Annotated in this window: 100 protein-coding genes and 2 pseudogenes (1 of these 102 cut by a window edge); 58 read left to right on the forward strand and 44 right to left on the reverse strand. The window is 63.8% G+C overall.

The window, feature by feature from the left end; translation table 11 throughout:
• Window positions 1-388 precede the first annotated feature (388 nt).
• From ACODSU_RS08830 to ACODSU_RS08850, 5 genes are all read right to left on the reverse strand, one after another.
• Window positions 389-2,341, reverse strand: coding sequence for a PhoX family protein (locus ACODSU_RS08830; protein WP_488841762.1), 1,953 nt, complete (start codon window positions 2,339-2,341; stop codon window positions 389-391).
• A gap of 260 nt (window positions 2,342-2,601) precedes the next feature.
• Entirely contained in the window at window positions 2,602-3,393 is a 792-nt protein-coding gene (locus ACODSU_RS08835; protein WP_488841764.1) for a FecR domain-containing protein, read from the reverse strand.
• Window positions 3,341-4,195, reverse strand: a complete 855-nt coding sequence (locus tag ACODSU_RS08840; RefSeq protein WP_422849033.1) for a BPSS1780 family membrane protein — start codon at window positions 4,193-4,195, stop codon at window positions 3,341-3,343. Before ACODSU_RS08840 ends, ACODSU_RS08835 begins: the two co-directional genes overlap by 53 nt.
• 167 nt (window positions 4,196-4,362) lie before the next feature.
• Window positions 4,363-5,316: a homoserine kinase gene (locus tag ACODSU_RS08845; RefSeq protein WP_146871291.1), complete on the reverse strand. Its 954-nt coding sequence runs from the start codon at window positions 5,314-5,316 to the stop codon at window positions 4,363-4,365.
• 105 nt (window positions 5,317-5,421) lie between these two features.
• A complete protein-coding gene (locus tag ACODSU_RS08850) occupies window positions 5,422-5,784 on the reverse strand; it encodes a hypothetical protein (protein ID WP_488841767.1) in 363 nt (120 codons plus the stop codon).
• 64 nt (window positions 5,785-5,848) lie between these two features.
• On the opposite strand from ACODSU_RS08850, the gene polA reads away from it, so the two are divergent.
• The 5 genes from polA to ACODSU_RS08875 all read left to right on the forward strand — a co-directional run bounded on the left by polA (window position 5,849) and on the right by ACODSU_RS08875 (window position 12,526).
• Complete coding sequence (gene polA, locus ACODSU_RS08855; RefSeq protein ID WP_488841769.1) at window positions 5,849-8,647, forward strand: DNA polymerase I; 2,799 nt, start codon at window positions 5,849-5,851, stop codon at window positions 8,645-8,647.
• Between the two features lie 248 nt (window positions 8,648-8,895).
• Window positions 8,896-10,179, forward strand: coding sequence for an AAA family ATPase (locus tag ACODSU_RS08860; RefSeq protein WP_488841771.1), 1,284 nt, complete (start codon window positions 8,896-8,898; stop codon window positions 10,177-10,179).
• On the forward strand, window positions 10,169-10,843 hold the full coding sequence (locus ACODSU_RS08865) for an RloB family protein (RefSeq protein WP_488841773.1): 675 nt from the start codon (window positions 10,169-10,171) through the stop codon (window positions 10,841-10,843). Before ACODSU_RS08860 ends, ACODSU_RS08865 begins: the two co-directional genes overlap by 11 nt.
• A 128-nt stretch (window positions 10,844-10,971) precedes the next feature.
• Window positions 10,972-11,871 carry a glutathione-dependent disulfide-bond oxidoreductase gene (gene yghU, locus ACODSU_RS08870; RefSeq protein ID WP_488841775.1) on the forward strand — a complete coding sequence of 300 codons (900 nt, stop codon included), beginning with the start codon at window positions 10,972-10,974 and terminating at the stop codon, window positions 11,869-11,871.
• A gap of 22 nt (window positions 11,872-11,893) precedes the next feature.
• A complete protein-coding gene (locus tag ACODSU_RS08875; RefSeq protein WP_488841777.1) occupies window positions 11,894-12,526 on the forward strand; it encodes a glutathione S-transferase family protein in 633 nt (210 codons plus the stop codon).
• Between the two features lie 176 nt (window positions 12,527-12,702).
• On the opposite strand, the gene ACODSU_RS08880 is transcribed toward ACODSU_RS08875, so the two are convergent.
• Both ACODSU_RS08880 and ACODSU_RS08885 read right to left on the reverse strand, forming a co-directional pair.
• Window positions 12,703-13,593 carry an NAD-dependent epimerase/dehydratase family protein gene (locus ACODSU_RS08880; protein WP_488841779.1) on the reverse strand — a complete coding sequence of 297 codons (891 nt, stop codon included), beginning with the start codon at window positions 13,591-13,593 and terminating at the stop codon, window positions 12,703-12,705.
• Between the two features lie 93 nt (window positions 13,594-13,686).
• Window positions 13,687-16,077: a sensor domain-containing diguanylate cyclase gene (locus ACODSU_RS08885; protein WP_488841781.1), complete on the reverse strand. Its 2,391-nt coding sequence runs from the start codon at window positions 16,075-16,077 to the stop codon at window positions 13,687-13,689.
• Between the two features lie 258 nt (window positions 16,078-16,335).
• On the opposite strand from ACODSU_RS08885, the gene ACODSU_RS08890 reads away from it, so the two are divergent.
• The 3 genes from ACODSU_RS08890 (at window position 16,336) to arsA (ending at window position 20,100) form a co-directional block, all read left to right on the forward strand.
• Window positions 16,336-17,232, forward strand: a complete 897-nt coding sequence (locus tag ACODSU_RS08890; protein ID WP_488841783.1) for a dienelactone hydrolase family protein — start codon at window positions 16,336-16,338, stop codon at window positions 17,230-17,232.
• A gap of 126 nt (window positions 17,233-17,358) precedes the next feature.
• Window positions 17,359-18,201: a ZIP family metal transporter gene (locus ACODSU_RS08895; RefSeq protein WP_060985008.1), complete on the forward strand. Its 843-nt coding sequence runs from the start codon at window positions 17,359-17,361 to the stop codon at window positions 18,199-18,201.
• Window positions 18,202-18,267: 66 nt separating this feature from the next.
• On the forward strand, window positions 18,268-20,100 hold the full coding sequence (gene arsA / locus ACODSU_RS08900) for an arsenical pump-driving ATPase (RefSeq protein WP_488841785.1): 1,833 nt from the start codon (window positions 18,268-18,270) through the stop codon (window positions 20,098-20,100).
• A gap of 100 nt (window positions 20,101-20,200) precedes the next feature.
• Here the strand turns inward: arsA and ACODSU_RS08905 are convergent, their stop codons facing one another.
• Together ACODSU_RS08905 and ACODSU_RS08910 are read right to left on the reverse strand one after the other, a co-directional pair.
• Window positions 20,201-20,950 (reverse strand): LytR/AlgR family response regulator transcription factor, encoded by a 750-nt coding sequence (locus ACODSU_RS08905; protein WP_015013141.1) that lies wholly within the window; start codon window positions 20,948-20,950, stop codon window positions 20,201-20,203.
• Window positions 20,931-22,187, reverse strand: coding sequence for a sensor histidine kinase (locus ACODSU_RS08910; protein ID WP_488841788.1), 1,257 nt, complete (start codon window positions 22,185-22,187; stop codon window positions 20,931-20,933). Before ACODSU_RS08910 ends, ACODSU_RS08905 begins: the two co-directional genes overlap by 20 nt.
• Window positions 22,188-22,239: 52 nt before the next feature.
• Here ACODSU_RS08910 and argH point away from each other — a divergent pair, with 52 nt between their 5' ends.
• The 3 genes from argH to ACODSU_RS08925 all read left to right on the forward strand — a co-directional run bounded on the left by argH (window position 22,240) and on the right by ACODSU_RS08925 (window position 26,399).
• Window positions 22,240-23,709: an argininosuccinate lyase gene (argH, locus tag ACODSU_RS08915; protein WP_488841790.1), complete on the forward strand. Its 1,470-nt coding sequence runs from the start codon at window positions 22,240-22,242 to the stop codon at window positions 23,707-23,709.
• A 41-nt stretch (window positions 23,710-23,750) separates the two neighbouring features.
• Window positions 23,751-24,740, forward strand: coding sequence for a Bug family tripartite tricarboxylate transporter substrate binding protein (locus ACODSU_RS08920; protein ID WP_488841792.1), 990 nt, complete (start codon window positions 23,751-23,753; stop codon window positions 24,738-24,740).
• A 201-nt stretch (window positions 24,741-24,941) separates the two neighbouring features.
• Entirely contained in the window at window positions 24,942-26,399 is a 1,458-nt protein-coding gene (locus tag ACODSU_RS08925; RefSeq protein WP_488841794.1) for a diguanylate cyclase domain-containing protein, read from the forward strand.
• A 119-nt stretch (window positions 26,400-26,518) separates the two neighbouring features.
• Here ACODSU_RS08925 and ACODSU_RS08930 read toward each other — a convergent pair whose 3' ends face one another.
• Window positions 26,519-27,127, reverse strand: a complete 609-nt coding sequence (locus ACODSU_RS08930; protein WP_298448940.1) for a hypothetical protein — start codon at window positions 27,125-27,127, stop codon at window positions 26,519-26,521.
• Window positions 27,128-27,172: 45 nt separating this feature from the next.
• Complete coding sequence (locus ACODSU_RS08935) at window positions 27,173-29,290, reverse strand: catalase (RefSeq protein WP_488841797.1); 2,118 nt, start codon at window positions 29,288-29,290, stop codon at window positions 27,173-27,175.
• A 221-nt stretch (window positions 29,291-29,511) separates the two neighbouring features.
• Here ACODSU_RS08935 and ACODSU_RS08940 point away from each other — a divergent pair, with 221 nt between their 5' ends.
• The 6 genes from ACODSU_RS08940 to ACODSU_RS08965 all read left to right on the forward strand — a co-directional run bounded on the left by ACODSU_RS08940 (window position 29,512) and on the right by ACODSU_RS08965 (window position 43,032).
• Entirely contained in the window at window positions 29,512-35,484 is a 5,973-nt protein-coding gene (locus ACODSU_RS08940; protein WP_488842164.1) for an alpha-2-macroglobulin family protein, read from the forward strand.
• A 79-nt stretch (window positions 35,485-35,563) separates the two neighbouring features.
• Window positions 35,564-35,932, forward strand: coding sequence for a hypothetical protein (locus ACODSU_RS08945; RefSeq protein ID WP_488841799.1), 369 nt, complete (start codon window positions 35,564-35,566; stop codon window positions 35,930-35,932).
• Between the two features lie 170 nt (window positions 35,933-36,102).
• Window positions 36,103-36,972, forward strand: coding sequence for a methylglyoxal synthase (locus tag ACODSU_RS08950; RefSeq protein ID WP_488841801.1), 870 nt, complete (start codon window positions 36,103-36,105; stop codon window positions 36,970-36,972).
• A gap of 60 nt (window positions 36,973-37,032) precedes the next feature.
• Window positions 37,033-39,363, forward strand: a complete 2,331-nt coding sequence (gene pbpC / locus ACODSU_RS08955; protein ID WP_488842166.1) for a penicillin-binding protein 1C — start codon at window positions 37,033-37,035, stop codon at window positions 39,361-39,363.
• A gap of 84 nt (window positions 39,364-39,447) precedes the next feature.
• Entirely contained in the window at window positions 39,448-41,736 is a 2,289-nt protein-coding gene (locus ACODSU_RS08960; protein WP_488841803.1) for a bifunctional diguanylate cyclase/phosphodiesterase, read from the forward strand.
• Window positions 41,737-41,865: 129 nt separating this feature from the next.
• Window positions 41,866-43,032, forward strand: coding sequence for an alpha-hydroxy acid oxidase (locus ACODSU_RS08965; protein ID WP_310046540.1), 1,167 nt, complete (start codon window positions 41,866-41,868; stop codon window positions 43,030-43,032).
• Between the two features lie 15 nt (window positions 43,033-43,047).
• Here the strand turns inward: ACODSU_RS08965 and ACODSU_RS08970 are convergent, their stop codons facing one another.
• A complete protein-coding gene (locus ACODSU_RS08970) occupies window positions 43,048-43,419 on the reverse strand; it encodes a c-type cytochrome (protein ID WP_488841805.1) in 372 nt (123 codons plus the stop codon).
• A 263-nt stretch (window positions 43,420-43,682) separates the two neighbouring features.
• Between ACODSU_RS08970 and ACODSU_RS08975 the strand changes: the two genes are divergently transcribed.
• The 5 genes from ACODSU_RS08975 (at window position 43,683) to ACODSU_RS08995 (ending at window position 47,507) form a co-directional block, all read left to right on the forward strand.
• Window positions 43,683-44,258: an RNA polymerase sigma factor gene (locus ACODSU_RS08975; RefSeq protein ID WP_209817213.1), complete on the forward strand. Its 576-nt coding sequence runs from the start codon at window positions 43,683-43,685 to the stop codon at window positions 44,256-44,258.
• 10 nt (window positions 44,259-44,268) lie between these two features.
• Entirely contained in the window at window positions 44,269-45,072 is an 804-nt protein-coding gene (locus tag ACODSU_RS08980; RefSeq protein WP_488841808.1) for an anti-sigma factor, read from the forward strand.
• Between the two features lie 240 nt (window positions 45,073-45,312).
• Complete coding sequence (locus tag ACODSU_RS08985) at window positions 45,313-46,251, forward strand: DUF3034 family protein (protein ID WP_488841810.1); 939 nt, start codon at window positions 45,313-45,315, stop codon at window positions 46,249-46,251.
• 10 nt (window positions 46,252-46,261) lie between these two features.
• On the forward strand, window positions 46,262-46,738 hold the full coding sequence (locus tag ACODSU_RS08990; protein ID WP_488841812.1) for a group I truncated hemoglobin: 477 nt from the start codon (window positions 46,262-46,264) through the stop codon (window positions 46,736-46,738).
• 79 nt (window positions 46,739-46,817) lie between these two features.
• The gene (locus ACODSU_RS08995) at window positions 46,818-47,507 is read left to right on the forward strand and encodes a cupredoxin domain-containing protein (protein WP_488841814.1); all 690 of its coding nucleotides are present in this window, start codon (window positions 46,818-46,820) and stop codon (window positions 47,505-47,507) included.
• 146 nt (window positions 47,508-47,653) lie between these two features.
• Here the strand turns inward: ACODSU_RS08995 and ACODSU_RS09000 are convergent, their stop codons facing one another.
• From ACODSU_RS09000 to ACODSU_RS09010, 3 genes and pseudogenes are all read right to left on the reverse strand, one after another.
• Window positions 47,654-48,637 carry a c-type cytochrome gene (locus ACODSU_RS09000; RefSeq protein ID WP_488841816.1) on the reverse strand — a complete coding sequence of 328 codons (984 nt, stop codon included), beginning with the start codon at window positions 48,635-48,637 and terminating at the stop codon, window positions 47,654-47,656.
• A gap of 215 nt (window positions 48,638-48,852) precedes the next feature.
• A pseudogene (locus ACODSU_RS09005) lies at window positions 48,853-48,963 on the reverse strand (ABC transporter substrate-binding protein); the annotation flags it as partial.
• A 409-nt stretch (window positions 48,964-49,372) separates the two neighbouring features.
• Window positions 49,373-49,819: pseudogene (locus ACODSU_RS09010) on the reverse strand (DUF4336 domain-containing protein); the annotation flags it as partial.
• Window positions 49,820-50,139: 320 nt separating this feature from the next.
• Between ACODSU_RS09010 and ACODSU_RS09015 the strand changes: the two are divergent.
• On the forward strand, window positions 50,140-50,559 hold the full coding sequence (locus tag ACODSU_RS09015) for an ankyrin repeat domain-containing protein (RefSeq protein ID WP_488841818.1): 420 nt from the start codon (window positions 50,140-50,142) through the stop codon (window positions 50,557-50,559).
• Window positions 50,560-50,697: 138 nt separating this feature from the next.
• Here ACODSU_RS09015 and ACODSU_RS09020 read toward each other — a convergent pair whose 3' ends face one another.
• Window positions 50,698-51,609, reverse strand: coding sequence for a LysR family transcriptional regulator (locus tag ACODSU_RS09020; RefSeq protein ID WP_200954258.1), 912 nt, complete (start codon window positions 51,607-51,609; stop codon window positions 50,698-50,700).
• A 256-nt stretch (window positions 51,610-51,865) separates the two neighbouring features.
• Here ACODSU_RS09020 and amaB point away from each other — a divergent pair, with 256 nt between their 5' ends.
• The 5 genes from amaB to ACODSU_RS09045 all read left to right on the forward strand — a co-directional run bounded on the left by amaB (window position 51,866) and on the right by ACODSU_RS09045 (window position 58,558).
• Window positions 51,866-53,413: an L-piperidine-6-carboxylate dehydrogenase gene (gene amaB, locus ACODSU_RS09025; RefSeq protein ID WP_476017174.1), complete on the forward strand. Its 1,548-nt coding sequence runs from the start codon at window positions 51,866-51,868 to the stop codon at window positions 53,411-53,413.
• Between the two features lie 23 nt (window positions 53,414-53,436).
• Window positions 53,437-54,633 carry an NAD(P)/FAD-dependent oxidoreductase gene (locus tag ACODSU_RS09030; protein ID WP_422849064.1) on the forward strand — a complete coding sequence of 399 codons (1,197 nt, stop codon included), beginning with the start codon at window positions 53,437-53,439 and terminating at the stop codon, window positions 54,631-54,633.
• A gap of 75 nt (window positions 54,634-54,708) precedes the next feature.
• Entirely contained in the window at window positions 54,709-55,626 is a 918-nt protein-coding gene (locus ACODSU_RS09035; RefSeq protein WP_488841822.1) for an amino acid ABC transporter substrate-binding protein, read from the forward strand.
• A complete protein-coding gene (locus tag ACODSU_RS09040; RefSeq protein ID WP_488841824.1) occupies window positions 55,623-56,849 on the forward strand; it encodes a pyridoxal phosphate-dependent aminotransferase in 1,227 nt (408 codons plus the stop codon). The genes ACODSU_RS09035 and ACODSU_RS09040 overlap by 4 nt, the downstream gene beginning before the upstream one ends.
• A 23-nt stretch (window positions 56,850-56,872) precedes the next feature.
• On the forward strand, window positions 56,873-58,558 hold the full coding sequence (locus ACODSU_RS09045; protein ID WP_476017176.1) for a thiamine pyrophosphate-binding protein: 1,686 nt from the start codon (window positions 56,873-56,875) through the stop codon (window positions 58,556-58,558).
• Between the two features lie 31 nt (window positions 58,559-58,589).
• Here the strand turns inward: ACODSU_RS09045 and ACODSU_RS09050 are convergent, their stop codons facing one another.
• Window positions 58,590-59,471 carry a LysR family transcriptional regulator gene (locus tag ACODSU_RS09050; RefSeq protein ID WP_295944293.1) on the reverse strand — a complete coding sequence of 294 codons (882 nt, stop codon included), beginning with the start codon at window positions 59,469-59,471 and terminating at the stop codon, window positions 58,590-58,592.
• A 135-nt stretch (window positions 59,472-59,606) separates the two neighbouring features.
• Between ACODSU_RS09050 and ACODSU_RS09055 the strand changes: the two genes are divergently transcribed.
• The 4 genes from ACODSU_RS09055 (at window position 59,607) to ACODSU_RS09070 (ending at window position 64,014) form a co-directional block, all read left to right on the forward strand.
• Complete coding sequence (locus ACODSU_RS09055; protein WP_488841827.1) at window positions 59,607-60,554, forward strand: DMT family transporter; 948 nt, start codon at window positions 59,607-59,609, stop codon at window positions 60,552-60,554.
• A 135-nt stretch (window positions 60,555-60,689) separates the two neighbouring features.
• Window positions 60,690-61,907, forward strand: coding sequence for a Y-family DNA polymerase (locus tag ACODSU_RS09060; RefSeq protein ID WP_488842168.1), 1,218 nt, complete (start codon window positions 60,690-60,692; stop codon window positions 61,905-61,907).
• Between the two features lie 187 nt (window positions 61,908-62,094).
• The gene (locus ACODSU_RS09065; RefSeq protein WP_295944295.1) at window positions 62,095-63,654 is read left to right on the forward strand and encodes a methyl-accepting chemotaxis protein; all 1,560 of its coding nucleotides are present in this window, start codon (window positions 62,095-62,097) and stop codon (window positions 63,652-63,654) included.
• Window positions 63,655-63,747: 93 nt separating this feature from the next.
• Complete coding sequence (locus tag ACODSU_RS09070; RefSeq protein ID WP_056061307.1) at window positions 63,748-64,014, forward strand: hypothetical protein; 267 nt, start codon at window positions 63,748-63,750, stop codon at window positions 64,012-64,014.
• A 32-nt stretch (window positions 64,015-64,046) separates the two neighbouring features.
• On the opposite strand, the gene queF is transcribed toward ACODSU_RS09070, so the two are convergent.
• The 4 genes from queF to ACODSU_RS09090 all read right to left on the reverse strand — a co-directional run bounded on the left by queF (window position 64,047) and on the right by ACODSU_RS09090 (window position 70,069).
• Window positions 64,047-64,892: an NADPH-dependent 7-cyano-7-deazaguanine reductase QueF gene (queF, locus tag ACODSU_RS09075; protein ID WP_488841829.1), complete on the reverse strand. Its 846-nt coding sequence runs from the start codon at window positions 64,890-64,892 to the stop codon at window positions 64,047-64,049.
• Between the two features lie 97 nt (window positions 64,893-64,989).
• Window positions 64,990-65,901, reverse strand: coding sequence for a 2OG-Fe(II) oxygenase (locus tag ACODSU_RS09080; protein WP_488841831.1), 912 nt, complete (start codon window positions 65,899-65,901; stop codon window positions 64,990-64,992).
• 37 nt (window positions 65,902-65,938) lie between these two features.
• A complete protein-coding gene (gene yaaA / locus ACODSU_RS09085) occupies window positions 65,939-66,724 on the reverse strand; it encodes a peroxide stress protein YaaA (RefSeq protein ID WP_476017180.1) in 786 nt (261 codons plus the stop codon).
• A gap of 240 nt (window positions 66,725-66,964) precedes the next feature.
• Window positions 66,965-70,069, reverse strand: coding sequence for an Rne/Rng family ribonuclease (locus ACODSU_RS09090; RefSeq protein WP_488841833.1), 3,105 nt, complete (start codon window positions 70,067-70,069; stop codon window positions 66,965-66,967).
• 598 nt (window positions 70,070-70,667) lie between these two features.
• Between ACODSU_RS09090 and ACODSU_RS09095 the strand changes: the two genes are divergently transcribed.
• The 4 genes from ACODSU_RS09095 to ACODSU_RS09110 all read left to right on the forward strand — a co-directional run bounded on the left by ACODSU_RS09095 (window position 70,668) and on the right by ACODSU_RS09110 (window position 73,916).
• Window positions 70,668-71,669: an RluA family pseudouridine synthase gene (locus ACODSU_RS09095; RefSeq protein WP_488841835.1), complete on the forward strand. Its 1,002-nt coding sequence runs from the start codon at window positions 70,668-70,670 to the stop codon at window positions 71,667-71,669.
• Window positions 71,670-71,698: 29 nt separating this feature from the next.
• Window positions 71,699-72,373 (forward strand): HAD family hydrolase, encoded by a 675-nt coding sequence (locus ACODSU_RS09100; RefSeq protein WP_488841837.1) that lies wholly within the window; start codon window positions 71,699-71,701, stop codon window positions 72,371-72,373.
• Between the two features lie 26 nt (window positions 72,374-72,399).
• Complete coding sequence (locus ACODSU_RS09105; protein WP_110959388.1) at window positions 72,400-72,777, forward strand: Rieske (2Fe-2S) protein; 378 nt, start codon at window positions 72,400-72,402, stop codon at window positions 72,775-72,777.
• Between the two features lie 92 nt (window positions 72,778-72,869).
• Window positions 72,870-73,916 (forward strand): S49 family peptidase, encoded by a 1,047-nt coding sequence (locus ACODSU_RS09110; protein WP_015013182.1) that lies wholly within the window; start codon window positions 72,870-72,872, stop codon window positions 73,914-73,916.
• A gap of 265 nt (window positions 73,917-74,181) precedes the next feature.
• Here ACODSU_RS09110 and ACODSU_RS09115 read toward each other — a convergent pair whose 3' ends face one another.
• Window positions 74,182-74,958 (reverse strand): SAM-dependent methyltransferase, encoded by a 777-nt coding sequence (locus tag ACODSU_RS09115; protein WP_343734970.1) that lies wholly within the window; start codon window positions 74,956-74,958, stop codon window positions 74,182-74,184.
• The gene (locus ACODSU_RS09120) at window positions 74,955-75,554 is read right to left on the reverse strand and encodes a Maf family nucleotide pyrophosphatase (protein WP_476017184.1); all 600 of its coding nucleotides are present in this window, start codon (window positions 75,552-75,554) and stop codon (window positions 74,955-74,957) included. Before ACODSU_RS09120 ends, ACODSU_RS09115 begins: the two co-directional genes overlap by 4 nt.
• A gap of 25 nt (window positions 75,555-75,579) precedes the next feature.
• Between ACODSU_RS09120 and ACODSU_RS09125 the strand changes: the two genes are divergently transcribed.
• The 22 genes from ACODSU_RS09125 to nagZ all read left to right on the forward strand — a co-directional run bounded on the left by ACODSU_RS09125 (window position 75,580) and on the right by nagZ (window position 95,254).
• Window positions 75,580-76,128, forward strand: a complete 549-nt coding sequence (locus ACODSU_RS09125) for a YceD family protein (protein WP_043565232.1) — start codon at window positions 75,580-75,582, stop codon at window positions 76,126-76,128.
• A gap of 111 nt (window positions 76,129-76,239) precedes the next feature.
• A complete protein-coding gene (gene rpmF, locus ACODSU_RS09130) occupies window positions 76,240-76,422 on the forward strand; it encodes a 50S ribosomal protein L32 (protein ID WP_005794249.1) in 183 nt (60 codons plus the stop codon).
• A 107-nt stretch (window positions 76,423-76,529) separates the two neighbouring features.
• Window positions 76,530-77,582 (forward strand): phosphate acyltransferase PlsX, encoded by a 1,053-nt coding sequence (gene plsX / locus ACODSU_RS09135; RefSeq protein WP_476017185.1) that lies wholly within the window; start codon window positions 76,530-76,532, stop codon window positions 77,580-77,582.
• Window positions 77,582-78,559: a beta-ketoacyl-ACP synthase III gene (locus ACODSU_RS09140; protein WP_110959384.1), complete on the forward strand. Its 978-nt coding sequence runs from the start codon at window positions 77,582-77,584 to the stop codon at window positions 78,557-78,559. Before plsX ends, ACODSU_RS09140 begins: the two co-directional genes overlap by 1 nt.
• Window positions 78,560-78,618: 59 nt before the next feature.
• On the forward strand, window positions 78,619-79,569 hold the full coding sequence (fabD, locus tag ACODSU_RS09145) for an ACP S-malonyltransferase (protein WP_488841841.1): 951 nt from the start codon (window positions 78,619-78,621) through the stop codon (window positions 79,567-79,569).
• Window positions 79,566-80,315 (forward strand): 3-oxoacyl-ACP reductase FabG, encoded by a 750-nt coding sequence (gene fabG, locus ACODSU_RS09150; protein WP_488841843.1) that lies wholly within the window; start codon window positions 79,566-79,568, stop codon window positions 80,313-80,315. The genes fabD and fabG overlap by 4 nt, the downstream gene beginning before the upstream one ends.
• 103 nt (window positions 80,316-80,418) lie before the next feature.
• A complete protein-coding gene (acpP, locus tag ACODSU_RS09155) occupies window positions 80,419-80,658 on the forward strand; it encodes an acyl carrier protein (RefSeq protein ID WP_003058049.1) in 240 nt (79 codons plus the stop codon).
• A 48-nt stretch (window positions 80,659-80,706) separates the two neighbouring features.
• Window positions 80,707-81,951, forward strand: coding sequence for a beta-ketoacyl-ACP synthase II (fabF, locus tag ACODSU_RS09160; protein WP_209817182.1), 1,245 nt, complete (start codon window positions 80,707-80,709; stop codon window positions 81,949-81,951).
• A 432-nt stretch (window positions 81,952-82,383) separates the two neighbouring features.
• Window positions 82,384-82,593 carry a hypothetical protein gene (locus ACODSU_RS09165; RefSeq protein ID WP_488841845.1) on the forward strand — a complete coding sequence of 70 codons (210 nt, stop codon included), beginning with the start codon at window positions 82,384-82,386 and terminating at the stop codon, window positions 82,591-82,593.
• A gap of 6 nt (window positions 82,594-82,599) precedes the next feature.
• Window positions 82,600-83,226, forward strand: a complete 627-nt coding sequence (gene rpoE / locus ACODSU_RS09170) for an RNA polymerase sigma factor RpoE (protein ID WP_488841847.1) — start codon at window positions 82,600-82,602, stop codon at window positions 83,224-83,226.
• 9 nt (window positions 83,227-83,235) lie between these two features.
• Complete coding sequence (locus ACODSU_RS09175; protein ID WP_488841850.1) at window positions 83,236-83,895, forward strand: sigma-E factor negative regulatory protein; 660 nt, start codon at window positions 83,236-83,238, stop codon at window positions 83,893-83,895.
• 36 nt (window positions 83,896-83,931) lie between these two features.
• Window positions 83,932-84,984 carry a MucB/RseB C-terminal domain-containing protein gene (locus ACODSU_RS09180; protein WP_488841852.1) on the forward strand — a complete coding sequence of 351 codons (1,053 nt, stop codon included), beginning with the start codon at window positions 83,932-83,934 and terminating at the stop codon, window positions 84,982-84,984.
• Window positions 84,985-85,148: 164 nt separating this feature from the next.
• Complete coding sequence (locus tag ACODSU_RS09185) at window positions 85,149-86,618, forward strand: DegQ family serine endoprotease (protein WP_488841854.1); 1,470 nt, start codon at window positions 85,149-85,151, stop codon at window positions 86,616-86,618.
• Between the two features lie 511 nt (window positions 86,619-87,129).
• Window positions 87,130-88,938 (forward strand): translation elongation factor 4, encoded by a 1,809-nt coding sequence (lepA, locus tag ACODSU_RS09190; protein WP_015013196.1) that lies wholly within the window; start codon window positions 87,130-87,132, stop codon window positions 88,936-88,938.
• Window positions 88,938-89,912 (forward strand): signal peptidase I, encoded by a 975-nt coding sequence (gene lepB, locus ACODSU_RS09195; RefSeq protein WP_488841857.1) that lies wholly within the window; start codon window positions 88,938-88,940, stop codon window positions 89,910-89,912. The genes lepA and lepB overlap by 1 nt, the downstream gene beginning before the upstream one ends.
• 37 nt (window positions 89,913-89,949) lie before the next feature.
• Complete coding sequence (locus tag ACODSU_RS09200; RefSeq protein ID WP_422849084.1) at window positions 89,950-90,312, forward strand: DUF4845 domain-containing protein; 363 nt, start codon at window positions 89,950-89,952, stop codon at window positions 90,310-90,312.
• Window positions 90,313-90,996 carry a ribonuclease III gene (rnc, locus tag ACODSU_RS09205; protein WP_488841859.1) on the forward strand — a complete coding sequence of 228 codons (684 nt, stop codon included), beginning with the start codon at window positions 90,313-90,315 and terminating at the stop codon, window positions 90,994-90,996.
• The gene (era, locus tag ACODSU_RS09210; protein ID WP_488841861.1) at window positions 90,993-91,997 is read left to right on the forward strand and encodes a GTPase Era; all 1,005 of its coding nucleotides are present in this window, start codon (window positions 90,993-90,995) and stop codon (window positions 91,995-91,997) included. Before rnc ends, era begins: the two co-directional genes overlap by 4 nt.
• A gap of 92 nt (window positions 91,998-92,089) precedes the next feature.
• Complete coding sequence (recO, locus tag ACODSU_RS09215; RefSeq protein WP_488841863.1) at window positions 92,090-92,854, forward strand: DNA repair protein RecO; 765 nt, start codon at window positions 92,090-92,092, stop codon at window positions 92,852-92,854.
• Entirely contained in the window at window positions 92,851-93,633 is a 783-nt protein-coding gene (locus ACODSU_RS09220; RefSeq protein WP_488841864.1) for a pyridoxine 5'-phosphate synthase, read from the forward strand. The genes recO and ACODSU_RS09220 overlap by 4 nt, the downstream gene beginning before the upstream one ends.
• A 58-nt stretch (window positions 93,634-93,691) precedes the next feature.
• Window positions 93,692-94,099, forward strand: a complete 408-nt coding sequence (acpS, locus tag ACODSU_RS09225) for a holo-ACP synthase (protein WP_488841865.1) — start codon at window positions 93,692-93,694, stop codon at window positions 94,097-94,099.
• Window positions 94,100-94,162: 63 nt separating this feature from the next.
• Window positions 94,163-95,254 carry a beta-N-acetylhexosaminidase gene (gene nagZ / locus ACODSU_RS09230; RefSeq protein ID WP_488841867.1) on the forward strand — a complete coding sequence of 364 codons (1,092 nt, stop codon included), beginning with the start codon at window positions 94,163-94,165 and terminating at the stop codon, window positions 95,252-95,254.
• A gap of 225 nt (window positions 95,255-95,479) precedes the next feature.
• Here nagZ and ACODSU_RS09235 read toward each other — a convergent pair whose 3' ends face one another.
• The 21 genes from ACODSU_RS09235 to ACODSU_RS09335 form a co-directional block, all read right to left on the reverse strand.
• Window positions 95,480-96,148 carry a mechanosensitive ion channel family protein gene (locus tag ACODSU_RS09235; protein WP_488841869.1) on the reverse strand — a complete coding sequence of 223 codons (669 nt, stop codon included), beginning with the start codon at window positions 96,146-96,148 and terminating at the stop codon, window positions 95,480-95,482.
• Window positions 96,149-96,210: 62 nt separating this feature from the next.
• Window positions 96,211-97,245, reverse strand: coding sequence for a GGDEF domain-containing response regulator (locus ACODSU_RS09240; protein ID WP_488841871.1), 1,035 nt, complete (start codon window positions 97,243-97,245; stop codon window positions 96,211-96,213).
• A gap of 72 nt (window positions 97,246-97,317) precedes the next feature.
• Entirely contained in the window at window positions 97,318-98,862 is a 1,545-nt protein-coding gene (gene lysS / locus ACODSU_RS09245) for a lysine--tRNA ligase (RefSeq protein WP_488841873.1), read from the reverse strand.
• Window positions 98,863-98,926: 64 nt separating this feature from the next.
• On the reverse strand, window positions 98,927-99,559 hold the full coding sequence (locus ACODSU_RS09250) for a sugar transferase (protein ID WP_488841875.1): 633 nt from the start codon (window positions 99,557-99,559) through the stop codon (window positions 98,927-98,929).
• A 2-nt stretch (window positions 99,560-99,561) separates the two neighbouring features.
• Window positions 99,562-100,716 carry a DegT/DnrJ/EryC1/StrS family aminotransferase gene (locus ACODSU_RS09255; RefSeq protein ID WP_488841877.1) on the reverse strand — a complete coding sequence of 385 codons (1,155 nt, stop codon included), beginning with the start codon at window positions 100,714-100,716 and terminating at the stop codon, window positions 99,562-99,564.
• Window positions 100,713-101,408: a class I SAM-dependent methyltransferase gene (locus ACODSU_RS09260; RefSeq protein WP_488841879.1), complete on the reverse strand. Its 696-nt coding sequence runs from the start codon at window positions 101,406-101,408 to the stop codon at window positions 100,713-100,715. The genes ACODSU_RS09255 and ACODSU_RS09260 overlap by 4 nt, the downstream gene beginning before the upstream one ends.
• Window positions 101,405-102,619: a glycosyltransferase family 4 protein gene (locus ACODSU_RS09265; RefSeq protein WP_488841881.1), complete on the reverse strand. Its 1,215-nt coding sequence runs from the start codon at window positions 102,617-102,619 to the stop codon at window positions 101,405-101,407. Before ACODSU_RS09265 ends, ACODSU_RS09260 begins: the two co-directional genes overlap by 4 nt.
• Window positions 102,619-104,010 (reverse strand): polysaccharide deacetylase family protein, encoded by a 1,392-nt coding sequence (locus ACODSU_RS09270; RefSeq protein WP_488841883.1) that lies wholly within the window; start codon window positions 104,008-104,010, stop codon window positions 102,619-102,621. Before ACODSU_RS09270 ends, ACODSU_RS09265 begins: the two co-directional genes overlap by 1 nt.
• A complete protein-coding gene (locus tag ACODSU_RS09275; protein WP_488841885.1) occupies window positions 104,007-105,041 on the reverse strand; it encodes a hypothetical protein in 1,035 nt (344 codons plus the stop codon). The genes ACODSU_RS09270 and ACODSU_RS09275 overlap by 4 nt, the downstream gene beginning before the upstream one ends.
• Entirely contained in the window at window positions 105,038-105,751 is a 714-nt protein-coding gene (locus tag ACODSU_RS09280) for a class I SAM-dependent methyltransferase (RefSeq protein WP_488841887.1), read from the reverse strand. The genes ACODSU_RS09275 and ACODSU_RS09280 overlap by 4 nt, the downstream gene beginning before the upstream one ends.
• On the reverse strand, window positions 105,744-106,550 hold the full coding sequence (locus tag ACODSU_RS09285) for a class I SAM-dependent methyltransferase (protein WP_488841889.1): 807 nt from the start codon (window positions 106,548-106,550) through the stop codon (window positions 105,744-105,746). The genes ACODSU_RS09280 and ACODSU_RS09285 overlap by 8 nt, the downstream gene beginning before the upstream one ends.
• 1 nt (window position 106,551) lies before the next feature.
• Window positions 106,552-107,754, reverse strand: a complete 1,203-nt coding sequence (locus ACODSU_RS09290; RefSeq protein ID WP_488841891.1) for a lipopolysaccharide biosynthesis protein — start codon at window positions 107,752-107,754, stop codon at window positions 106,552-106,554.
• Between the two features lie 330 nt (window positions 107,755-108,084).
• Window positions 108,085-108,219 (reverse strand): hypothetical protein, encoded by a 135-nt coding sequence (locus ACODSU_RS09295; protein WP_488841893.1) that lies wholly within the window; start codon window positions 108,217-108,219, stop codon window positions 108,085-108,087.
• Window positions 108,220-108,252: 33 nt separating this feature from the next.
• Entirely contained in the window at window positions 108,253-108,564 is a 312-nt protein-coding gene (locus ACODSU_RS09300) for a hypothetical protein (RefSeq protein ID WP_488841895.1), read from the reverse strand.
• 191 nt (window positions 108,565-108,755) lie between these two features.
• Window positions 108,756-108,929 (reverse strand): DUF1016 N-terminal domain-containing protein, encoded by a 174-nt coding sequence (locus tag ACODSU_RS09305; RefSeq protein WP_488841897.1) that lies wholly within the window; start codon window positions 108,927-108,929, stop codon window positions 108,756-108,758.
• 2 nt (window positions 108,930-108,931) lie between these two features.
• Window positions 108,932-110,035 carry a DegT/DnrJ/EryC1/StrS family aminotransferase gene (locus ACODSU_RS09310; protein ID WP_488841899.1) on the reverse strand — a complete coding sequence of 368 codons (1,104 nt, stop codon included), beginning with the start codon at window positions 110,033-110,035 and terminating at the stop codon, window positions 108,932-108,934.
• A complete protein-coding gene (locus ACODSU_RS09315; RefSeq protein WP_488841902.1) occupies window positions 110,028-110,624 on the reverse strand; it encodes an acyltransferase in 597 nt (198 codons plus the stop codon). Before ACODSU_RS09315 ends, ACODSU_RS09310 begins: the two co-directional genes overlap by 8 nt.
• 10 nt (window positions 110,625-110,634) lie before the next feature.
• Entirely contained in the window at window positions 110,635-111,585 is a 951-nt protein-coding gene (locus tag ACODSU_RS09320; RefSeq protein WP_488841904.1) for a Gfo/Idh/MocA family oxidoreductase, read from the reverse strand.
• A gap of 4 nt (window positions 111,586-111,589) precedes the next feature.
• Window positions 111,590-112,894, reverse strand: a complete 1,305-nt coding sequence (locus ACODSU_RS09325) for a nucleotide sugar dehydrogenase (RefSeq protein WP_488841906.1) — start codon at window positions 112,892-112,894, stop codon at window positions 111,590-111,592.
• Entirely contained in the window at window positions 112,888-114,804 is a 1,917-nt protein-coding gene (locus ACODSU_RS09330; RefSeq protein WP_488841908.1) for a polysaccharide biosynthesis protein, read from the reverse strand. The genes ACODSU_RS09325 and ACODSU_RS09330 overlap by 7 nt, the downstream gene beginning before the upstream one ends.
• 64 nt (window positions 114,805-114,868) lie before the next feature.
• Window positions 114,869-114,991: the 3' end of an LON peptidase substrate-binding domain-containing protein gene (locus ACODSU_RS09335; protein WP_488841910.1), read on the reverse strand. 516 nt of this gene lie beyond the right edge of the window; the window shows 123 of its 639 coding nt (coding positions 517-639); its start codon lies beyond the right edge, outside the window; its stop codon occupies window positions 114,869-114,871.

Here is a 114,991-nt window from a genome sequence, read left to right on the forward strand (position 1 = left end):
CTTACTTGTCTGGGCCTACCTTTTGGCAACGTGCACTTCGTTGTTTAAACCGCCGTGAAAATGGCCGCAAGCGCTAGTGATTAAAGCGCTAGTAGCTACACATTTGATAGTAAATGGGCGTTGTCAACAGCACAGGGTCTGTGTGGCGTAGGCAACTACCCTGGCCGATCTGGATGCGGCACGGCGCTGCATTGCGCAGGCGCGCCAAAGGCTGGGTGGGCGCTGCGCTGTAGCTTCGGCCACCGATGGTGCAGGGGCGTGTAGAGGCTTGCAGACAGTGGCACCAGCAGCAAAACCAACGGGGCCCTCGGGCCCCGTTGGTTTTTGAAGCGGGCCGCACCGGGTGCAGCCCTGTTGGCCCCTAGCTCAGGCGGGTTTCAGGCGGAGTTCAGGCCTGGTTCAGGCTGGGTTGCTTGGCCGCTGCCGTCAGGTAGCCCACGGCCGCGCCGTTCTTGTTCTTGTAGTTGGCCTTGATCATCGGGTCCAGCGTGTCCTTGACCACGCTGTGGATGGCGCCCCAGTCACCGGCGTGCTGGAAGTTGCTCATGATGTACGTCCAGCCGTTGATCTCGTCCACGGCGTGCAGGCCGGTGGACTCGCCGCCCGAGGGGATCGACATCACGCGCGACAGCTGCTTGGTGTCCACGTTGTAGGCCCACAGGAAGTTGTTGACGTGCTGGCTGCTGTCTTCGCCGATGAACAGGGTGCGCATCTTTTCCGAGAACTTGAGGTTGTCCGGGTTGGCGATGTTGTTGGGGTTGGCGGTGTTGCCCAGGGCGTCGGCGGTGATGTCCTCACCGGCCAGCAGCACCTTGGTGTCCACGGGCATCCATTCGCTGTTGATGTTGCCGCCAGCGGTGTCTTTCTGACCGCCACGCAGGTTCAGGGCGAAAACGCCACCGGCCACCAGTTGCTTGGGTACCGAGATGCCGTTGCCCGGCACGTTGGCGGCGTTGCCTGCCACCATGGACGACTGGATGTTCTGCAGCGCGGAGTAGGCAATCTTGTCCTTGGCGTTGACCGTGGTGCCTTCCATCTTGGTGAAGCCCAGGCTGGCGCCCAGGTAGGCGGCGTAGCGGTGGGTTTCCAGGAAGGCGGCGGCCTTTTCCATGCCGGGGTTCAGCTTGATCCACTCGGTCTTGCCGTTGGCCACGATCTTGGTGTAGCTGGCGTCGGCCGGGTCGGTGGTCTTCACGGTCATGATGTCCGTGGGCTTGAGCGTGTTGGCCAGGTTCTCGATCTCGGCGCTGGTGGCCGAGCCCATCTTGATCCAGGTGAGGGGAGCCGCCGTGCCCACCTTGGGGTCGATGGAGAAGCCGCTGCCCACCTTGGCCACGTACAGCGTGCCGGACGACAGGTCTTTTTCCTTGTCGGCCACGAACACGAAGTAGCCGCTGTTGGTGGCGTCGTCGCCCATCAGCGCCGTGCGGTTGTCAGGCATCACCTGCACCAGCTCGTGCGAGATGCGGCCCATGCAGAAATGCTTCTTGATGCTGGCGGTGCCGTCGGGGTTCACCGTCACTTCGGGCATGTGGCCGTAGTGGTAGGGGTTGGCCTTGGTTTCGTCGCCATACAGGTTCTTGCTGTAGGCCTTGAACATGGCGTTGCTGGCAATGCTGAACGCATCGGGCTCGTATTCTTCGCTCGACAGGTGGGTGCCCCAGGGCGACAGGCTGGCGCCGCAGGTGATCCACAGGCCGTGCACCTTGGAGGTGTCCACGTTGTGGTACTTCACCAGGCTCAACTTGCCGGTGGTCTGGTCCTGGTCCAGCGTCAGCACGGCGATGGGCGAGGGCAGCTTGCCGTACATGTCGGTTTTGCCGTCTTGCGCCCAGGTGGTGTATTCAAACTGCACCACGGCAAACACGGCCTTGCCCTTGAGGCCGGTCACGGTGGGGTTGGCCACGGTCAGCAGCGAGGTGCCGTCGGGCGAGTCCGAGAAGTATTGGCGCTCCTTGCCAGCCACCGTGGCGTCGATGATGGGCTTGTTGTTGATGTCGTAGTAGCCACCCGACAGGATGGTGCCGCCCTTGCCGTCGGACACCATGTCGCCCGTCACGAAGAACGGCTGGTAAGCCAGCTGGTACGAGCGCACCGAGTCGTCGCTGAGCTTGATGTTGAGCGTGGAGCCCACGGTGGTGGTGGCCATGGCAGCGGCGTTGGCCAGGGTGGGGGCTGCCATCGACGTGAAGCTGGCCGACACAAAGCTGGGCGCGGCGGAGTCGCTGCCACCGCAGGCGGTCAGCAGGGCGGCCGAGGCGCTGGCGCTGAGCGGCAGCATGGGAACGCCGGCCAGCAGTTGCAGGGCCTTGCGGCGGGTGGGCATCGTCGGTTGGGTCATTTTCGGGGTGTTTCCAAGTGGGTATGCGAACGGGCATGCCACGCCCTGATCCGACCGGGAACCTTGTTGGAAAGGCGTGTGGGGCGGGTGGCATGGAGTCCAGCCCGCGATCCTAGGAACGCCCCGTGACAGTGGTTTGACGTTTGTGTGACGGTTTGACGCAGTGCCTGGCGCACTGCGTAACGGCACCTCAAGGCGCGCCGCGCAGCCATCGCGGCGAGCGCTGCGGCTCAGCGCGGCAGGGTACCGCTGAGCAGCGTTCAGTCCCGGGAGCCGGGCGGGCCGTAGGAGTTGCCAGTTCCGTAGTTGTTGGCCGGTGCGGCCGCGCCACCGCTGCCATCCTTGACGCCCTTGCGGCCTGACACCTGCCACGCGGTGCGCTGGTTGACCAGCCCCGCCAAGAACTCCATCTCTTCGTCCGTGTGATTGATGGCACCGGCCGGAGTCAGCAGCCGGCCATTGCGGGGTGCGGGCTCGGCCCAGAACGACTGGTGGTAGCTGGACTGGCTCACCAGGCGCTCGCCGCCTGCCGTCAGCTCCACCGTGCCATAACAGTTGCAAAGGTAGCCGCGCTGGTCCTGGTCGGCAAACACCTCGGCGTACACGCCGGTGCCGCGGATGCCTGCGGTGGCCGTGGGCAGCGCAATCTGCCGGTCTGGGCCGCGCCCCCATACCGTCGCCACTGCACCGCTGAGCAGGCGCAGCAGCTTGACGGCGGTGGGTGTGTCGCTCTCCATCGCCATGCGCGAGTTCTGCCGCACCATGAAGGCGCTGTCGCCCACTGAGAACACCAGGCTGGCGCCCGGCCCGGTCTCAATGCGGTCGTTGGCGGTGATGGTGTGCTGCGCCGTCAGGGGCTCGCCATTGCGCAGCACATCGCCGCGCACTTCCACGATATTGCTGCGCGCCTGCGCATGGGCGGCAGCCCAGCCCCCGCCCGCTACCCACAGCGCCGCGGCCTGCACCACGCTGCGGCGCTGGAACCAGATCAGCTCGTCGTCAGAGCGGCCCTGCAGGTGGTGCGTCAGGGGGGCTGGGGGGCGGGTTGTCATGGGGCGCCTCTTCTTGCTGCGGGGTGTAGGGGGGCTCGAAGCAGTCGCGGAAGGTGAAGACCACCGAGGTGAAGAACATGGCCGCCAACATCATGGCAGCGCCCACCATGATGCCACCGGCCATCGATCCCGCAAGCCCCGCCACAGCCAGCAGGGCCGACACGATGCTGACCACCAGCCCGCCCAGCAAAAACACCCCCAGCCAGCCCAGCCCATAGACGAGGAACGCGCCAAAGTTGCGCACGCAGGCCACGATGGAGAAGAACAGCGCCTTGACCGGCGGCACGCCATGCCAGTGCACGAGGCCCGGTGCATGCCAGAACAGCAGCGACAGCGGCAGGTACAACAGCATCGACAGCCACATGGCGCGCTGGAAGTCCGGGTTCTCGGCAATCTCCCGGGTCATGGGCGCGCCGCCCAGGTACACCTGCGCAAACTGGCCACCATCCAGCAGGGCCGACAGCCCCATGATGCCGAGGAAAGCCACCGCATACAGCACACCCAGCGTGAGCATGTCGCGCAGCCGCTCGCGCCCGGTGCGAAACGCCACCAGCAGCACCGTGGGCATCGGAAACCGCCCTTGCGATGCCTGCGCCGCCGCCACCATCATGGCCAGCGTGGCCGACGGCAGCAGTGCGAGGGCAATGGCCGGGCCCACCAGCGGAATCATCGTGGCCAGCGACATCGCCGCCATGGTCATGAAGAACAGCGCAGCCAGCGCCATGGGCTGCCGCCAGAACGCCCGAACGCCGAGCTTGACCCAGGCCATGCCGGTGCGTGCGGGAACGATGTGGAGTTTCATGAATACGTTGGAAAGGAGGGGAGGCTCGCACCGCCAGCTGTGCCCTGGCGCCAACAGGGGGCGTCGAGCGGCATCGGATGTCGGGTGGGCGAATAAGGCCGAATTTACCCCACCGCCCCAAACCGGTGGCTGGGCCAGGGGTTAGAGGCTGCTCGCCTGTGGTGGGATCAGCCCGCGTGCACGGGCAGTGCCAGGCGCCCGCGCAGCACGCGCTCGAAGTGCGTGGGGTCGTGGGGCTTGAGCATGGAGGCCTCGCGCGGCAGGTAGAAGTCCCACAGGCGCGAGATCCAGAACCTCAGCGCCCCGGCGCGCAGCATGGCAGGCAGCAGTTCGCGCTCGGCCGCCGTCAGCGGGCGCACGGCCTGGTACGCGTCGAGCATGCGCGTGGCGCGTTCGGCGTCATGAGTGCCGGTGGGCAGGTCGATGCACCAGTCGTTCAGGCACACGGCCAGGTCAAACAGCCAGGTGTCCACCCCTGCAAAGTAGAAGTCGAAGAAGCCCGTCAGCTCTTCCCCTTCAAACATCACGTTGTCGCGGAACAGGTCGGCATGCACGGGACCGCGTGGCAGGGCAGCATAGGCGGAGCTGGCCGCCACATGGTTCTGGTAGGCCAGCTCGGACCGCAGCAAGGCAGCCTGCGCAGCGTCAATGTGAGGCAGCACTACCGGCACCGTCTCGTTCCACCAGGGCAGCCCACGCAGGTTGGGCTGGTGGCGGTCAAAGTCGCGGCCCGCCAGGTGCATGCGGGCCAGCATGGTGCCCACGGCTGCGCAGTGCACGCCCTGTGGGGCCAGCTGGCTCTTGCCGCGCAGCTTGTTGACCACGGCGGCGGGCTTGCCGCACACGGTGTGCAGGATGTCGCCATTCTTGTCGGCACGCGGGTCGGGCACGGGCACGCCGCCGTGCGCCAGGTGCTTCATCAGGTACAGGTAGAACGGCAACTGCTCGGCCGTGAGGCGCTCGAACAGCGTCAGCACGAACTCGCCCTGGTCGCTGGTCAGAAAGTAGTTGGTGTTCTCGATACCGCCCTCAATGCCGCGCAGCTCCACCAGCTCGCCCAGTTGCAAACGGCGCAGCAACTCGCGCGCCTCGGGATTGGAGACTTCGGTAAAAACGGCCATCGCTCAGGGGGTCGAAGAAAAAAAAGAAAGGGAAGGGGCGGGACAACGGGGGCAAGCGGAGGCTTAACTGGCGGCAGCGCAGTGCGCGCGCCACCCTGCAGCCCATCAGAACTTGAACACGTTCCAGACGCGGGGCGCCGTGGTGGTCTCGGCGCCATTGTTGCCGCCAGCGCGGCTGCGCGCGCCGTCGGGCGACTGCACTTCGTAGGCGGGCAAGTTGCCGGTCTTGGGCTGTACCGAGATGTTCTGGGTTTGCCCGCCCACGCGCAGTTCATCCACACGGCTGCCTGCGTCTTCGATCTGGATGCGCTCCGTGCGCTGGTTGCTGCGGCCGGACAGGGGCTCAGGGGCGGGCAGCGCCTCGCGCTGGGCGCCCGCAGCGGTGGGTGCGGGCGATGGAGACGGGGTTTGGGCCAGGGCATTGCCGCAGGCCATGCCCAGCAGCAGAAGAAGGTGAACAGCGCGCATCGGGCGATTGTAGAGCGCCGCCCGGCAGGCGTTGCCATAGGGCGTGGACGTGCACAATTGCCGGATGAGCAACAAAAAGACCCTGGTGCTGGTGGACGGCTCCAGCTACCTCTACCGCGCCTTCCACGCCATGCCCGACTTGCGGGCTGTGCCGGGCGACCCCACCAGCCCTGCCACCGGTGCCATTCGCGGCATGATCAACATGATGCAGGCCCTGCGCAAAGAGGTGACGGCCGATTACGCCGTGTGCGTGTTTGACGCCAGCGGCCCCACCTTCCGCGATGCGCTTTACACCGAATACAAGGCCACGCGCTCGCCCATGCCCGACGACCTGCGCAGCCAGATCGAGCCCATCCACCAGGTAGTGGACCTGCTGGGCTGGAAGGTGGTGGCCGTGCCCGGCGTGGAGGCCGACGACGTGATCGCCACCCTGGCCCACACGGCCGCAGCGCAGGGCATCGAGGTCATCGTGTCCAGCGGCGACAAAGACTTGAGCCAGTTGGTCAACGAGCACATCACCATCATCGACACCATGAGCGGCAAGCGCCGCGACGTGGCGGGCGTGACGGCCGAGTTTGGCGTGCCGCCCGCGCTGATGGTGGACTACCAGGCCCTGGTGGGCGACACCGTGGACAACGTGCCTGGCGTGACCAAGGTGGGCCCCAAGACCGCCGCCAAGTGGCTGGAAGAATATGGCTCGCTCGACAACCTGATTGCCAACGCCGACGCCATCAAAGGCGTGGCGGGCAACAACCTGCGCGAGGCCATTGCCAGCGGCCAGCTGGCCTTGAGCCGCCAGCTCGTCACCATGAAGACCGACTGCGCGCTGGCCGACTACATTCCCGGCCTGCCCGCGTTTGACGACATCACGCTGGACGCGCCCGACAACGAGGGCCTGCTGCCGTTTTACGAAAAGTACGGCTTCAAGGGCCTGGCCGCCGCCATCAAGGGCGCTGCAGCCCCGGCCACAGCAGCCCCCACCGTCGCCATGCCCGGCCAAAGCGGCGACCTGTTCGCGGACCACTCCGCCAGCACCGTGGCCGAAGAAGCCCAGCACCGCACTGTGGTGTACGACACCATCCTCAATTGGGCAGACTTTGACCAGTGGCTGGAGCGCCTGCACAAAGCCCCACTCGCGGCCATCGACACCGAAACAGACTCTCTCGACGAAATGCGCGCGCAAATCGTCGGCATCTCTTTCAGCGTGCAGCCCGGCGAAGCCGCCTACATCCCCCTGCGGCACGAAGGGCCCGATGCTCCCGCGCAACTGCCCCTGGATGAAGTGCTCGCCCGCCTCAAGCCCTGGCTGCAAGACCCCAAGCACCCCAAGCTGGGCCAGCACATCAAATACGACCGCCATGTGTTCGCCAACCATGGCATCGAAGTGCAAGGCTACGCGCACGACACCATGCTGCAAAGCTACGTGCTGGAAGTGCACAAGCCCCACAACCTGACTAGCCTGGCCGAACGCCACACCGGCCGCAAAGGCATCACCTACGAAGACCTGTGCGGCAAAGGCGCGCACCAGATCCCGTTTGCGCAAGTGCCGGTGGACAAAGCCGCCGCCTACTCGTGCGAAGACTCCGACCAGACCTTGGACGTGCACAACGCCCTGTGGCCCCTGCTGCAGGCGGACGACAAACTGCGCTTCATCTACGAGCTGGAGATCGCGAGCAGCGAGGCCCTGTACCGCATTGAACGCAACGGCGTGCTGATTGACGCCCCCACGCTGGCCGCACAAAGCCATGAACTGGGCCAGCGCATCCTGCAGCTCGAAACCGAGGCGTACGAGATCGCAGGCCAGCCCTTCAACCTGAGTAGCCCCAAACAACTGGGCGAAATCTTCTTCGACAAGCTGGGCATGCCGGTTGTGAAGAAGACCGCCACTGGCGCCCGCAGCACCGACGAAGAAGTGCTGGAAAAGCTGGCCGAGGACTACCCCCTGCCCGCCAAGCTGCTGGAGCACCGCAGCCTGGTCAAGCTCAAAGGCACCTACACCGACAAGCTGGCCCAACTGGCCCTGCCACGCACCGGCCGCGTTCACACGCACTACGCGCAGGCAGTGGCCGTCACCGGCCGCTTGTCCAGCAACGACCCCAACCTGCAGAACATCCCCATCCGCACCCCCGAAGGCCGCCGCGTGCGCGAGGCCTTTGTGGCGCCCGCAGGCCGCGTGATTGCGAGCGCCGACTACTCCCAGATCGAGCTGCGCATCATGGCCCACCTGAGCGGCGACCACTCGCTGCTGCACGCCTTCCACGCCGGGCTGGACGTGCATCGCGCCACCGCTGCCGAGGTGTTTGGGGTGGAAGTCGATCAAGTCACCAGCGAGCAACGCCGCTACGCCAAGGTCATCAACTTCGGCCTCATCTACGGCATGAGCAGCTTTGGCCTGGCCAAGAACCTCGGCATCGAAACCAAAGCCGCTGCCGCGTACATCGACAAGTACTTCCAGCGCTACCCCGGCGTGAAGCAGTACATGGACGACACCAAGGCCGCCGCCAAATCCATGGGCTACGTCGAAACCGTGTTTGGCCGCCGCCTGTACCTGCCCGAAATCAACTCCCCCAACGGCCCCCGCCGCGCCGGAGCTGAGCGCGCCGCCATCAATGCCCCCATGCAGGGCACGGCGGCTGACTTGATCAAGCTGGCCATGGTGGCCGTGCAGAAAGAGCTGGACGCCCACAAGCCGAACATCCAAATGATCATGCAGGTGCACGATGAACTGGTGTTCGAACTGCCCGAGAGCGAGGTGGACTGGCTCAAGACCCACATCCCGCGCCTGATGGCGGAAGTGGCGGCGTTGAAGGTGCCGTTACTGGCCGAGGTAGGGGTGGGGGCTAATTGGGATAAGGCGCATTGAGGTTGCGAAGCTGTAGTAGTGGTGGACCGGGCGTTTTGGAGCTTTTAGCCTCTCGTGCTTGTCTGGTTGGCGCTTGCTGCTGTCAAATTCGAGCAGTGGTACTGGTCATTGCCAAGGGGATTCGGGTCGTATTAGGGTGCTTGGCAATCTGACCTGCAGCAGATGGATGCGAACGACGCTGAAAGTCGAAATAGATGGCTTTTTTTGCGTTTTTTGTGCAAAAGTCTGGGGCGGTGTAGGATCGCGCCATGCTAGTCGAATTCTCGGTCTCTAACTACCGATCTATCCTTGAGCGACAGACGCTCAACATGGTCGCGTCAACTTATTTCAAAGAGCTTGAAGCACTCAACACGTTCACTCCAGAACAGGATGACGCAGTGCCTCGCTTGCTGCGTTCCTCAGTGTTGTACGGACCAAATGCTTCTGGAAAAAGTACGTTAATTCAGGCACTTCAATTTGTAGAGGGCCAGGTGCTTAACTCGCAGAAGGAAAGCCAAGCTGGCGACGAGATTGATGTAGTACCGTTCAAATTGACAGCAGAGTCTCGTGCTGCCGATAGCGAGTTCGAAATCACCTTTGTCGAGGGGGGCGTACGCTACGAATACGGCTTCACCTGCAATCGCAAGCGTTTTACGGAAGAGTGGCTCATCGCATATCCACTGGGGCGCGCGCAAAAATGGTTTCATCGTGTTTTTGATGCTGATGCCGATAAGGATGTGTACAAGTTCAGCACTTCATTTTTAGGCGGGCGACAAAGGCAAACTTGGGCTGCACAGACACGTCCTAATGCACTCTTCTTTTCGACAGCGATCCAACTTAACAACGAGCAACTTAAGCCGGCCTTTGACTGGTTCAAGTTGCGCTTGCGGGTATTTGATTCCATTAGCGGATTTAGTGCCGGCTACACCCTCCGGCGCTGTTCTGATGAGTTTGATCGATCACGCATTGTTGCGTTTATGAACTCAGCTGATTTGTCAATTTCAGACATTCGTGTAAAGGAGTCTTCTTTTTCCGCTGAATTTCTTCCCAAGGAAATGCCGAAGACTATTCGGGATGAATTCCTCAAAGATATGGCTGGTAAAAAGATTGTTGAGCCACGATTTTTTCACAAAGATGTGAATACGCAAGAGACTGTGGAATTTGACGAGTCAGAAGAGTCTGACGGTACTCGTGCGCTCTTCGCGTTTGCTGGTCCTTGGCTGGATGTTCTTGAAAACGAGCGGGTTTTGGTAGTCGATGAACTTGATACGAGTTTGCATCCTTTGCTTGTCCATCATTTGGTAAAGCGGCTTCACCACGAAGGCACCAAGGCGCAACTTATTTTTACAACTCACGACACGACCCTACTCAGTCAAAAACTGCTGCGCCGTGACCAAGTATGGTTTATGGAAAAAGATGAGAAAAGCGCCACCCGCTTGTATCCACTGTCTGACTTTAGCCCGCGTGATAACGAAGCTATTGAGCGTGGTTATCTAAACGGCCGCTATGGTGGCATTCCATTTTTAAAGGACTTAGATTTCTATGGGGTCTGAGGATCTCTTCCATAAGCGAAAGGCACGTGCTGTCGCGGAACTGCAGCGCAAAAAAATCGAGCGCGCAAGAAATAAAAGATACTTGATTGTCTGTGAAGGCACGAAGACGGAGCCTAATTATCTGCAAGAGTTGTTGGACGATTTGCGCATTCGCCCTCAGGTCGTCCGAATTGCTCGCAACGAAGGGGTTTCTCCTGATCGCGTTGTGGCGCATGCACTGATGCTGTATGAAGAGGATGCAGTAGCAGGCGACTCTTTTGACCAAGTTTATTGCGTATTTGATCGAGATCGACATACCACCTTTGATGCTGCCGTGCAGCGAACAAAGGATTTGTCTTTTGCGGGGAAGCCACTTTTGGCAATTACATCTACGCCTTGTTTTGAAGTTTGGTTGCTTCTCCATTTTCAATATTCTGATCAACCTTTTTATCCTAGTGGTAAAAAATCAGTTGGTGACCAAGTTGTTACAGTCTTGAAGTCGATGCATGGGTTTTCCAAGTATGGAAAAGGTCAAAGCGGTATTTATGCACAGTTGAAAGGGAAATTGACTGATGCACTTGCAAATGCGGAGCGTTTGCGCGAACAGGGTATGGCGACGGGTAGTGTTAATCCAGCAACGGATGTTGATAGATTGGTAAAAGACATTCAAGCTATAGCTCCGTAGTTGCTTTTCCGTATCAATTTGACTTTAAGTGCGAGATTTGCAAGCCGCCATGCTGAATTAGTTTGTGGCGAATTTTTCAAAGCCATTCGGATCAACGCCAAATTTCCCCCTCTTGTCTGGATGCCCTCATGACCACCCCCTACACCCCCCCCGCCATCTGGCAATGGAACAAAGAAAACGGTGGCCATTTCGCCAGCATCAATCGGCCCGTTGCTGGGGCCACGCACGACAAGGAACTGCCTGTGGGCAAGCACCCCTTGCAGCTCTACTCGCTGGGCACGCCCAATGGCGTGAAGGTGACCGTGATGCTGGAAGAGCTGCTGGCGCTGGGCCACAGCGGGGCGGAGTACGACGCGTGGCTGATTCGCATCAACGAGGGGGAGCAGTTTGGCAGCGGCTTCGTGTCTGTGAACCCCAACTCCAAGATCCCCGCGCTGCTGGACCGCACCGACCCGGCCAACCCCGTGCGCGTGTTCGAGTCCGGCGCCATCCTGATGTACTTGGCCGAGAAGTTTGGCAGCGCCTTTTTGCCCAAGGATGGCGCGGCGCGGGCCGAGTGCCTGTCTTGGCTGTTCTGGCAGATGGGCAGTGCGCCGTTTGTGGGTGGCGGGTTTGGGCATTTTTATGCCTACGCGCCGGTCAAGATCGAGTACGCGATTGACCGCTATGCCATGGAGGCCAAGCGCCAGTTGGATGTGCTGAACCAGCGCCTGGCCGTGACCGAGTACGTGGCGGGCGATGAGTACACGGTGGCAGACATTGCGATCTGGCCCTGGTATGGCTTGCTGGTGAAAGGGCAGGCCTACAACGCCGGCGAGTTTTTGCAGGTGCACGAATACACGCATGTGGTGCGCTGGGCCGAGCAGGTGGCCAAGCGACCGGCGGTGCAGCGCGGACGCAAGGTGAACCGCGTGCAGGGCGACCCGGCCAGCCAGTTGCGCGAGCGGCATGATGCGAGCGACTTTGACACCAAGACGCAGGACAAGATCGAGGCTGCGGTAGCAGCAGCTTCTTCACCCGCACGCTGAATGCTTTTTGCAAGGCGTCTCCATGATCACCCTATACGACTGCTCCACCGCCCCCAGCCCGCGCCGTGCGCGCATCCTGCTGGCTGAAAAGGGCGTGAGTCACGACACCGTGCAAGTGGACCTGCGCAATGGCGAGCAACTGGGCGATGCCTACCGCCAGATCAACCCACAGTGCACGGTGCCTGCGCTGCGCGCGGAAGACGGCTTGCTGCTGACCGACAACGCGGCGATCACGGCGTATGTGGAGGCGCGCTACCCGCAGCCTGCACTGCTGGGCGAGACGCCCGCAGAAAAGGCCGAGATTGCGAGCTGGAACTGGCGCATGGAGTTCGAGGGCCTGCAGGCCATTGCCGAGGCGCTGCGCAACAGTGCGCCCGCCATGGCCAACCGGGCCTTGCCCGGCGCGGTGGACTACCCGCAAATCCCGGCCCTGGCCGAGCGTGGGCTGGTGCGTGTGGAGCAGTTCTTTCAGCTGCTCAACGAGCGCCTGGCGGGCCGCGACTTCATTGCCACCGACCGCTTCAGCGTGGCCGACATCACGGCGGTGGTGGCCGTGGACTTTGCGCGAGTGGTCAAGCACAAACCGGGCGAGCAGCACCCGCACTTGCTGCGCTGGCGTGCAGCCATGGCGCAGCGGCCATCGATGTCGCTGTAGCGGCGTCGGCGCATGGCGGGATACGCCATGCCTTGCAGCTGGCGCTCGTTATTGCGCTTGGTATGCTATTGAATAGATAGCTGTTAGCGCTTTCTGGATAAGCGCTGGAGTCCGTTTTCCCTTCAAATTTCTGAACAAGAAAGTTGGACCGTGCTTCGCGCGTTGCGCTCGTCACCTCACCGCCAGGCAGTCGCCACCAACTGGCTGTAGTGCACCGCCTTGCGGCCCAGCAGCTGCTCGAACACCGCAGGGTTGCCCACGTTGTCGCTGCCCAGCATGGTCAGGGTTTCGGTGCACCAGGGCACGCTGGGCACGGCGTCGCCCAGGCGGGCACTCAGCTGGGTGAGCGGGTCGGGCAGGCGCAGCACATGCGCCTTGCCATGGCCCAGTTGCTGGCGCAGGCTGGCAATGAAGTCACCCATGGTCAGGGCCTCGGGGCCAGCGCATTCGACGATGCCCTGCGTGGCGATGGCAGGGCCCAGCAGGGCAACGATGGCGGCGGCCAGGTCGTGCACCGACACGGGCTGCACCCGCGCCGTGAGCATGGGGCCGGGGAACAGTGCCACCGGCAGGCGCGCCAGGTTCATGAATAGCGCGCTGCTGTCACCGCCTTTGCCAAACACCACACTGGGGCGCAGGATGGCGGGGTGCAATGCACCTTGTTGGGCCAGCGCCAGCAGGTGCGTGTCTGCTGCGCGTTTGGTGGTGGCGTAGCGGGTGGCGCTGCCTTCAATGCCCAGTGCCGAGATGTGCACAACCCGCCTTACGCCCGCCTGGGCGCAGGCGTCAAACAGCGCGACGGGCGTGTGCTGGTGCACGGCATCAATCGGGCGCGCACGGCTGTCGCGCAGTACTCCCACGGCATTGACCACGGCATCGATACCCGCAAGGCGCGGCAGCCAGGCCTGGGCCGAGATGTCCCGCGCAAAGTCCATGGGCACCTGCAAGGCGCCGGGTGACCGGTGGCGGGGCGATACGCCGCCGTGCACCTGGTGTCCTGCCCGGGTGAGTGCGGCAGCCACGGTGTGGCCCACAAAACCCGTGGAGCCGGTGAGCAAAATGTTCATCAGCGTTGTCCTGCGAAGAAGGTGAAGCGTGCAAAAAACCGAAGGCCCGGCGCGGACCCGCTCAGTCCGTCGCTACCCCCGTAGGCAACACGGTCACTGCGGAGGCGTGAAGACCTCGAAGCGGTTGCGCCCCCCGTACTTGGCGCGGTACAGGGCTGCGTCGGCCGCGTGCACGAGTGTGTCAGAACTGGTGCCGGGGCGTGGCACCAGGCTGGCAATGCCCATGCTCGCCGTGATGTGTGGCGCCGTGGGGGAACGGGGGTGGGCCAGCGCCGCCTCGCGCAGGCTTGCCATGCAGCGCTCTGCCACCGTCACGGCCTCGGGCAGGGGCACATCGGGCAGCAGCAGCACGAACTCCTCGCCGCCGTAGCGCGCGGCCACCTCGTCGGCCCGGCGGATGGTGCCCTGCAGCAGCTGCGCCACGCGGCGCAGGCATTCGTCACCGGCCAGATGGCCGTAGTGGTCGTTGTAGAGCTTGAAGTGGTCGATGTCGATCAGGATCACGGCCAGCGGCAGCTGGTGTCGTCCGCAGCGCATCCATTCGGTGGCCAGCCGCTCGTCAAAGCGCCGGCGGTTGCCAATGCCCGTCACGCCGTCCGTGGTGGACAGCAGGGCCAGCTTGGCGTTGGCGGCGGCCAGCTCCTGTTCCTTGCGCACCAGTTGCGTGACGTCGGTGCGCACACCGGCGATGCCGCCCTGCGGGGTGCGCCGCTCGTCGGCCTGCAGCCAGCGGCCCTCGGGCAGGCGCTGCAGCACGGCGTGGTTGGCCGCACGGTGGTCTGCCATGCGCTGGGCGAGCCAGGCTTCTTCGTTGCCAACGGCGTCGGGGTACTGGCCGCGCTCCGCGCCGTAGCGCGCGATCTGCTCAAACGTGCTGCCCGGCACGATCATGGGGGCCGAGATGGGGTACAGGCGCCGGTACTGGGCGTTGCACACCACCAGCTTGTCCTCCGCATCGAATAGGGCAAACCCTTCGGGCAGCGACTCCATGGCGTCCTGCAGCAGCTGGCGGGCCTGCTGCGCGGCCTGTTGGGCGGCCTCCAGGGCCTGGCGTTGCTCGATGAGGTTGGTGATGTCCAGTCGCACGGCCACTACATAGTTCTCCGGCGTGCGGGTTTCGTAGATGTTGATCCAGCGGCCGTCGCTCAGGCGCTGCACCAGGGTGGACGTGCTGCTGCCATGCTCCGACAGGCGCTCTGCGATCCAGGCCTCTTCGCGTCCCTTGGCTGAAGGGATCAGGCCGCGCGAGACCGAATAGCGCAGGATGTCCGCAAACCCCTTGCCCAAGTGGTCCGCATAGTTGATGTACGGATACATGCGGGACAGCTGCTGGTTGTAGAGCACCAGCCGGTCCTGCTCGTCGAAGATCTCGATGCCCACGGGCAGGGCCTCCACCGCGCGCTCCAGCAGCTGGCGCATGCGCTGGCTTTCCTGGCGGGCGGCTTCGACCTTCTGGCGCTGTTCGATCAGGTCGCTGATGTCCAGGCGCACGCACACCGTCATGCCGGACGGGGTGCGGCATTCGTGCATGTGCATCCACGTGCCGTTGGGATAGTGGCGCACTTCGGGGCCGGGCCGATGGCCCCGGATGGCCAGCTCATGCGCAAGCCAGAGCTCTTCCTGGTCCTTGGCCTCCTCGGGGATGCCGTAGCGCAGGCCCTCGCGCAGCAGTTCCTCATACGTCTTGCCCAGGGACTCTGCCACGGGCAGGTGCGGACGCAGGCGCGCCATCTGGTCATTGCACAGCACCAGCCGGTCTTGCTCGTCATAGATGTCCAGCCCGGCGGGCATGGCATTGACGGCCTCGCGCAGGCTGCGTTCGGCACGTTCGGCGTCGTGCAGGGCCTGCTTGAGCGCGCGCTCCTTGTGCACTGCGTCCGTGATGTCGGCGCGCAGCACCACCATGCCGCCCCCCTCTTGCAGGCGCTCGGTGATGAGCATCCAGCGGTCGCCCTCGACCTCCTGCACCTCGGGCTGGCCGGGCGAGCGGTGGCGGGCCATGCGGTCGGCCAGCCAGGCGTTGGTGTCTTGCCGTGCGGCCACGATATGGCCGGACTCGGCCGCCCGGCGCAGCACATCTTCAAATCGGGTGCCGTACTCGACGGCCATGGTGGTGCCGGGGCTGACTTCCCGGTACCGGGGATTGCACAGCACCAGGCGGTCGTCGGCGTCGTAGATGGCCAGGCCGTCGGGCAGGATGTCCAGCGTGGCGCAGAGTTGGTTGGTGGCCCGCTGCGCGGCGTCCTGGGCAGCCCTGGCGGTGGCATGCATCGCCACCAGCCGCAGGCTGAGCCACCAGCACAGCACGGCGCTGGCCACCAGCCCCAGCCCGGCGCCCACGCTGGCCAGGCGCATGGCGGGGTCCATGCTCTGGCGGGCCAGCGCCCAGGTCAGCAGCCCCAGGCCCCCGGCGCCACAAATCCCGGCCACCAGCCGGACCAGCAGCTGTCCGCGCAGGGGGAGGGGGGTGGGGTGAGGGGGCATGCGCTGGGGCCGTTGCGAGGGTCTGCGGAAAGTGGTCGGGCGGGTGGGGTGAGAAAAAAATCAACAATAAAGGGATGGGCGAGCAGACGTCCGGGTGGTGGCGGTCCGTGGACGCAGGCCCTGACGACGGTGCTCGCAGAAAGTCTAGCAGCGCTCCCCGTTTTCCGGTATCCGAAAATGCGGAGGCGGTGCAAACCCCATAGACTCCGGGGCTGGCACTTTTCACCCCTTGCCCATCCCCTCTTTTGGAGAAACCCGATGTTCAATGACGACCTCCATGCCGACGCCCAGGCGCTGTTGCCCGGCCGCACCACCGAAGCGGGCGCCACGCGCCGCACTGCGCTGCAGGCAGCGCTGGGCCTGGGTTATGCGGCCGCAGCCGCGCCCATCATGGCCCAGACGGCCATTGCCACGCCGGCAGACGGTCTGACGGTGGGGGAGGTGAGCTTCACGGTCAACGGTTTCAAGGTGCCCGCCTACCGCGCGGCGCCCGCAGGCAAGACCGGCCTGCCCGTGGTGCTGGTGATCCAGGAGATTTTTGGTGTGCACGAGTACATCGCCGACACCTGCCGCCGTTTTGCCAAGGCGGGTTACCTGGCCATTGCGCCCCAGCTGTACGCACGCCAGGGCGACGCCTCTGCCTACACCGACATCGCCAAGCTGATGGCCGAAGTGGTGTCCAAGGTGCCTGATGCCCAGGTGATGGCCGACCTGGATGGCGCCGTGGCCTGGGCCACCGCCAATGGGGGCGATGGCACCCGGGTGGGGATCACCGGCTTTTGCTGGGGCGGCCGCATCACCTGGTTGTATGCCGCCCACGGCCCCGTCAAGGCTGGCGTGGCGTGGTACGGACGGCTGGTGGGCCAGGCCAGCGAACTCACCCCCAAGCACCCTGTAGACCTGGCGCCTATTCTCAAGGCGCCGGTGCTCGGCCTGTATGGCGAAAAAGACACCGGCATCCCCCTTGACACGGTTGATAAGATGAAAGCGGCCTTGTCCAGCGGCTCGCCGCAGGCCAAGGCGTCGGAATTTGTGGTGTACCCCGATGCACCGCACGCCTTCCATGCCGACTACCGCGCCAGCTACCGCAAGGAAGCGGCCGAAGACGGCTGGAAGCGTGCGCTGGCCTGGTTCAAAACGCACGGTGTGGTTTGATGCACAAACCCCCGGCCCACCAGGCCGCCCACAGCCGCCCCACACCCGGGGCGGCTTTTTTCATCTTGCATCGGGCGTGCAGAGCTTGAACAGGTTTTAAGGCTTACAGATAAAGCGCAAAAAGCTATGACTTTGGTAGCAATCATTCTGGCCACCCTGGCCGCTGGTATCGGCAGCGTGTGGCTGGCCGCCTTGCTCATGCGGCTGGGCCTGGGTGGGCGGGGCGACAGCGTGGGCCCGCAGCACCTGCTGAGCCTGGCGGCGGGCGCTCTGCTGGCCACGGCCTTCATGCACCTGCTGCCCGAGGCGTTCGAGAGCCAGGCCGGCGCCCACGACCTGTTTGCCACCCTGCTGGTGGGGGTGGTGTTCTTCTTCCTGCTCGACAAGGCCGAGCTGTGGCACCACGGGCACGAGCACAGCCACGCGGAGACCGCCGCACACAGCCACGCCCCGCACGACCACGGCCACGCGCATGACCACAGCCATGGCCATGCCCACCACCATCACCACGGCCCCCGTTCGGGCGGCTGGGCGGTGCTGACGGGCGACAGCGTGCATTGTTTTGGCGACGGCATCCTGATCGCGTCCGCCTTCATGGCTGACATCCGCCTGGGTGTGATCGCCGCCGTGTCCGTGCTGGCGCACGAAGTGCCGCACCACATGGGCGACCTGGTGGTGCTGCGCCAAACCAGCCCCAACCGCCGCATGGCGCTGGTGAAGGTGTCGCTGGCAGGCGCGGTGACGGCGCTGGGCGGCGTGGTGGGCTACTTTCTGGTGGGGCAGTTGCAGGACTTCCTGCCGTACTTTCTGGCGGTGGCCTCCAGCAGCTTTGTGTACGTGGCGCTGGCCGATTTGATCCCCCAGCTGCAAAAGCGCCTCACTGCCAGGGAGACCATTGCGCAGATTGCCTGGCTGATCGCGGGCATGGTGATCGTGACGTTGGTGAGCGGGGCGGCGCACGCGCATTGATGTGCTGGGAGGTGAGACCTTGACTTTGCTCAAGGCCGTACCAGGCGGTTATGCCATGCTGGACGCATGACCGCTCCACACGCCAGCACCGTCTCCCTGGGCCTGCTCGCCCAGCCCACGCGTTTTCTGTTCTTCACCGGCAAGGGCGGGGTGGGCAAAACCTCGCTGTCCACCGCCACGGCCATTGCCCTGGCGGATGCCGGGCGGCAGGTGCTGCTGGTCAGCACCGATGCGGCCTCCAATCTGGATGAAATGCTGGGCGTGCCTCTGTCCAACCAGCCCGTGGCCGTGCCCGGCGTGCCGGGGCTGCACATGCTCAATATCGACCCCGACACGGCGGCCGAAGCCTACCGCCAGCGCGTGCTGGCGCAGCTGGAGGCCACGGCCACCAGCGAAGAGCGCGCCACCGTGCGCGAGCAGCTCTCGGGCGCCTGCACGACCGAGATCGCTGCATTTGACGAATTTGCCGCGCTGCTGGCCAGCGAGGGCAGTGACACCGGCCATGTGTTCGACCATGTGGTGTTCGACACGGCCCCCACCGGCCACACGCTGCGCCTGCTGAGCCTGCCCAAGGCCTGGACCGGATTCCTGGCCGGCAATGACCGGGGCGCCTCGTGCCTGGGGCCGCACTCGGGCCTCAAGATGCAGGAGGCCCGCTTCAACGCCGCCCTGGCCGCGCTGAGCGACCCGGCCCTGACCACCGTGGTGCTGGTCACCCGCCCCGACCCCCGCCCCATGCAGGAGGCCGCGCGCACCGCGCTGGAGCTGCGCGCCCTGGGCCTGGCCCACCAGCGCCTGGCCATCAACGGCGTGTTCCATGCCAGCCAGCCGGGGCAGGACGCGGTGGCCGACGCCATCGAGGCCCTGGGTCGTCAAGCCCTGGACCAGATGCCAGACGCCCTGGCGCAACTGCCGCGCGACGAGGTGCCGCTGCGCGCCTTTGACACGGTGGGCCTGCCCGCGCTGCGGGCATTGCTGGGCGGCGGCGACGTGCCTTCCAGTGCGCACAGCCCCACAGCCGCAGCGCCCTTGCAGGCCGAGCCGCTCGCGGCCCTGGCCGACGCGCTGGCCGCCAAGGGCCACGGCCTGATCATGGTGATGGGCAAGGGCGGCGTGGGCAAAACCACCATTGCCGCCGCGCTCGCCGTGGGGCTGGTGCAGCGCGGGCACAGCGTGCACCTCACCACCACCGACCCGGCTGCCCACGTGCAGAGCCAGCTGGACGGCAGCCTGCCGGGCTTGAAGGTGGGGCGCATCGACCCGCACGCCGAGACCCAGGCCTACATCGACAAGATCATGGCCACGCGCGGCAAGGCGCTGGACAACGCGGGCCGCGCCCTGCTGCTGGAAGACCTGCAGTCACCCTGCACCGAAGAGGTGGCCGTGTTCCACGCGTTCAGCCGAGTGGTGAACGAGGCCCGCAGCGCCTTTGTGGTGCTGGACACGGCGCCCACTGGCCACAGCCTGCTGCTGATGGACGCCACCGGCGCTTACCACCGGCAGATGACGCAGCAGTACGAAGGCAGCGCCAACGCCAAACACATCATCACGCCGCTGATGCGCCTGCAGGACGCCGACATGACCCACGTGGTCATCGTCACGCTGCCCGAGGTCACGCCCGTGAGCCAGGCCGCCGCGCTGCAGGACGACCTGCGCCGCGCCCGTATCGAGCCCTGGGCCTGGGTCATCAACAAAAGCGTGGCGGCCACGGGTACCAGCGACCCGCTGCTACAGGCCCGACTGGTGGGCGAGCAGCAGCAGGCCGCGCGCATTGCCAGCGGCCTGGCGCAGCGCACCTACGTGCTGCCCTGGCTGGCGACACCGCCGGTGGGGGTGGAGGCGTTGGGGCAGCTGGTGGCGGCGCCTTCTGCTGCGTCAGGAGATTTGCTATCTCATTGATAGCTGCTTGGGCATATGGAACTAGCGCTAGCGGCCAAAATGGCTCAAAAATATCCGTAGGGGTGTTCCAAGGCCCCCACAGGCCTGTGCAGCCCCGCGGCTAGCGCGCCAGCTCCTCGCGCACGGCCGCCACCTGCCGCCGCGACACCGCCAGCAGTTCGGTCGATCCTTGCAGCCGCACCGCCCAGCCTTCGCCCTCTTCGGGGTCGTAGTGCTTTTCCAGCGCGCGCACGGCGCGGCGTGCTACCAGGGCATTGCGGTGGATGCGCAGAAAGCGCGGCGCAAACTTGGTTTCCAGCTCGCTCAGCGAGCCGTCCATGATGTAGCTGCGGGTGGTGGTGCGCACGGTCACGTACTTCTGCTCGGCCTTGAAGTACAGCACCTCGGCCAGGGGCAGGCGCTCGGTGCGGCCCCGGTCCTGGATCAGCAAAGTCTCGCCCTCGGGCAGGCTGGGCACGGCGCTGGGCCCTGCCGGGCGGCTGGTGCGCTGCACCTTGGCCAGGGCCTGCTGCAGCCGCTCGCGGCGCACGGGTTTGGTGAGGTAGTCCACGGCGTCCAGCTCGAACGCGCTCACGGCGTGGTCCGCATGGGCCGTCACAAACACAACAGCCGGCGGCTGGGGCAGGGCCTGCAGCGCATGCGCCAGCGCCAGGCCGTCCTGCCCCGGCATGTGGATATCCAGCAGCACCAGGTCGTACGCACGCCCCCCGGTGGGGCCCAGCAGCGCCATGGTCTCGGCGGCGTTGGAGGCCTCGGCCACCGTGCAGCGCTGGATGTCCGAGCAGTCGGACAGCAGGGTGCGCAAGCGGCTGCGCGCGAGGGCTTCGTCGTCAACGATCAGGATGTTCATGGGGTTTGGAGGGGGTAGGTTCGGTGGGCGCGACCACGCCACGGCGGGAGCTGCCGCGTGGGTCGCCACGCCCGCGTGGGGCCTTGCGCTGGCGGGAGGTGGGCTGGGGCGTGGGGTCGGCAGCGGGCAGTGTGATGCGTACCTGGTACAGCCCGTCCTGCACACCGGCGGTGAACTCGCCCTGCACGTCGTGCAGCAAGGCCAGCCGCGCGCGCACGTTGGCCAGTGCGATGCCGTGCCCCCGTGTGCTGGGCTCGTCGTGCCTGCCGGGTTTGCCTTCCTTGGGGGGCAGGGTGTTGGTGATGCGCACCACCACGCGGTTGCCGCGCAGCTCGGTCAGCACGCGCAGCTTGCCGCCCCGGGCGCTGGGCTCCACGCCGTGCTTGACGGCGTTTTCCACCAGCGGCTGCAGCAGAAGCGGGGGCAGGCGCGCGCTGTCGGTGCGCGGGTCCAGGTTCCACTGCACTTGCAGGCGGTTGCCAAAGCGCACCTGCTCAATGCCCAGGTAGCGCCGCGCCAGGGTGATCTCCTCAGCCAGCGTTGTGGATTCGCCCTGCTCGATGAGGGCCACGCGGAACAGGTCCGACAGGTCTTCCAGCAGCGACTCGGCCTTGGCCGGCTCCTCACGCACCAGCGCAATGGCGCTGTTGAGCGTGTTGAACAAAAAATGCGGGCGAATGCGCGACTGCAGCTCCGTCAGGCGCGCCGTGGTGGCGGCCGGGGTGCGGCCCCGGGCGCGCAACACCAGCGCGGCCACCAGCATGGCTGCCAGCAATGCGCCGGTGGCAGCGCTGGCCAGCCAGGGGGGCGATGCCGACAGGCCCACCAGCGCCAGCATGGCGCAGGCATAGGCACCGGCCACGGCGCCCAGCAGCACCCCGGCGGCATATTGCTGCGCGGTGGTCAGGCGCTGCAGCACTGTCTTGAGGCTGCACGCCGTGACCAGCCACACCAGTGTGGCCGGCAGCGCACCGCCGGTCAGCAGCGCCAAGCTGGCCAGCCATGCGGACGGGCTGCTGGCGCCGTACATGGCGCCCACGCCCACCACCACCTCCACGAACAGCACAGCCCGCAGCACCACACCCACCTGGCAGGCATCGAACACCAGGGCCCGCCCGCGTGGTGGCTGCCCGCCCGACCCTGCGCCTGCAGCCGCCCGCACGCTGCGCACGGGCCTGTCTGGCAGGGCGGAATCCGGCGGCGGGGGCTGGGTCGATAAAATTTGGGTGTTTTGCATTGCGGCATCCGGGCAGTCCGGGTGTCTGAACCACCGGATTATTGCCCTCCTTATGTCCAAAGCCCAAGCCACCAGCGCCGACTCTGCGCCGTCCCACAACCAGCTCGACACCAAGGCCCAGGCCTGGTCGGCGCTGTTTTCCGAGCCCATGAGCGACCTGGTCAAGCGCTACACGTCCAGCGTGTTCTTCGACAAGCGCCTGTGGCAGGCCGACATTGCAGGCAGCCTGGCGCACGCCGAAATGCTGGCCGCGCAAGGCATCATCAGCCCTGAAGACCACGCCTCCATCCAGCGCGGCATGGCGCAAATCACGTCGGAGATCGAATCCGGCGCGTTCGAGTGGAAGCTCGATCTGGAAGACGTGCACCTGAACATCGAAGCGCGCCTGACCCAGCTGGTGGGCGATGCAGGCAAGCGCCTGCATACGGGCCGCAGCCGCAACGACCAGGTGGCGACCGATGTACGCCTGTGGCTGCGTGGCGAGATTGACCTGATTGGCGACCTGCTCAAAGAGCTGCAGGTGTCTCTGGTGGATGTGGCTGAGCAGAACGTGGAGGTGATCCTGCCCGGCTTCACCCACCTGCAGGTGGCCCAGCCCGTGAGCTTTGGCCACCACATGCTGGCCTACGTGGAAATGTTCAAGCGCGACGCCGAGCGCATGGCCGATGTGCGCCGCCGCACCAACGTGCTGCCCTTGGGCAGCGCAGCCCTCGCTGGCACCACCTACCCGCTGGACCGCGAACGCGTCGCCAAAACCTTAGGGATGGACGGCGTTTGCCAGAACAGCCTGGACGCCGTGAGCGACCGCGACTTCGCCATCGAATTCACCGCCGCCGCCAGCCTGTGCATGGTGCACGTGAGCCGCCTGTCGGAAGAACTCATCATCTGGATGAGCCAGAACTTCGGCTTCATCAAGATTGCCGACCGCTTCACCACCGGCTCGTCGATCATGCCGCAGAAGAAGAACCCCGACGTGCCCGAACTCGCGCGCGGCAAGACCGGCCGCGTGGTCGGCCACCTGATGGGCCTGATCACCCTGATGAAGGGCCAACCCCTGGCCTACAACAAGGACAACCAGGAAGACAAGGAGCCGCTGTTCGACACCGTGGACACGCTCAAAGACACGCTGCGCATCTTTGCCGAGATGGTCGGCGGCCAGCTCGACCCTGCGACGGGCAAGAAGGAGGGCGGCATCACCGTCAACGCCCAGGCCATGGAGCAGGCCGCGCTCAAGGGCTACGCCACCGCCACCGACCTGGCCGACTACCTGGTCAAAAAGGGCCTGCCCTTCCGCGACGCGCACGAAACCGTGGCCCATGCCGTCAAGGCTGCGACCTCGCACGCGTGTGACCTGTCAGAGCTGCCCCTGAACGTGCTGCAGGGCTTCCACCCCGCCATCGAGAAGGATGTGTACGAGTGCCTGAGCCTGCGCGGCTCGCTCAACGCCCGCAACACGCTGGGCGGCACCGCCCCCGCGCAGGTGCGTGCCCAGCTCGCCCGCCACCGCGCCCGCCTGGCTTGATCTTTGCACTGTCGCTTGACCTTCTACCCTGGAGCTTTTTCATGACAACTTCTCGCCGTAGCCTGCTGTCTCGCCTTGTGCGCACCAGTGCTTTTGTGGGGGCCGCACTGGCCGTGGGCCTGGCGTCTGCCCAGCAGGCCAAGCCCATTCGCCTGCTCGTGGGCTTTCCGCCCGGCGGTGGCACGGACGCCATTGCGCGCACTCTGTCCGAGAAGCTCAAGGACGAGCTGGGCCAGCCCGTGGTGGTGGAAAACCGCCCCGGCGCGGGCGGCCAGATTGCCGCGCAGACCCTCAAGGCCTCAGCGCCCGATGGCACCACGCTGTTCCTCACGCACGACCACACCATCTCCATCCTGCCTCAGGTGGTGAAGAACCCCGGCTACGAACCCGCGCGTGACTTTGTGGCGGTGGGCGGTTTTGCCACGTTTGTGAATGCGTTTGCCGTGTCGGGCGGCACGCCGGCCAAGTCGTTCACCGAGTACGTGCAGTGGGTCAAGACGGCCGGTGGCAGCAAGGGCGCGGTGGGTATTCCTGCGCCAGCTTCCACGCCAGAGTTTCTGGTCAAGCTGGTCGGGCAAAAGTACCAGCTGGACCTGGTCTCTGCACCGTACCGGGGCAGCGCCCCGATGATGGCTGACATGCTGGGCAACCAGATCAGCGCGGGCGTGGCCTCGGTGCAGGACTTCATGGAAAACCACAAGGCCGGCAAGGTGCGCGTGGTGGGCGTGCTGGGCACCAAGCGCCAGGCCTCCATGCCCGACGTGCCCACGTTCGACGAGATGGGCCTCAAGGGCTTTGAAGACCTGCCGTACTACGGCATCTACGCACCCACCGGCACGCCGCAAAAGTTCATCACCGACTTCTCGAACGCGCTGGCCAAGGTCGTGGCCCAGCCTGATGTGCGCGAACACCTCACCGCCATGGGCCTCACAGTGGGCTACATGTCGCCCCAGCAGCTGGCCACGCGCGAGAAGGCCTACACCGAAGCCTGGACGCGCATCATCAAGACCAGCGGGTTTGTGGCGCAGTAAGGGCCGTCGAGCGGGCGGCGGGTCATACACCTGACCTCCGCCCGGATTCGCAGCGCGGGCGGTGCGTCCCCTGAGGGGCCTACGTGAGGCCCTTGCACTGACCGACCTGGATGCCATCCCAGCGGCCAGCGTCTGCGCATTCGGTGCTGGCCGGTCTGCACAGACCATGGCACCATCCGGCACCCATCCCGGACCTCATTCATGCCCACCAGCCGCCTTCCTTCGAACTGGATCCATCACCGGTACCTGCCCCTCGCGGTGGGCGTGTGCAGCAGCACACTGGCCGCCTTGCTGGCCTGGGTGGTCATCGACATCTCGCACACCAAGGCACGCGCTGAGATTGCCGCGCAAGCGCAAAGCCACCTGCTGCAGATCCGCGACCGCCTGGACCGGCAATTGCAGAGCACGTTGTCGGTGCCTGAAACGGTGTCCGCCTTCATTGCGGCGCAAGGCAGCATGTCGCCCGACATTTTTGCCACCGTGGTGGGCCGCCTGCTGGAGCACCAGCGCAATATCCGCAACCTGGCCCTGGCGCCCGACAACGTCATCAGCGACGTGTACCCGCGCGTGGGCAATGAGCGGGCGATTGGCCTGCGGTACCTGGACAACCCGCAGCAGCGTGGCGCGGTGGAGCGCGCCATCCAGACCCGCCGCACGGTTGTTGCGGGCCCCATTCCGCTGGTGCAAGGGGGGCTGGGCATCATCAGCCGCACACCGGTGTTTCTGGCGCATCCGCCGGGGCGTGCACCGGTGGGCGGGCCCCGTTACTGGGGCATCGTGTCGCTCACCGTCAATGCCGACACCCTGTTCGCGGATGTGGGCCTGAACTCTGACCAGATGGGCTTTCAGGTGGCGGCACGCGGGCTGGACGCGATGGGCGCGCAGGGCGCGGTGTTCATCGGCCGATCCCAGTTGTTCGACGAGGAGCCCGCCACGCTCGATGTGCCTTTGCCGGGTGGCGGCAGCTGGATTCTGGGCGCGGTCCCTACCGGCGGCTGGGGAGCGGCAGGCCGCGCACCCGTGCTGGTGGTGATGCTGGCCTATGCGTTTGCGCTGGTGCTGGGGCTGTTGAGCGCGCGGCTGGTGCGCGCCCACCAGCAGGTATTGGCCCTGGCCAGCCATGACCGCCTGACAGGCTTGCCCAACCGGCGCCTGTTTGAAGACCGCTTGTCGCAGGCGGTGCTGACGGCCTACCGCGACCACCGTGCTGGCGCGTTGCTGCTGGTGGATCTGGATGGCTTCAAGGCCGTGAACGACAGTCTGGGGCATGGCAGTGGCGACCAGGTGCTGGTGCGTGTGGCGCAGCGTCTGGCCGGACTGGCGCGCGCCAATGACACCGCCGCCCGCCTGGGTGGCGACGAATTTGCCCTGGTGCTGAACGCCGTGGCGTCCCCCGAGGCCGCCATGGAAATGGCCCAGAAGGTGCTGGCAGCGCTGGTGGCACCCATCGGACTGGACAGTGGCCAACACGTGCTGACCGGTGCGAGCATTGGGGTGGCGTTGTTCCAGGGCCCTGCGGTGGAGTCGATGCCGGCGCTCATGGACCGGGCGGACCGGGCGCTGTACACCAGCAAGCGCAGCGGCAAAGGGCTGGCGATACTGGCCGAAGCCCCGGGAGTTGCCGAGCCGCCGCCGCAGACCTCCACGCCATCGGCGTGAGAGGCGGGTTTTGCCGATATCCAACAAAAATAGCTGCAGGCGCTAGTACATCAAGCGCTTGCAGCTATATTTTTAGGAGCTCAGCCTGTCGCAAGGTTGCCGTTCAGTCCGCAACCTGGTCACAGCATGGCCGTGCGCTGCTGCTCGGCGCGCGATGCGCCAATGGCGGTCTCCACGTTCTTGACCTCTTCGGGCGGGGGCAGCACGGCGGGCATGCCCAGGGCCTGAATAGCCAGTTCGCGGCACCAGCCCTTGGTGTGGTAAAGGTGGTGGTCCTCGTCTTTTTCCACCGCCTTGTGGGCCACCTTGAGGGTGTGGCCCACATCGCCCGTCGCCACCTTGGCCACCTGGCCCAGCAGCTCCCAGTTGGCGTGGTCCTTGGTTTCGGCATGCACCACACATTCGCAGGCCACCAGCTGTGCGGCCTCTGGCGTGCCCGACTTTTTGGCCAGCTGCATCGCCTGGACCAGGGAGGTGCCAATGTGCTTGACCACAGCCCGCGTGGGCGACTGCGCATCGGGGTCCAGGCCCAGCGCATCGCAGATGCCGCGCACCACGTTCTGGTGCGCCAGCGTTTCTTCCAGATAGCCTTCCCATTCCTTCTTCAGGTCGGGGTTGATGGCGCAGGTGAGGGCGGTGCGGTACACCTGTTCGCCGCCGAGTTCGGTCTCCATCATCTGCAGGACGAGGTCGTCGAGTTGATGGCTGTCGTAGTGGCTTTTGGGCATGGTGACTCCTTGGGTGGTGGGTGAACAAAAAAGAGGGCGATGCGGTCAGGCCAGGGTGCGGACTTGGGGCTCGCGGTCCCACTGGCGGGTCTGGGCGGCGGCGATGAAGCCCTGCACATCGGCCGGGTCCACCACGCCCGCATCGGGCTCGATGCCACCGGCCTGCAGGATGGCCCGGGTGCCCTTGCAGGCGGCAATGGCCTTCAGGTGGCCGAACGCGTCGCGGAACCAGTCCACGGCCGCCGCCTCCTTGGCCAGCTGTGCGCCCATGTCGGGCGACAGGATGGAGGCCACGGCGTCAAACACCGCCGACGGGGTGCCCGCCAGCTGGCCGTCTGCGGGCAGCAACGTGCCGTCTTTCAGCATGGCGCCGCCCACCTTGGGCGCGACGATTTTCACGGTGGCGCCCACTTTCTCCAGCGCCTTGCGCAGGTTGGCCACCGAGGTGCCGTTGGAGCCATCGGCCACCAGAATGCCGATGCACCGGCCCTGCAGCGTGGGCTTCATGCGGTCGATGATGCGCAGCGCGGGCGACAGGGGCAGGTCCTGCACCGGCTCGGTGGTGGCGGGGGCGGGCGGCAGGGTTTGCAGACCCAGGCCGTCGGCCACCCGCTGGGCCAGGTCAGCATCCACATGCAGCAGATGGCCCACCACCGCTTCGCGCACATGGGGTGTGCCCACCTTGGACAGCTCGAACACCAGCGCCGACGCCATGTGCGCCTGCTCCAGCGGGCTCTGGCTGCGGTAGAACATGCGCGCCTGGCTGTAGTGGTCGGCAAAGCTCTCGGGGCGCACGCGGCCCTTCACCCCGTCGTCGGCCTGGGCAACATGGCGAAAGCCTTGCGCCAGCGAGGCGCGGGGCGTGTCGCCCTGCAGGCTGCTGGGCTCGTAGTTGACGCGGCCCTTGGGCACCTGCATCTGCATGTGGCCGTCGCGCTGCATGTTGTGGAACGGGCACTTGGGCGCATTGATGGGGATCTGCGCAAAGTTGGGCCCGCCCAGGCGGGACAGCTGGGTGTCCAGGTACGAGAACAGGCGGCCCTGCAGCAGCGGGTCGTTGCTGAAGTCGATGCCCGGCGGCACATTGGCGGGGCAGAACGCCACCTGCTCGGTCTCGGCAAAAAAGTTGTCGGGCCAGCGGTTGAGCACCATGCGGCCGACGGGCTGCAGGGGTACCAGTTCTTCGGGGATGAGTTTGGTCGGGTCCAGGTGGTCAAAGGGGAAGCGCTGGGCGTCCTCCTCGGTGAACAGCTGCACCGACAGCTCCCACTCGGGGAAGTCGCCCGCCTCGATGGACTCGAACAGGTCGCGCCGATGGAAGTCGTTGTCGGCCGATTGCAGCTTGACCGCCTCATCCCACACGGTGGACTGGATGCCCAGCTTGGGCCGCCAGTGGAACTTCACAAACGTGCTCTCGCCCGCCGCGTTGAGCAGGCGGAAGCTGTGCACGCCAAAGCCTTCCATCATGCGCAGGCTGCGCGGGATGGTGCGGTCGCTCATGGCCCACATGATCATGTGCATGCTTTCGGGCATCAGCGAGACAAAGTCCCAGAAGGTGTCGTGCGCGCTGGCCGCCTGCGGAAAGCCCCGGTCGGGCTCCATCTTCACGGCGTGCACCAGGTCCGGGAATTTCATTGCGTCCTGAATGAAGAACACGGGGATGTTGTTGCCCACCAGGTCCCAGTTGCCTTCGGACGTGTAGAACTTGACGGCAAAGCCGCGCACGTCGCGCGGTGTGTCCACCGAGCCCGCGCCACCGGCCACGGTGGAAAAGCGGGTGAACACAGGGGTCTGCACCCCGATCTCGGTCAGCACCTTGGCGGTGGTGTACTTTTTGAGCGAGTGCGTGAGTTCAAAGAAGCCATGGGCTGCCGTGCCCCGGGCGTGCACGATGCGCTCGGGAATGCGTTCATGGTCAAAGTGGGTGATCTTCTCGCGCAGGATGAAGTCTTCCAGCAGCGCCGGGCCGCGCGGCCCTGCGCGCAGCGAGTTCTGGTTGTCGGCGACCGGAATGCCCTGCTGCGTGGTCAGTACCGGGTGCTTGCCGCCAGCCTGTTGCTGCAGTTCGCCCGCATTGCCGCGAAAGTTGTCGGACTGGGTGGAAGAGGGCAGAGCAGACGGCGCTTTATGGGCCGTGCTGCGGGAGGTAGGGGGTCGTGCCATGGGCGCTCCTGAGGGTGCGTGGGGTAAAACGAAGCCGTCATCTTTGGGCGCTGAGCAGGGGCAGCGGGTAGGACACGGCCCCATCGGCACGTCGTCATGCACAGGAGATGCCCATGGGCCCGCTCGATACGTAAGTGCTTGCAACACACACCCGCGCGACATGGCACTTTGTTACGCTTGCCGGTTCCTTCGGAGGGGATAGCGTGAACGCAAAAAAATGGATGTTGGCCGCCAGCCTGTCTCTGGTGGCCTGGGGGGCGCAGGCCCTGCAGATCACCAGCTTCTCGCCCCAGGGCGAGGTGGCGCGCGTGCGCCAGGTGGTGGCCAAGTTCGATAGTGCTGCGGTCAATTTCGGCGACCCCAAGGCGCCCGCGCCGCTGAGCCTGAGCTGCAGCGACGCCAGCGTCACCAAGGGCACGGGCCGCTGGACCGGCGAGCGCGAGTGGGTGTTTGACTTCGAGCGCGACCTGCCGCCGGGCGTGCGATGCACCGCCAGCGTCAAGCCAGGCTTCAAATCGGCCGCTGGCGCAGAGCTGACGGGCGCCAAGAGCTATCAGTTCAATAGCGGCGGGCCGTTTGTGCAGAACCTCCGCCCCAGCACCTACGAGCAGATCGACGAGGAGCAGTTCTTTGTGCTGTTCCTCAACGGCGCCGCCACCACGGCCAGCGTGCAGGCCAACGTGTGGTGCACGGCCGAAGGCGTGGGCGAGCGCATCCCCGTGCGCCTGATCGAAGGAGCCCAGCGCGCCGAGATCCTCAAGGGCCTGGGGCTTGAGAAAGACGCCGCACGCGATCCCTTGTCGTTTGCCACGCTGGCCTGCAACCGCCGGTTCACCTCCGGCTCGCGCATGCAGATCGTGTTCGGCAAGGGTGTGGCAACGCCCAGCGGCGTGGCCAACACGGTGGAAAAGCGCTTCGATTTCAAGGTGCGCGAGCCGTTCTCGGCCGAGTTCAACTGCGAGCGTGAAAACGCCCAGGCGGCTTGCCTGCCCATCCGGCCGATGATGCTGTCGTTCAATGCGCCTGTGCCGCGCAAGCTGGCCGCAGCCATTCGCCTCAAGTCCGCCAAGGAAACCCTCAAGCCCCAGATCGACGGCGGCGCAGAAGGCGCCCAGGCCGATGCCCTGGTCAACAGCCTGCAGTTCAACGCGCCGCTGGCCGAGAACACGGCCTTCACCATCGAGCTGCCCAAGGACTTCAAGGACGCCTCGGGCCGCCCGTTGCGCAATGCGGACAACTTCCCGCTCAAGGTGTCTACCGGCGGCATGCCGCCGCTGGCCAAGTTTGCGGCGGCGCCGTTTGGCATCGTGGAGCGTTTTGCCGAAGGCCCCGCGTCCGACAACCCGCCTGCGCTGCTGCCCGTGACGCTGCGCAACGTGGAGGCTGCCCTGCGTGTGCAGGGCCTGCAGGCGGGCACTGCCACAGCCAGCGCGCCAGCGGGCAAGGTGAGCACGCTCAAGCCCCGCACCGACGCGGACATCATTGCCTGGTTCCGCAAGGTGCAGCGCTACGACAACTATGTGGTGAACCGCAAGCAGGCGCGCCAGGACGTGACCGGCCCCCTGCCCAAGGTGCTGGATGACGACAAGGAGTACGTGCAGTCGCGCATGCTGTCGCTGCTGGCGGGCAAGGGCGGCGTCAAGACGCTGGACCTGCCCAAGCCCGCGAGCAACGACCCGCGTCCGTTCGAGGTGGTGGGCATTCCGCTTACGCCCGGCTTCCATGTGGTGGAGATCGCGTCGCAAAAGCTCGGCGCCTCGCTGCTGGACGACCGCCATGGCGAAGGCCGCACGATGTATGTGCGCACCTCGGCGCTGGTGACCAACCTGGGGGTGCATTTCAAGCTCGGCCGCGAAAACGCCATGGCCTGGGTCACCACGCTGGACAAGGGCCAGCCCGTGCAGGGCGCCACAGTGCGCGTGTCGGACTGCCGGGGCAACGAACTGGCCAACGCCACCACCGATGCCCAGGGCATAGCCCGCATCGAAGGGCTCTCGCCCGAGCCGCCGGGCTGCAATTCCAATTCTGAGGACGAGGTCGGCCAGTCGTACTTTGTGAGCGCCCGCCACAAGGGGGGCGATGGCGTCGAGGACATGGCCTTCACCTGGAGCGACTGGCAGCGCGGCATCGAGCCCTGGCGCTTCAATGTGCCCACCAGCCGGTCTCCATCGCCGGACGAGCGCGCCCACACGATCTTTGACCGCACGCTGTTCCGTGCGGGCGAAACCGTGTCCATGAAGCATCTGCTGCGCGCCGAAACGCGCCAGGGCTTTGCCCTGCCGGGGTCGCGTCCCGACACCCTCGTCATCACCCACCTGGGCAGTGGCCAGCAGTTCACCCAGCCCCTGGTGTGGCGCGGCACTGCCACCGGCGGGCTCAGTGCGCAAAGCACTTTTGCCATTCCGCCAGCAGCCAAGCTGGGCGTGTATCAGGTTGAACTGGCGGGTAACGGCACCGTCAACGGCAGCTTGGCGTCTGGCTCGTTCAGGGTGGAGGAGTTCCGCCTGCCGGTGCTGGAGGGGCGCATTGCCCCGGTCGATAAAAAGGCGCTGGTGCGTGTGCGCTCGGTGCCCACCGATGTGCAGATCAACTACGTGGCCGGTGGCGGCGCGGCCAACCTTCCGGTGCGCGTGTCGGCCCTGGTGCGCGGCAAGTCCCTGGAGTTCAGCGACTACGACACCTTCCGCTTCAGCCCGCCCCGCAAGCGCGAGCAGAGCAATGCCAACAGCGACGACGAAGAAGCCACCGCCAGCCAGGACGCGCGTGTGATTGCCGACAAGCTGCCGCTCACGCTGGACAAGAACGGTGCGGGCAAGGTCACCATCGACAACGTGCCCCAGTCGCGCCAGCCGCAGGAGCTGCTGCTGGAGGCCACCTATGCCGACCCCAATGGCGAGGTGCAGACCCTGCGCAGCACGCAGACGCTGTGGCCCGCCGGGGTGGTCGCGGGCATCAAGACCGAGGGCTGGGTGTCTGCGCGCCAGAAGATCCGCTTCCAGGCGCTGGCGCTGCAGCACAGCGGCAAGCCGGCGGCCGACACCTCGCTGCAGGTGCAGGCGGTGGCACGCATCACCACCACCACGCGCAAGCGCATGGTGGGCGGCTTCTACAGCTACGACAACCAGACCGAAACCAAAGACCTGGGCACGCTGTGCACCGGCAAGAGCGACGCACGCGGTCTGCTGCTGTGCGAGGCCAAGCTTGACGAGGCGGGCGAGGTGGAGCTGGTGGCCACAGCCACCGACAAGGACGGCAACACCAGCGTGGCCGCGTCGTCGGTATGGGTGACGCGACAGGGCGAGCTGTGGTTTGGCGGCGAAGACCACGACCGCATCGACCTGCTGGCCGAGAAGAAGAGCTACCAGCCCGGCGAGACCGCCAAGTTCCAGGTGCGCATGCCGTTCCGCTTTGCCACGGCCCTGGTGGCGGTGGAGCGCGAGGGCATCATCGACACGCAGGTGGTGCAGCTCAACGGCCAGGACCCCACGGTGAGCCTGAAGGTGCAGCCCGACTGGGGCCCCAACGTGTACGTGAGCGTGCTGGCCCTGCGCGGCCGCCTGCGCGAGGTGCCGTGGTACAGCTTCTTCACCTGGGGCTTCAAGGCGCCGCGCGAGTGGTGGAACTCGTTCTGGTACGAAGGCAAGGAATACCAGGCGCCCACGGCGCTGGTGGACTTGTCCAAGCCCGCCTACCGCCTGGGCGTGGCCGAAATCCGCGTGGGCACGCAGGCCCACCAGATCGATGTGAAGGTGCAGGCCGACAAGGAGAGCTATGCCGTGCGCGGCAAGGCCCAGGTCACCATCACCGCCACACTGCCGGGCGGCAAGCCCGCCGCCAATGCCGAAGTGGCCCTGGCCGCTGTGGACCAGGCCCTGCTGGAGCTGATGCCCAACAGCAGCTGGAGCCTGCTCGAAGCCATGCTGCAGCGCCGCAGCTGGGGCGTGGAGACATCGACCGCGCAGATGGAAATCATCGGCCGGCGCCACTACGGCAAGAAGGCTGTGCCCGCTGGCGGCGGTGGGGGCAAGTCGCCCACGCGCGAGCTGCTGGACACCCTGCTGCTGTGGGAGCCCGCGCTCAAACTCGACGCCAACGGCCAGGCCAAGGTGACCGTGCCGCTCAACGACGCACTGACCACCTTCAAGATCGTGGCGGTGGCCGATGCATCCACCGGGCTGTTTGGCACCGGCGCTACCCAAATCCGCGCCACGCAGGACCTGCAGATCATCAGCGGCCTGCCACCGCTGGTGCGCGAGGACGACCAGTTCCGCGCGCAGATCACGCTGCGCAACACCACCAAGGCCGTGATGAAGGTGGAGGTGGCGCCGCGCGCCACGCTGCTGGAGCTGAAGCCCCAGACCATCGACATCCCGCCCGGAGAGGCACGTGAGGTGGCCTGGGACGTGACCGCCCCCGCGCAGCTGGCGCAAACGCGCGCCGAGGCCATCCTGTGGGAGATCGAAGCCAAGGACCAGGTCAGCGGCGCCCGCGATGCCCTCAAGGCCCGCCAGCGCATCGTGCAGGCGGTGCCGCTCACGGTGCAGCAGGCCACGCTGGTGCAAGTGGACGGTAGCTACAACCTCGACGTGAACCCACCCGCCGACGCATTGCCCGGCCGGGGCGGCCTCAAGATGTCGCTGCAGCCCAAGCTGGCCGAAGGCCTGCCCGGTGTGCGCGACTGGTGGGCGCGCTACCCGTTTGCCTGCCTGGAGCAAAAGACCAGCAAGGCCGTGGGCCTGCGCGATGGCGCGCTGTGGCAGACCGTGGTGGCGCAGTTGCCCACCTACCTCGACAGCGATGGCCTGGCCAATTACTTCCCGCCGCGCGACGGCGATGCCAACCGGGGCAGCGACACCCTCACGGCCTATGTGCTGGCCGCCACGCACGAGGCCGCCAGCATCAACCCCGCGTTTGCCTTGCCCGACGAAGCCCGTGCGCCCATGGAGCGTGGCCTGATCGCGTTTGTGGAAGGCCGCATCCAGCGCAACTTCTGGAGCCCGCGCAAGGACCTGGACATGCGCAAGGTGGCCGCGCTCGAAGCGCTGTCGCGCTACGGCAAGGCCCAGGGCCGCATGGTGAGCAGCATCACCATCGCGCCCAACCAGTGGCCCACCCACACGGTGATCGACTGGGTGAATGTGCTCAAGCGCGTGGCCGATGTGCCCGAGCGCGACAAGCGCCTGGCCGAGGCGATGCAGATCCTGCGCGGCCGCCTGTCGTTCCAGGGCACCAAGCTCATCTTCAGCAACGAACAGGACGACTACTGGTGGTGGCTGATGCAGAACGGCGACGTGAACACCGCCCGCCTGATGCTGGCCGTGATGGACGACCCGGCCTGGAAGGACGACATGGGCCGTCTGGCCAACGGCTTCATCAGCCGCCAGCAGGCGGGCGCCTGGCACACCACCACGGCCAACCTGTGGGGCGGCCTGGCGCTGGAAAAATTCAGCGCCAAGTTCGAGGCCACAGCCGTGTCGGGCACCACCAAGGCCAGCATGGGTGGCAACACCGCCAGCGTGGACTGGAGCAAGGTGGACCGCGTGAAGGCATCGGACGCCACCGGTGCTCCCAACCAGATCACCTGGTTTGGCGCGCCCGCATCGCCCGGCAACCTGAAGAACAACGGCATGTTCCTGCCCTGGAGCAAGACGGGCGGCAAGGAGCAGCTGGCCGTCACGCACCAGGGCCCGGGCAAGCCGTGGCTCACGCTGCAGTCGGTGGCGGCCATCGATCTCAAGGCGCCGTTCGCGGCGGGCTATGCGATCAAGAAGACCATCACCCCGGTGGAGCAGGCCAACAAGTCGCTGCCCGCTGGCCAGTACACACGCGGCGACGTGCTGCGCGTGACGCTGGAGGTCAACGCCACAGCCGACATGACCTGGGTGGCCATCACCGACCCCATCCCCGGCGGCGCCACCATTTTGGGCAGCGGCCTGGGCCGCGACTCTGAGATCGCCACACAGGGCGAAAAGAAGAGCGGCGCAGGCTGGCCCGCGTTCGAGGAGCGCAGCTTTGAGTCCTTCCGCAGCTACTACGAGTACCTGCCCAAGGGCACCGTCAAGATGGAGTACACCGTGCGCCTGAACAACGCGGGCGACTTTGCGCTGCCGCCCAGCCGCGCCGAGGCCATGTATGCGCCCGAGATGTTTGGTGAACTGCCCAACGCCCGGGTGAAGGTGCAGGTGGCCAAATAAGCTGCGACGCCCCAACGCCACTCTGTCATAACGCCGCCATGCACCGCCTTGCCCATCGCCCACCCCAGGCCCGCATGCCATGAGCCTCAGCGTCTTTCTGGAGCTGCGGTTCTGGCTGCTGGTGGGGTTCTCGCTGGTGCTGCCGTTGGGCATCTATGCGCTGCTGCTGGTCACGCGGTCGATCTCGCGCTGGGCGGTGCTGGGCTTTGGCGTGGCGCTGGTGCTGATCGCGGGCGTGGATGTGTACCTGCTGCAGTCCATCGCCGCACAGGCCAAAAGCACGCCGTCGCTGGCCGACGATGTGTGGTTCAGTTCCGAGCTGACGATTGCGCTGTACCTGCTGCCGGTGGTGTTCGGCGGTATCGGCGTCAACCTGATCTCGCACGTGCTGCTGCGCCACCTGACCGAGGCCGAGGGGCGGTTTGACCGCGAGCACTCCGATCGCTGACTCACTAGAGCGGCTAACAAAACTCCCCTGGCGTCGTTGTCTCGCCTTGTCGTACTACTTGTACTGCCTGCGGCGAAACGCCTAGCCAGGGCCGCTTTGCTGAGTTTTGTTAGCCGCTCTTAAGGGCTTACGATTCCTCGATCCCTTCGTTTTCAGAAAGTCAACCCGCCATGATCCTGGGTCTCGCTGCCAACCGCCTGCACCACCACACCGAAGACGCGGCGCTCTTTGTCTTGTTGCGCGCCTGCGAGGCGGGCATCCGGGAACTGCAGCTGGGGCTGCACGCCGTGGGCCGCACGCACGATGCCATCGTCGCTGCGGGCATGCTGCAGGGGTACCGGCCGCTGGTGCGCTATCCCTACGGGCGCGACGGTGGGCTGATGAAAGTGGTGGCAGAGGTGGTGGGCATGGGGGAAGGGCGCACGCTCGACGGCGCGATTTACCTCACCGACCCTGTGGACCCTTCTTCCATCTTCCCCGAGGCGCTGGCCCTCAAGCGGCAATGCGTGATCCATGGCAAGCCGTTTCTCTCCACCGTGGCCAGCGCACGGGACTGGATCGAGATGGAGCGCATCCACGCCGGGTTGGCGCCCGACCCACAGGCCGCCCGGTTTCATGACCATGGCAACCAGACGCTGGCGCTGATTGCGCACGACGCGTGCAAACAGGCCATGCTTGACTTCGCGGATCGCAACTTTGATGTGCTGTCGCAGTTTCGCCACCGGGTGGCCACCGGCACCACGGGCCAGCGACTGAACGCCCTGGCGTGGAGCAAGGGCTGGCCCGAGGGGCAGCCCTGGGTGCAGCGCTTTAACAGCGGGCCGCTGGGTGGCGATGCGCAGATTGCCGACCTGGTGCTGGAGCGCCGTTGCCACCGCGCCGTTTTTTTTGAGGACCCGCATGTGGCGCGCCAGCACGAGGCCGACATCCAGTTGCTGGAGCGCGCCGTGACCACCGCCACGCACGATGCGGTGTGTGTCACCGTGCCGGGCGTGGCGCAGCGCTGGTGCGACGCCGTGCGCCTGCGCGCAGCGCGCTGATGGCGCTTTGATCTCTGCTCGTTTGTGCTCCTTCCCTTCGATTTCTTCTCCACCTTGCGCATGCGCACACAGGCCACCGCTCTGGTGCTGGCGGCCTGCGCCTCGGGCGCCTGGGCCATCCCCGCGTTTGACGAGGTGCGCGCGGACTTCAAGCCCTCGGACACCCTGATCCTCTCGCGCGAAGGCGAGGTGCTGCAGCGCCTGCGCACCGATACCACTGTGCGGCGCGGCCAGTGGGTGCCGCTGGCCGATGTGTCGCCCGCGCTGCGCCAGGCGCTGGTGCTGAGCGAGGACAAGCGGTTTTTTGAACACAGCGGCGTGGACTGGCGTGCGGCCTCGGCCGCCGCCTGGGGCAACCTGTGGAACCAGCGCACGCGCGGTGCCAGCACCATCACCATGCAACTCGCCGGCCTGTTGGATGGCGATTGGCGCCAGGGCCCCGGCGGACGCACGGTGGCGCAAAAGCTGGGCCAGACGGTGGCCGCCCAGGTGCTGGACCGGCGCTGGCGCAAGGACCAGATCCTGGAGGCGTACCTCAACCTGGTGCCGTTTCGCAGCGAGCTGGTGGGCATCGACGCCCTGAGCCGCACTCTGTTTGATAAGGCGGCCCACGGCCTGGACGACCGTGAAGCCGCAGTGGCAGCGGCCCTGGTGCGCGCGCCCAACGCACGGCCTGCGCTGGTGGCACAGCGGGCCTGCGGCGTGCTGCGCGACATGCAGCAGCGCCCCTCCACCCCCACCTTGCCTGCTGCACCAGCGGCGCGCGTGGACTGCGATGCGCTGGACCTGTTCACTACGGCCGCATTGCAACGCCGCGCGTTCGATGCGAGCGAGGGTGTGGCGCCACACTTTACGCGTTACCTGCTGCGCCAGCGGGACAAGGACAGCGCCGTGCCCGAGCGGGTGACCAGCACCCTGCGCGCACCGTTGCAGCGTTTTGCCATGCAGAGCCTGCAGCAGCACCTGCGCGAGCTGCGCGGGCGCCATGTGGAAGACGGCGCGGTGCTGGTGCTGGACAACGCCACGGGCGCGGTGCTGGCCTGGGTCGGTTCGTCCGGCCAGCTCAGCCAGGCCAGCGAGGTCGATGGCGTGTTGGCGCTGCGCCAGCCGGGCTCCACGCTCAAGCCTTTTCTGTATGCCCAGGCGATTGCAGAGCGGCGGCTCACAGCGGCGTCGTTGGTCGAAGATTCTCCCGCGCAGATCACCACGGCGGGGGGGCTCTACATCCCGCAGAACTATGACCGACAGTTCAAGGGCTGGGTGTCGGTGCGCACGGCGCTGGCGGCGTCGCTCAACGTGCCGGCGGTGCGCACGCTGGTCATGGTCACGCCCGATGCTTTTCACCGGCAGCTCGGTGCCGTGGGATTGCCGCTGCGCGAAAGTGGAGACTACTTTGGCTACAGCCTGGCACTGGGCAGCCCCGAGGTGCCGTTGCTGCACCTGACCAATGCCTTCCGCACACTCGCCAACGGCGGGCGGGCGAGTCCTGTTGCAGGCACGCTCGCCAACGGCGGGCGACAGGGCACCGTAGCCCCGGTCGATGCCAAGCCCCGCTTCACGCCCGCCATCGACCCACGCGCTGCCTTCATCGTGGGCGACATCCTTTCCGACGGCAATGCACGCGCCCGCACCTTCGGCACCGACAGCGTGCTGGCCACCCGCTTCTGGACGGCGGTGAAAACCGGCACCAGCAAGGACATGCGCGACAACTGGGCGGTGGGCTGGTCAGAGCGCTACACCGTGGGCGTGTGGGTGGGCAACGCCAGCGGTGCAGCCATGCACGGGGTCAGCGGCACCAGCGGCGCAGCACCCATCTGGGCGGCGGTGATGGGCTTTCTGCACGCCCGCGAGCCCAGTCGCGCGCCCAAGGCCCCTCAGGGGCTGGTGCGGGCGGCCGTGCGGTTCGGCGCGGGGCCGTCTTCGGGCGCGTGGGCGCCCCAGCCGCTGGAGGCCGCGCGCGACGAGTGGTTTGTTTCCGGCACGCAGCAGCCCTTGTTTGCTATGGATTCAATAGCTGGTGAGGCATATGGAACTACCGCATCTAGCCAAAAAACCTCCAAAAGCGCCGCCCGTACCCCTGCAGCGCCCGCATCGGCTGCGGTAGCTGCCCCGGCGCGTATCACCGCCCCGGCATCCGGCACGGTGATTGCGCTGGACCCGGACATTCCACCCGCGCGCCAGCGCCTGCAGTTCACCGCCACGCGCGATGCGGTGCAGTGGCGGCTGGATGGCAAACCGCTGGGCCGTGGGGCCCGGGTGCCCTGGCTGCCCTGGCCGGGCCGGCATGTGGTGCAGATCACCGACGCCCAAGGTACGGTGCTGGACGAGGTGCGGCTGGAGGTGCGCGGCGCCGGTGTGGTGGCGGCGCCCACCCGGGCAGGTGCGCATTGACGCCGTCAATCCCGAGGAATACGGTGTGCCTTGGTACTCAGTCTCAGCTAAGGCGGCTGTTTAAAATAGTTACAAACTATCCCTATGCCATCTCTCCGCCAGTTTTTCTCTCACCGCCTGATCTGGCTGGCCTTGCTGGTGGCTCTGGGCATTGGTGCGTTGTTTGCGCGCACCATCTGGACCATTCGCAACGACGAGTGGAGCTACGCAGCGCAGACCAACGCCAACCTGGCTCGCACCCTGGAGCAGGGCCTGGCGTGGTCGCTGGATTCGTTTGACAAATCTCTGGAAGGCGTGGCCCGCGAGGTGGCACGCCCCGAGGTCTGGGCCTTGCCCCCCGACCTGCGCGCGCGGCTGGTGTTTGACAATTCGCTGCGCGCGCGGGGCGCGGGCGACGTGCTGGTGCTGGATGCACAGGGCAACGTCATTTTGGACTCGGGCTCCCTGGAGCCCCGCAAGGCCAATTTTGCCGACCGTGACTACTTTCTGGCGTTCCGCGAGCAAGGCCAGCAGGGGCTGTTCTTCGGCAAACCCGTGCCTTCGCGGGTGACGGGCCTCAACATCCTGCCCATCTCGCGCGCGTACTTTCATGCCGATGGCAGTTTTGCCGGGGTGGTGGTGGGTGTGGTTCGGCTGAGCTATTTCAACGAACTGTTTGGTTCGCTGAATCTGGGCGCCAACAGCGGAGTTAACCTGTTCCGGCAGGACGGGGTGGTGATCTCCCGGTTTCCCTACGGAGACGCCGACGTTGGCAAATCCATCGCAGGCACTCCGAATTTGGTGCGCTTCCAGACCGAGGGCACGGGTTCGTTCGTCGGTGTAGCGGCGCTTGACGGGTTTGAGCGCCTGTATTCCTTCCGGCCTGTGGGCAACTATCCGCTGATCCTGAACGTGGCCCAGTCCACCGACACCATCCTGGCCAAGTGGCGGAGCAGCGCCTTGGTGCTGGGCGGCTTTGCCGTAATGCTGATGCTGGGCTGCCTGGGGCTGGCCCTGCTGTTTGTGCGCGAGCTGCTGCTGCGCCAGAAGGTGTCGGCGCGCCTGACCGAGGCCGAGCACGACCTGCGCACCACCCTGGACAACGTGCCCTCCATGATTGCCTACTGGGATGCCGGTATGCGCAACCGCTTTGCCAACCGCGCAGCGCTGGAGGAGTTTGGCACCTACCCGGCACCAGTGCGGGGCCGCCACATCAGCGAGCTGCTGAGCGAGGCCCGGTATGCAGCCAGCAAGCCCAATTACGACTTGGCCTTGGCAGGCAAGCCACTGCGCTTTGAGCGCACGGACGAGGACCACGACGGTCTGCCGCGCCACTGCATCGTGTCCTATCTACCCGATACCGATGAGCGCGGCGTGGTCACCGGCCTCTTTGTGCAAGTGACGGACATCACCGAACGCAAGCGCATGGAGAATGAGCTGTTCGACGAGAAAGAGCGCGTGCGCCTCACGCTGCAATCCATCGGCGATGCCGTGGTCTGCTCGGACGCCAGGGGCATGGTGACCTACCTCAACCCCGTGGCCGAACGCCTTACGGGCTGGCAGGCGTTTGATGCGGCCGGGCGCAACGCGGACGAGGTGGTGAGCCTGCGCAGCCCTGACAACGACGAGCCCTTGCCCAACACGCTGCGCACCGCGATACAGCAAGGCGCCGCCACGGACCCCGTGCGGGGCGTGCTGGTGCACCGCACCAGCGGCCAGCGCTTCCAGGTGGAAGAGACGGCCAGCGCCATCACGGACCGCCATGGTGCGGTGACCGGTGCGGTGGCCGTGCTGCGCGACGTGACCGAGGCCGTGGCCATGGCCGAGCGCATGGCCCACCTGGCCCAGTACGACGCACTGACCGACCTGCCCAACCGCGTGCTGCTGCAGGATCGTGCCCAGCTGGCGATGGCGCAGGCGCGGCGCGAAGGCCGGTCTCTGGCAGTGATGTACCTGGACCTGGACGGCTTCAAGGAGGTCAACGACCGCCTGGGCCATGACGTGGGCGACACCCTGCTGGTGCAGTTTGCCCAGCGCCTGCAGGCGGCCGTGCGCGCGTCCGACACCGTGTGCCGGCAAGGGGGCGACGAGTTTGTGGTGTTGTTGCCGGGGCTGGACGGGGTGGAGCCCGCCTGCCTGGTGGCGCGCAAGATTCTGGCGGCCTGCGACGCTGCGTTTGAGCTGGCCGGGCAGCCGGTGCGGGTGGGTGTGAGCGGCGGCATTGCACTGTTCCCGCAGCATGGCAGTACGTTCGACGAGCTGTCGCGCCATGCCGACGGAGCCATGTACGCGGCCAAGCGGGGTGGCCGCATGCGCTTCATGCTGTACCGGGGGCCCGACGTCGAGCCCGAGGCGGTGTTGCCAGAGCCGGACCTGGCGGCCACGGCCCAGTAGCTGGCGCGCAAGGCGGGGCGACCTGACCCCTCTGCTGGAAATTTGTTGCAAGCCGTCGAAAAAATTTTGATGGCTGCGCCCCGCGCCACCGCCTACCATTTGGCGCATTTCCCATACCGGAGAGCCTGCGTGCCCAACCTGTCCAAAATCACCTGCATCGAAGACCTGCGTGTCATTGCCCAGCGCCGCGTGCCGCGCATGTTCTATGACTACGCCGATTCGGGCTCGTACACCGAGGGCACCTACCGCGCCAACGAAAGCGACTTCCAGCGCATCAAGCTGCGCCAGCGCGTGGCCGTGAACATGGAAGGCCGCACCACCCGCACCACCATGGTGGGTCAGGATGTGGCCATGCCCGTGGCCATTGCGCCCACGGGCCTCACCGGCATGCAGCATGCCGATGGCGAGATCCTGGGCGCCAAGGCGGCCAAGGCGTTTGGCATTCCGTTCACGCTCTCGACCATGAGCATCTGCTCCATCGAGGACATTGCCGAACACACGGGCCGCCACCCGTTCTGGTTCCAGGTCTATGTGATGCGCGACCGCGACTTCATCAATCGCCTGATCGACCGCGCCAAGGCGGCCAACTGCTCGGCGCTGCAGCTCACGCTGGACCTGCAGATCCTGGGCCAGCGCCACAAGGACATCAAGAACGGCCTCTCGGCCCCCCCCAAGCCCACCATCGCCAACCTCATCAACCTGGCCACCAAGCCGCGCTGGTGCCTGGGCATGCTAGGCACCAAACGCCGCAGCTTCGGCAACATCGTGGGCCATGCCAAAGGGGTGGGCGATTTGTCGTCGCTGTCTTCATGGACGGCTGAGCAGTTTGACCCGCAGCTCAACTGGGGCGATGTGGAGTGGATCAAAAAGCGCTGGGGCGGCAAGCTGATCCTGAAGGGCATCATGGACGCCGAAGACGCGCGCCTGGCCGTGAACAGCGGCGCCGATGCGCTCATCGTCAGCAACCACGGCGGCCGCCAGCTCGATGGCGCGCCGTCCTCCATCGCGGCGCTGCCCAGCATTGCCGCTGCGGCCGGCAAGGACATCGAAGTGTGGATGGACGGCGGCATCCGCAGCGGGCAGGACGTGCTCAAGGCCCGCGCGCTGGGCGCGCGGGGCACGCTGATCGGCCGCAGCTTTCTGTATGGGCTGGGTGCGTATGGCGAGGCGGGCGTCACGCGGGCCCTGCAGATCATCCAGAAGGAGCTGGACATCACCATGGCGTTCTGCGGCCACACCAACATCAACAACGTGGATTCTTCGATCCTGCTGCCTGGCACGTATCCCACGGCCTGAGCGGCGGAAGGCGCTCTATCTTGCTGCTGGCGTGGCTGTCGGCAGGCGTTTGAGCGTGGCCAGATAGGCCACCACGTCCTCGCGGTCCTGGGCATCGTCAAGCTGGTAGTCCATGCCCTGGCCGGGTATCAGCGCCTCGGGGTCGGTCAGCCAGGCCTTGAGCGTGGCCCGCGTCCACAGGATCTTGCTGGCGCGCAAGGCTGGCGAGTAGTCAAAGTCCTTCAGGGCGCCAGCGCGGCGCCCCACCACGCCCCGGTGTGCCGGGCCGTCTCCGTGCTGGTCCGGGCTGTGGCAACTGCTGCAATGCGCTGCATACAGCGCAGCACCACGCTCCACCGACTGGGCCATGGCAGCGCCGTGGCCCGCCCAGAGCAGGGCGGCTGCCATGGCAACACAACGAACAGGGGACCGTGGATAGGACAAGGGCATGGCGGTAGCGAAAAGGGGAGTCAGCGTGGGGGCGAGAGCCGTCTGGGCCCTTGCAATACGGCTGATTTCGCCCCGTGGATTCAGCCGCTTCGCGGTTTCCTCTGATGGGCATCGTTCCCGGTGTGTGCCCTGTCCACATCCAAAACGCCGGCTGTGGCGTATTCACCTACAGCAAAGCCCCACAGGCCCAGCCCACCCAACCAATCCCAGAGAATGGGCGCATGAGCACCCTCCACCCAGACAGCGAACTGATGGACCTCCTAGACCGTATTGCCGCGCAGGACGACGCCGCGCTGAAAAGACTGTACGAGCGCACCTCGTCGCAGCTTTTTGGCCTGGCCCTGCGCATCGTCCGCAACCGCGATGCGGCGGAGGATGTCTTGCAGGAGGCGTTTTTGACCATCTGGCGCGGTGCCGGCAGCTACCGCGCATCGCTGAGCCCGCCGATGGCCTGGATGGGGCTCATCGTGCGCAGCCGGGCGCTGGACGCCCTGCGCAAGCGCACCACCGACCGGGCCGACCTGATGAACGAGCTGGATGACGCCATGGCGCAGACGCTGGAGGGCGATGCCCCCAACCCCATGGACGCTGCCGATGCCAGCGAGCAGGCGTTTGCGCTGCACCACTGCCTGGGCAAGCTGGACCACAAGCAGCGCGAGGTGGTGAGCCTGGCCTACCTGCGCGACCAGAGCCATGGCGAGCTGGCCGAGCAGCTCAAGCTGCCGCTGGGCACCGTCAAGACCTGGATTCGCCGGGGGCTTGAGCAACTGCGTGCCTGCATGGCGCGCTACGCCTGAGGTCGTCGCCATGAACATCACCCAACACCCTGATTTGCTCGACCGCCTGGCCGCCAGCTACGCCCTGGGCACGCTGCGCGGTGGCGCCCGCCGCCGTTTTGAGGCCCTGGCGCGTGAGCACGCCACCGTGCGCGCTGCTGCGCTGGTGTGGCAGACCCGCTGGTCGGGCCTGACCGAGCTGCAACCGCAGGTGGCGCCGTCGCCTGCCGTCTGGACGCGCATTGACAACCTGGTGCGGGCTGGCCAGCTGGAGCAGGCCATGCTGGCCGCCCGGCAGGCCGCCCCCGCACACACACCCGCGCCAGCCCCCGGCGGCTGGTGGCGCAACCTGCTGTTGTGGCGCGGTGCCGCCGCTGCCGGTGCCATCGCCACGCTGGCGGCGGTGGTGGTGGGCGTGCAGGTCAACGGAGGCTTGCGTGCCACCACCGGTGCGCAGATTGCCGCGCTGCAGCAGCAACTGCAGGCCACGCCCCAGATCCAGTACGTGGCCGTGCTGGCGGACGACAAGGCAGCTGCCTCCATGCTGGTCACCTTTGACCCCAAGAACAACCAGCTGGTGTTGCAACGCGTGGGCGGCTTTCAGGAGGGGGCGGACAAGTCGCTGCAGCTGTGGGCACTGCCACCAGCGGGCGGGCCGCGCTCGCTGGGGGTGCTGGGCCAGGACAAGTTGCTCAAGCTGGCCGCCGGCGAGGCCGACGTGCGCCAGGTGCCCGCCCTGGCCATCAGCCTGGAGCCCAAGGGCGGCGTGCCCAGCGAGACGGGTCCTACCGGGCCGGTGCTGTTCAAGGGCGAGCTGATTCAGCGGATGCTGTAAGAGCGGCTCACAAAACTCCCCTGGCGTCGTTGTCTCGCCTTGTCGTACTAGTTGCATGTACTGCCTGCGGCGAAACGCCTGGCCAGGGCCGCTTCGCTGAGTTTTGCGAGCCGCTCTGGGCTCCTGCGCAGCGGTTTGCTACCGCCGCGCAACATTTTTGGAAATTCGTGAATCCGCCGGGCACCCGGGAGCGTATCCACATGGCAACATCTTCTTACATCCCACCCCCTGGAGACCACGATGACCCTCAGGCCCCCCCTTCCCCTCCTGGCTGCCGCCGCGCTGACCCTGGTCAGCGGCCTGGCCCAGGCCGATACCGGCAAGCTGCTGCTCACGGGCGGCGTCAGCACCATCGCCGGGTCGGCCGGTGGCGGGCTGACCCCCTGGGCGGTGATTGGCAGCAACGCCACCGAGGGCGAGGTGGGTGTCAGCGCCTATGCCACCCGCGCGGCCACGCAGGACTACAGCCTGAACGGCTATGGCGTGGCCCTGGGCCTGCACGACCGCCTGGAGCTGTCGCTGGCGCGGCAGGACTTTGATGCCTCGCCCGCCATCGCGCTCAACGGCATTGCGCCGTTTGGCGTGGCGCCGGGCCAGCACATCAAGATGGATGTGCTGGGCATCAAGCTCAAGGTGGCGGGCGACGCCGTGCTCAACAGCGACAGCTGGATGCCGCAGATTGCGGTGGGGCTGGAACACAAGCAGGTGCACCCGGGCTCCATCGGGTCGGTGCTGGACTTTCTGGGCACCAAAACCAGCGGCACCGATGTGTATGTGAGCGCCACCAAGCTGCTGCTGGCGCAAAGCGTGCTGGTCAATGGCACGCTGCGCTACACCAACGCCAACCAGAACGGTCTGTTGGGCTTTGGCTCGGCTGCGCCCGGCAAGAACAGCCGCAGCCTGCAGCCCGAGTTCTCGGTGGCGTACCTGATCAACAAGAACCTGGCGGTGGGTGCCGAGTACCGTTTCAAGCCCAACAACCTGCAAGCTCTGGGTGCAGCGGCGGGCTTGGGCACTGCGCTGCGCGAGGACGACTGGAAGGACATCTTTGTGGCTTGGGCGCCCAGCAAGAACGTGTCGCTCACGCTCGCCTATGTGGACCTGGGCCGCATCGTCCCTGGCATCACAAACAACCGCCGCCAGACCGGCTATTACCTGTCGGCCCAAGTCGCCTTCTGAGGACATTGTCATGACGCACTCCAAAACCCTCATCGCCCTGGCCGTCTCCCTGGGCGGCTTGCTTGCTGCCCCGGCCTTTGCGCAGACCGCTGCGGCTCCGGCAGCCACGACTGCCGCGCCAGCAGCCCCAGCAGGCTTGTACCAGGCCCTGGGCGAAAAGCCGGGCATCACCCGCCTGGTGGACGATTTTGTGAACCGCGTGGTCAAGGACCCGCGCATTGGCGGCCACTTCAAGGACACCAAACCGGCCGCCCTCAAGGAGAGCCTGACCGACCAGTTCTGCCAGTTGAGCGGTGGCCCTTGCAAATATGAAGGCGCTGACATGAAATCGGCCCATGCCGACATGGACATCAACAAGGGCCACTTCAACGCCTTGGTGGAGGTGCTGCAAAGCGCCATGGACGCCCAGGGCATACCGTTCGCTCAACAAAACCGCCTGCTGGCCTTGTTGGCGCCCATGCACCGCGATGTGATCACCAAGCACTAAGACGATGAAAAATGCTATTTTTTTCATAGCTGCCAGCGCAATATTCACTAGCGCTTGCGCCGGAAATGTCCAAATTCAGGTGCTGGACCGCGACGGCAAGCCCGTGCCCGACGCCGTGGTGGTGGTGTACCCCAGCGCCACCACTGGTGCAGCCCCCAGCCTGCTGCAGCCCAGTCCCACCATCGAGCAGGAGCGCATGCGGTTTGTGCCTGCCGTCACGGTGGTCATGCCCGGCTCCACGGTGCGCTTCACGAACCAGGACCGCTGGGACCACCATGTACGCGGCAACCCCACGGGGGCGTCCGCTGCGGCAGCACCGGCTGCGGCCAGTTCCAACTTTGAGCTGCGCCTGGCGGGCAAGGCCGATGGCAAGCCTGCCAACTTTGCCGATGTGAAGCTGGACACGCCCGGCGTGGTGCTGCTGGGCTGCCACTTGCACGGCTCCATGCGGGGTCATGTGTTTGTGACCGATTCGGCCTGGACGCTCAAGACCGACAGCGACGGCATCGCCCGTTTTGCCAGCGTGCCCGATGGCGCCGCGCAAGTGCGTGTGTGGCATGCCGAGCAACTGGTGGACCTGCCGCGCAAGGCGCTGAATGTGGTGCCCGGCCCGGTGCTGGATACCGTGCAGCTCAGCGTGGTGCCCCGCGTGCGGCGTGCGCCCCCGGCTGCGCCCGCAGGCCCCGGCAATACCCCGGGCGGGCCCATGGGGTCTTACAGCCTGGCCCCTGTTTCGGCCCACCCAACCCATCAGCACCCCGGCAGCTGACCCGCCACGCCAGCGGGTGGTCCACCGGGGGCGGGTCAGCAGGGCAGTCACTTTGAACGGGCGGAGTGCTTCGCCCTTTCCTTGTCTGAGACTTTGAACAGGTTCTGATGGGCCGCCCTGCTGCAGGGCACCCTGAGGTTCCGAGGTCAGCCAGGCAGCTTGAGCCCGCCGGGCCCGGAGGGGACGGTGTTGGCACTGCTCTTCTGGCCGCCAGCTGCGGTGCTGCCCACCTCCTGCTTCACGCTGCCCGGGGGCGCGTTCAGGTACAGGTACAGCGCCTGCGCATCCACATCGCTCAACTGACCCAGCGACTCGAAGGGCATGACCTGGATGGGCGTGCCGTCCGGGCGTTTGCCGGTGCGCAGCATGGACACAAAACTGGCAGCGTTGGGATAGCGGGCCAGGGCGGTGCCCGCGCTGTGTGTGCCAGGACGGATGTCCGCTGCCGCAGGCCAATCGGGCGGCGCGCCCGGAATCTTGCCGCCCGACAGGTCGGCACCGTGGCAGCCGATGCACATGTTGGCCACGTATTGGCCGTTGGCCAGCGTCACACCGGCAGCGGTGGGGCGCGAGGGCGCCAACTGGTGGTCGATGCGCGATGCCGCGTCAGGAATCGCACCCAGCCCATACAGCACCCAGGCAGGGTGCGGGAAATCGATCACGGCCTGCGCGCCTTCCTTCGGCGGGAACTGGCGTACGTAGGAGACCAGGGCGTTCAGGTCTTCGTTGGTGAAGCGGTTGTAGTCCTCGCTGGGCATGACCAGCACTGGGCGGCCGTTGGGCTTGACGCCATGGCGGATCACGCTGTTCCAGTCCTCGGGCTGGTAGCGTGCCACCACGCCAGCGGGCGTGATGTTGGGCCCCACGATGCGCGTGCCCTTGCCATCGTTGACGAACTCGCGGCCCGTGCCCTGTGCGCCGTGACAGTCGGTGCAGCCGCGCGATGCATACAGATAGCGCCCGCGCTCGATGGTCTGCGCATCGGTGGTGTAGGCCACGGGGCGGGGTTTGATGTCGATGTAGCGGTTGCGCTTTTGCTCGGCCAGGTACAGGCCGCTGGCGGCGGTGGCGACAACGATCACGCCCAGCAGCAGCGCGCTGCCTGCGGTCCATTTGATCCAGCGTTTCATGGTGGTATCCCTCTTCTTCGAATGTGGGCGGACTGGCTGAAAGGATCAGCATGTCCAGGCGCCGGATTCTGAAGTCGAAGCAGGGGTTTGTGACACCCCACCACCGCAGGGGACAGCGGGGCCGGTGACATTTGTCACAAACGGCCCGCCGGTGTGAGCAGGTGTAGCCCGCTCACACGCTCGCCACGTTCTCTCAACGCTCTTTCAACGTCCTGTCAGCGCTCGATGGTTTTGTTCCAGCGTGCATTCCACGCGGGGCGGTTCGCGTTCACGCTGTCCCAGTCCAGGGTCACGGCGTTTTTCATCCACTGGCTGATCTGTGCAATCGTAAGCGCCGTAAATGTCGCTGAGGGCCCTGGCAGTTTGATGCTGGCGCGGCCTTTGGCGAGTGCTGGACTGGGCTGCCTGCTCTGACATCTCTGAGCGAATGGTGTGATTGGCAGTGGGGCTCGGAGTGGCACTGTGGATGGGTGTTTGTGTGGTCGGTTGTTCTTCCCAGAGCATCGCAAATGCCCGTGCGACCTGCGCATAGGCTTCTGTGTCCACCACCTGGTTATGGGCCGTCACGACCCGCTCAAAGGGCCAGCGCAGCACGCGCTCTGCACTGCGGGCTGCGGCACGACGGTCACGCACCAGCGCGCGCACCGTGAGCGGAACCGCCAGTTGGCGCCGCACGCCGGTGAGCGTGGCGTAGACGCGCGTGGACCAAGGCAGGTCACCCGCCATCCACTGCAGCAGGTCTGTCACGATGAGCGTGGCGGAAGGGCGGTGGAACCATACCGACTCATTGCCTGCAGGAATGCCCTCAAAAGCCAGGTGCTCCAGGTCTGGCAGCCATTCGGGCACATCGCCTGAGGGCAGATCGTGCAGCCTGGCTGCCAGGTCTGGCCGCTTCTGAGCCAGGCCCTTGGGGCCATACACCCTGGCGTTCGGGAAGGTCTGGGCGCAAGGCGCCAGAAACAGGTGGTGCATCTTGTTCGGTGCCACGATGAAAGCCACCGTGCCAAGTGCCTGCAGCTGCTCCAGCAGGGCACTGCCTGGGGGCATTGGAATCGGTGAGTGGACGAGAAGCTGCTCTCCTGGCAGCCGCACCACAGTCATGCGGGTGGTGATGGGAAGTCCGTTGGCCTTGAAGGCGTGGGTGGCGTGCCAGAGATGGGTGGCGAGGGATTCAAGTTGCATGGCGCCGGAGGATGCCCTGGCGCTGGGGGCAGCGTCTTGAACGAATTCGACATGGAACAGAATCTTGCCGCGTGGTTGGACGCTTTGGAGCACATCAATTTCCAAAGCAGATCAGGGCCACGTACCTGCTTCTTCGAACGCTATAGTTCGCTGGGTTGAAATTCCGGGGTGCCATGGGATCTTGGCCTTCGCCATTCGCGCAACGCTTCACATCTGCAAACCCAGGTCGTCAGTCATTTCCAGGGGGTATCGATGTCCAGCGTCTTCAGAACGGCACCTTTCATCCTCGATGGTTCTGCAATGCAAGTGACGGAGAGGCAATGACGCGCAAAAGTCCGAAGAAGAACGAACGCTCTGGCGTGGATCGCATGGGGCGAACAGAACTTCACTACGCGGCTCTGGAGGCTGACTTGTCGAAGGTGAAAGAACTTCTGTTGGCCAGTGCGGACCCCAATGCGTCGGATGACAATGGCTTGACCCCACTGCACTTCGCCGCGCAGTCCAACAGCTACGCCATCAGTGAGGCCCTGATATTGGCGGGAGCGAGCGTGGACTCTGTTGATGCCAATGGAAATACACCGCTTTCAGATGCTGTGTTTCATTCGGACGGCAGCGGCGATTTGATCAAGTTGTTGCTTCGCTCTGGGGCTGACAGAAACAAAGAGAACAACTACGGTATCTCTCCTTTGGAGCTTGCGAAGTCTATTGACAATTTTGACCTGGTGCAGTTTTTTTACTAGCCTTCAAGCATCGTCAGGCATCGTCAGGCATCGTCAGGCATCGTCAGGCACTTGGGTCATCCCTAGGCAGCACATGCTCCCTGCGCACCTCCTCAAGCGCTTGAGCACAGGTGCCCTTCTGCTTCAGTGGTGAGCGTTTCACCCCTGCCTCTGCCCCGCGCATTCCCCCACCACCCAATCCCTGAACGCCTTCACTAGCGGCGTCTGCGCCCGCGCCTCCGGGTACACGAGGTAGTACGCATCGGTACTCGTCAGCACTTGGTCTGACAGCTCCACCAGGCTCCCTGCCGCCAGCTCCTGCTCGATCAAGAAGCGCGGCAGCAGCGCCGCCCCCAGGTGCGACACGGCAGCCTGCGCAATCATGGCGAAGTGTTCAGACTGGGGGCCGCGCAGGGCCAGGGCTGTGGGGGCGCCCACCAGCTCGAACCATTCGGCCCATTGGGTGGGGCGGGTGCTTTGCTGCAGCAGCACCACGCGCGTGAGGTCTTGCGGTGTGTGAATGTTGTGGCGGTCGCGGTAGGTGGGGCTGCACACGGGCACGGTTTCTTCGTGCATCAGGTATTCGCACACGGCGCCCGCCCAGTGCGGGGTGCCGAAGTGGATGGCGGCGTCGAACGGCGTGCCCGCAAAGTCAAACGGCTCGGTGCGGGCCGAGAAGTTGACCATGGCCTCGGGGTGCAGCGCCATGAAGCCGCCCAGGCGCGGGATGAGCCAGCGCGTGCCCAGCGTGGGTAGCACGGCCAGGTTGAGCAGGCCGTCGGTGCTGGAGAACGCCATGGCTTTCTGCGTGCTGGCCGACAACTGCTGCAGCACGTTTTGCACATCGGCCGCATAGACGCGGCCCGCGTCGGTCAGCACCACGCGCTGGCGCACGCGGTGGAAGAGGGCGGTGCCTATCTGCTCTTCCAGCTGGCGGATCTGGCGCGACACGGCGCTTTGGGTGAGGTGCAGCTCCTCGGCCGCGCGCGACACGCTCTGGTGGCGGGCTGCCGCCTCAAAGGCCAGCAGGTCGGCGGTGGAGGGCAGGAAGGCACGGCGCAGCAGGGTCATGGTGGCAAATGGGGTCAATCATGCGCAGGGGGAATGAGCGGCTCTGTCTCGTTGTGCATGGTTTTGGTGCGTAGCGCTACTACATCAAGCGTCGGCAGCTCTGCAATTTTCAGGCACTTCATGCTGATTTGTGATCAAGTAGTTCCATTTTTTTGCTATCCAGCACGGCGCGATTGGCGGATATTGGCGCATTCATTGCGTGTGTTCTTCCACGCTGTTGCCATCTCTCTGCCTCCACTCATCTTTGCGAGTCGCCATGTCTGCCACCCCTGCCGTCACCCCTGTTGTCACACCGCTCTTGTCTGAAGTCGATCCACTGCTGCAACGCCTGGGCGTGCCCCGCGCTGCCTACACCGGCGGCACGCTGGCGGCCCGTTCGCCCATCACGGGCGAGGTGCTGGCCCAGGTGCCGCAACAAAGCCCGGCCGATGCCACGGCCGCCATCGGCCGCGCGCATGCCGCATTCGCCGCGTGGCGCAATGTGCCCGCACCACGCCGGGGCGAGCTGGTGCGCCTGCTGGGCGAAGAACTGCGCGCCGCCAAGGCAGACCTGGGCCTGCTGGTGACCATCGAGGCGGGCAAGATCCCGTCCGAAGGCCTGGGCGAGGTGCAGGAAATGATCGACATCTGCGACTTTGCCGTGGGCCTGTCGCGCCAGCTGTACGGCCTGACCATCGCCACCGAGCGCCCCGGCCACCGCATGATGGAAACCTGGCACCCGCTGGGCGTGTGCGGCGTGATCTCGGCCTTCAACTTCCCGGTGGCCGTGTGGTCGTGGAACGCCGCGCTGGCACTGGTGTGCGGTGATTCGGTGGTGTGGAAACCGTCGGAAAAGACCCCGCTCACCGCCCTGGCCACGCACGCGATTGCACAGCGTGCCATTGCACGCTTTGGCAGCGACGCGCCCGAAGGCCTGCTGGAGCTGATCGTGGGCCAGCGCGACATTGGCGAGGTGCTGGTGGATGACGCCCGCGTGCCCGTGCTGTCGGCCACGGGCTCCACCGCCATGGGCCGCGCCGTGGGCCCGCGCCTGGCAGCGCGTTTTGCGCGCGGCATTCTGGAGCTGGGCGGCAACAACGCGGCCATCGTGGCGCCCACGGCCGACCTGAACCTGGCCCTGCGCGGCATTGCGTTTGCCGCCATGGGCACGGCGGGCCAGCGCTGCACCACGCTGCGCCGCCTGTTTGTGCACGAGAGCATTTACGACCAGCTGGTGCCCCAGCTTGCCAAGGTGTACGCCAACGTGCAGGTGGGCGACCCGCGCACCGCTGGCACGCTGGTGGGCCCGCTGATCGACCGCATGGCTTTTGACGGCATGCAAAAGGCGCTGGAGCTAAGCCGTGCGCTGGGTGCCACGGTGCACGGTGGTGGCCGCGTGGAAGGCGTGGGCGGTGCGGACGCGTACTACGTGCGCCCTGCGCTGGTGGAGCTGCAAAAGCACGAAGGCCCCGCGCTGCATGAAACCTTTGCTCCCATCCTGTACGTAGTGCGCTACAGCACCATTGACGACGCCATTGCCATGAACAACGCCGTGGGCGCGGGCCTGTCGTCGTCCATCTTCACGCTCAACGTGCGCGAGGCCGAGCAGTTCATGTCCGCAGCGGGCTCGGACTGCGGCATCGCCAACGTGAACATCGGCCCCAGCGGCGCCGAGATTGGCGGCGCGTTTGGTGGAGAGAAGGAGACCGGCGGTGGGCGTGAAGCGGGCTCGGACAGCTGGAAGGCCTACATGCGCCGTGCGACGAACACCATCAACTACTCCACCGCGCTGCCGCTGGCACAGGGCGTGACGTTTGACGTGTAAGCCACGCGCTGGTTGCCCCGTTCATGTTGATTGCTAAGGACTCACACCCCATCGTCATCATTGGCGGTGGTGTCATCGGCAGTGCGATTGCGTACTTCCTCACGCTGGAGCAGCCGGGCTGCGAGGTGGTGGTGGTCGAGCGCGATCCGACCTACGCGCGGGCGTCATCCGCGCTGTCGGCGAGCTCCATCCGCCAGCAGTTTTCTACCGACATCAACATCCAGATCTCGGCGTTTGGCATCGGCTTTTTGCGTAACGTGGGCCAACTGTTGGCGTGCCATGGTGATGTGCCTGACATCGGTCTGCACGAAGGCGGCTACCTGTACCTGGCCACCCAGGCGGGCGAGGCCACGCTGCGCGAGAACCATGCACTGCAGAAGCAGCACGGCGCCGATGTGGCGCTGCTGAGCCGGCAGCAACTGACCGAGCGTTTTCCGTGGCTGGCGCTGCAGGACGTGGTGCTGGGCTCGTTGGGCCTGTCGGGCGAGGGCTGGTTTGATGGCTACCTGCTGCTGACGGCTTTGCGTAAAAAGGCGCAGAGCCAGGGCGTGCGCTATGTGGCCGACGAGGCGGTGGGCCTGGATACGGCGGCCAACGATGGCGTGCTGCATGTGAACGCAGTACGCCTGCAAAGCGGCACCGTGCTGCCTTGCCGCTACGCCGTGAATGCGGGTGGCCCCTGGGCGGCCGCCATTGCGGGCTGGGCGGGCATTGATTTGCCCGTTGTGGGCAAACGCCGCACCGTCTTCAACCTGGCCAGCCCCGCAGCGCTGCCGGGCTGCCCACTGCTCATCGACACCAGCGGCATTTGGCTGCGGCCCGAGGGCAAAGGCTTTATCTGCGGCTTTGCGCCCGACGCAGTCAACGATGCCGACTTTGCCCCGCTGGAGCCGGAGTACACAGCGTTCGAGGACCACATCTGGCCCACGCTGGCCGAGCGCATCCCGGGCTTTGAGGCACTGCGCATGCAGGGCGCCTGGGCGGGCTACTACGAGATGAACACGTTCGATCACAACGCCATCGTGGGCCTGCACCCGGCGTGCGACAACCTGGTGTTTGCCAACGGCTTTTCGGGCCATGGCCTGCAGCAGTGCCCCGCCGTGGGCCGGGGCGTGGCCGAGCTGTTGCTCACGGGCAGCTACCAAAGCCTGGACCTGTCGCCGCTGTCCATTGAACGCATTGCGCGCAACGCGCCGCTGCTCGAAAAGAACGTGATTTGAGCGTCACCCGGCCGCCCGATTTCTCTCTCACCAATTCATCCACCTGCCAACCACAACACACACGGAGACAATGACATGGCAATTTCCCGCAAGACCTTCACTGCGCTCGCCGCAGGTCTGGCCCTGGCATGCATGGCCACGGCCCCCGCACAGGCGCAGACGGTCACCCAGCCCACGTTGGAGAAGATCAAAGTCAGCGGCAAGGCCGTGCTGGGCGTGCGCGAGACCTCGCCGCCCATGGCCTATGCGCTGGGCGCCAACGAAAAATACGTGGGCTACCACGTCGAGTTGTGCGAGCGTGTGCTGAAAGAAATCGCACCCGACGCCAAGCTCGAATACATGGCCGTGACGGCGCAGAACACGCTGCCCCTGGTGCAAAACGGCACGCTCGATATCGGCTGCGGCCCCACCACCAACAACACCGCGCGCCAGCAGCAGGTGGCCTTTGCGGTGACCACCTATGTGAGCGAAGTGCGCATGGCAGTGCGCAAGGATTCGGACCTGAAGTCCATCAGCCAGCTCGCAGGCCGCACCATTGCCGCATCCACCGGCACCACCGCCGTGCAACTGCTGCGCAAGCAAGAACGCGCGCTGGGCGGCGCCCCGATCAAGACCGTGCTGGGCAAGGACCACCACGAGAGCTTCTTGCTGCTGGAGACCGGCCGCGCCGATGCCTTTGTGCTCGATGACAACCTGCTGGCCGGGATGATTGCCAACTCCAAAGACCCCTCGGCCTACCGCATCGTGGGCGAGCCGCTGGGCGCTGAGCCCATTGCACTGCTGTTCCGCAAGGACGACCCGACCTTCAAGGCCGCTGTGGACGGTGTGCTCACCAAGCTGATGCAGTCCGGCGAGATGGAAAAGATCTACACCAAGTGGTTTGTGAACCCCATCCCGCCCAAGAACATGAGCCTGAACCTGCCGCTGGGCACCACGCTGCGCCAGCTGTTTGCCACCCCCAACGACAAGCCCCTGGAGACTTACCAGCAATGAACGCTCCCATCCCCGCCACGGCCTTCCGCGCGGCCGACCGTTTGGGCGCCATCGGCGTCTCTGAAATCGTGCGTCTGACGCAAGAGGCCAACCAGCTCAAGCGCCAGGGCCAGCCCGTGATCGTGCTCGGCCTGGGCGAGCCCGATTTCGATACGCCAGCCCACATTCTGGAAGCCGCGCAGCAGGCCATGGCGCGGGGGGAGACGCACTATACGGTGCTGGATGGCACGGCCGAACTCAAGGCCGCCATCCAGCACAAGTTCAAGCATGACAACGGGCTGGACTTTGCGCTCAACGAAATCACCGCCGGTGCAGGCGCCAAACAGATCCTCTACAACGCCCTGATGGCGTCGGTGAATCCGGGCGATGAAGTGATCCTGCCCGCGCCGTACTGGACGTCCTACGCCGACATGGTGCTGATTGCGGGCGGTGTGCCCGTGGTCGTGCCCTGCACCGAGGCCAACGGCTTTCGCATCACGCCCGAGCAGCTGGAGGCGGCCATCACGCCGCGCACGCGCTGGGTGTTCATCAACTCGCCCTCCAATCCCAGCGGCGCGGCCTACAGCGCCGAGCAGCTGCGACCGGTGCTGGAGGTGGTGGAGCGCCACCCGCAGGTGTGGCTGCTGGCGGACGACATCTACGAACATATCCTGTACGACGGCCGCGCGTTTGCCACGCCCGCCGCCGTGTTGCCCTCGCTGCGCGATCGCACGCTGACGGTGAACGGTGTCTCCAAGGCCTATGCCATGACCGGCTGGCGCCTGGGCTACGGCGCGGGTCCCAAGGCGCTGATTGCGGCCATGGCCGTGGTGCAAAGCCAGGCCACGTCGTGCCCCTCGTCCATCAGCCAGGCCGCAGCCGTGGCGGCGCTGACGGGGCCGCAAGACGTGGTGCGCGAGCGCTGCCAAGCATTCCAGGACCGGCGCGATCTGGTGGTGGCTGCACTCAACGCCTCCCCCGGCCTGCGCTGCCGCGTGCCTGAGGGCGCGTTCTACACCTTCGCCAGTTGCGAAGGCGTGCTGGGCCGCACCACGCCCGGCGGCATGTTGCTGCGCACCGATGCCGACTTTTGCGCCTACCTGCTGCGCGAGCACCATGTCGCGGTGGTGCCCGGCGGGGTGCTGGGGCTGGCGCCATACTTTCGCATCTCCTACGCCGCCTCTACCGCTGATTTGCAAGAAGCCTGCGCGCGCATCCAGCGCGCCTGCCAGGCCCTGTTCTGAATTTTTGATCCGATACCGTTGATATGAATACGACCTCCCTCACCCCGCGCACCGGCGGCCAGATCCTGGTGCAGCAGCTCATCACCCATGGCGTGAAGCAGCTTTTTTGTGTGCCCGGCGAAAGCTACCTGGCGGTGCTCGATGCGCTGCACGATGCCGACATCGGCGTGACCGTGTGCCGTCAGGAGGGCGGTGCGGCCATGATGGCCGAGGCGCAGGGCAAGCTCACGGGCCAGCCCGGCATCTGTTTTGTGACACGTGGGCCGGGTGCTACCAATGCCTCGGCCGGCGTGCATATTGCGCACCAGGATTCGACGCCCATGATCCTGTTTGTGGGCCAGGTGGCCCGCAACGCCATGGGGCGTGAGGCATTTCAGGAGCTGGACTACAGCGCGGTGTTTGGCACTATGGCCAAGTGGGTGGTGCAGATTGACGACCCGGCCCGAGTGCCCGAGCTGATCTCGCGCGCCTTCCATGTCGCCACCTCGGGCCGCCCCGGCCCCGTGGTGGTGGCGCTGCCCGAAGACATGCTGACCGAAGCCGCCACCGTGGCCGATGCACTGCCCTACCAGGTGACGGAAACCCACCCTGGCGCAGCGCAGATGGCCGAGCTGGCCCAGCGTCTGCAAGCCGCCCAAAGCCCCGTGGCCATCCTGGGCGGCAGCCGCTGGTCTGAGCAAGCGGTGCGCGAGTTCACCGCGTTTGCCGAAGCGTGGTCCATCCCTGTGTACTGCTCGTTCCGCCGCCAGATGCTGTTCCCGGCCACGCACGCTTGCTACGGCGGCGACCTGGGCCTGGGCGTCAACCCCAAGCTGCTGGCACGCATCAAGGCGTCCGACCTGGTGCTGGTGGTGGGCGGCCGCTTGTCAGAGGTGCCATCGCAGAGCTACGAACTGTTCAACATTCCCACGCCTGCACAGCCGCTGGTGCACGTGCATGCCGATGCGGATGAGCTGGGCAAGCTCTACCGCCCCACACAGGCCATCCACGCCACTCCCCAGGCGTTTGCTGCGGCGCTCAATACGGTGCCCCCCACGGCCACTGTGCCGTGGAAGGCCCACACAGAAGCCGCCCATGCCGAATACTTGGCCTGGAGCGACACGGCGCCCATCCGCATCCCCGGCAACCTGCAAATGGGCCAGGTGATGCAGCACCTCAAGGAAGTGCTGCCCGCCGACACCATCTTCTGCAATGGCGCGGGCAACTTCGCCACCTGGATTCACCGCTTCTGGCCCTTCACCACCTACGCGAGTCAGCTTGCGCCCACCAGCGGATCGATGGGCTACGGCCTGCCCGCAGGCGTGGGCGGCAAGCGCCTGTGGCCGCAGCGCGAGGTGGTGATCTTTGCGGGCGATGGCGACTTTTTGATGCACGGGCAAGAGTTTGCGACCGCCGTGCAATACGGCCTGCCCATCATCGTGGTGCTGCTGGACAACGCCATGTACGGCACCATCCGCATGCACCAGGAGCGCGAGTACCCCGGCCGCATCAGCGCCACGCAGCTCAAGAACCCCGACTTCAAGGCCTACGCCCAGGCCTTTGGCGGCCATGGCGAGCGGGTGGAGCGCACCGAAGACTTTGCCCCCGCGCTGGCCCGTGCCCGCGCCAGCGGACTGCCCAGCGTGCTGCACTGCCTGATCGACCCCGAGGCGATCACGCCCACCGGCACACTGCAGGGCATTCGCAGCGCGGCGCTCTCCAAAAAGTAGGCTCCCTTTTCGTAAGCAGGCGCTGAGGCGTTCAGCCGGTCACGCGGGCGCCACCGGATTGCCGCAGGGTCTGCACCAGCAGATTCTGCAGGCTGTCCACCGCCTTGGAGCCGCGCGATGCGCGGCTGCGATACACGGCCACCTCCATGGGGGCCAGCGGCCCCAGGCCGTGCTCGGTGCCGAGCACCTGCAACTGCGGTGGCACGCTGCAGTGGGTGAGGGCGGCCACGGCCAGGCCGCTTTCCACCGCTGCAATTTGTCCGGCCAGGCTGGAGCTGTGATAGACCACCTTGTAGCGGCGCCCCTGCTGCGCCAGCGCGTGGATGGCGCCGCGCCGCGCCAGGCTGGCCGATTCGTACACCGCAATGGGCAGCGGGTCGCGCCTCCACAACTCGAACTGCGCAGACCCCACCCACACCATGGGCTCATGGAACAGCAACGTGCCCCGGCGTGCGTGGTCGCGCGAGATCAGGGCCAGGTCCAGGTCGCCACTGGCCACGCGCGGGATGAGGGCGGTGGACTGCTCGCAGTCCAGTTCAATCTCCACCGCGCTGTGCCGGGGGGCAAAGCGTTTGAGCACGGGCGTCAGGTAGCGCGCTGCATAGTCATCTGGCACTCCCAGCCGCACCCGGCCTGTGAGGGCGTCGCCGTTCAGTGCGTCGTGCGCTTCTGCGTGCAGTTCCAGAATGCGTCGGGCGTAGCCCAGCAGGGTTTCACCCTCGGGCGTGAGGTGCTGCTTGCGGGCATCGCGCTCCAGCAGTCGGTGGCCTACGGCGTCTTCCAGCTTCTTGAGCTGCATGCTGACCGCCGACTGCGACCGGTGCACCTCGGCCGCCGCGCCGGAGAGCGAGCCTGCATCCACCACCGCCACCAGGCATTGAAGCCAGTCGAGTTGCAAGTCACGGTAGCTCATGGATTGCCCCTGTGGTGATGTATTCGATGATCGAATGGTTGATGCGTAAATTATGCGCTTTCGATTGCAGCGGCTGGCGGCCACACTGCGGGCATGCAGCAGTCGTCCTCTACCGTTTCAGGCACATCCGTCCCCGTGGTTCCCGCGTCCGCTTCACCTGTGGCCGTTGCCCACGTGCTGCCGGATGCCCGCCGGCTGGATGGCTGGGTCGCCTTCGTGCTGGGCAACGCGCTGCTGGGCACCATCGGCGTGTTTGTGCACGAGGCGCAGGCGGCGCCGTTGACAGTGACGTGGTTCCGGTGCGCGTTTGGCCTCATCGGGCTCACGTTGTGGATGGCCTGGCGCAACCAGTCTTGGTCGGCACTTCGCCAGGGGCTCTGGGTGGGCTGGGCTGCTTTGCCGTGGGTGTTGCTGCTCAGCGGGCTCATGTTGGCGAGCTGGTGGCTGTTTTTCACCGCGATCCAGCAGGTGCCCACCGGGGTGGCGGTGGTGCTGTTCCATGTGCAACCGCTGTGGGTGTTGCTGCTGGGGGCTTGGTGGTTGAAAGAGTCCGTGCCCCGGCAGCGCGTGGTGTCCGTGCTGATCGCGATGGTGGGGCTGGTGCTGGCCACGGGCGTGGCCGGGGGGCTGTCTTCCTCAGGTGCCGGACATGCGCCTGGCTACTGGGTGGGCGTGGGCCTCTGCCTGGTCGGTGCGCTGTGCACAGCCACCGTCACCGTGGTTGCCAAGCGCCTGGGGGCGCTGCCGGTGGGCGCGCTGGCGTGGTGGCAATGCGCGCTGGGTGCCGCCGTGCTGTGGGTGGCCCCCGTGGGCCAAGGCTGGCCCGCCTGGGGCGCCCCATGGGCATGGCTGGCCGGGCTGGGGCTGATCCACACGGGCCTGGCATACACCCTGATGTACGCAGGCATGGCCCGGCTGGCCACGGCCCGGGTGGCGGTGCTGCAGTTTGCCTACCCGACGGTCGCCATCGTGGTGGACTGGGTGTACTTTCAGCACACCTTGGGCGCATGGCAGATGGCAGGTGTGGTGCTGATGCTGGGGGCCATAGCGGCAGGGGAGCGTGGCGCTCGGCGCAATCGCTAGTGCACCGCCTGCGCAGGGATGGCGCGGCCCCGCACAATATCGGGTGTGACCACCATCGAGTTCGATTCTTCTGAGACCCACCCCCCTGCGCAGGCTGCCTCTTCCGGCAAGCGGCGCCGCATCGCGCACCTGGACATGGACGCTTTTTTTGCGTCCGTCGAGCTGCTGCGCTACCCGCAGCTCAAAGGCCTGCCCGTGGTGATTGGCGGCGGGCGGCGCAAGGTGGACGAGCTGCTGCTGCGCGGCCCGGACGGCACCGCAGAGCGCGAGCGGCGCTTCATCCCGGTGGAGGACTTTCCGCTGCTCAAGGACTATGTGGGCCGGGGCGTGATCACCACGGCCACCTACCCGGCGCGGCAGTTTGGCGTGGGCTCGGCCATGGGCATGATGAAGGCGGCCAAGCTGTGCCCGCAGGCCATCGTGCTGCCGGTGGATTTTGATGAGGTGCGACGCTTTTCGCGCCTGTTCAAAAGCACCATCACCGAGATCGCGCCGGTCATGCAGGACCGGGGCGTGGACGAGGTCTACATCGACTTCACCGACGTACCCGGCGGCCAGCGCGAAGGCGGGAGAGTGCTGGCGCGGCTTATCCAGAAAAGTATCTTTGAAAGGACCGGGCTGACCTGCTCGATTGGCGTGGCGCCCAACCGGCTGCTGGCCAAGATGGCCAGCGAGTTCAACAAACCCAACGGTATCTCCATCGTTTACGAGGAAGACCTGCAGAGCAAGATCTGGCCCCTGAATGTGCGCAAGATCAACGGCATCGGCCCCAAGGCCGGCGAGAAGCTGGCGCGCCTAGGCATTGAGACCATCGGGCAGCTGGCCGCGCAGGATGAGCAATGGCTGATGGGCCACTTTGGCAAGTCCACTGGCGCATGGATGCACCGCGTGGCCTGGGGCCGCGACGACAGCCCGGTGGTGACCGAGAGCGAGCCCGTGAGCATGAGCCGCGAGACCACCTTTGACCGCGACCTGCATGCCGTGCGCGATCGGGCCGAGCTGGGCGCGATCTTTACCGACCTGTGCATGCGCGTGGCCGAGGACCTGCAGCGCAAGGGCTATGTGGCGCGCACCATCGGCATCAAGCTGCGCTACGACGACTTCAAGATTGCGACGCGCGACCACACCGCCCACAGCTACACGGCCGACGGGGCCACCATCCGGCAGCTGGCCGGGCAGTGCCTCAAGCGCGTGCCGCTGGACAAGCGCCTGCGGCTGCTGGGCGTGCGGGCCAGCACGCTGGTGCGGCGCGGCGAGGAGCCCGAGCCCGATTCGCAGACCCGTGCGGCAGCCGCGAGCAGCCGGCGCAGGCCGCAGGCGGGTGTGGACAGGGACACGGGGCAGCTCTTTTGACGCCACAGGAGTAGGGCTGGGGTGTGTGCGCCTCGGGAGGGTTGTGCAGGCCATCCCTCACTCGGCACCTTTTGGGGGCAAATCGGGGGAGTGAGCAGTTAGACTTGATTCGTATCAAGCGGTTACACGAACGTCTAACAAAACACCGCGCTGCCTGCCCCTGCCGCAGGCCTTCCAGGAGCCTCGAATGCGCATCAACCTGCCAGTGACCCAGCAGAATTTTGACTACCCCGGTGATGAGCTGCTGGTGTCCAGCACCAACACCAAGGGCGAGATCACGCACTGCAACCCGGCGTTTGTGCGCGTCAGTGGCTACAGCTACGACGAACTCATCGGCCAGCCGCACAACATCATTCGCCACCCGGACATGCCGCCCGAGGCCTACAAGGACATGTGGCGCACCATTGGCCGGGGCGAGCCCTGGACAGGTCTGGTGAAAAACCGGCGCAAGAACGGCGACCACTACTGGGTGCGAGCCAACGTCACTCCCATCATGGAAGGAGGCAAGCCACGCGCCTACATGTCGGTGCGCACCAAGCCCAGCGCGGCAGAAATTTCTGCCGCCGAAGCCCTGTATGCGCAGATGCGCAATGAGGCGGCATCGGGCGCGAGCAGCTTTTACCTGGATTCGGGCAACGTGCGCTATCGCGGGGTGCGCGGCTGGCAGCAGCGTCTGGCGCAGATGGCCTTGCTGCCCCGCATGGCGCTGTTGCTGGCGGTGATGGTGCTGCTGGCCTTGTTGCCCGACGTGATGGGCCTGCAAGGCACCACCGCCTGGGTGGCCCGCCTGGCGCTGCTGGTGCTGGGGGCGGGGTGGACGCTGTGGCGCTTTCAGGCCACCGTGCTGCAAGGGGTGCACGACGCCACCCGCTTCGCATCCGACATCTCGGCCTGCAATCTGGCCACGTCGGTGGGCACCGACTACCCCCAACCCCTGGGCGCGCTGATGCAGCGCTTGCAACAGACCCAGGTCAACCTGCGCGCCGTGGTGGGCGACGTGCGCACCGAGGTGCGCAACTTCATCGAATCGGCCGACGAAATCGCGCGCGGCGGCATGGACCTGTCGGCCCGTACCGAGTCGCAGGCCAGCAGCCTGGAAGAAACCGCCGCGGCCATGGAACAACTGGCCAGTACGGTGCTGCAGACGTCGGAGACAGCCGCCAAGGTGTCGCACGAGAGCGCACAGAGCAGCGACATCGCCACGCGCGGTGGCCAGGCGGTGCAGGAGGTGGGCGCGGCCATGCAGCAGATGAAGCTGTCGTCCACCAAGATCAGCGAGATCGTGGGCGTGATCGAGGGCATTGCCTTCCAGACCAATCTGCTGGCGCTCAACGCCGCGGTGGAAGCCGCGCGGGCTGGCGAGCAGGGCCGGGGCTTTGCGGTGGTGGCTGGCGAGGTGCGGGCACTGGCGCAACGCAGTGCCAGCTCGGCCAAGGAGATCAGCGGCCTGATCGGCGTCACGGTGAACCAGATCGCCAGCGGCGCGCAGCAGATGGACCATGCCGGCACCACCATCGAAGGCGTGGTCCATGCGGTGGAACGCGTGAGCACGCTGGTCCAGCAGATCAGCAGCGCCACCAAGGAGCAGTCGCAGGGCATTGCCCAGGTCAACGAGGCCGTGACCCAGCTTGACACCGTGACGCAGCAGAACGCCGCGCTGGTGGAGGAATCTGCCGCCGCCGCCCAGGGTCTCAAGGAGAGTGCGGTGTCGCTGGGCCGCTCGGTGGACGTGTTCCGGCTGGGGTGAGCGGCACCGCAAGGAGCCGCCCGCAGCCATTCGTACCTTGACGAATTCTTACTCGTAACTTACAGTGATTTTCCCGTTTTCCGGGAGATCACCATGACCCTCGACGAGCTGCAGCGCATCAAGCAGTGGCATGTGGCACACAAGGCCGACCACCCGCTCGAATACCACCTGTGGGACCTGGTGCTGACGGTCTGGATGCTGGGCTGGGTGGGCTGGTTTCCCATCTGCGCTTTTGGCGAGCCCTGCGCCGCGCCGGTCTGCCTGATCGGCATTTTTGTCCCCAGCCTGTACGTTGCCTGGCGCACCCGCGCGCACCTGCGCCACACCCTGCGGTGCGACTGGATTGACGCGCGCAACTGATGAAGGCGGTCGGTTGACGGGGATGGTCAGGCCTACTGCCGCGCCGTTCGCACGTTGCGCGGCAGGGCTTGCGGGTGACTGGTGCGCAGGGGGTTGATGTCCAGCCCGCCCCGGCGCGTGTAGCGCGCGTACACCGTGAGCTTGATGGGTTTGCAGCGCGTCCACACGTCCATGAAGATGCGCTCCACGCACTGCTCGTGGAATTCGTTGTGGTTGCGAAAGCTCACCAGGTACTGCAGCAGGCCTTCCTGGTTGATCTGCGGGCCGCTGTAGCTGATCTGCACGCTGCCCCAGTCGGGCTGGCCGGTCACCAGGCAGTTGCTCTTCAGCAGGTTGCTGGTGAGGGTCTCGGTCACGGGCGCTTCGTTGAATGTGGCCGTCAGCAGGTCGGGCGCGGGTTGGTAGCGCGTGCATTCCACGTCCAGCCGGTCCAGGCTCAGGCCGTCCAGCTCGTGCACGGGCTCCTGGTCGAACAGCTCGGGCGCGATGAGCTTCACCCCCACGGTGGCAGGGTGCTCGGCGCCACGCCACACGGCTTCGCTGATGTCTGTGCGGATGCGTGCCTGCACCTCGGCTGCGTCGGTGAAGCGCGTGTTGTTGAAGCTGTTGAGGTAGAGCTTGAACGACTTGCTTTCGACGATGTTGGGCGTCTCGCAGGGCACGGTGATGTGCGCCAGCGCCACCTGCGGCTTGCCACGCGCATTCAGCCATGACAGCTCGAACGCCGTCCACAGGTCGGCCCCGAAGAAGGGCGCCGAGCCGGTGATGCCGATCTCGGCCCGCTTGCCCGCGCGCGGGATGGGGAACAGCAGTGAGGCGTCGTACTGGTCCACATAGGCCGATGCCTTGCCGAGTTGGGATTGTTCTGGCGTGTTCATGGCCTGGTCTTTCGGGTGTGTGGGTTCCAAGGGGGACGTGTTTTGCTACTGTTTTTGTAGCTTCTGGCGCATGTTCGACTAGCGCATGCCGGGGTTTTTACTGAAATTCCCGCTCACGCAGCCATTTGGTGGCAATCCATTTATCCCCGGCGATCACGGGGGCGCCGCCATGCAGGGTGCGGGTGGACGGGTGCGGGCGCTCGTAGCTGAAGAACACCGCGTTGCCACGCTGCGGCGCCACCTCCAGGTGCACGTCGGGGAAGGTGGTGCCGCCGCCCTTGTCGGGCGTGTTCAGATACATCACCAGCGTGCCCACACGCTGGCCGCCGCGTTTGATGATGCTGGGCGTGCCAGGCTCGGCGGGGTCAAAGTAGTCGTAGTGGGGTTTGTATTCGGCACCCGGGCGATAGTGCAGCACCTGCAGGCCTTCGCCGTTTTCGATGGGCCACTGGAGCAGCCGCGCGATGCGCTCTTCGATGCGCTGGATCAGCGGGCTTTGGCCGCGCTGGAAGAACATGCCGTCGCTGGTGCGGTCGGCGTTGATCTCTTCGCCGCCGGTCTTGGTGGCCACGGTGAGCGAGCGTGCCATGCGGGGCTCTGCGGCGGCGATCAGGGCATCACACTCCTCCGGCGAAAGCAGGTTGCCAAACACCACGATGCGCGGCTGCGCCATGGCCAGCAGCACATTCACGATGCGATCGCCGCAGTCCACCTGGGCGGGGGATTCATCCAACCGGGGCTCGGGCACCGGCACGGCCGAGGGCAGGCCCTGCTGCACGGCCAGGTCGTTCAGGTGCTCCTGCAGCGTGATCTCCAGCGCGTCGGCGGCCACGTCCTCGTCCCAGCCTGCGTCGCGCATGGATTGCAGCACCACAGGCGCGGCGTAGCCCGCCTGCGCCTGCTCAATGATCCAGCGGCGCAGCTCGGGCGTGATGGCCTGCCGCGCTGCGCTGGGGCGCTGGGTGCTGGTGGTCGTGCCGTCCGGGTGCTGGTCAGAACGCAATGTCATGGCGGTCCTTCAACAAGAAAGAACAGGGGAGGAGTGTTTATAAGGCCGGCGGGGCCTTGCGCCGGAAGACCAGGCGCTCGGGCGTGGAGGAGGCCGGGGCAAAGGCATAGCCGTCCAGATCAAATCCTTCGAGCTGGTGGGGTGTGGCAAGGCGGTGGGTGATGGCATAGCGCGCCATCAGGCCGCGTGCGCGCTTGGCAAAGAAGCTAATGATCTTGTAGTTGCCGCCCTTCCAGTCCTCGAACACGCATTCGATCACGCGCGCCTTGAGCACCTTGCGGTCCACGGCCTTGAAGTATTCCTGCGACGCCAGGTTGACCACCACCGGCGTGGTGTCCGCGCGCAGCCGGGTGTTGAGGTGCTCGGCAATCTGGCGGCCCCAGAACTGGTAGAGGTTGCTGCCCGCGCCAGTGGCCAGGCGCGTGCCCATCTCCAGGCGGTAGGGCTGCATGCGGTCCAACGGCCGCAGCACGCCGTACAGGCCGCTCAGGATGGCGACATGGCTCTGGGCCCAGTCCAGGTCGTCAGCGCTCAGGCTGCGGGCCTGCAGCCCCTCGTACACGTCGCCATTGAAGGCCAGCACCGCCTGGCGTGAGTTATGGGCCGTGAAGCGGGGCCGCCAGGCCTGGTAGCGCGCCACGTTCAGCGCCGCGAGCGTGTCGCTCAGTTCCATCAGCGACGCAATCTGCTGCGGCGACTGCTCGCGCAGCACCTCGATGAGGGCCGTGGACTGCGGCACAAACTGCGGTGTGGTGTGGGGCAGGCCTTCGGGAACGGGCGTCTCGTAGTCGAGCGATTTGGCGGGAGACAGCAGGAACAGCATGGGGCGGAGGGTCCGTGGATCTCGGGTGTGCGGCTTGGGGCGGGGCGTGGACGGTGTGGGCAGCGGGCTGCACTGCGGCACCGGCGAACCGAAATGGTACCTGCTGATAGGCTGCCTCCGGCCGCTTGCGGGTATTGGCGCCAAGGGCCGTGCACACTCGGCGGCCCCAAAAAAAGAAGGCGGCCTGAGCCGCCTTCTGGGTGATGGCTACAGCCCTGGGGCAGCAGCCATTGCAGCGCATCAGGCTGCAGGGGGCTGCTCAAATGGCAGCGCCATGGCCGACAGGTCGCGGCGGGTTTCCACCAGCACCAGCGGGCCTTCGTCCAGCACCACCGCTGGTGGGCGCTCGCGGGGCACGCGGATGGGCTTGGGCTCGGCCGCGATGGCGGCCTGCACGGCCGCAATCTTGTCTGCGTCCGAGTTCACCCACTGCAGGCCCGATGCGGCAGCGACTTGCTGCAGTTCATCGATGGGCAGCGTGAACGCCTGCACGCGCGGCAGGCCCTTGGCGGGCGCTGCAGGCGCCGGTGCCGCAGCTGCCGGAGCGGGTGCCGCGATCGGAGCCGGTGCGGCCACGGGGGCGGCAGCGGGGGCTGCAACAGGCGCTGGAACAGCTACAGGTTCGGTAGCCGCTGCGACTGGCGCTGCGGCCACAGGGGCAGCCACCGGTGCCACAGGCTCTGCGGCGGGCGTGTTGTTGCTGAAGTAGCTGCGGCGTGGCGCTTCGTCCTGTGCCGGGGCGGGCTCGGCCTGGGTGGGGTCGAAGTCCAGCATGGCGGGTGCAGCGGCTTCGGCGTTGCCGTTGGCGTCGCGTGGGCCACGCTCGCCACGTTCGCGGCGGTCACGGCCGTAGCGGTCGCGGGAGCGGCGCTCGCGGCGTTGCTCTTCGCTGGCGCCATTGCCATTGCCGTTGGCGGGTGCGTCGTTGCCACTCAGGTCCAGGTCTGGCAGCGAGGCCAGGGGCGCGGTGTCGGCAAAGTCGCCGGCAGCGGCCGGGGCTGCTGCCTCCTGGGCCTCGACCGCACGGGGAGCGCGTTCACCACGCTCGCCACGGTTGCCACCGCGATCACCGCGTTCGCGGCGCGGGCCGCGTTCGCCACGGGGTTGCTGGGCGGGTTGGCCTTCTGCACCACCGGTGTTGCCAGCGTTGGGGCCTTCCACCTGAGCGGTTGCGGCGTTGGCGTTGTCACCGTTCGTGCCAGCGTTCAGGTTGCGCGGCTCGCTGTCGCGGCGGCCACGGCCCCCTTCACGGCCTTCGCCGCGTCCGTTGCGGCCACCGTCACGGACTTCGCCCTCGGGGCGGCGCTCTGCGTCGCGGGGGGCGCGGCCTTCGGCCGAGCGTTCACCACGGCGGCCACGGCTTTCACCGGTGCTGCCTTCGCGGTTGCCGTCACGTGGTGCGCCTTCGCGCTGACCGTCACGGTTGCCGTCGCGGCCACCACGGCGGCCACGGCTTTCACCGTTGCGGCCTTCGCGGCGGGGTTCGCCACGGCCGGTGGTTTCGGCCGCGGCCGGTGCGGCGGCTGGCGCAGCCGTTGCCACCGGGGCGGGTGCTGCGGGGGCGCTGCCAAAGCCGAACAGGCTCTTGAGCCAGGCGAAGAAGCCTTGCTCCTGCGGCGCGGGGGCGACAGGCGCCGGAGCGGCCACGGGGGCAGGTGCAGGGGCTGCATGGGCTGCGGGGCGCTGGCCGCCACGGGGTGGGCGTGCGGCGCCTTCGGGGCGGGGCTCGGCCACGGGGGCGGGTGCGTCAGGCAGCACGCCCTTGATCACCGGGGTCTGCTTGTTGGTGGGCTCCTGCGAGCGGCGCGTGACAGACGTCGGGTCTTCCACTTCTTCGGCGAGCTTGTAGCTGGCTTCGATGTGGTCCAGGCGCGGGTCGTCGTGCTTGAGGCGCTCCAGGCGGTAGTTGGGGGTTTCCAGCGTCTTGTTGGGAACCATCAGCACGGCCACGCGTTGCTTGAGTTCGATCTTGGCGATCTCGGTGCGCTTTTCGTTCAGCAGGAACGAGGCCACTTCCACCGGCACCTGGCAGTGCACGGCGGCGGTGTTGTCCTTCATCGACTCTTCTTGAATGATGCGCAGGATCTGCAGCGCCGACGATTCGGTGTCACGGATATGGCCTGAGCCACCGCAGCGGGGGCAGGGGATGGACGAGCCTTCGGACAGCGCAGGCTTCAGGCGCTGGCGGCTCATTTCCATGAGGCCGAACTTGCTGATGGTGCCGAACTGCACGCGGGCGCGGTCTTGGCGCAGCGCATCGCGCAGGCGGTTCTCGACCTCACGGCGGTTCTTCGACTCTTCCATGTCGATGAAGTCGATCACGATCAGGCCGCCCAGGTCGCGCAGGCGCATCTGGCGGGCCACTTCATCGGCGGCTTCCAGGTTGGTGCGGGTGGCAGTTTCCTCGATGTCGCCGCCCTTGATGGCGCGGGCCGAGTTCACGTCCACGGACACCAGTGCTTCGGTGTGGTCGATCACGATGGCGCCGCCCGAGGGCAGGCTCACGGTGCGGGCGTAGGCCGACTCGATCTGGTGCTCGATCTGGAAGCGGCTGAATAGGGCGGCGTCGTCGCGGTAGCGCTTCACGCGGGCAGCATGCTCGGGCATGACGTGCGCCATGAACTGCTGCGCCTGTTCGTAGATGTCGTCGGTATCGATGAGGATGTCACCGATGTCGTTGTTGAAGTAGTCGCGGATCGCGCGGATGACGAGCGACGATTCCTGGTAGATCAGGAAGGCGCCCTTGCCGCCCTTGGCGGCGCCATCGATGGCGTTCCAGAGCTTGAGCAGGTAGTTCAGGTCCCACTGCAGCTCTGGCGCGGTGCGGCCGATGCCAGCGGTGCGCGCAATGATGGACATGCCGTTGGGGTACTCCAGCTGGTCCATCGCCTCCTTGAGTTCGGCACGGTCCTCGCCCTCAATGCGGCGCGACACGCCGCCACCCCGGGGGTTGTTGGGCATCAGAACCACATAGCGGCCGGCCAGGCTGATGAAGGTGGTCAGGGCTGCGCCCTTGTTGCCGCGCTCTTCCTTTTCGACCTGGACCAGCAGCTCCTGGCCTTCCTTGATGACTTCGTTGATGCGCGCCTGGCTGGGCGAAACGCCAGGGGCGAAGTACTGGCGCGAGATTTCCTTGAACGGCAGGAAGCCATGGCGGTCTTCGCCGTAGTCGACAAAGCAGGCTTCCAGCGAGGGCTCGACGCGCGTGACGACGGCCTTGTAGATGTTGCCCTTGCGCTGCTCGCGCCCTTCAATCTCGATTTCGTAGTCGAGGAGCTTTTGTCCGTCGACGATGGCCAGGCGCCGTTCTTCGGGCTGCGTGGCGTTGATGAGCATCCGCTTCATGATGCGATTCCTTCAGTGTGTTGCGGACAGCAGCGGTGCAACCATCCCTCTCAGCGGGGAAAGCTGCGCGGGCTGCCGCCCACAGTTCCAAACCATTAACAACAAGCTCTACAGGAGCTGTGAATGCCTGGACTGACGCATCGAAACGAAGGGAATTGCCGGGAATGCCAATGATCTGCCGCGCTCTAGCGCAGCATCGTGAGGCAGGGGCGCGTGGATGGGGGCGAGTGGTAGGAGCGCAGTTTTGCTAGCAAAAAAGTAGCTGATTGCGCTTGCTGGCTGGGCGCTAGAGCCGAATAGGAGCGTGCAGCCGGGGGCATCAGCCACCGCCACAAGGTCACCATCCAGCTCATCAACAACCACATGCTCGCTTTGATCCGCTGGCAGGCTGCGCCCGGGTAGGGAGCATCTGCCAGCTGGGGGATTCCGTATCAGTGTTTCAATCTGTCAGCCCGCCGCACGGCATGCGGGCCACCACAGGCATCTGGCCTGCAATCTGCGCGCACGACGCCCGCTGGCATCGACCTGCCTGCGTGAGGGGCAAGGGCTGTGTGGACTAAACTCCAGACAAATCAACCACTTACATAACAACGCGCAGGTGAAACACATTATAGGGGCCAAACCGCCCGCAGCTTCTGCGGGGCTTCCCGCAGCCCGCCTGGTGGAAGTGGATGCTGACTCCGCCGGCCAGCGGCTCGATAACTTTTTGATACGCCACCTGAAAGGTGTGCCAAAAACGCACGTCTACCGCATCATCCGCAGCGGCGAGGTGCGCATCAACAAAGGCCGCGTGAGTGCCGACACCCGCGTCGAGGCGGGTGACATCGTGCGACTGCCGCCTGTCCGGATTTCAGACAAGGTCGCCGAAAAGGCCGAGCGCCCGGCGCCCGCACGCGAATTTCCCATCCTGCTCGAAGACGAGCACCTGATCGCCATCGACAAACCGGCCGGTGTGGCGGTGCACGGCGGCAGCGGTGTGAGCTTCGGCGTGATCGAGCAACTGCGCCAGGCGCGCCCGGCCTCCAAATTCCTGGAGCTGGTGCACCGGCTGGACCGCGAAACCTCCGGCATCCTGCTGGTGGCCAAGAAGCGGTCAGCACTCACTCACCTGCAGGACCAGTTCCGAGAGCGCGAGACGGGCAAAACCTATCTGGCGCTGGTCACGGGCGCCTGGCCGGCCAACAAGAAGGTCATCGACCTGCCGCTGCACAAATATCTGCAGGCCGACGGCGAACGCCGCGTGCGCGTGACCACCGCCGACGACCCGGATGGCATGCGCTCCATCACCCTGGTCAAGGTGCGCAGCACGGCAGCGGCCCGGCCGGAACAGGGCCTGCCCGCGATGTCGCTGCTGGAGGTGACCATCAAGACCGGCCGCACCCACCAGATCCGTGTGCACCTGGCCAGCCAGGGGCACGCCATCGTGGGCGACGACAAATACGGCGATTTCGATCTCAACAAACGACTGCAGAAGCAGGGGATGAAGCGCATGTTTCTGCATGCCTGGCGGTTACAGTTCAACCACCCCGCCTCGGGCGAGCGTGTGCAGCTGATTGCCGAGCTGCCGCCCGAGCTGGCTGATTTTGTGCCCACCGCCTGACGATCCTGCGCGAAAAAACTTCTGCTTCCATGTCCGCCAAAAACTTCCGTCCGCGCCGCTTCGACCTCATCGCCTTTGACTGGGACGGCACGCTGTTCGATTCCACCGCCATCATCGTGCGCTGCATCCAGGCGGCGGTGCGCGACGTGGGCGGCACCGTGCCCACCGACAAGGAGGCTGCCTACGTGATCGGCATGGGCCTGATGCAGGCGCTGGCCCATGCGGCGCCCGATGTGCCGCCCGAGAAGTACACCGAGCTGGGCAACCGCTATCGCTTTCACTACATCCAGCACCAGGACGACCTGAGCCTGTTCGACGGCGTGTTGCCCTTGCTGAACGACCTGCGCGAGCGCGGCCACCTGCTGGCCGTGGCCACCGGCAAAAGCCGGCGCGGGCTGGACGAGGCGCTGCACACGGTTCAACTCAAGGGCGTATTCGACGGCTCCCGCACCGCAGACCAGACCGCTGGCAAGCCCCACCCCCTGATGCTGCAGGAGCTGATGGCCGAATTTGACGTGGCGCCTGAGCGTCTCTTGATGATCGGCGACACCACGCACGACCTGCAGATGGCTGTCAACGCGGGCTGCGCGAGTGTGGGGGTGAGCTATGGGGCCCATGAACCCGACGCCTTCCATGCGCTCCAGCCGCTGGCGGTGGCCCATTCGGTGCGCGAACTGCACGACTGGCTGCTGAACAACGCCTAACGCTGGGCCGTGAAGCGGAGCAAGCCATGAACACGTCGCCCGAGCAGTCCTTCGCTTTGTGCAACAGCGCCGACCTCGTCGATGGGGGGCGGGCCGTGCCGTTTGATGTCGTGTACGCGGGCCAGACCTGCCGGGCCTTTGCAATCCGCTACCAGGGCCTGCCACACGCCTACCTCAATCGCTGCACCCATGTGGCGATGGAGATGGACTACCAGCCCGACCGCTTTTTTGACGACACGGGCCACTGGCTGTTGTGCGCGACCCACGGCGCGGCTTATTTGCCCCACACCGGCCAGTGCGCGGGCGGACCCTGCCGGGGTGGACTGGTGAAAATTGCCCTGTCGGAGAGGGATGGCGTGGTGCGCTGGCATACTGCCTACAACCTGCAGCCCGTAGAGTTCTAGAAAATCCAGATGAATTACCCTGATGTGCTGTCGCCTGGTTCCGTCCGGCACGGCGCGCGGGCTGCAGCGGTGCAGTTCCCAGGACGCATGACATGACAGACCCCCAACAGCCCGGTTCGTCGGGCTTTGACCCCAAAACCAATTCCGCGCCCGATCTGTGGGCGCAAGCAGCTACAAATTCAGGAGCACCTGTGAGCGACTCATCGCGTGAACCCGGCTGGGAACGTGCCACGCTGGAAAAGCTGGCCTTTGCTGCCCTCAATGAGCAACGCAGCGCCCGCCGCTGGAAGATTTTTTTCCGCCTGGCCTGGCTGGCCCTGCTGGCGGCGATTGCGTTTGCCGCCTTGCGCCAGGCGTCGCCCAGCACCAGCACCAGCACGCCGCACACAGCGGTGGTGGACATCAAGGGCGAAATCGCCAGCGGTGCCGAGGCCAGTGCCGAGTTTGTGGTGGCCGCCATGCGCAGCGCGCTGGAAGACGAGGGTTCGCAGGCCTTGGTGCTGTTGATCAACTCGCCGGGCGGCAGCCCCGTGCAGGCGGGGATCATCAACGACGAGATCGTGCGCCTGAAGGCCAAGCACAAGAAACCGATCTACGCCGTGGTGGAAGAAACCTGCGCCTCGGCCGCCTACTACATCGCTGCCGCTGCCGACGACATCTACGTGGACAAGGCCAGCATCGTGGGCAGCATCGGCGTGCTGATGGATGGCTTCGGCTTCACTGGCACCATGGAAAAGCTGGGTGTGGAACGCCGCCTGCTCACCGCCGGTGAAAACAAAGGCTTTCTCGACCCCTTCAGCCCGCAGACCGAAAAGCAGCGCGCCTACGCGCAGACCATGCTGGACCAGATCCACCAGCAGTTCATCGCCGTGGTGAAGGCCGGGCGGGGTGACCGCCTCAAGACCACGCCCGACACCTTCAGCGGCTTGTTCTGGACAGGCCAGCAGGCCGTGGAGATGGGCCTGGCTGACAAGCTGGGCAACCTGGACTATGTGGCGCGCGAAGTGGTCAAGGCCGAAGACATCATCGACTACACCCGCCGCGACAACGTGGCCGAGCGCTTGGCCAAGCGCTTTGGCGCTGCCGTGGGCATGGGCGCGGTCAAGTCGCTGGCTGTATCGGGGCCGCAGCTGCGCTGACCTTCGCCTGGAAGGCGCTCGGGGAGCTTGATCATTCGCACGAGCCCTTGAATTGACCGGATATGTGTATCCAAAGCCCCGGCAGAGGTTTCTGCTGGGGCTTTTTTGTGGGCCCTCGTTGCGCTGCATCTGGCGCCTGTGCGAGGCCGTTGTGCAGCGTTTTGAGGTGTTCTCGGGCGAATGCGATAGTGAAATATGTCTGAAATGCTCCTAAGGTTATAGCATTTCAGGCGCCACGTGCGTCCCGTGCCGCCTCGTGCCTGTCTCAGCGCCCCAGCGCAAACACCACGGGTGTGCGGTTGTCCGGTGGCGCGGGCTGTTGCTTCCACTGGCGCACCAGTTGGCTTTGCACCCGCGCGTCGGGCAGGGTCAGGCCGCTGGCCAGCGCCAGCCGGGTGTGCGGCTGCAGCGTCTGCACCAGGGCCTGCCACAGGGCAGGGTTGCGGTACGGGGTTTCGATGAACAGCTGGGTCTGGCCCGTGCGTAGCGCCAGGCCCTCCAGCTCCTTGATGCGCTGTGTGCGCTCTTGCCCGTCTTGCGGCAGGTAGCCGACAAAGGCGAAGTTTTGGCCGTTGAGGCCGCTGGCCGCCAGCGCCAGCAGCAGAGACACCGGCCCGACCAGTGGCACCACGCGCAGGCCCAGGTCGTGCGCAGCCCGCACCACCGACGAGCCGGGGTCGGCCACGGCGGGCATGCCCGCTTCGCTGACCAGTCCGACATCGTGCCCGTTCAGCGCAGCAGCCAGCAGCGGGCGGGCGTCGAACGGGGCCGAGCCCTTGTCGCCGTGGTCGCCTTTCTTGTGCACCTCGCGTGGCAACTCGGTGATCTGCTGTTGCTGCAGGGACAGGGCCAGGGGGTACAGCGCGTCAATCCGCTTCAGGTAAGCGCGTGTGCTTTTGGCGTTTTCGCACACCCAGTGGGTCAGGCGGGCGGCTGTTTGCAGGGTGGCAGAGGGCAATGCATCTTGCAGCGGGGCCTGGGTGTCGCAGCCAAAGTCCAGGGGGGCAGGCACAAGATACAGCGTGCCGGATTTGACGCTCATGGCAGCACCAGCCCTGCTGCGCGCAGCATGCGGCATGTGCGGATCAGTGGCAGCCCGATGAGCGCCGTGGGGTCATCGCTGTGGATGGCGTCCAGCAGTGCAATGCCCAGGCCTTCGCTCTTGGCGCTGCCTGCGCAGTCGTAGGGCTGTTCGGCGCGCAGGTAACGTTCGATTTCCTCGTCCGACAGGTCGCGGAACTTCACCTCCACGGGGGCGAGGTCCACCTGCTCAAAGCCGGTGGCGGCGCACACCACGGCCAGCGCGGTCTGGAACACCACCGTCTGGCCGCGCATCTCGCGCAACTGCTGCACGGCGCGCTCGTGCTGGCCCGGTTTGCCCAGCGGCTCTCCGGCCAGGTCGGCCACCTGGTCGGACCCGATCACCACCGCTTCGGGGTGCTGCCGTGCCACAGCTTTCGCTTTAGCCAGCGCCAGGCGCAAGGCCAGGGCGCGGGGCGCCTCGCCGGGCAGGGGGGTTTCATCGACATGGGGGGCGGTCACTTCGAAAGGCAGGTTCAGCCGTTCCAGCAATTCGCGCCGGTAGCGCGAGGTCGAGCCCAATACCAGAGGGCGTTGCGAGGAGGGGGATTGATGCATGCGCCGATTCTCTTACACTGCCGCCATGACCAAGGAATTCTCCGCACAGCGCCTCGACGTGAAAGCCTTTGCACAGGCGGGCGGTCGGCTGGCGGGCCACGACTCGCTGTTGAAGTACGAACGCCTGGCGCAAGAGGCCAAAGGCCTGCACCCGGACCTGCTGGTGGACTGGGAGGCGACCGGTGAAATACGCACCGCGCTAGGCGGAATGGGGCAGGTCTGGTTGCACATCAAGGTACGCGCCAGCTTCCCTATGGAGTGCCAGCGCTGCCTGACGCCGGTAGACGTCCCGCTGGAGGTGGATCGGGAGTTCCGCTTCGTGGCCGATGAAGCCACGGCCGAGGCCCTGGACGATGAGAGCGAAGAAGACCTGCTGGCCCTGAGCCGCGAGTTTGATTTGCACGAGCTCATCGAAGACGAATTGCTGATGGCCTTGCCCGTGGTGCCCAAACATGACGAGTGCCCGACCTCGGTGCCTCTGGCGTCTTCTGACGACGATTTTGAAGAAGCCAATGCCGAAAAACCCAACCCGTTCGCTGCCTTGGCCGCTTTGCGCAAGGACGCCAAAGACTGATTGGCGGGCCCAAAAAGCATTTGGGTTATAATCGTGGGCTTCACGCGAACCCCATCGTGTCTTTTTGGGCTGATCGCGTTTTTACCAACCTATTCCAGATCAGGAGCCATCATGGCCGTTCAGCAAAACAAAAAGTCCCCTTCCAAGCGCGGTATGCACCGCTCGCACAATGCCCTGAATGTGCCAGGCATTGCTGTGGAACCCACTACCGGTGAAACGCACCTGCGTCACCACATCAGCCCCAACGGTTTCTACCGTGGCCGTCAGGTGCTGAAGAACAAGTCTGAAGCCTGACCTTCACTCCATCCAAAGGCCCGTTGCTACACACCCTGTAGCGCGGGCCTTTGTTTTGACCGTCGTATTCATTTCTCGGCCCTTCGGGCCGACCGGACAAGTCGCCCATGATCACACTGGCTGTTGACTGCATGGGGGGCGACCACGGCCCCCGCGTCACGCTCGCGGCGTGCCGCCAGTTTCTCGACCACCACCCGGATGCCCGCCTGCTGCTAGTTGGCCTGGCGGATAGCCTGCAATCGTTTTCCCACGACCGAGCCACCATCGTGCCAGCTACCGAAGTGGTGGCCATGGACGATCCGGTGGAGGTGGCTTTGCGCAAGAAGAAGGATTCTTCGATGCGGGTTGCCATCCAGCAGGTCAAGGACGGCGCTGCATCGGCGGCGGTGTCTGCCGGCAATACCGGGGCCCTGATGGCCATTGCCCGGTACCTTCTCAAGACGCTGGACGGCATCGACCGGCCCGCCATCGCCACCCAGATGCCCAACGCCACCGGCGGTGCCACAACCGTCCTGGATCTGGGCGCTAATGTCGATTGCTCGGCCGAACATCTGCTTCAGTTTGCCGTGATGGGCTCTGCCCTGGTGTCGGTTCTTCAAGAGGGGGGTGAGCCCACGGTGGGCCTGCTGAACATTGGTGAAGAAGTCATTAAAGGCAGTGAAGTAATCAAAAAAGCTGGTGAATTGCTGCGGTCTGCGGCCAATTCCGGCGACTTGAACTTCTATGGCAATGTTGAGGGCAACGATATCTTCAAGGGTACGGTGGATATCGTGGTCTGTGACGGTTTCGTGGGCAATGTGGCCCTCAAGGCCAGCGAAGGTGTGGCCTCGATGATCATCGGGGCGCTCAAAACCGAGTTTTCGCGCCACATTTTTACCAAAATGGCTGCCATCGTCGCTTATCCGATTCTAAAAGCGTTGATGAAGCGCATGGATTATCGTCGTTACAACGGTGCGGCGCTGCTGGGCCTGCGCGGGCTGGTGTTCAAGAGCCACGGATCGGCAGACGCCATGGCTTTCGAGCAGGCGTTGAACCGGGCGTATGATGCAGCCCGCAACAACCTGCTCGACCGTGTCCGGACCCGGATTGCGCATGCGGCGCCCCTGCTGGCGCCTGCAGATGCCCAGCCCCAGCCTGGCGTTGCGGCGACCCCACAATAATGAGACGTTATTCCCGCATTACCGGCACCGGCAGCTACCTGCCCCCACGCCGGTTGACCAACGCCGATCTGGTCGCAGAACTGGGCCAGCGCGGCATCGAAACCTCGGATGAATGGATTGTGGAGCGCACCGGCATTCGGGCGCGCCACTTTGCCGCGCCGGATGTCACCGCCAGCGACCTCGGTTTGGAGGCTGCGCGCAACGCCTTGCAGGCCGCCAATCTGCAGCCCACTGACATTGATCTGATCATCGTGGCCACGTCCACGCCAGACATGGTGTTCCCGTCGGTCGCCTGTATTTTGCAGAACAAGCTGGGCGCCAATGGTTGCCCTGCTTTCGATGTGCAGGCGGTCTGCAGCGGGTTTGTTTATGCCCTGTCGGTGGCGGACTCCATGATCCAGACCGGTGCAGCCAACCGCGCCCTGGTGATTGGCGCCGAAGTTTTCAGCCGCATTCTGGACTTCAACGACCGCACTACCTGTGTGTTGTTCGGGGATGGCGCGGGCGCTGTGGTGCTGGAGGCCTCTGACACACCGGGCATTCTGTCGAGCGACTTGCACGCCGACGGCAAGCATGTGGATATTTTGTGTGTGCCCGGCAATGTGTCTGGCGGCAAGGTGCTTGGCGACCCGGTCCTCAAGATGGACGGGCAGGCGGTCTTCAAGCTGGCAGTCGGTGTGCTGGAGAAAGCGGCCCACGCGGCCTTGGCCAAGGCCGGGCTGACTGAGGCCGATATCGATTGGCTGATTCCGCACCAGGCCAACATCCGCATCATGCAGGGCACTGCCCGCAAACTGAAGATGTCCATGGACAAGGTCGTGGTCACGGTGGACCAGCACGGCAATACCTCGGCGGCGTCCATTCCTCTGGCTCTGGACCACGCGGTGCGCGCCGGTCAGGTCAAGAAAGGCGAAACCCTGCTGCTCGAAGGCGTGGGCGGCGGCTTCACCTGGGGCGCCGTGCTCCTGAAGTTGTAGCTGCTAGCGCAATAGGTACTAGCGCTACCGGCCAGTTTCATCATATTTCTGGATTTTTCATGAAGTCTTTTGCATTTGTCTTTCCTGGGCAAGGCTCGCAATCGGTGGGCATGCTGGATGGCTGGGGTGACCACCCGGTGGTGGCTCAGACCCTGAAGGAAGCCTCGGATGCCTTGGGCGAAGATGTTGGCCTGCTGATCAAGGAAGGCCCCAAGGAAGCGTTGGCTCTCACCACCAACACCCAGCCGGTGATGCTGGTCGCGGGTGTGGCGGCATGGCGGGTGTGGCGCGCAGAAGGTGGCGCAGCCCCAGCGGCTGTGGCGGGGCATTCGCTGGGTGAATACTCCGCCCTGGTGGCGGCTGGTGTGCTGACGCTGGCGCAGGCGGCTCCGCTCGTGCGGTTGCGCGCAGCGGCCATGCAAGAGGCTGTGCCCGTCGGGACCGGAGCCATGGCCGCCATTCTGGGCATGGAGGCTTCCAAGGTCATCGCCGGTTGCGCCGAGGCATTGGCCTCGTTCGGCCCGGGCACGGCCGAAGTGGTGGAGGCTGTCAATTTCAACGACCCGATCCAGACCGTGATCGCTGGTACCAAGGCGGCGGTGGACAAGGCCTGCGAAGTGCTTAAGGCGGCGGGCGCCAAGCGTGCATTGCCCCTGCCGGTGTCGGCGCCTTTCCACTCCAGCCTGATGAAGCCGGCCGCTGAAAAGCTGCGTGTGGCGCTGGCAGACGTTGCCTTGGCTGCCCCCCAGATTCCGGTGGTCAACAACGTGGACGTGGCGGTGCAGCAGGACGCTGACGCCATTCGCGAAGCGCTCTATCGCCAGGCCTTCGGCCCCGTGCGCTGGGTGGAATGCGTGCATGCGCTCAAGGCGCGCGGTGTGACGCACATCATTGAATGTGGCCCCGGCAAGGTGCTGGCTGGCCTCACCAAACGCATCGACCCCGAACTGGTCGGTGCTGCATTGTTTGACTCGACCACGCTGGCCGAAACCCGGGAGTTGTTGGCATGACGGAATCGACCCAGACAGCGGCGCAAGTGGCGCTGGTGACCGGCGCATCGCGCGGCATTGGCGCGGCCATTGCCCTGGAATTGGCGGTGCGCGGCTACCAGGTGGTGGGCACGGCCACCACGGATGAAGGCGCTGCGCGCATCGGCCAGGCGCTCTCGGCTTACCCTGGCTGCCGGGGTGCCAACCTGAACGTGAACGATGTGGCTGCAGTCGAGGCCTTGATGGACGCCATCGTCAAGCAGCAAGGCGGCCTGCATGTCCTGGTGAACAACGCCGGCATCACGCGCGACACCTTGGCCATGCGCATGAAGGACGATGACTGGGATGCGGTGCTGGACACCAATCTCAAGGCCGTATTCCGCACAAGCCGTGCCGCTATTCGCCCGATGATGAAGCAGCGCTTTGGGCGCATCATCAGCATCACCAGCGTGGTGGGTGCGTCGGGCAATCCGGGGCAGGCCAACTATGCTGCGGCCAAGGCGGGTGTGGCGGGCATGACGCGTGCACTGGCCCGTGAGTTGGGCAGCCGCAACATCACCGTGAACTGCGTGGCACCCGGTTTCATCGAGACCGACATGACCTCCGTGCTGCCCGAAGACCAGCAAAAAGCGCTCAATGCGCAGATCCCGCTGGGTCACATGGGCAAGCCTGCGGACATCGCACACGCGGTGGCCTACCTTGCCTCGCGCGAGGCGGGCTATGTGACGGGGCAGGAGTTGCACGTCAATGGCGGCATGTACATGTAATTAAGACAAGTTAACGCCGGTTCATCCGGACGGCGGGTCGTTTAGGGGCTTCTCCTTAAGCGGCTAGAATCGCGGATTCATTCACAACCCCCAGAGGGAAACCATGAGCGATATCGAAGCACGCGTCAAAAAAATCATTGCCGAACAACTCGGTGTGGAAGAGTCTCAAGTCACCAATGAAAAGGCCTTTGTGGCAGACCTCGGTGCCGACTCGCTCGACACGGTGGAACTGGTGATGGCTCTGGAAGACGAATTCGGCATCGAGATCCCGGACGAAGACGCCGAGAAGATCACCACGGTGCAAAACGCCATCGACTACGCCAACACCCACCAGAAGGCCTGAGCGGCGCCCTGCGCCTGACTCAAGCGATCAGCAGAAGGTTTTATACGCATGAGCCGTCGTCGCGTTGTCGTGACCGGCCTGGGTTGCGTCAGCCCCGTGGGTAACACGGTGGCCGATTCCTGGGCCAACCTCCTTGCCGGCCAATCCGGCATTGACCTCATCACCAAGTTCGACGCGTCGAACTTCGCCTGCAAGATTGCGGGAGAGGTCAAAGGTCTTGACCTGGAGTCGTACATCAGCGCCAAGGACGCGCGCGCGATGGACACCTTCATCCACTACGGCATTGCTGCCGCGGCGCAGGCCGTGCAGGACGCAGGGCTTCCCACAGGGGAAGCGCTCAGTGAGGAGTTCGCTACACGCATTGCCTGCGTGATCGGCTCCGGCATTGGCGGCCTGCCGCTGATCGAAGACACCCACGCCGAACTGGTCAGCCGTGGACCCCGGCGTATTACCCCATTTTTTGTCCCTGCGTCCATCATCAACATGGTGGCAGGGCATGTGTCCATGCGTTTTGGCTTCAAGGGCCCCAACCTTGCTGTTGTGACTGCCTGCACAACGGGCTTGCACTGCATTGGCGAGGCAGGACGCATGATCGAATACGGCGATGCCGACGTGGTTGTGGCTGGCGGGACCGAATCCACGGTTTCCCCGCTGGGCATTGGTGGGTTTGCCGCCATGCGCGCACTGTCCACCCGCAACGACGATCCCAAGACGGCATCCCGCCCGTGGGACAAGGACCGCGACGGTTTTGTGCTCGGCGAGGGCGCTGGCGTGATGGTGCTGGAAGAGTATGAGCACGCCAAGGCCCGAGGCGCCAAGATTTACGCTGAGCTCAGCGGCTTTGGCATGAGCGCAGATGCCGGGCACATGACTGCTCCCAACATGGACGGGCCTCGGCGCGCCATGCTCAGTGCGCTGCGCAATGCAGGGATCAATGTGGATCAGGTGGACTATCTCAATGCCCACGGCACGTCCACCCCCTTGGGCGACATCAACGAAACCAACGCGATCAAGGCGGCCTTGGGCGACCACGCCTACAAGACCGTGGTGAGCTCCACCAAATCTATGACGGGCCACTTGCTTGGTGGTGCGGGCGGTATTGAGAGCGTGTTCACCGTGCTCGCCCTGCACGAACAAAAAGTGCCACCCACCATCAACCTGTTCAACCAGGACCCGGAATGCGATCTGGACTACTGTGCCAACACGGCGCGGGACATGAAGATCGACGTGGCCGTCAAGAACAACTTCGGTTTTGGTGGTACCAACGGAACGCTGGTGTTTAAACGCGTCTGATTGGGCGCAGACATCACGGATTCGGTTGCAACAAGCATTGCCTATCCGCTTGCGACCGTCCTCCCAAAGGAGCATGGCGTCGGTTTTTGGCGCTGGCAGGCATTCGGTCTGTCGGCCTGAGCAGGTAGTCCTGTGACACGGCTTTCGAGGCGCGCTCCTTCCGTTCAATACCCGCTGCGGCGCAGCAGGGTGTTGGGTGCGCTGTTATTGGCTCTTTTGTTCATCGGGGCTGGGGTCGTGGCTGCTTGGGTGGGCTTTGGGGCGCGTGATGCAGTTTTATCGGCTGCTGTGGCCCTCGGACTCTGGTTGTTGGCAGCGGCGGGTGCAGCCCATTTTTGGTGGGGCCAGCCTCGCGGAGTGCTGCAATTCGATGGTCAAGCCTGGACGCTGGGCCAAACGGCAAAGTCCTTTAGCGGGCCACTGGCGCTTTCCGTGGCTCCCGAGGTCTTGCTGGATCTGCAGGCGCACCTGTGGGTGCGCATCGTGCCCATAGGACATTCATCCCAGTGGTTATGGCTGGAGCGCTCCAGCCAGCCTGAGCGCTGGATGGACTTGCGCCGTGCGGTATATTCGCGCGCCAGATCGGGCGTTGACAACGCTGACGAAACCGCCCGGCAAGCTGTTGCAGGGCGTGAATCCTGAGTATCCATGACTGTAATTCCGCCTTCCCCCTCCGAAGACAGCGATCTCGAACTGGTGGAGCGCACGGTAGCGGGCGACCAGCGCGCCTATGAATTGCTGGTCATCAAGTACCAGCGTCGCATCGAGCGACTCATCGGACGTATGGTGCGTGACACGGACTTGGTCCAGGACATTGCCCAGGAAACCTTCATTCGCGCCTATCGGGCGCTGCACCAGTTCCGTGGCGACGCCCAGTTCTACACCTGGCTGTACCGGATTGCCGTCAATACTGCCAAAAAGGCGCTGATGGACATGAAGCGTAACCCGGTCATTTCTGAAAATGCCTTCCGGGGTTCCGAGGATGAAGATGAAACTTCCCGCCTTGGACACGAACTAACCAGCGACGAAACCCCAGAAACTGTTCTTGCGGCCCAAGAAATTGCGCAGGTCGTGAACGCAGCCATGGAGGCCTTGCCTGACGATCTGCGCCAAGCGGTCACGCTGCGAGAGATTGAGGGGCTCAGTTACGAAGAAATTGCAACCGCAATGGGATGTCCCATAGGTACGGTGCGGTCTCGAATTTTTCGGGCGCGCGAAGCCATTTCGGCCAAAGTGCGTCCCTTGCTCGAAAACCAGTCGGGCAAACGGTGGTGAGGTGATCGAATGAACAAGGCAGAAACAGGTATCAATACCCCGGCAGAACTTGACTTGCGCGAAGTGCGAAGCGAGCAGTTGTCGGCGCTGGCAGACGGTCAGCTCCATGGTGACGAGTTCGCCGCTGCGCTGGCCTGGGCGGCGGAAGATGAAGGACGAGACACCTGGGGGGTGTATCACCTTGTGGGCGATGTGTTGCGCTCCTCTGACCTGGCCCGGCCAGTCAATCCAGCATTTCTATCCCGTTTGCGCGACGAGCTTGCCAAGGAAGCGCCGCCACAGCGCCCTCAGGCTCCGGCTGAACTGGACCCACGAGACCATATAGCAGCTCACTTGCCGGAGGCCGCCAATGCTTCGGTGTTCCGCTGGAAGATGGTGGCGGGTTTTGCATCGCTGGCCGCCGTGGCGGCCATAGGCTGGACCTCGTTCTCCCAACTCCAGGGTGCCGGCGGGCCGGGGGCGCAACTGGCCGCATCTTCCACCGAGCGCGCGACGGCGCAAGGCGCGCCTGTGGTGGCCGTTGCAGACGCAGACGGTCAGCAAGTGATGATCCGCGACCCCCGTTTGGACGAGTTGCTGGCCGCCCACAAGCAGTTTGGCAGTACATCGGCCCTGCAGATGCCGGCGGGCTTTTTGCGCAACGCGACGTTTGAGACCCCTGGCCGCTGAACCGTGGATGGCAATTTCTGGCGCTGAGATCGTGTGATGAACCCCTCTGGAGTAGTGAAGGTCTTTGGAATTTCCCGGGTTCGTTGGTTTGGCTCGCTGATCGCGGCGGCACTTTGCGGACTGAGCGTACTTCCTGCGGTGGCTGGCCCCGCTGAATCATCTGCCAGTGCACCGGCTGAGCGCGATATGGCGCAGTGGATCGAGCGCATGCACAGCGCGCCCTGCAGCCGCCCTTATGCCGGTACGTTCGTGGTGTTGTCAGCCAACGGCGCCATGTCCAGCTCACGCATCTGGCATGCATGCGACGCCCAGCAGCAGCTGGAGCGGGTGGAGTCGCTCAGTGGCACCCCTCGCACCGTCTATCGGCGCAATGATGAAGTTCGCACTTTTCTGCCCCAGGTGCGCGTCGTGCGCTCGGACCGTCGCGATGCGTCCGGGCTCTTTCCACGCGTACCTGTCGTCAGTGGAACATCGATTGCCCAGTTCTACACACCCCGCCTGCTGGGCCAGGAGCGGGTGGCGGGCTTCATGTCGGATGTGGTTGCGTTTCAGCCTGCGGACACTCTGCGCTTTGGTTACCGGCTCTGGAGCGAGCGGGAGACCGGGCTGGTGGTGAAGCTGCAGACTGTAGCGGCGGACGGTCGGGTGCTGGAGCAGGCGGCTTTTTCCGAACTGGACCTCAACGCGCCGGTGAAGGTCGAGCAGCTGTCGCGTCTGATGGATGCGACCTCGGGTTACAAGGTGGTCGCACCTTCCGTCGTCAAGACCACGGCCAAGGCCGAAGGTTGGACCTTGCGCCAGCCGGTGGCAGGTTTTGTGCCTGTCAGTTGCCATCGCAGGGCGGTATCCGACGCGCCAGACGCCCCCAATGTATTGCAGTGCCTTTACTCCGATGGGTTGGCTTCGGTCTCGCTTTTCGTCGAGCCGTTTGACCCCCAGCGCCATCCTGCGCAGCCCCAGGTTTCCAGCATGGGAGCTACCCAGTTGCTGGCCCAACGCGGGCCGTCAGACATGTGGCTGACTGCGGTGGGCGAGGTGCCACTGCAGACGCTGCGCCTCTTTGTCGGCCAACTGGAGCGCCTGCGCTGACCGGTGCTGTGGGACCGAAACGGTGTGCCCATCGCTCGCGGACCTGTAGATCGTCGTGGGGTCATGGTGGGGGTCACGCGTCCCGGGAACCATTTGGCGTCACACTCTTCACAGTCACACACAATTCGTGAACAGCATTCGCCAAGAATCAAGAAAGGTCGAAGATGCCGAAGTTTGATGGAAGTATGTTGCGTTCGGTGGCAGTGGCATGCCTGATGGGTGGTTTGGCCACCGTGTCATTAGCGCCCCATGCGGCGTTGGCACAGCCTGCACCACTGGTTCGAGGCTTGCCTGATTTCACCGATCTGGTGGATCAGGTGGGGCCTTCGGTGGTCAATATCCGCACTGTCGAGAAAGTGTCCAGTCGCTCCAATGCCAACGGTATGGACGAAGAGATGCTCGAATTCTTCCGCCGGTTTGGTGTTCCGATTCCCAACGTCCCGCGGCAGCAGCGGCCCCAACGACCTCAGCAGGAGGAAGACGCTCAGCCACGCGGTGTGGGGTCGGGGTTTATCTTGACCTCGGACGGGTTCGTGATGACCAACGCGCATGTGGTCGATGGTGCCGATGAAGTCATCGTGACTTTGACCGACAAGCGCGAGTTCAAGGCGCGTATCGTGGGTGCCGACAAGCGCACCGATGTAGCGGTGGTGAAGATCGAGGCGTCCGGGCTGCCTGCGGTCAAGGTGGGCGACGTGAGCCGGCTCCGCGTGGGTGAATGGGTGATGGCGATTGGCTCACCCTTTGGGCTGGAGAACACAGTGACGGCAGGCATCGTCAGCGCCAAGCAGCGGGACACGGGCGACTACCTCCCCTTCATCCAGACAGATGTGGCCATCAACCCCGGAAACTCTGGCGGACCGCTCATCAACATGCGGGGGGAGGTGGTAGGCATCAACAGCCAGATCTATTCCCGCTCGGGGGGGTTCATGGGGATCTCATTCGCAATTCCTATGGATGAAGCCATCCGCGTGAGTGATCAACTGCGCGCGTCGGGCCGTGTGACGCGTGGCCGCATCGGCGTGCAGATCGGGCCAGTCACCAAGGACGTCGCCGAATCGATTGGTCTGGGCAAGGCGCAAGGAGCCTTGGTAACGGGAGTGGAGGCTGGATCGCCTGCCGACAAGGCCGGCGTGGAGGCGGGCGACATCATCACGCGGTTTGATGGCAAGCCGATTGAGAAAGTGGCAGACCTGCCGCGCTTGGTTGGTAACACCAAGCCGGGTAACCGCAGCTCCGTCACGGTGTTCCGTCGCGGTGCCTCGCGTGATCTGGCGATCACCATTGCGGAGATCGAGCCAGACAAGCCAGCGACCAAAGTGGCTGAGCGCGAAGAGAAGCCCAAGGCCTCGGCCGCTGCGCAGCAGATGGGTTTGTCTGTGACCGACCTGACGGATGCCCAGAAGAAAGAGCTCAAGCTCAAGGGCGGTGTGGTGGTGGCTGCCGCTACGGATGCTGCCGCACGCGCGGGCCTGCGCGAAGGGGACATCATCTTGTCGGTGGCGAACACGGAAGTCTCGGGCGTGAAGGAGTTCGAGTCTGTGTTGTCCAAGGCCGACAAGAGCAAGCCTATCAATGTGCTCTATCGCCGCGGCGAGTGGGCGCAGTACGCGCTGATTCGTCCTGGCAAGTGAGCGGGGCAGAGGCGTGAGGGGAATCGCGCCGTCCGGGGCGATTCCCTACTCAGAGTGGGGGGCTTTGCTGTGATCGCTGAATTTTTGACAGGTCGACCGCTGGCGCCGCAATGAGTCTAGATGTTAGCTTTTGCTAACTTTTTAAAGGGTCATCAACCACTTTCGATAGAATAGAGGCTGGCGTTCAACGCTTATCTGCATATCGACCGGCTCTGTGTTCACGATGTGGGATGTTTTTGTGCAATGCACAGTTGATCCACAGCTCGCCCACAAGTTGTTCAGCGTTGTTTGTGTGTGGGTTGTGCATAAACTGTGTATAAAATACCTGTTGCACCATGGCAACTTCCCTCAGATACCGGAGGGTGGGCTTTTTCAGTTGGCCTTTTTGCCTACAATGAAGCTCCAACTATCGCAGTTGCCAATGATTGTTGGTTCAGGGCGCGTCGCCACTCGACGCGCCCTTTTTTCTTGTGCGCGCTGTTTTAATTCAATCACTTGACGCTTTCCGTTGATGAATCACATCAGAAATTTTTCCATCATTGCGCACATCGACCATGGCAAGTCGACGCTGGCCGACCGCTTGATCCAGCGGTGTGGAGGTCTTGCAGACCGTGAGATGGAGGCCCAGGTCCTGGACTCGATGGACATCGAAAAAGAGCGTGGGATAACCATCAAGGCGCAGACCGCTGCGCTGCATTACAAGGCGCGCGATGGGCAGGTCTACAACCTCAATCTGATCGACACACCGGGCCATGTGGACTTCTCGTACGAGGTCAGCCGTTCGTTGTCTGCGTGCGAGGGCGCACTGCTGGTCGTGGATGCATCGCAAGGGGTGGAGGCACAGACTGTGGCCAACTGCTACACCGCGCTGGATCTCGGTGTCGAAGTGCTGCCCGTGCTCAACAAGATGGACCTGCCACAGGCCGACCCCGACAACGCCAAGGCCGAGATTGAGGATGTCATCGGCATCGATGCCACGGATGCCATCCCATGCTCGGCCAAGACGGGCATGGGCATCGATGAAATCCTGGAGCTGATCGTCGCGAAGGTGCCAGCACCTCGTGGCAATCCCGATGCCCCACTGCGTGCGATGATCATTGACAGCTGGTTCGACCCATACGTCGGCGTGGTGATGTTGGTGCGCGTGGTGGATGGTCGCCTGCTCAAAGGCGAGCGCATCAAGATGATGGCATCTGGTGCGGCCTACAACGCTGACAACCTGGGTGTGTTCACGCCCGCCAACTCACCGCGCGACGCGCTCAATGCGGGCGAGGTGGGCTACATCATTGCGGGTATCAAGGAGCTGAAGGCTGCGAAGGTGGGCGACACCATCACGCTGGAAAAGAAGCTACCCAACAACCTGGGCCCGGCCGAGCAGGCGCTGCCCGGCTTCAAGGAAATCCAGCCCCAGGTGTTCGCCGGTCTCTACCCGACCGAAGCCAGCGAATACGACCAGCTGCGCGACGCGCTGGAAAAGCTTCAGCTCAATGACGCCTCGCTGCACTTTGAGCCCGAGGTGTCGCAAGCGTTGGGCTTCGGCTTCCGCTGCGGCTTCCTGGGCCTTTTGCACATGGAGATCGTTCAGGAGCGTCTGGAGCGCGAGTTCGACCAGGACCTGATCACCACCGCGCCCAGCGTGGTGTACGAAGTGGTCAAGGGTGACGGCGAAGTCATCATGGTGGAGAACCCCTCCAAGATGCCGGAGCAGGGGCGTATCCAGGAGATCCGCGAGCCCATCGTCACGGTGCATCTGTACATGCCGCAGGAATACGTGGGCCCAGTGATGACGCTGGCCAACCAGAAGCGCGGCGTGCAGCTCAACATGGCCTACCATGGCCGCCAAGTGATGTTGACCTACGAGTTGCCGTTGGGCGAGATCGTGCTGGACTTCTTCGACAAGCTCAAGTCCGTGTCGCGCGGCTACGCCTCCATGGACTACGAGTTCAAGGAGTACCGCGCCTCCGATGTGGTGAAGGTGGACATCCTGCTCAATGGCGAAAAGGTCGATGCGCTGTCCATCATCGTCCACCGCAGCCAGTCGGCCTACCGTGGCCGCGCGGTGGCGGCCAAGATGCGCGAGATCATCAGTCGCCAGATGTTCGATGTAGCGATTCAGGCCGCCATCGGCGCCAACATCATCGCCCGCGAGACCATCAAGGCCCTGCGCAAGAACGTGCTGGCCAAGTGCTATGGGGGCGACATTACCCGCAAGCGCAAGCTGCTTGAGAAGCAGAAAGCAGGCAAAAAGCGCATGAAGCAGATTGGATCGGTCGAGGTGCCTCAGGAGGCGTTCTTGGCCATTTTGCAGGTGGAAGACTGATGCAGTTCATGCAAATTTTGACGTCGCTGGTGCTGGCGGCCTTTGTGGGGTACATCGGCGCTTGGTATACCGGGGCGATCGAGGGTAATTTTGCGTTGCTCCTGTTCCTTGCGACGGTCGTCACTGGTGTTTACTGGCTGGCGGAGCGTATTTATTTTCTCCCTCGCCGGCGGCGTGCAGCCCAGGCCATTGAGGATGCAGCCGCCGAGCGGCGCGCAGAACTGGATCGCATGGGGATCCAGAAGGTGGACGTGGATGTGCAGGAAGCCAAGGGTCGCATCCTCATGCAGCCGTGGTGGCTGGACTGGACGGCGGGCTTGTTCCCCGTGATTGCGGCCGTTTTCTTTTTGCGCTCGTTTCTGTTCGAGCCCTTCAAGATCCCGTCGGGTTCCATGATCCCGACCCTGCTGGTCGGTGATCTGATTCTGGTGAACAAATTCACATACGGTATCCGGCTGCCGGTCATCAACACGCGGCTGACGGAAGGCACCCGGCCCGTGCGTGGCGATGTGCTGGTGTTTCGCTACCCGCCACAACCGAGCATGGACTACATCAAGCGGGTGGTGGGTGTGCCGGGCGACGAGGTGGCTTACATCAACAAGCGCCTCACTATCAATGGCAAAGCGGTGGATACAAAAGCCTTGTCCGACTTCTTTGAAGAAGACTCCATGCGGTACTTCAAGCAGTTCGAAGAGCAACTGGGCGACAAGCCACACCGGTTGTTGAACAACCCCGATGTGCCCGCTTTTGTACAAGGCGCCAGCAATTTTGCCTATCGTGAAAACTGCCGCTACAGTGTGGAAGGTGTTACGTGCAAGGTGCCGGAGGGGCATTACTTCATGATGGGTGACAACCGAGACAACTCACTGGATTCCCGTTACTGGGGGTTCGTGCCAGAGGGCAACATTGTGGGTAAGGCCTTTTTTGTCTGGATGAATTTCGGTAATCTCAAGCGCATCGGCTCGTTCCATTGAGCACGGGCGATTGCCAACAATATTGAGGGGATCATTAATGAAGACACATCGCATCGCTAGCCGCTCGCGCCAACGCGGGTTGTCGTTTTTTGGACTGATTTTTGTGGGGTTGATCGCCGTGGCCGCGTTTGCTATCGGCGGGCAGTCCGTGCCTATCTTTCTGGAGTACAGCGCAGCTAAGAAGGCCATCGAGAAAGCCAAAGTGGAGACGACGGTGCCCGGTGTGCGCGCTGCTTTCGACCGCGCGGCGGCTATTGACGACATCACATCCATCAAAGGCTCTGACCTCGAAGTGACTAAGCGCGGCGATAAGGTGATCGTGTCTTTCAAATATTCGCGCGAGATCCCCCTGGCAGGTCCAGCCTATCTGGTCTACCGCCTTGAAGCGCAGACCAACTAGGTGCAGACCGGTCTCTTAGCGCTGCAGGGTCGCCTGCAGCATGTATTTTCTGATCCCTCGCTGCTCCAGCGTGCCACCACGCACCGCAGTTTCTCGGCCGACCACAACGAGCGGCTTGAATTCTTGGGCGATTCCGTCTTGAACCTGGCGGTGGCCAGTTTGTTGTACCAGCGGCTGTCGGCCTTGCCGGAGGGTGATCTCTCGCGTGTTCGGGCCAATCTGGTCAAGCAAGACACGCTGCACCAGTTGGCTGTGCGGCTCAAAGTGTCCGAGGTGTTGCGTCTGGGCGAAGGCGAGGCTAAGTCAGGCGGGCAGCAGCGGCCCTCCATCCTGGCCGATGCACTGGAAGCACTGATCGGTGCGGTGTATCTGGACGCTGGCTATGCCAGCGCAGAAGCCCTGGTGCACCGCCTTTTCCAGGGCGTGGAGATCAATCCGCAGATGCAGGCAGCGTCCAAGGACGCGAAAACCGCGTTGCAGGAGTGGCTCCAGGGCCGCAAAATGAAGCTGCCGCAGTACAAGGTGGTGGCGACGGTGGGAGCGGCCCACCGCCAGACCTTCGACGTCGAGTGCGATATTCCCGAACTGGGCCTGACCGAGCGTGGCATCGGCGGCTCGCGCAGGGCGGGCGAGCAAGCCGCTGCTGCGGCCATGCTGGCCACATTGAAAGCAAAGAATTTATGAATGACGCTACCAAAGATGTAGCTGCTGACGACGGCGCTGAAAGCTCCTCGGGGCAAGACGATCTGGAGGCCATGCTGGCTGCGGCCGGAGCTCCCGCTGCAGTGCCTGGCCAACGCTGCGGTGTGATCGCCATTGTGGGCAAACCCAACGTGGGCAAGTCCACCCTGCTCAATGCCCTGGTGGGGCAGAAGATCAGCATCACCTCGCGCAAGGCGCAGACTACGCGCCACCGCATCACGGGCATTCGTACGCTGGAGCAGACGCAGTTCATTTTTGTGGACACCCCGGGCTTCCAGACCCGGCACGCCACCGCCCTCAACAAGTCGCTCAACAAGACCGTGATGGGCGCGATTGGGGACGTGGACCTGATCCTCTTCGTGGTCGAGGCTGGCAATTTCACCCTGGCCGACGCCAAGGTGCTGTCGCTGTTCAAGCCCGGCATTCCCACGCTGCTGGTGGCCAACAAGCTGGACATGGTGCACCGCCGTGCCGAGCTGGCCCCCTGGCTCAAGAGCATGCAGGAGCGCCATCCGTTCGCTGAATTTGTGCCCATGTCGGCCAAGAACAAGGGTGACATCGAGCGCTTGTTCGGCATTTGCGCCAAATACCTGCCCGAGCAGCCCTGGTGGTATGGCGAGGATGAGCTGACCGACCGCAGCGAGAAGTTTCTGGCGTCCGAAACCGTGCGCGAGAAGCTGTTCCGCTTTACCGGCGACGAGCTGCCCTACACGTCGACCGTGGTGATCGACAAGTTCGACGAGGAAAAGAGCAAGCAGCACAAGCGCCTGGTCAAGATCGCCGCCACCATCGTGGTGGAGCGCGAGAACCACAAGATGATGGTCATCGGCGACAAGGGCGAGCGCCTCAAGCGCATTGGCACCGAGGCCCGCCAGGAGTTGGAAAAACTCATGGACGCCAAGGTGTTCCTGGAGCTGTGGGTCAAGGTCCGCTCCGGCTGGGCCGATGACGAAGCCCGGGTGCGCTCCTTCGGCTACGAGTGAATCCCGAACGCTAACGCTCCCTTCCTGCTGCTCGCGCACACCGCAGCAGGCGTCACAGGCGATCCTTTCTCTCCCTCCATCCCTGCAGTACCGTGGCCGTAGCCAAGCGCGTTTCCGATGAGCCTGCGTTCGTGCTGCACAGCTACGACTGGAGCGAGTCCAGTCTGATCCTGGAGGTCTTCTGCCGCCAGCAAGGGCGAACTGCTCTGGTGGCCAAAGGGGCCAAGAAGCCCAGCTCCAACTTCCGCCCGGTGCTGTTGCCGCTACAGCCCTTGCTGGTGACCTACACGCTCACGGGCGATGGCCATGCGGACATCCATACGCTCAAGGGCGCGGAATGGGTAGGCGGGCATGTGATGCCCACAGGGGATGCTCTGCTGTCGGGCATGTACCTCAACGAACTGCTGCTGCGCCTGCTGGCGCGTGCAGACCCGCACCCAGCCTTGTTTGATGCCTATGCGGGCGTGGTGCGCGTGCTGGCCAGCGAACATGGCGATGCGCTGGAGGCGGTGCTGCGCAGCTTTGAGCTGCTGCTTCTGCGCGAGATCGGCCTTTTGCCCGGCCTGGATGTGCAGACCATGACCTTCGACCCCCTTGAGCCCAACGCCCGCTACACGCTGGTGCCCGAAGGCGGCTTGCGCGCTGCGTCCGCCGCAGACCGTGCAGGCCTGACAGGCAGCCAATGGCAGGCCTTGCAGCGTGGCCTGGATGATGTGGCCAGCTACACCGCCACCTTGCGCGCTTGCGCTCCCGTTGCAGCTGAACTCAAGCCGCAGCTGCGTGCCCTGCTGCAATACCATTGCGGTAGCCCGACGCTGCGCACCCGCCAGCTCATGATCGACTTGCAGGCCCTATGAACCCATCCTCCCGTTCCCTCCAGCGCACCGCCTTGTCCGTCAACGTCAACAAGGTGGCCCTGCTGCGCAACACGCGCCATCTGGGCATTCCCAGCGTCATCCGCGCGGCTGAGCTGTGCCTGAAGGCGGGGGGCCAGGGCATCACCGTGCACCCCCGCCCTGACGAACGCCATATCCGCAGCCAGGACGTGTTTGAGCTGGCAACGCTGATGAAGGCCTGGCCCGAGCGCGAATACAACATCGAGGGCAACCCTTCGCAGAACCTGATGGACTTCATCCGCCAGGTGCGCCCCCACCAAGCGACCTTTGTCCCCGACAGCGAGGACCAGTTCACCAGCGACCACGGCTGGAGCTTTCCGCAAGATGCCGAGTGTCTGGCGCCTCTGGTGGCCGAATGCAAGGCGCTGGGCGTGCGTGTGAGTCTCTTCATGGACCCCGTGCCCGAGCAGATGGCCGCCGCCAAGGCGGTGGGCGCTGACCGGGTGGAGCTGTACACCGAGCCCTATGCAGCCGCCTGGGGCTCGCCGCAGCAGGCGGTGGAGCTGAAACGCTACGCTGCAGCCGCCCAGGCGGCGCTGGATGCAGGCTTGGGCGTGAATGCGGGTCATGACCTCAATCGGGACAACCTGGCGGCCTTTGTGCGCGAAGTGCCGGGCGTGCTCGAGGTCTCGATCGGCCATGCGCTGATCGCCGATGCGCTGGAGCTGGGCTACACAGCCACCGTACAGGCCTACCTGGATTGCATTGCACAGGGGTTTGCGATTGCTGGAGACTCCTGATTTGATAGCTGCAACCGCATATTGCACTAGCGCTTGCAGCCATTTTTGTTGAAATTCCATGATCTACGGCATAGGTACCGACATCTGCGACGTGCGCCGCATCGCGGCCAGCTTGGCCCGCCACGGCGACCGTTTTGCAGAAAAGGTGCTGGCCGATGGCGAACTGGCCACCTGGCGCGAACGCAGCGCGCGCTGGCCCGACCGGGGCTTGCGCTACCTGGCCACCCGGTTCTCCGCCAAGGAGGCTTTTAGCAAGGCGATTGGTCTGGGCATGCGCATGCCGATGACCTGGCGCCACTGCGAGGTCGCCAAGCTGCGCAGCGGCCAACCTGTCATCGTTCTGCACGGCGCGCTCAAGGAGTGGTTTGAGGCCCAGGGCCTGCAGGCGCACCTGAGCGTGACTGACGAAACCGATTACGCCGCCAGCTTCTGTGTGGTGGAGAAAATTCAAACCAAATCACCTTGAAGCGCTGGATTGATATGCGCTGATAGCTATCCATTGAGTAGCAATTGCCCTTTGAAACCTTCCATGACTGAACACGCTCCCCTGATCCTCGACGTCGCTGGTACCACCCTCAGCGCCGATGACCGCCGTCGCCTGGTGCACCCGCTCACGGGCGGCGTCATCCTGTTTGCCCGCAACTGGGAAAACCGCGCGCAGCTGCTGCAGCTCACCAGCAGCATCAAGGCCGTGCGCGACGACCTGCTGATCTGCGTGGACCACGAAGGCGGCCGCGTGCAGCGCTTTCGCACCGATGGCTTCACCCACCTGCCGCCCATGCGCGCGCTGGGCGAGATGTGGATGGACGATGGCAAGGGCGCCAAGGCCGTGCCCGGTAGCGGCGCCCTGCGCGCCACCAACGCAGCCACGGCGGCGGGCTATGTGCTTGGGGCGGAACTGCGCGCCTGCGGCGTGGACTTCAGCTTTACACCGGTGCTGGACCTCGATTGGGGCGAAAGTGGTGTGATCGGCGACCGCTCCTTCCACCGCGACCCTCGCGTAGTGGCGCTGCTCGCCAAGAGCCTCATGCACGGTCTGCTGCAGGCCGGCATGGCCAACTGCGGCAAACACTTTCCGGGCCACGGTTTCGTCAAGGCCGATTCACACACCGAAGTACCCGTGGACAAGCGCAGCCTCAAGGCCATCCTGGCCGATGATGCAGCGCCGTACCCCTGGCTCAGCAGCACGCTCACCAGCGTGATGCCGGCTCACGTGATCTATCCCAAGGTCGACAGCCGCCCCGCCGGTTTTTCGCAGCGCTGGCTGCAAGACATCCTGCGCCGCCAGATGCGCTTTGACGGCGCCATCTTCAGCGACGACCTCAGCATGGAAGGGGCCCGCCGACTGGACGGCCAGGTGGTCAGCTACACCGACGCCGCCGTGGCGGCGCTGGAGGCAGGTTGCGACTTGGTGCTGTTGTGCAACCAGAGCGTGGGCGATGGCAAGGCGGTGGACGAACTCATCGAAGGCCTGGAAAAGGCCCAGCAGCAAGGCCGCTGGCAGCCGAGTGTGGACAGCGAATCCCGCCGCCTGGCGCTGCTGCCCGAAACCCTGCCGCAGGCCTGGGACGAACTCATGTACCAGCCCGCTTACCTGCAGGCGCTCGACCTGTTGCCCTGACCTGGTTGGTAATGAGGCGTTGGGTGCGGCGCCGTCCCGCGCGGCGCTGCCCCTTCAGCGCTAGGAGCGTGTCGGACTTGGAGCGTCGATAGCGAGAATCGGCCCCAGCGAGGACAGTTTTTGCCGGATTTGCAGACCCATAGTCCAGCTATGGGGCAAAAAGACGGTAAAAAATGGACCGCTGCGGCCGATTTGCAGCCGACGACTTCCAAGTCCGACAGGCTCCTAGGGCGTGTTGAAAGGCCCTGGCGTCACCGGCGTCGGTGCGGCCGGGGAGGCGTTGGCTACAGCATCCGCGGCGGTAGCCGGTGGTGTGGGCGGGGCAGGGGGCGGCGGTACCCCCTGAAACCTGCGCACCACGCGCTGGAACACCAGCGCATTCGGAATCTGCAGCCAGGCCGTGTGACCGGTGGCTGCGCCGTGGTCTTCCAGCGTGGTGTAAAGCAGGTTGATGTCCACCACGCGCCCCTTGGCGCCAGGCTTCTCTGCGGTGTCCAACACCTCGATGTAGTCGCCGATCTTGAAGGGCCGCACGGTGAAGATCAGCAGCGCACAAAACAGGTTGGACAGCACGCTCCAGGCCGCGAAGAACGCCACCGCCCCCACCGTGGCAAACCCGGTGAATGCAGTCCAGAGCACCGTGGCGGACACCCCCATGCGCTCCAGCACCAGCAGCAGCGCGCTGGCAATGATGATCCACCGGATGAGGCCGTTGATGGGCACCACCAGTTCATTGGGCAGTTGGTAGTGCGCACTGGCGCGGCGTACCAAACGGCGCAGCGTGCGCTGCAGCAACCAGGCTGCGAACAGGATCAGCAGGATTTGCGAACCGGGGATGATGACTTCGAGCCAGTCCTGCATCCACTCGGGCAGTCGGGTTTTCAGAACTTGCATGCGGGAGACGGCGGTACGGGCGTTGCGTTCGGTCGCGTCAAACGAGAAAAAGTGGAAGAAACTCAATGGCGTAATTGCTCCAGGGTGTCCATCTGCATTTCAAAACTGAAGAAGCGGTTGCGGCCCTGCGCCTTGGCGGCATACAGCGCCTGGTCGGCCCGCATGATCATGCTTTCGGCGTTGGTGCTGTCATCGGGCACGCAGGTGGTGATGCCGCCCGACAGGGTCAGCGTGTCGCCCAGCGGGGAGCCAGCGTGCGCAATGGCGCGCACCTTGAGCAACTGCCCCAGCGCGCGCGCAAACGTCATCGCGCCGGAGCGGGGCGTGTTGGGCAGGATGAGGGCGAATTCCTCGCCGCCATAGCGCGAGGCCACGTCCCGGGGGCGTACGCAGACTTCGCGCAGCAGGCGGCCCACTTCCTTCAGGCAGGCATCGCCTTGCACGTGGCCGCTGGCGTCGTTGAACAGCTTGAAGTGGTCCAGATCGCACAGCATCAACGTGAGCGGCGTTCCGTCGCGTCGTGCGGCCAGGATCTCGTTGTGCAGGATGCGATCAAACCCGCGGCGGTTGACGAGGCCGGTGAGGGCATCGATTTCCACCATCTCATTGAGCCGCTGGTTGGCAGCATGCAGCTCGGCCGACATCGACACCAGCCGTCGACGCATGTCCAGCAGGCGCCGCATGGCACGCAGCTTGGCCATCAGCACGATGGGTTTGACCGGCTTGACGAGGTAATCGTCGCCGCCCACCTCGATGCCACGCCACACGTCCAGTTCGTTGTCCAGGCCCGAAAGAAAGATGATGGGTGTCCAGTCGCCGGCCTCGCTCTCGCGCATCTGCTGCGCCACCCAGTAGCCGTCCTGGCCTGGCAGCTTGATGTCCAGCAACACCAGGTCTGGCCGGTGTGTCTTGAACAGATGCAGGGCAGCCTGGCCTTCAGGCGCTTCGAAGATGTCGGACACACCCGCCCGCCGCAGTTCGGCCACCAGCGCCGCGCGCACGGAGCCCTGGTCCTCGACCACCAGCACCGAAAAAGCATTGCCCGAGGGCAGGGGCTCGCTGGCAGGGTAGGGGGCGTTGCTGGAGCTGAAGGGCACGATGTGTCTCCTTGGTGCCTGTGGGCCGGACGGGGCGGTGGCCAAAGACCGCCGGCCAGCATCAATCGGGCCTCAGGACTCGCGGCGCAGCGCCGGGAACAGGATCACGTCGCGAATGCTGGGGCTGTCTGTCAGCAGCATCATGAGGCGGTCAATGCCGATGCCGCAACCCCCCGTCGGTGGCATGCCGTACTCCAGTGCGCGCACGAAGTCGTGGTCGTAGAACATGGCCTCGTCGTCGCCGCTGTCCTTGGCCGCCACCTGGGCGTGGAAGCGTGCGGCCTGGTCTTCGGCGTCGTTCAGCTCGCTGAAGCCATTGCCGAACTCGCGCCCGGTGATGTAAAGCTCAAAGCGCTCGGTCACCTCGGGGCGGTTGTCGTTGGCACGGGCCAGCGGCGAGATCTCGGTCGGGTGCTCCATGATGAAGGTGGGCTGCCACAGCTTGTCTTCCACCGTTTCTTCAAAGTACAGCACTTGCAGGCTGGCCAGGGTTCGGGTGGAGAGCTTGTCCTTCTCTTCCGTCATGCCCAGCTTCTTGAGCGCGCTGATGAGCCATGCTGCATCGTCCACATGGGCGCCGGCTTCGGTGTACTGGAAGATCGCTTCGCGGATGGTCAGGTGGGCAAACGGCTGGGACAGGTCCACCGCGCGGCCCTGGTACGTCATCTGCAGCGAGCCCGTGGCCTTGAGCGCTACCTCGCGGATCAGCGTCTCCGTGAAGTCCATCAGGTCCAGGTAATTCCAGTACGCCGCGTAGAACTCCATCATGGTGAACTCAGGGTTGTGGCGTACCGAGATGCCTTCGTTGCGGTAGCTGCGGTTGATCTCAAACACACGTTCAAAACCGCCCACGATCAGGCGCTTGAGATACAGCTCAGGCGCAATGCGCAGGTACATCTCCTGCTCCAGCGCGTTGTGGTGCGTGACAAACGGCTTCGCATTGGCGCCGCCCGGAATGGGGTGCAGCATGGGCGTCTCGACCTCGAGGAAGCCATGGCTCACCATGAACTCGCGCAGGCCGCTCACGGCCTTGCTACGGGCCACGAAGCGCTTGCGAGCCTGCTCGTCGGTGATCAGGTCCACATAGCGCTGGCGGTATTTCTGCTCCTGGTCGGCCATTCCGTGGAACTTGTCGGGCAACGGACGCAGGCTCTTGGTGAGTAGGCGCAGGCTGGTCACCTTGACCGACAGCTCGCCGGTCTTGGTCTTCATCAGCGTGCCCTCAGCGCCCAGGATGTCACCCAGGTCCCAGTGCTTGAAGGCCGCATACAGATCCTCGCCCACGGCGTCGCGGGTCACATACAGCTGGATGCGGCCGCCCACTTCACCCAGCGAGCCGTCCTGGATGGTGGCGAAACTGGCCTTGCCCATCACGCGCTTCAGCATCATGCGGCCAGCCACGGAAACGCTTACCGGCGTGGCTTCCAGAGACTCGTTGGTGGCTGCGCTGTGTTCCAGGTGCAACTGCGCCGCCTTGTGGGCGGGCTTGAAGTTGTTGGGGAAAGCAACGCTACCGCCGTTGGCCTGGGCTTCGCGCAGAGCGCGGAGCTTTTCGCGACGCTCGGCGATGAGCTGGTTGTCGTCCTGGGGGGTGGGGGCGTGAATTTGGTCTGACATAGGTGCCGTCGGTGCGGAGCGTGGAGTGGAGGGCTGCGTTCAGCCGAACCGTTGATTTTATCGGTTACGCACTGCCTGAAGGTCCTCGGCCCCCGGACGGGTGGTAGCCCCAAAGCGCGGATATGGTTCTGGCGATGATTTTCAGATCCGCCCACAGCGTGTGCGAGCGGGCGTACTGCGCCGCGTAGCGCAACTTGACGGGGAGAATCTCCTCAATATACGTGCGCTCGGGGTCGCTGCTTTGGCCCAGCAAGGTGCTTTCGTCGCGGAATTCGATGGATGCGTGGTCTGTGATGCCCGGCCGCACACTGAGTATCAGCTCCCGAAGGTCACTGGGGTATAGCGCGACGTAGTGAGGCACTTCAGGCCGGGGGCCGACGAGGCTCATCTGGCCGAGCAATACGTTCACCAGCTGCGGCAGTTCATCTGCTTTGGTACGCCGCAGCCAGTAACCAGCGCGCGTAATGCGGGCGTCTGCACCGATCGTAATGGCGGGGCCATGTGCCTCTGTACGCTGGTGCATGGTGCGGAACTTGTAGATGTGGAACAGCTGGCCTGCGCGTCCTATGCGCTGCTGGCGAAAGAGCGCAGGGCCAGGTGAGTCGCATACCACCCACAGCGCCACGGCCAGCAGCAAAGGCGTGAGCAATACCAGCCCAAGCGCAGCAAATACCAGGTCGAACAACCGTTTGGGCATGGTCAGCCCAGCACCTCGTGCAACGCTGCAATCACACGCTCCTGGTCGTTATCGCTCATGGCGGTGTACAGGGGGATGCTGATCATGGCTTGGTAGGCTGCATCGGCCACAGGAAACATCGTGGGGGTCAGCTGATACCGGTCGCGCCAGTATGGGTGCCGGTGCAGGGGGACATAGTGCACACTGGTACCGATACCCCGATCCGACAGTGCCTGGATGACCTCGTCACGCCCCAGCGGTGCATCGGCTCTCAGCCGGATGACATACAGGTGCCAGGCATGGGTGTCGCCGTGTGGCGCGCGGGCGGGCAAGGTCAGCGGCAGTTGCGCGAGCTGTTCGTGATACCGGTGGGCGAGGTTTTGACGCCGTTGTACAAATTGCGGCAACCTCTCCAGTTGCTTGACGCCCATGGCGGCGGCTACGTCCGTCAGGTTGTATTTGAAGCCCGGGGCTACGACCTCGTAGTACCACGCCGGGGTTTTGGACGTGAAGCGGTCAAACGCATCGCGGTTCATACCGTGCAGGCGCATCACGCGCATGCGCTGGGCCAGGGCTGCGTCGCGCGTTACGGCCATGCCGCCTTCTCCGGTGGTGATTGTCTTGTTGGCGTAGAAGCTGAACACCGTCACGTCAGACTGCAACTGCCCTACCAGCGCGCCGCGCCAGGTGGTAGGCAGCGCATGGGCTGCGTCTTCCACCACCTTCAGGCCATGCTCTTGGGCAATGGACAGGATCGCGTCCATGTCGCATGCCAGGCCGCCGTAATGCACCGGCATGATGGCCTTGGTGCGGGGCGTGATGGCGGCGCGGATCTTTTCCGGGTCAATGTTCAGCGTGACCGGGTCCACATCCACCAGCACGGCATCGGCCCCTAGGTAGCGCACGACCTCCACCGTGGCGGTGAAGGTGAGCGTAGGCGCAATTACTTCGTCCCCCGGGCCGATGCCCAGTGCTTCCAGTGCCAGGTGCAGTCCGGCCGTGGCCGAATTCACCGCTACACCTTGCAGCCCACCGCCCAGGTAGTCCACAAAGTTCTGCTCAAACTGGCGCGTGACGGGGCCGGTGGTGACCCAGCCGGAGCGCATGGCCTCGGTCACCGCGGCGATTTCGGCATCGCCAATGTCGGGGCGAGCGAAGGGAAGGGAAGGCTGGATCATGGCTTGGCTATCCAGCAGAGGATGTGTGTGCGCAGCCATGGAAGGCTGTTGAACAAGGTGTAAAGCATGGGATGAACGGGCGCTACGCGGCGAGCTATCGGCGGGGCCAGTGTGATGCGCCGAGCGCTAATCTTGGCGTGGGGGAAGAGTGCTTTCACGCGGCTAAGTGGCACACCACGAACGTCAGGATTTTGTGGGTTGTTGAATGTGAAGTCATACCAGAGGACAGCACCGCCTGGCTTGATCCACTGCCACAAAGTAGCGGCTAGTTGTTGCTGAAACTGATCATCCAGCAGCGAAGAAAAAACCGTGGAAACCAGAACGATGTCCTGAGATTCGGCAGCAATGGGTGCTTGCGATGCATCGCCCTCCAGTAATTCCAGCGCCAGTGGCAGAGTGTGGCGCGCCCGACGGTAACGGTCGGGCAACAACTCAATGCCGCTCAGGTGCTGGGGTGCGAACCCCATACGCAAGAACTCCAGCAAGTTGACGCCGGTGCCGCAGCCCACCTCCAGAAGGCGCAACGCCGCCAAGTCGGCTGAACCATTCAGACTGAACATGTGCACTATGGCGCGCTGTCGCTCCTGTATGCCCAAATAGACTTCGGGGCGCAAGAAACTGTAACGCCCGTCACTGGGTGAGCGACTGGCATATCTGCTAGTGACTGCGTTGGGCTCGTTCGAAGGGGTCATGCCATGGCCTCAAGAAACTGCTGCGCCAGAACTGGGTAGGTGTGATTTGCCAAAACAAAAGCCCGCCCCCGCTGACCCATATCGTGGCGTTGCTGCGGCGTGGTGGCGGCCAGTTGAAGCAAGCCCTGGGCCACGACATGGGGTGATTCGGGCACTACGGTTAATCCGCAGCCTGCCTCTGCCACGGGATCATTGCCTGCCTCGACCGAGTGCAGAACCGCGCAGCCCGCCATCATGTAGTCCATGAGTTTGTTGGGTGCTATGCCGAACCGATAAATCGGCGTGCGTTTCCAGCCAATATAGGCAATGTCGAAGTGCGCCAACAGCGCAGGTATCTGTGGCTTGGGAACCGGGTCAAACAGTGCAACGTTATTCAGACCTTCATCGCGCACCCGTTGTGCCAACTGCGCCTTTTCATGACCGTTGCCCACCAGTACGAATGAAAGCGGCGAGTTGCGCAGCAGCGCGGCAGCGTTTAAAAGCACATCCAGCGCATTTGGAATTCCGTGCGAACCGGCATAGCCGACGATGATTTTTTCGGCGTTCTTAAGTGTATTTAGGTGATCTGCCAGAGGGCCTGCCAACGGCTCTGGCATGTCAGGCCATTCCTCTGGCGATATTCCATTGGGCACGATGTGCAGTTTGCGCAGATCCAGCCCATGTTGGGACATGTGCTCTGCCACCTTGGGCAGCATGGATACCACACAGTCGGCATCACGGTAGGCGTCGTTCTCGGCCTTTTGGCACAGCAGGATGAAAGGGTGCCACCAGGGCAAGCCTGAGAGCTCCATGGGCGAGGCTGGCCAGAGGTCGTGCACCTCATAAATCAGCTTTGCGTTCGCCAGACGGGCAATGCGCCTGGCAATCCAAATATCCAAGGGGTAGGTGCTGGATGCAATCACCACGTCGGGCTTGCTCTCGGCTGCTAGCGCAGGCGCCAGTTGCCAAGCCTGGCGCAAAAAACTCCAGATGTTCTTCACCCGGCCCAGTCCGTTGCCTTGGTAGGCTGGGGTGGGTAGCCAGTGGTAGGTGATACCGTCCACTGTCTCATGGCCACCTGCAGGCTGACGTGCGCGCACGTGAGAGAAATCGGCCGAAAGCACTACCACCTCATGCCCGGAGCGCACCCATTCGCGGGCGAGGTAGTAGGGGCGGTATTCCATGCCTAGCGCGGGTGTGCCTGCGTAGTGGTTGATGAGGAGAATGCGCATCAAAATGGTTGAATCAGGGACTTGTAAAGCTCTCTTGCGTCAGGATTTACAAGGTTGCTGTTGTGCCAAAGTAAGGAGAATTCACCCCCAAAACGGCGGCAGCTTTCTCGCAAACTCATCATGAGTTTGCGCGCCTCCAACCCATAGCCAAGGTTCAGGTAGGTAGGTGATGTCACAGTGACTTCCATCAATACCAAGGGGCGTTCCATGAGAGTCAGTTCTTCTCGCTGAAACAGATCGAAAATAGGAAATGCATGGGAGGTTCCGCACCTAAATCCGGCGATGTCAGGGAAGCCCAAGGTTGAATCGTAAATGAGTCCGAGCTGGTTTAAAATATGCGCGGTACCGTTCATATGCCAACGCAGGTAATGCTGGCGACCACCCATTTGGGTTGAGTTTCCACCTGCGCTGGCGACTGCTAGACGTAGTCCAAGCAATTCGTTGGATATTTTTTCCCGGTCGTCAATGCTGTAGTAGCTGCCGTGTAAACCTATTTCATGCCCTCTTTCAATAATGCGTTTTGTGAGTATGGATACTCGCGGTTCATTTAACTCATAAAATCCGTCAATGCGAGCTGGGTTTTTGATGTTCAAGAAAAAAAAGGTGACTCGGTTGCCGACGCATTCATTGACGTCGAGCATCCAGTCAAATGTGTCATAAGGATCGAATCGCGTAACGCCGATGCGACTGGCTGCAGCGTTGAGAAGCGTGCGTCCTGCTAGCTGCAGGCTGTGATGATTCCAGAGAGCCGATGCCGTTTGGTGCATGGCTAGAGCTATGCTTTTCGAACCGGGGGAGTAGGGTGCATCTACATCGCAGCTAACCCATACGGTCGGATTACGCGGTTTGCGTGTCAACTCCGGAACCAATTTTTTTAGTGACCACCAAAGTAGTTCAACCCATTCATCCACCACCGGACGCAGTGCCATGCCTGCACAGTGCGCCACTGACTTGCGTCCAGGAAAGCGGCCATGTTGATCAACTTCTGCGTTAATTACAGCTTCCTCATAGCGGGTTAAAAAAAAGAAAATACTTCCGGTTATATCGATCGGTAGGTGCACCATTTCGCGGTGCATTTCGAAATGGCCGTCTCCGAAAAATTGGGCTACGTGAGATTCCCCAATACGAGTGCGTAAATCGTCATCCGGTATTGGCCATGTAGTTGGTGCAGTCGTTGGTAAACTTTGGGGTTGCAGCCAGTTTGCATGAGATTTGGAAAAAAATGTGTCGCTCCACTGCACGCTGTAATTGCCGATGGATACCTCGATTTTCCGTTTGTCATGTATTTCAATGCAATATTTCAAACCTAGCCAATGGCCGAAAATTACTGAACATACCCAAGAAAATTCCCTGATACGGTGTTCTGGTGTTCGGATAAAAAGTGTGGTCACTTTTGCCTCCGCCTAAATGCTCTCCACAGTCCTGCACGTACCGAGTCACTGATCGTTGGGCATATCACAGGGCGGAAATCACGACGGTATACCAATTCATACCATAATTTTAATACTCGGCGGTCCAACCTCAGCATCCGGCGTAACAACCAGATACCATCTACCCAAAGCAAATTTTTGGGAGAAGGTATTGATAGATCGTCGGGTGTTTCACAGCCGAAATATCGTTTTACGAGACCGTTTCCTGAATGAAGAAATAACCCGTGTTGCATCCAGAATCGAGGGTTAAGTTCCAAGACGAGCACTTGATTTTTAATCACAATGAATTCAAGTTCGTACGGACCGCAGTAGTTCAGGCGTCGCAGTATCCGCGCTGTTTGCTCCACGAGTCCCAATGCATCGGGAACGGTGATCAACATGGCGGACGAACTCAGCCCATCCTCGTATCCGGCCACTCGCTCAGTGACAACGGACAGATTGCGCTTTTCGTTCGTTGCGTCGAAAAATCCCCCTACGCTCATCAGCTGCATAGGTTTGTTACCAAGCCATTCCTGGAGGAAAAACGAGGATTCGTCAAAGCCATCTGCGGCAATGCGCTTACGTAAGGCGGTTAACTCTGTCGAGTTGTTACAGACCCAGCCGCGTGGTAACTTGCGTCCGTTCTGCCATGAGTGGCGACTCTTTAAAAGAAATGGGTAGCGGGCATGGCTGGCGTGCGCAAGAGGCCAGTGTGCTAGTCCGTGTGGGCCATCACTGTCATGTTTGAGAAATTCGGCAAATGCCCACTTGTCATCCAGCAATTCGATCGGAAAATTTTTGGGGAGAAAGCTGCGCGAGTCATTGCTTTGCAATGCCTGAGACAGCGATGCCTCCTCGGTGAAGAGAAGCCACTGGGCACGATCACCCTCATGGCGCTGCGGTAATGGTAATAATCGATCGCCGGGCGGCACGCGCATAGTGATACCTAGCGCTGAACATGCATGCAATAGTGTCCAGGCATTGATCCATGACGAGTTGGTAAAAGCGATCACGGGTGAAACTCAACAATGAGTGCGATGCGTTCTACGTACCGCCAAGGCAGAAAACGATAAATGCGCGGGACGAAGGTTTTTGCGGTAGAGCCCAGCCCAGCAGGTAGGGATAATAAGCGATCAATTGGCCCCCCGAACTTTTCCAGACGTATGTGGCAGCAACCCAAATCCGCAGCTTTTACTATTGAGGTCAGTTCGGACCGACGGAAAAAACGGATGTCGTATAGCGGATCGCTTTTTGCCTTGTGTGCAAACGCGGCCACAATCCGTGGGTTGTCTGCATTGTGCACAAGCGCCACCAATACATGACGGGTCACCCGCGCCTGTTCGCGTAGTAATGCAGTGATCTTGGCGTTATCGGAAAACAAGACCCAAAAACCATTGTGAATGGACAGATCGACATCCTTGTCTTGAAAGGACAAAGCCGATGCGTCTTCGCGGGCAAGTTTGAGCGGAGATTTAGGAAAACGCTGGCGTAAGTAATCAAGTGTTTTCTCGTCAAAATCTGATCCTATGGCGTTGATACCCTTTTCTGCAAGATAGCGCGAGTCGCGACACGATCCTCCCGCGATTTCCAGTACACGCCAGCCCATCACCGGAAAGCGGGATTTCAGCCACAACCCTGCCCTGGGAGGGGTCTGTAAATACTTTTCTATGTGCCTAATCCAGGCATCTTCCCAAAACGATATCTTTTGAATTTGCTCATTCATGGTTCGCTTCCTTGCGGAACACGCCTACCAACCATACTGGCTTGCCAAAAGCGGGAATGAGGCTTGCCGTGCGTCTCGCGAGGGAGCTGATCTGGCGGTGACCAGAGCCTTCTGAAATGCCCTTGCCTTCGACTGGTTCAGTTTGAAACCTGCAGCTCGGGCATATCAAAAACCTAGGCCATGGTTCTATAAATTGTCTTCCCCATTCGACTAAGGTAGAACGCCGTCGCCATCCTAGCTTTAGAGTCTGATGCAATCGAAATCCTGGCATAAGATTTTGCATCGATTGTTCGGAAAAAGAGCGGAAATGGTAGTCCGGGTTGACGTGCGCGTTGCAATAGGGGCAACGCACGAACCGACGATTTTCGTTAAACGGAACGGTGATGATGATCCATTCTCGAGATACCCTTGAGAATTCCCGAATCGCTGCTTCGTATGTTCCATAAGGCAGGTGTTCCAGGACTTCGCAGGAGATCACTACATCGAACTGGCCGTCGGGGAATGCCAGTGCGCTGGCGTCCCCAAGATGCATATCAATGCCTCGCGATTGAGCGTAGTCTACTTTAGCTGGTGTAATCTCAATGCCAACGCCTGCTATGCCGCGTGCCGCCATCAGTTCTTCGAGGAATACGCCGTGACCGGCTCCGACATCCAACAGAGTTGTGGCATTTTCGGGAACTAAATCGACGGTACGTCGAATGCGTGCCATCTCTGTATCGGAATTTCGGATATGCTGCTCTACATACTCTGCGATAGTGAGGTTGCCGTAATTAGCGTAATAGTCTTGGCCGTGGCTCATTTCAAGTCCTTCGGATCATGTGCAGCGCCCGAAAATTCATCAACATCAGTATTGCGTACATTACGGCCATCACGGTAGACAGGCACAGCACTGCTAAGGTAAAGGTAGCGCCCAAGTGTGCAGTGCACTCTATTGTGGCGACCAGCAACAGCACCCGGATGAGATCCCACCCGGCTTGCCAGTGCTGTTTACCGTGAATTATCAAGTGGGACAAGGGGGAAATAGCGGTCTGTCCGAGTAGCATGGGCACGCTGGCCGCTAAGACGCACCCTGCGGCGTCCCACTGCGGGGCTCCGAAGATGGGCCCAATGTAGAACGGGCCGGCCAATGCAATCAGCGCCAGCGGCAGCGATACCCATCCGAGACGCACCGTATTGCGGCGGTACAGTTGCGCAAGAGCTGTGGGGTCTTGCCGTACCAGCCGTGCAGCCTCGGCCCAGAAGCTTTGACTCACTGCTGAGCCTACAAGGCTGATAGGTCCGAGCGCCACCCGTTGCATCAGAGCGTAATAGCCAACTTCGGCGATGCTGTAGTGCCTCGCAAGCATCAGCGGCACCACTGCGAAGCTGGCTGTGTTTGCGGCAGATGCAAGTGTGGACCATGTGGCTTCGCGCTGGAAATGACAAGCTGCGACGCAGATGCGCTGAAGTGTCAGTCGCCGTAGTGCAGCAGTTAAACCGGTGGCGCTACGCCACAGTGTCCAGAGGCCAGCCCAAGAGCCGAGGAGAATGCCGGCTACAAGGCCCCAGAAACCCGCTCCGGCGGAAGCAATGCTCACACCAACGTTGACGATGCTTTGTACAATTTTTGCTTTTCCGACTCCGGGTAGCGTTGCATTGCGCACATGCCATGCTTGCAGTAGTTGCTGCGCCCCTGCACCTAGGACGGTCAGAGGTAGAAGCCAACCAAAAGTGTTGAGACTTCCCCAGAAGTTGGGGGCAAAAAACCAGAATAAGGCAAGCGTAAAGCTGGACAAGGCGAGTGCAATCATGCCCAAGAGGAGTAGTGCTGCAGCCAGTGAAGTTGCGCGTGCGTTGGGTATAGACCAGTCGAAGCGCGCAGTAGCCACAGCCAGAGCCATGCTTAATGCAGAAGTGAAAATGGTAATCGCACCAAAGTCATCTGGAGAGTAAATCCGTGTTAGCAATGGCGCCGCAATTATCGGAAGTGCTTGAGCCACCACATTTGCGCCAATGACTGTCATAACGTTGCGAGCGAATCTGGAGCGCCGTTGAAACCACGTTTTCCAAGTTCGCAAAGTATGCTTTAAAGTGCGCAAATTGCGTCTTTCTTAAAGGATGCGTTAGCCTGTTTGTGCAAGCATGGACTCGACGCAGTTAGTGGTCCGTTTGTCGTGGAACTCGATACTCCGCCTTGCCCCAGTTGCACGGGGTATGCTGGTGTCAAGGGTGGGCATGGTGACATCGCACGATGCGCCGCTTCGGTTGAATCTGTTTTTGATCTTTCGTAATAAATCATGCTGATTTCAGCGCAAACGCCTGAGCGTGAGACTCATTCGAAGCACAATGCATTATCAAATTTGATAGCTGGATACGATGTGTTGCTGGCTGGCTGCATTCAGCATCGGTTGTATGGACAGGCTGGTGCGTGGCGGGTGGAGCGTTTCTTCGCCGTTGGCGGTGAGTGTGGCTAGGGCTTGCGGGGTCATGGTTGATGCCCTGGCGTGTCTGCCTCGTAGTAACTACCCGTTTTGGGTGCACCTCGGAACTCGATAGTGGATAGTGCCTGCTTGCTTGAGCTGGCTCAGCCAGCGTTCGACGTTCTTGGGCGAGGTTTTCAGCGCTTGTGCCAGCGCGGGCGCGCGCAGGCCAAGTTGCAGGGCAATCATTTGTTGCAGTGTAATTAGTCCACCAATGATTGCACCATCTACTCCCTCAATTACTCCTTCAATGGGGTGTTGGTTTTTGGCCGCTCGTCGGACGATGGCCTTGATGTGCTGGTCGCGCGGGTCATCCTGCAGTTGCACCTGCTCCCAACTGGCTTGCGGGTTCATGGCATATCCCCGGTCAATTTTTTGCGCGCCAAGGCTAAACGCAAGTGCGACCAGCTTAATTCAGCACACAGCGTGTGCACTGTTCCAAGTTGGGGCAGCACTTCGGCCAGGCGCACACCGTAATGCAATTGGCGCACTCCCCAGCCGAGCCTAAGCTCCGCTGTCAACTGCCGCGTCAGATCGGCCACCACTTATTTACCGTATTCGGCGCGTTGGACTCGCCGCAAAACCGTGCCTATGCGCTGGCCAATGTGCCAGTAAAGCAGAGTCAGCTCGGCGTTGACCGCGCTGGCGACCCGCTGGTGGGCGGCGGTGATGAGTTGGCGCACGTCGGCCAGCAGGGGTGCGGTGGGTGGCGGGTGCATGGTTACAGGGTGGGTTGGTGCGCGGTCGCCAGCACCGCTTGAACGATGCGGCCCATGCTTTCTTCATCCAGATACGCGTGCATGGGCAGGCTGATCACTTTTTGTGCCATGGCATCGCCCACGGGCAACTGGGCATGGGCGTCCGCCACGGCGGGCTGCTGGTTCAGCGGGGCGGGGTAATGCACCGCTGTGGGTATGCCCGCTTGCCTCAGGTGTTCTTGTATTTGTTCGCGGTGGGGCACTTGTACGGTGTATTGCGCCCAGGCGCTTTGGTTGTGCGCCTCGACGTGCGGGGTGCTGGTGATGCCCGCCTGGTTCAGCAACTGTGTGTAGCGCTCGGCCACTTGTTGGCGCGCGCTGATTTCTTCGTCCAGTATGGCCAGTTTGGGCAACAGGATGGCGGCTTGCAGGGTGTCCAGTCGGCTGTTCACGCCCACGCGGATATGGTGGTAGCGGCGGTCTTGGCCGTGGCGGGCGATCTGGCGCATGACTTTGGCCAACTCGTCGTCGTGCGTGAAGATGGCGCCGCCGTCGCCATAGCAACCCAGGGGTTTGCTGGGGAAGAAACTGGTGCAGGCGATGGTGGTGAGGTTGCAGCTTTTGCGGCCTTTGTAGGTGGCGCCAAAGCTTTGCGCGGCGTCTTCAATCACCTGGATGCCGTGCCTGGCTGCAATGGTATTGATCGCGTCAAAGTCCGCACACTGACCGTACAGGCTGACGGGGATGATGGCGCGGGTAGCGGGGGTGATGGCGGCTTCCAGCAAGGCCGGGTTGAGGTTGTAGGTGCGCGGGTCAATGTCCACATACACGGGCTTGGCGCGCAGTAGTGCCGCGGTTTCTGCGGTGGCAATATAGGTAAACCCAGGCGTGATGACTTCGTCGCCCGGGCCTATGCCCAGGGCCATCTGGGCGATTTGCAGCGCGTCTGTACCGTTGGCTACGGTAATGCAGTGCTTGGCGCCGGTGTAGGCGGCCAGTTGTTCTTCCAGTTCAGCAACTTCCGGCCCAAGGATGTATTGGCCGTGGGCCAATACCCGGGCAATGGCTGCGTCGATCTGGCTTTTGATGCGTGCCTGCTGGGTCTTGAGGTCGATGAAGTCAATCATGGTCTGATGCGGCTAGCTTGGTAACCACTCGGTCGTTAAGCACATAGCGGACACCTGTGTGCAGGCAGGTGACTTCGCCGTGGCCTTGCAGCGGGAGCGCGAGTTGCTCGCCAAATTCACTCATCCAGCCAATGTGCCGCGCGGGTACGCCCACTACCAGTGCATAGGCGGGCACGTCCTTGTTGACTACTGCACCCGCGCCCACAAAAGCGTATTCGCCAATGGTGGTACCGCACACAATGGTGCAGTTGGCACCCAAGGTGGCGCCTTTTTTGACTCTTGTGCTGCGGTACTCGTCTTTGCGTTCGATGAGCGCGCGTGGGTTGTGGACGTTGGTGAACACCATGCTGGGGCCGCAAAAAACCCCATCTTCGAGTGTGACGTTGTCGTACACGCTGACGTTGTTCTGGATCTTGCAGTGGTCGCCAATCACCACCCGGTTGCCCACAAAAACGTTCTGGCCCAGCGAAACGCCTTTACCGATGCGCGCACCACCGCAGACGTGCACCCAGTGCCAGATGCGAGAGCCCTCTCCAATGAATGCGCCTTCATCCACGATGGCGCTGGGATGGATGGTTGGGGCGTTCATTTCGGCATTCTCATCGGGATAACTTGAGCACAAACGGATGCACTTCACCGAGGCTGCCAGCCTGTGGTGTGGATGTGCGGATGCTGTGCACAGTCTCTATGCAATGGCGTGCGTCTTCAAGTCCATAGCCATTGCCTGCCAAAATTTCTTGGTAGCTGATCGTATGCAGATCGGTAAACCCTTCTGAGAATTCCAGCGGCTCGCCGCTGACATCAATATTGCGGTAGGTGGTTTTTTGTCCTTGAACGCTGGCGGGTAGATCGCTTGCATCCACGGAGAGAAACCAGCGCACCCGAGCACCTTGGTATTCAAGATATCCACCGGCTTTTGATTCGCTGAGGAAGTGCACACGGTTGTGTTGGAGTGGACCGAAAATGAAGTGCAGCATGTCGAAGAAATGCACCCCGATGTTGGTGGCAACGCCAAACGATTTGCGCGGATCACCCTTCCAACTCGCGGCGTACCACGTACCGCGTGAGGTGATGTAAGTGAGGTCCACATCGAACTTGGTGTTTTGTGGGGCTGCTGACACCTTGTTGCGCAGCTGAACAATCGCCTCATGGTGACGCAGTTGCAGGATGTTGAAAACGCGCTGGCCGGTCTCGCTTTCCACCCGCGCTAATTCGTCTACCAGCGCGGGTGTGGGTACCAGTGGCTTTTCGCAAATCACGTCGCAGCCTAAGCGCATGCCAGCTGCAATGTGAGCGTGGTGTAGATGATTGGGGGAGCACACAGCCACATAGTCCAACGCTTGATGGGGTTGGCGGCGCAACGTTTGTGCGTGCTCGTAAAAACACTCGAAGTCGGTGAAAAAGTCTGCCTTAGGGGCTAGGCTGTCGATAATGCCGACCGAGTCGTTGACATCAAAGGCTGTAGTTAAACAGTTGCCGGTTTCTTTGATGGCGCGCATGTGGCGCGGAGCGATATAGCCAGCGGCACCAATTAGTGCAAAGTTTTTCATGGGCTCAAAGTCGGTAGACGGTAAATCCTGCTTGCATCAGCTCCTCGCGGTCATACAGTGACTTGATGTCAGCAAGAAATGGTTTGGGATGCCTGCAGTAAGAGCGGAGCTGCTTCGCGCTCAATGCGCGGTAGCTGTTGTGTCCGACCGCAACGACAAGGACGTCCACTAGATGGTCTTCATCCACTACGCCCAGCGTCAGTTGGTATTCAAGCTGTACTTCCGCTGCATCGGCAATAGGGTCAGAGATGACCACCTCCACACCCCAAGTTTTCAATTCGTGGACTAGGTCTACCACCTTGCTGTTGCGGATATCTGGACAGTTTTCTTTGAAGGTGATGCCGAGTACACCAATCTTGCAGCGCGGAGCATCCATACCTGCGCGCAGCATCATTTTGATGATGTTGTGCGCAGCATACCCAGCCATGTTGTCGTTGATGCGGCGGCCCGCCAGAATGATTTGTGGGTGATACCCCACCTGTTCAGCTTTATAGGTCAGATAGTAAGGATCGACACCGATGCAATGCCCGCCAACGAGGCCAGGTCGAAAGGGGACGAAATTCCATTTGCTGCCTGCAGCTTCAAGCACTTCGAGAGTGTCAATCTCCAGGCGGTCGAACAATATCGAAAGTTCGTTCATTAGAGCGATGTTCAAGTCACGCTGTGTGTTCTCGATGACTTTGGCGGCTTCTGCCACCTTGATGCTGCGTGCCTTGTAAGTGCCTGCCGTGATGATGCAACGGTAGAGTTGATCAACAGCCTCTGCGGTTTCTGGGGTGCTGCCACTAGTGATCTTGCGGATGCGCGTGAGTGTGTTGACCTTGTCCCCCGGGTTCACACGCTCCGGACTGTAGCCACAAAAAAAACTCTTATTGAAGCGCAGTCCGGAGAAATCCTCCAGCACAGGCACGCAGACTTCTTCAGTGACGCCCGGGTAGACTGTGGACTCATAGATCACCAGGGCACCCGGGCGCATGGCGCGCCCTACGGTCTGACTCGCTGTGACCAACATCGACAAATCGGGGCGCTTGGCATCATCCACAGGCGTAGGGACCGTCACGATGTAGATATTGCAATTTTCTATGTCTTTGGGGTTTGAGCTGTATTGCAACTGCGTGGCAGCCTGTATCTGCTGCGCGCTTGTTTCTTGCGTTCGGTCGTAACCTGATTGCAATTCAAGGATGCGTGGTTGGTGTATGTCGAAACCGACAACGGGAAAATGCTTGCCAAACTCGACGGCCAGTGGCAAGCCAACATAACCAAGACCGATGATGGCAATTCGGGGTTTTGTTGCGATGGAGGTCAGCATGGTGTTTGCATTGGATCTGGTTGATAGCCACTCACCAGTAAAGAGAGCGAGCGCTTGAGTGCTGCTTCGTCATTCGCATTGGCGGCTTCTTGCAGCGGCTGCAAGGTCGCTTGTAACTTTGACCACGGGCAGAACTCCTCACGCGCTCGCCTGATGCGTGGATGCGCTGTGGCAAGGGGGTTATCACCAATCAGCAGTTCTTCATAGAGCTTTTCACCGGGGCGCAGTCCAGTGAACTCTATGGCTATGTCGCCCTGTGGGTGCTCTGCATCGCGCACTGTCAAGCCTGAAAGAGCTACCATGCGCCGCGCCACATCAAGGATACGAACGGGTTCTCCCATATCCAGAAGGAACAGATCACCGCCTTCCGCCATGGCTCCCGCCTGTAGCACAAGCTGTGCTGCCTCGGGAATGGTCATGAAATAGCGTGTCACTTCGGGATGGGTGACCGTCAGTGGGCCACCTGACGTGATCTGACCCCGGAACAGGGGAATCACGCTACCACTAGAGCCCAGTACATTTCCAAAGCGCACCATGGAAAGGCGTGTGGGGCAGGACCATGGGACGGCTCGTTCTGGTAATACATCCTCGAACGGGGATACTCTGCTGGCGGCAATGGCTTGCAACACTTGCTCTGCCACGCGCTTGCTGGCTCCCATTATGTTGGTGGGACGCACAGCCTTATCAGTAGATACAAGCACAAAGTTTTGCGCTCCGTATTCAAGGGCTATTCGCACCATGTTGAGCGTTCCAAAGACATTGTTGATCACACCTTCCCCGGCGTTGGCCTCCACCATGGGAACGTGCTTGTAGGCAGCCGCGTGGTAGATTGAATCAGGCCGGTGTTTGCGGCAGATGTCGGCAATGCGATGTGGGTTGACCACGCTGGTCAGCAGCGGCACCAGTTCGCAGGTGTGAGCGCCCTGATCCCGTAGCGCCTGCAGCTCGTGGTGGACCGCATACAGCGCATACTCGCTATGGTCTACGAGTAACAGCTTCGCAGGACCTTCGTTAACGATCTGACGGCACAATTCGCTCCCGATGCTGCCTCCTGCTCCCGTGACAAGCACCACCTGACCTGTAAGACCGTTCCCAAGCAGGCCATGTTGGGCGGCGACGGGCTCGCGCCCCAGCAGATCTTCAACGTCCAGCTCTTGGAAATCTGTCACGCTCACGCGACCACTGGCTAAGTCTGACAGGCCTGGTAGTGTGCGGACGCGCACAGCTGCACGACCAAGGTTCTGAATGATTTGATGCCTTCGCTGGCGTGTGGTGCTGGGAACCGCGAGTAGCACGTCAGTGATGTTGAGCTGTTCGATCAGCTCAGGCAGGTTGTTGGGACTGCTCACGCGTACGCCGTTGATGGTGCTGCCCGTCTTTTTGGGGTCATCGTCCAAGAAGCCCATCAGCTGATACTGCCGCATGTTTTGCATGGCGGCTGCAGTTTGCGCGCCTGCGCTGCCGGCCCCATAAATCAGCAACCGATGAGTCGTATTGCGGGGCTTGCCAGCAAGCCAGAACCAGCCCAAGGCACGGCTGGAGCCCACCATCAGGAGCAAAATTATTGGTTGTAGTACGCCTACACTGCGCGGTACTCCCTCCCATTGAGCTATCAGCAAAATGCAGAAAAGTAGGGTTCCGTAGAGCGCGACGGCTTGTCCTGTGGTGATAAGCGCTGCAATTCCGGTATAACGAAAAATGGCTCGATACAAGCCAGCGTGGATGAATATAGGCAGCGCCAATGTTGGCCCCAAGCCATAAACCAACCATTGCAGTCCCGTGGGCGAATGTGGTGTATCGAGCCGCAGACTAAAAGCCAGCCACATGGCAACAAGGCTCATGCACAGGTCCAAGCTCACCACAACAAGCCGTTTGGTGGAACGCGGCCACGAGAGTATGGTGCTCAACATAGTAGGGGTACTTAATGTCATGGCCGATGGCGTTGCTGACGCGTAAGCAAATGGCGCACGTTCATCAAGACGGCGCTATCCCCATGCGCTCAAGCACATCTCCCACCAGTTCCAGACGCACCAGCGGATTATCCAGCTCCATCAACCGCTGTTTCAGCTCGAGGGGGACAGGCAGCAGTTCGCACCA

The organism is Acidovorax sp. FG48, assembly GCF_057809085.1.

Bases quoted from the DNA above. Each gene is read 5' to 3' on its own strand.
- ACODSU_RS08830 (WP_488841762.1), bottom strand. From the start codon at position 2,341: ATGACCCAACCGACGATGCCCACCCGCCGCAAGGCCCTGCAACTGCTG.
- ACODSU_RS08835 (WP_488841764.1), bottom strand. From the start codon at position 3,393: ATGACAACCCGCCCCCCAGCCCCCCTGACGCACCACCTGCAGGGCCGC.
- ACODSU_RS08840 (WP_422849033.1), bottom strand. From the start codon at position 4,195: ATGAAACTCCACATCGTTCCCGCACGCACCGGCATGGCCTGGGTCAAG.
- ACODSU_RS08845 (WP_146871291.1), bottom strand. From the start codon at position 5,316: ATGGCCGTTTTTACCGAAGTCTCCAATCCCGAGGCGCGCGAGTTGCTG.
- ACODSU_RS08850 (WP_488841767.1), bottom strand. From the start codon at position 5,784: ATGCGCGCTGTTCACCTTCTTCTGCTGCTGGGCATGGCCTGCGGCAAT.
- polA (WP_488841769.1), top strand. From the start codon at position 5,849: ATGAGCAACAAAAAGACCCTGGTGCTGGTGGACGGCTCCAGCTACCTC.
- ACODSU_RS08860 (WP_488841771.1), top strand. From the start codon at position 8,896: ATGCTAGTCGAATTCTCGGTCTCTAACTACCGATCTATCCTTGAGCGA.
- ACODSU_RS08865 (WP_488841773.1), top strand. From the start codon at position 10,169: ATGGGGTCTGAGGATCTCTTCCATAAGCGAAAGGCACGTGCTGTCGCG.
- yghU (WP_488841775.1), top strand. From the start codon at position 10,972: ATGACCACCCCCTACACCCCCCCCGCCATCTGGCAATGGAACAAAGAA.
- ACODSU_RS08875 (WP_488841777.1), top strand. From the start codon at position 11,894: ATGATCACCCTATACGACTGCTCCACCGCCCCCAGCCCGCGCCGTGCG.
- ACODSU_RS08880 (WP_488841779.1), bottom strand. From the start codon at position 13,593: ATGAACATTTTGCTCACCGGCTCCACGGGTTTTGTGGGCCACACCGTG.
- ACODSU_RS08885 (WP_488841781.1), bottom strand. From the start codon at position 16,077: ATGCCCCCTCACCCCACCCCCCTCCCCCTGCGCGGACAGCTGCTGGTC.
- ACODSU_RS08890 (WP_488841783.1), top strand. From the start codon at position 16,336: ATGTTCAATGACGACCTCCATGCCGACGCCCAGGCGCTGTTGCCCGGC.
- ACODSU_RS08895 (WP_060985008.1), top strand. From the start codon at position 17,359: ATGACTTTGGTAGCAATCATTCTGGCCACCCTGGCCGCTGGTATCGGC.
- arsA (WP_488841785.1), top strand. From the start codon at position 18,268: ATGACCGCTCCACACGCCAGCACCGTCTCCCTGGGCCTGCTCGCCCAG.
- ACODSU_RS08905 (WP_015013141.1), bottom strand. From the start codon at position 20,950: ATGAACATCCTGATCGTTGACGACGAAGCCCTCGCGCGCAGCCGCTTG.
- ACODSU_RS08910 (WP_488841788.1), bottom strand. From the start codon at position 22,187: ATGCAAAACACCCAAATTTTATCGACCCAGCCCCCGCCGCCGGATTCC.
- argH (WP_488841790.1), top strand. From the start codon at position 22,240: ATGTCCAAAGCCCAAGCCACCAGCGCCGACTCTGCGCCGTCCCACAAC.
- ACODSU_RS08920 (WP_488841792.1), top strand. From the start codon at position 23,751: ATGACAACTTCTCGCCGTAGCCTGCTGTCTCGCCTTGTGCGCACCAGT.
- ACODSU_RS08925 (WP_488841794.1), top strand. From the start codon at position 24,942: ATGCCCACCAGCCGCCTTCCTTCGAACTGGATCCATCACCGGTACCTG.
- ACODSU_RS08930 (WP_298448940.1), bottom strand. From the start codon at position 27,127: ATGCCCAAAAGCCACTACGACAGCCATCAACTCGACGACCTCGTCCTG.
- ACODSU_RS08935 (WP_488841797.1), bottom strand. From the start codon at position 29,290: ATGGCACGACCCCCTACCTCCCGCAGCACGGCCCATAAAGCGCCGTCT.
- ACODSU_RS08940 (WP_488842164.1), top strand. From the start codon at position 29,512: ATGTTGGCCGCCAGCCTGTCTCTGGTGGCCTGGGGGGCGCAGGCCCTG.
- ACODSU_RS08945 (WP_488841799.1), top strand. From the start codon at position 35,564: ATGAGCCTCAGCGTCTTTCTGGAGCTGCGGTTCTGGCTGCTGGTGGGG.
- ACODSU_RS08950 (WP_488841801.1), top strand. From the start codon at position 36,103: ATGATCCTGGGTCTCGCTGCCAACCGCCTGCACCACCACACCGAAGAC.
- pbpC (WP_488842166.1), top strand. From the start codon at position 37,033: ATGCGCACACAGGCCACCGCTCTGGTGCTGGCGGCCTGCGCCTCGGGC.
- ACODSU_RS08960 (WP_488841803.1), top strand. From the start codon at position 39,448: ATGCCATCTCTCCGCCAGTTTTTCTCTCACCGCCTGATCTGGCTGGCC.
- ACODSU_RS08970 (WP_488841805.1), bottom strand. From the start codon at position 43,419: ATGGCAGCCGCCCTGCTCTGGGCGGGCCACGGCGCTGCCATGGCCCAG.
- ACODSU_RS08975 (WP_209817213.1), top strand. From the start codon at position 43,683: ATGAGCACCCTCCACCCAGACAGCGAACTGATGGACCTCCTAGACCGT.
- ACODSU_RS08980 (WP_488841808.1), top strand. From the start codon at position 44,269: ATGAACATCACCCAACACCCTGATTTGCTCGACCGCCTGGCCGCCAGC.
- ACODSU_RS08985 (WP_488841810.1), top strand. From the start codon at position 45,313: ATGACCCTCAGGCCCCCCCTTCCCCTCCTGGCTGCCGCCGCGCTGACC.
- ACODSU_RS08990 (WP_488841812.1), top strand. From the start codon at position 46,262: ATGACGCACTCCAAAACCCTCATCGCCCTGGCCGTCTCCCTGGGCGGC.
- ACODSU_RS09000 (WP_488841816.1), bottom strand. From the start codon at position 48,637: ATGAAACGCTGGATCAAATGGACCGCAGGCAGCGCGCTGCTGCTGGGC.
- ACODSU_RS09015 (WP_488841818.1), top strand. From the start codon at position 50,140: ATGACGCGCAAAAGTCCGAAGAAGAACGAACGCTCTGGCGTGGATCGC.
- ACODSU_RS09020 (WP_200954258.1), bottom strand. From the start codon at position 51,609: ATGACCCTGCTGCGCCGTGCCTTCCTGCCCTCCACCGCCGACCTGCTG.
- amaB (WP_476017174.1), top strand. From the start codon at position 51,866: ATGTCTGCCACCCCTGCCGTCACCCCTGTTGTCACACCGCTCTTGTCT.
- ACODSU_RS09030 (WP_422849064.1), top strand. From the start codon at position 53,437: ATGTTGATTGCTAAGGACTCACACCCCATCGTCATCATTGGCGGTGGT.
- ACODSU_RS09035 (WP_488841822.1), top strand. From the start codon at position 54,709: ATGGCAATTTCCCGCAAGACCTTCACTGCGCTCGCCGCAGGTCTGGCC.
- ACODSU_RS09040 (WP_488841824.1), top strand. From the start codon at position 55,623: ATGAACGCTCCCATCCCCGCCACGGCCTTCCGCGCGGCCGACCGTTTG.
- ACODSU_RS09045 (WP_476017176.1), top strand. From the start codon at position 56,873: ATGAATACGACCTCCCTCACCCCGCGCACCGGCGGCCAGATCCTGGTG.
- ACODSU_RS09050 (WP_295944293.1), bottom strand. From the start codon at position 59,471: ATGAGCTACCGTGACTTGCAACTCGACTGGCTTCAATGCCTGGTGGCG.
- ACODSU_RS09060 (WP_488842168.1), top strand. From the start codon at position 60,690: ATGGACGCTTTTTTTGCGTCCGTCGAGCTGCTGCGCTACCCGCAGCTC.
- ACODSU_RS09065 (WP_295944295.1), top strand. From the start codon at position 62,095: ATGCGCATCAACCTGCCAGTGACCCAGCAGAATTTTGACTACCCCGGT.
- ACODSU_RS09070 (WP_056061307.1), top strand. From the start codon at position 63,748: ATGACCCTCGACGAGCTGCAGCGCATCAAGCAGTGGCATGTGGCACAC.
- queF (WP_488841829.1), bottom strand. From the start codon at position 64,892: ATGAACACGCCAGAACAATCCCAACTCGGCAAGGCATCGGCCTATGTG.
- ACODSU_RS09080 (WP_488841831.1), bottom strand. From the start codon at position 65,901: ATGACATTGCGTTCTGACCAGCACCCGGACGGCACGACCACCAGCACC.
- yaaA (WP_476017180.1), bottom strand. From the start codon at position 66,724: ATGCTGTTCCTGCTGTCTCCCGCCAAATCGCTCGACTACGAGACGCCC.
- ACODSU_RS09090 (WP_488841833.1), bottom strand. From the start codon at position 70,069: ATGAAGCGGATGCTCATCAACGCCACGCAGCCCGAAGAACGGCGCCTG.
- ACODSU_RS09100 (WP_488841837.1), top strand. From the start codon at position 71,699: ATGTCCGCCAAAAACTTCCGTCCGCGCCGCTTCGACCTCATCGCCTTT.
- ACODSU_RS09105 (WP_110959388.1), top strand. From the start codon at position 72,400: ATGAACACGTCGCCCGAGCAGTCCTTCGCTTTGTGCAACAGCGCCGAC.
- ACODSU_RS09110 (WP_015013182.1), top strand. From the start codon at position 72,870: ATGACAGACCCCCAACAGCCCGGTTCGTCGGGCTTTGACCCCAAAACC.
- ACODSU_RS09115 (WP_343734970.1), bottom strand. From the start codon at position 74,958: ATGAGCGTCAAATCCGGCACGCTGTATCTTGTGCCTGCCCCCCTGGAC.
- ACODSU_RS09120 (WP_476017184.1), bottom strand. From the start codon at position 75,554: ATGCATCAATCCCCCTCCTCGCAACGCCCTCTGGTATTGGGCTCGACC.
- ACODSU_RS09125 (WP_043565232.1), top strand. From the start codon at position 75,580: ATGACCAAGGAATTCTCCGCACAGCGCCTCGACGTGAAAGCCTTTGCA.
- rpmF (WP_005794249.1), top strand. From the start codon at position 76,240: ATGGCCGTTCAGCAAAACAAAAAGTCCCCTTCCAAGCGCGGTATGCAC.
- plsX (WP_476017185.1), top strand. From the start codon at position 76,530: ATGATCACACTGGCTGTTGACTGCATGGGGGGCGACCACGGCCCCCGC.
- ACODSU_RS09140 (WP_110959384.1), top strand. From the start codon at position 77,582: ATGAGACGTTATTCCCGCATTACCGGCACCGGCAGCTACCTGCCCCCA.
- fabD (WP_488841841.1), top strand. From the start codon at position 78,619: ATGAAGTCTTTTGCATTTGTCTTTCCTGGGCAAGGCTCGCAATCGGTG.
- fabG (WP_488841843.1), top strand. From the start codon at position 79,566: ATGACGGAATCGACCCAGACAGCGGCGCAAGTGGCGCTGGTGACCGGC.
- acpP (WP_003058049.1), top strand. From the start codon at position 80,419: ATGAGCGATATCGAAGCACGCGTCAAAAAAATCATTGCCGAACAACTC.
- fabF (WP_209817182.1), top strand. From the start codon at position 80,707: ATGAGCCGTCGTCGCGTTGTCGTGACCGGCCTGGGTTGCGTCAGCCCC.
- rpoE (WP_488841847.1), top strand. From the start codon at position 82,600: ATGACTGTAATTCCGCCTTCCCCCTCCGAAGACAGCGATCTCGAACTG.
- ACODSU_RS09175 (WP_488841850.1), top strand. From the start codon at position 83,236: ATGAACAAGGCAGAAACAGGTATCAATACCCCGGCAGAACTTGACTTG.
- ACODSU_RS09180 (WP_488841852.1), top strand. From the start codon at position 83,932: ATGAACCCCTCTGGAGTAGTGAAGGTCTTTGGAATTTCCCGGGTTCGT.
- ACODSU_RS09185 (WP_488841854.1), top strand. From the start codon at position 85,149: ATGCCGAAGTTTGATGGAAGTATGTTGCGTTCGGTGGCAGTGGCATGC.
- lepA (WP_015013196.1), top strand. From the start codon at position 87,130: ATGAATCACATCAGAAATTTTTCCATCATTGCGCACATCGACCATGGC.
- lepB (WP_488841857.1), top strand. From the start codon at position 88,938: ATGCAGTTCATGCAAATTTTGACGTCGCTGGTGCTGGCGGCCTTTGTG.
- ACODSU_RS09200 (WP_422849084.1), top strand. From the start codon at position 89,950: ATGAAGACACATCGCATCGCTAGCCGCTCGCGCCAACGCGGGTTGTCG.
- era (WP_488841861.1), top strand. From the start codon at position 90,993: ATGAATGACGCTACCAAAGATGTAGCTGCTGACGACGGCGCTGAAAGC.
- ACODSU_RS09220 (WP_488841864.1), top strand. From the start codon at position 92,851: ATGAACCCATCCTCCCGTTCCCTCCAGCGCACCGCCTTGTCCGTCAAC.
- acpS (WP_488841865.1), top strand. From the start codon at position 93,692: ATGATCTACGGCATAGGTACCGACATCTGCGACGTGCGCCGCATCGCG.
- nagZ (WP_488841867.1), top strand. From the start codon at position 94,163: ATGACTGAACACGCTCCCCTGATCCTCGACGTCGCTGGTACCACCCTC.
- ACODSU_RS09235 (WP_488841869.1), bottom strand. From the start codon at position 96,148: ATGCAAGTTCTGAAAACCCGACTGCCCGAGTGGATGCAGGACTGGCTC.
- lysS (WP_488841873.1), bottom strand. From the start codon at position 98,862: ATGTCAGACCAAATTCACGCCCCCACCCCCCAGGACGACAACCAGCTC.
- ACODSU_RS09250 (WP_488841875.1), bottom strand. From the start codon at position 99,559: ATGCCCAAACGGTTGTTCGACCTGGTATTTGCTGCGCTTGGGCTGGTA.
- ACODSU_RS09255 (WP_488841877.1), bottom strand. From the start codon at position 100,716: ATGATCCAGCCTTCCCTTCCCTTCGCTCGCCCCGACATTGGCGATGCC.
- ACODSU_RS09260 (WP_488841879.1), bottom strand. From the start codon at position 101,408: ATGACCCCTTCGAACGAGCCCAACGCAGTCACTAGCAGATATGCCAGT.
- ACODSU_RS09265 (WP_488841881.1), bottom strand. From the start codon at position 102,619: ATGCGCATTCTCCTCATCAACCACTACGCAGGCACACCCGCGCTAGGC.
- ACODSU_RS09280 (WP_488841887.1), bottom strand. From the start codon at position 105,751: ATGAATGAGCAAATTCAAAAGATATCGTTTTGGGAAGATGCCTGGATT.
- ACODSU_RS09285 (WP_488841889.1), bottom strand. From the start codon at position 106,550: ATGAGCCACGGCCAAGACTATTACGCTAATTACGGCAACCTCACTATC.
- ACODSU_RS09290 (WP_488841891.1), bottom strand. From the start codon at position 107,754: ATGACAGTCATTGGCGCAAATGTGGTGGCTCAAGCACTTCCGATAATT.
- ACODSU_RS09295 (WP_488841893.1), bottom strand. From the start codon at position 108,219: ATGACCCCGCAAGCCCTAGCCACACTCACCGCCAACGGCGAAGAAACG.
- ACODSU_RS09300 (WP_488841895.1), bottom strand. From the start codon at position 108,564: ATGAACCCGCAAGCCAGTTGGGAGCAGGTGCAACTGCAGGATGACCCG.
- ACODSU_RS09305 (WP_488841897.1), bottom strand. From the start codon at position 108,929: ATGCACCCGCCACCCACCGCACCCCTGCTGGCCGACGTGCGCCAACTC.
- ACODSU_RS09310 (WP_488841899.1), bottom strand. From the start codon at position 110,035: ATGATTGACTTCATCGACCTCAAGACCCAGCAGGCACGCATCAAAAGC.
- ACODSU_RS09315 (WP_488841902.1), bottom strand. From the start codon at position 110,624: ATGAACGCCCCAACCATCCATCCCAGCGCCATCGTGGATGAAGGCGCA.
- ACODSU_RS09320 (WP_488841904.1), bottom strand. From the start codon at position 111,585: ATGAAAAACTTTGCACTAATTGGTGCCGCTGGCTATATCGCTCCGCGC.
- ACODSU_RS09325 (WP_488841906.1), bottom strand. From the start codon at position 112,894: ATGCTGACCTCCATCGCAACAAAACCCCGAATTGCCATCATCGGTCTT.
- ACODSU_RS09330 (WP_488841908.1), bottom strand. From the start codon at position 114,804: ATGTTGAGCACCATACTCTCGTGGCCGCGTTCCACCAAACGGCTTGTT.